At 41.3% G+C, this 115,343-nt stretch carries 90 protein-coding genes and 5 pseudogenes (1 of these 95 running past the window's edge); 43 read left to right on the top strand and 52 right to left on the bottom strand.

Annotated elements, in window-relative coordinates:
• From leuB to RMX98_RS11000, 3 genes are all read right to left on the bottom strand, one after another.
• On the bottom strand, nt 1–1,047 hold the 5' portion of the coding sequence (leuB, locus tag RMX98_RS11010) for a 3-isopropylmalate dehydrogenase (protein WP_322678268.1). It extends 42 nt beyond the left edge of the window; the window shows 1,047 of its 1,089 coding nt (coding positions 1–1,047); it begins with the start codon at nt 1,045–1,047; its stop codon lies off the left edge, out of view.
• A gap of 391 nt (nt 1,048–1,438) precedes the next feature.
• Nucleotides 1,439–4,189, bottom strand: coding sequence for an HAD-IC family P-type ATPase (locus RMX98_RS11005; protein ID WP_322678267.1), 2,751 nt, complete (start codon nt 4,187–4,189; stop codon nt 1,439–1,441).
• Between the two features lie 92 nt (nt 4,190–4,281).
• On the bottom strand, nt 4,282–4,845 hold the full coding sequence (locus RMX98_RS11000; protein ID WP_322678266.1) for a hypothetical protein: 564 nt from the start codon (nt 4,843–4,845) through the stop codon (nt 4,282–4,284).
• Nucleotides 4,846–5,068: 223 nt separating this feature from the next.
• Here RMX98_RS11000 and RMX98_RS10995 point away from each other — a divergent pair, with 223 nt between their 5' ends.
• Nucleotides 5,069–5,284, top strand: coding sequence for a hypothetical protein (locus RMX98_RS10995; RefSeq protein ID WP_409881392.1), 216 nt, complete (start codon nt 5,069–5,071; stop codon nt 5,282–5,284).
• Between the two features lie 248 nt (nt 5,285–5,532).
• On the opposite strand, the gene RMX98_RS10990 is transcribed toward RMX98_RS10995, so the two are convergent.
• From RMX98_RS10990 to RMX98_RS10945, 10 genes and pseudogenes are all read right to left on the bottom strand, one after another.
• The gene (locus tag RMX98_RS10990) at nt 5,533–5,970 is read right to left on the bottom strand and encodes a PAS domain-containing protein (protein WP_409881399.1); all 438 of its coding nucleotides are present in this window, start codon (nt 5,968–5,970) and stop codon (nt 5,533–5,535) included.
• Between the two features lie 54 nt (nt 5,971–6,024).
• Nucleotides 6,025–6,465: pseudogene (locus RMX98_RS10985) on the bottom strand (CheR family methyltransferase); the annotation flags it as partial.
• Nucleotides 6,466–6,480: 15 nt separating this feature from the next.
• The gene (locus RMX98_RS10980; protein ID WP_409881079.1) at nt 6,481–6,804 is read right to left on the bottom strand and encodes a hypothetical protein; all 324 of its coding nucleotides are present in this window, start codon (nt 6,802–6,804) and stop codon (nt 6,481–6,483) included.
• 388 nt (nt 6,805–7,192) lie between these two features.
• Nucleotides 7,193–12,412 (bottom strand): ATP-binding protein, encoded by a 5,220-nt coding sequence (locus RMX98_RS10975; RefSeq protein WP_409881082.1) that lies wholly within the window; start codon nt 12,410–12,412, stop codon nt 7,193–7,195.
• Nucleotides 12,413–12,456: 44 nt separating this feature from the next.
• Nucleotides 12,457–12,603, bottom strand: a complete 147-nt coding sequence (locus RMX98_RS10970) for a hypothetical protein (RefSeq protein WP_409881390.1) — start codon at nt 12,601–12,603, stop codon at nt 12,457–12,459.
• Between the two features lie 7 nt (nt 12,604–12,610).
• Complete coding sequence (locus RMX98_RS10965; RefSeq protein WP_409881389.1) at nt 12,611–12,811, bottom strand: hypothetical protein; 201 nt, start codon at nt 12,809–12,811, stop codon at nt 12,611–12,613.
• A 23-nt stretch (nt 12,812–12,834) separates the two neighbouring features.
• A pseudogene (locus RMX98_RS10960) lies at nt 12,835–13,176 on the bottom strand (sensor histidine kinase); the annotation flags it as partial.
• Between the two features lie 171 nt (nt 13,177–13,347).
• Nucleotides 13,348–15,312 (bottom strand): annotated as a pseudogene (locus tag RMX98_RS10955) (response regulator); the annotation flags it as partial.
• 716 nt (nt 15,313–16,028) lie between these two features.
• Nucleotides 16,029–17,066: a response regulator gene (locus RMX98_RS10950; protein ID WP_322681548.1), complete on the bottom strand. Its 1,038-nt coding sequence runs from the start codon at nt 17,064–17,066 to the stop codon at nt 16,029–16,031.
• Nucleotides 17,067–17,155: 89 nt separating this feature from the next.
• A complete protein-coding gene (locus tag RMX98_RS10945) occupies nt 17,156–17,581 on the bottom strand; it encodes a hypothetical protein (RefSeq protein WP_322681549.1) in 426 nt (141 codons plus the stop codon).
• Between the two features lie 229 nt (nt 17,582–17,810).
• Here RMX98_RS10945 and rppA point away from each other — a divergent pair, with 229 nt between their 5' ends.
• Together rppA and RMX98_RS10935 are read left to right on the top strand one after the other, a co-directional pair.
• Entirely contained in the window at nt 17,811–18,491 is a 681-nt protein-coding gene (gene rppA / locus RMX98_RS10940) for a two-component system response regulator RppA (protein ID WP_322681550.1), read from the top strand.
• Between the two features lie 143 nt (nt 18,492–18,634).
• Nucleotides 18,635–19,915, top strand: a complete 1,281-nt coding sequence (locus RMX98_RS10935; RefSeq protein ID WP_322681551.1) for a HAMP domain-containing sensor histidine kinase — start codon at nt 18,635–18,637, stop codon at nt 19,913–19,915.
• Nucleotides 19,916–20,018: 103 nt separating this feature from the next.
• On the opposite strand, the gene RMX98_RS10930 is transcribed toward RMX98_RS10935, so the two are convergent.
• Nucleotides 20,019–20,516: an amino acid permease gene (locus RMX98_RS10930; RefSeq protein ID WP_322681552.1), complete on the bottom strand. Its 498-nt coding sequence runs from the start codon at nt 20,514–20,516 to the stop codon at nt 20,019–20,021.
• 522 nt (nt 20,517–21,038) lie between these two features.
• Here RMX98_RS10930 and RMX98_RS10925 point away from each other — a divergent pair.
• The 5 genes from RMX98_RS10925 (at nt 21,039) to purT (ending at nt 26,913) form a co-directional block, all read left to right on the top strand.
• On the top strand, nt 21,039–21,893 hold the full coding sequence (locus RMX98_RS10925) for a mechanosensitive ion channel family protein (protein ID WP_322681553.1): 855 nt from the start codon (nt 21,039–21,041) through the stop codon (nt 21,891–21,893).
• Nucleotides 21,894–22,346: 453 nt separating this feature from the next.
• On the top strand, nt 22,347–23,297 hold the full coding sequence (locus RMX98_RS10920; RefSeq protein WP_322681554.1) for an ABC transporter ATP-binding protein: 951 nt from the start codon (nt 22,347–22,349) through the stop codon (nt 23,295–23,297).
• A gap of 44 nt (nt 23,298–23,341) precedes the next feature.
• Complete coding sequence (locus RMX98_RS10915; RefSeq protein WP_322681555.1) at nt 23,342–25,102, top strand: ABC transporter permease subunit; 1,761 nt, start codon at nt 23,342–23,344, stop codon at nt 25,100–25,102.
• Between the two features lie 103 nt (nt 25,103–25,205).
• Nucleotides 25,206–25,688 (top strand): pentapeptide repeat-containing protein, encoded by a 483-nt coding sequence (locus RMX98_RS10910; RefSeq protein ID WP_322681556.1) that lies wholly within the window; start codon nt 25,206–25,208, stop codon nt 25,686–25,688.
• A 61-nt stretch (nt 25,689–25,749) separates the two neighbouring features.
• Nucleotides 25,750–26,913 carry a formate-dependent phosphoribosylglycinamide formyltransferase gene (gene purT, locus RMX98_RS10905; protein WP_322681557.1) on the top strand — a complete coding sequence of 388 codons (1,164 nt, stop codon included), beginning with the start codon at nt 25,750–25,752 and terminating at the stop codon, nt 26,911–26,913.
• A gap of 166 nt (nt 26,914–27,079) precedes the next feature.
• Here purT and RMX98_RS10900 read toward each other — a convergent pair whose 3' ends face one another.
• On the bottom strand, nt 27,080–28,441 hold the full coding sequence (locus RMX98_RS10900) for a serine hydrolase (RefSeq protein WP_322681558.1): 1,362 nt from the start codon (nt 28,439–28,441) through the stop codon (nt 27,080–27,082).
• Between the two features lie 568 nt (nt 28,442–29,009).
• Between RMX98_RS10900 and RMX98_RS10895 the strand changes: the two genes are divergently transcribed.
• Nucleotides 29,010–29,642 (top strand): DUF1003 domain-containing protein, encoded by a 633-nt coding sequence (locus RMX98_RS10895; RefSeq protein WP_322681559.1) that lies wholly within the window; start codon nt 29,010–29,012, stop codon nt 29,640–29,642.
• A gap of 36 nt (nt 29,643–29,678) precedes the next feature.
• Here the strand turns inward: RMX98_RS10895 and crtH are convergent, their stop codons facing one another.
• A complete protein-coding gene (crtH, locus tag RMX98_RS10890) occupies nt 29,679–31,169 on the bottom strand; it encodes a carotenoid isomerase (protein ID WP_322681560.1) in 1,491 nt (496 codons plus the stop codon).
• 416 nt (nt 31,170–31,585) lie between these two features.
• Here crtH and upp point away from each other — a divergent pair, with 416 nt between their 5' ends.
• The 3 genes from upp (at nt 31,586) to RMX98_RS10875 (ending at nt 33,063) form a co-directional block, all read left to right on the top strand.
• On the top strand, nt 31,586–32,236 hold the full coding sequence (gene upp / locus RMX98_RS10885; protein WP_322681561.1) for a uracil phosphoribosyltransferase: 651 nt from the start codon (nt 31,586–31,588) through the stop codon (nt 32,234–32,236).
• 74 nt (nt 32,237–32,310) lie between these two features.
• On the top strand, nt 32,311–32,664 hold the full coding sequence (locus RMX98_RS10880; protein ID WP_322681562.1) for a hypothetical protein: 354 nt from the start codon (nt 32,311–32,313) through the stop codon (nt 32,662–32,664).
• A 129-nt stretch (nt 32,665–32,793) separates the two neighbouring features.
• Entirely contained in the window at nt 32,794–33,063 is a 270-nt protein-coding gene (locus tag RMX98_RS10875; RefSeq protein WP_322671822.1) for a YggT family protein, read from the top strand.
• 158 nt (nt 33,064–33,221) lie between these two features.
• On the opposite strand, the gene RMX98_RS10870 is transcribed toward RMX98_RS10875, so the two are convergent.
• Both RMX98_RS10870 and RMX98_RS10865 read right to left on the bottom strand, forming a co-directional pair.
• On the bottom strand, nt 33,222–33,653 hold the full coding sequence (locus RMX98_RS10870; RefSeq protein ID WP_322681563.1) for a biotin carboxylase: 432 nt from the start codon (nt 33,651–33,653) through the stop codon (nt 33,222–33,224).
• Between the two features lie 87 nt (nt 33,654–33,740).
• Nucleotides 33,741–34,328, bottom strand: a complete 588-nt coding sequence (locus RMX98_RS10865) for a Uma2 family endonuclease (protein ID WP_322681564.1) — start codon at nt 34,326–34,328, stop codon at nt 33,741–33,743.
• A gap of 216 nt (nt 34,329–34,544) precedes the next feature.
• On the opposite strand from RMX98_RS10865, the gene RMX98_RS10860 reads away from it, so the two are divergent.
• Nucleotides 34,545–35,159: a hypothetical protein gene (locus RMX98_RS10860; RefSeq protein ID WP_322681565.1), complete on the top strand. Its 615-nt coding sequence runs from the start codon at nt 34,545–34,547 to the stop codon at nt 35,157–35,159.
• Nucleotides 35,160–35,204: 45 nt separating this feature from the next.
• On the opposite strand, the gene RMX98_RS10855 is transcribed toward RMX98_RS10860, so the two are convergent.
• A complete protein-coding gene (locus RMX98_RS10855) occupies nt 35,205–36,407 on the bottom strand; it encodes an alpha/beta hydrolase (protein WP_322681566.1) in 1,203 nt (400 codons plus the stop codon).
• A gap of 113 nt (nt 36,408–36,520) precedes the next feature.
• Nucleotides 36,521–36,772: a transposase gene (locus tag RMX98_RS10850; RefSeq protein ID WP_409881092.1), complete on the bottom strand. Its 252-nt coding sequence runs from the start codon at nt 36,770–36,772 to the stop codon at nt 36,521–36,523.
• Between the two features lie 96 nt (nt 36,773–36,868).
• Here RMX98_RS10850 and RMX98_RS10845 point away from each other — a divergent pair, with 96 nt between their 5' ends.
• On the top strand, nt 36,869–37,279 hold the full coding sequence (locus tag RMX98_RS10845; protein WP_322681567.1) for a fasciclin domain-containing protein: 411 nt from the start codon (nt 36,869–36,871) through the stop codon (nt 37,277–37,279).
• A 255-nt stretch (nt 37,280–37,534) separates the two neighbouring features.
• Here RMX98_RS10845 and RMX98_RS10840 read toward each other — a convergent pair whose 3' ends face one another.
• The 3 genes from RMX98_RS10840 to RMX98_RS10830 all read right to left on the bottom strand — a co-directional run bounded on the left by RMX98_RS10840 (nt 37,535) and on the right by RMX98_RS10830 (nt 42,034).
• Entirely contained in the window at nt 37,535–38,182 is a 648-nt protein-coding gene (locus tag RMX98_RS10840; RefSeq protein ID WP_322681639.1) for a Uma2 family endonuclease, read from the bottom strand.
• Nucleotides 38,183–38,755: 573 nt separating this feature from the next.
• Nucleotides 38,756–40,285, bottom strand: a complete 1,530-nt coding sequence (locus RMX98_RS10835; protein WP_322681568.1) for a pitrilysin family protein — start codon at nt 40,283–40,285, stop codon at nt 38,756–38,758.
• Between the two features lie 36 nt (nt 40,286–40,321).
• A complete protein-coding gene (locus tag RMX98_RS10830; protein ID WP_322681569.1) occupies nt 40,322–42,034 on the bottom strand; it encodes a pitrilysin family protein in 1,713 nt (570 codons plus the stop codon).
• 150 nt (nt 42,035–42,184) lie between these two features.
• On the opposite strand from RMX98_RS10830, the gene RMX98_RS10825 reads away from it, so the two are divergent.
• Complete coding sequence (locus RMX98_RS10825; RefSeq protein ID WP_322681570.1) at nt 42,185–42,799, top strand: TetR/AcrR family transcriptional regulator; 615 nt, start codon at nt 42,185–42,187, stop codon at nt 42,797–42,799.
• 84 nt (nt 42,800–42,883) lie between these two features.
• Here RMX98_RS10825 and RMX98_RS10820 read toward each other — a convergent pair whose 3' ends face one another.
• Nucleotides 42,884–43,330: a DUF4332 domain-containing protein gene (locus RMX98_RS10820; RefSeq protein ID WP_322681571.1), complete on the bottom strand. Its 447-nt coding sequence runs from the start codon at nt 43,328–43,330 to the stop codon at nt 42,884–42,886.
• Between the two features lie 369 nt (nt 43,331–43,699).
• Between RMX98_RS10820 and RMX98_RS10815 the strand changes: the two genes are divergently transcribed.
• Complete coding sequence (locus RMX98_RS10815) at nt 43,700–43,963, top strand: DUF29 domain-containing protein (protein ID WP_322681572.1); 264 nt, start codon at nt 43,700–43,702, stop codon at nt 43,961–43,963.
• A gap of 2 nt (nt 43,964–43,965) precedes the next feature.
• Here RMX98_RS10815 and RMX98_RS10810 read toward each other — a convergent pair whose 3' ends face one another.
• A complete protein-coding gene (locus RMX98_RS10810; RefSeq protein WP_322681573.1) occupies nt 43,966–44,772 on the bottom strand; it encodes a PhzF family phenazine biosynthesis protein in 807 nt (268 codons plus the stop codon).
• Between the two features lie 319 nt (nt 44,773–45,091).
• Here RMX98_RS10810 and RMX98_RS10805 point away from each other — a divergent pair, with 319 nt between their 5' ends.
• The 4 genes from RMX98_RS10805 to RMX98_RS10790 all read left to right on the top strand — a co-directional run bounded on the left by RMX98_RS10805 (nt 45,092) and on the right by RMX98_RS10790 (nt 48,749).
• Complete coding sequence (locus tag RMX98_RS10805) at nt 45,092–45,340, top strand: hypothetical protein (RefSeq protein WP_322681574.1); 249 nt, start codon at nt 45,092–45,094, stop codon at nt 45,338–45,340.
• A 47-nt stretch (nt 45,341–45,387) separates the two neighbouring features.
• Nucleotides 45,388–46,770, top strand: a complete 1,383-nt coding sequence (locus tag RMX98_RS10800; protein ID WP_322681575.1) for an aminopeptidase P family protein — start codon at nt 45,388–45,390, stop codon at nt 46,768–46,770.
• Nucleotides 46,771–47,202: 432 nt separating this feature from the next.
• Nucleotides 47,203–47,433 carry an ISAs1 family transposase gene (locus RMX98_RS10795; protein ID WP_322681576.1) on the top strand — a complete coding sequence of 77 codons (231 nt, stop codon included), beginning with the start codon at nt 47,203–47,205 and terminating at the stop codon, nt 47,431–47,433.
• 920 nt (nt 47,434–48,353) lie between these two features.
• A complete protein-coding gene (locus RMX98_RS10790) occupies nt 48,354–48,749 on the top strand; it encodes a hypothetical protein (protein WP_322681577.1) in 396 nt (131 codons plus the stop codon).
• A gap of 325 nt (nt 48,750–49,074) precedes the next feature.
• On the opposite strand, the gene RMX98_RS10785 is transcribed toward RMX98_RS10790, so the two are convergent.
• Nucleotides 49,075–49,956 carry a shikimate dehydrogenase gene (locus RMX98_RS10785; protein ID WP_322681578.1) on the bottom strand — a complete coding sequence of 294 codons (882 nt, stop codon included), beginning with the start codon at nt 49,954–49,956 and terminating at the stop codon, nt 49,075–49,077.
• A 157-nt stretch (nt 49,957–50,113) separates the two neighbouring features.
• Between RMX98_RS10785 and RMX98_RS10780 the strand changes: the two genes are divergently transcribed.
• Nucleotides 50,114–51,046 (top strand): alpha/beta fold hydrolase, encoded by a 933-nt coding sequence (locus RMX98_RS10780; RefSeq protein ID WP_322681579.1) that lies wholly within the window; start codon nt 50,114–50,116, stop codon nt 51,044–51,046.
• 62 nt (nt 51,047–51,108) lie between these two features.
• Here RMX98_RS10780 and RMX98_RS10775 read toward each other — a convergent pair whose 3' ends face one another.
• Together RMX98_RS10775 and RMX98_RS10770 are read right to left on the bottom strand one after the other, a co-directional pair.
• Nucleotides 51,109–51,828, bottom strand: a complete 720-nt coding sequence (locus tag RMX98_RS10775; protein WP_322681580.1) for a hypothetical protein — start codon at nt 51,826–51,828, stop codon at nt 51,109–51,111.
• 843 nt (nt 51,829–52,671) lie between these two features.
• Nucleotides 52,672–53,628 (bottom strand): aldo/keto reductase, encoded by a 957-nt coding sequence (locus RMX98_RS10770; protein WP_322681581.1) that lies wholly within the window; start codon nt 53,626–53,628, stop codon nt 52,672–52,674.
• 85 nt (nt 53,629–53,713) lie between these two features.
• Between RMX98_RS10770 and RMX98_RS10765 the strand changes: the two genes are divergently transcribed.
• The 4 genes from RMX98_RS10765 (at nt 53,714) to RMX98_RS10750 (ending at nt 60,382) form a co-directional block, all read left to right on the top strand.
• Nucleotides 53,714–54,307, top strand: coding sequence for a DUF1802 family protein (locus RMX98_RS10765; RefSeq protein ID WP_322681582.1), 594 nt, complete (start codon nt 53,714–53,716; stop codon nt 54,305–54,307).
• Between the two features lie 449 nt (nt 54,308–54,756).
• Entirely contained in the window at nt 54,757–55,542 is a 786-nt protein-coding gene (locus RMX98_RS10760; protein WP_322681583.1) for an HAD family hydrolase, read from the top strand.
• Between the two features lie 482 nt (nt 55,543–56,024).
• Entirely contained in the window at nt 56,025–57,203 is a 1,179-nt protein-coding gene (locus RMX98_RS10755) for a DNA double-strand break repair nuclease NurA (RefSeq protein WP_322681584.1), read from the top strand.
• 485 nt (nt 57,204–57,688) lie between these two features.
• Entirely contained in the window at nt 57,689–60,382 is a 2,694-nt protein-coding gene (locus RMX98_RS10750) for a PAS domain S-box protein (RefSeq protein ID WP_322681585.1), read from the top strand.
• 248 nt (nt 60,383–60,630) lie between these two features.
• Here the strand turns inward: RMX98_RS10750 and RMX98_RS10745 are convergent, their stop codons facing one another.
• The gene (locus RMX98_RS10745; protein WP_322681586.1) at nt 60,631–62,802 is read right to left on the bottom strand and encodes a DEAD/DEAH box helicase; all 2,172 of its coding nucleotides are present in this window, start codon (nt 62,800–62,802) and stop codon (nt 60,631–60,633) included.
• 263 nt (nt 62,803–63,065) lie between these two features.
• Between RMX98_RS10745 and RMX98_RS10740 the strand changes: the two genes are divergently transcribed.
• Both RMX98_RS10740 and RMX98_RS10735 read left to right on the top strand, forming a co-directional pair.
• On the top strand, nt 63,066–64,058 hold the full coding sequence (locus RMX98_RS10740; protein ID WP_322681587.1) for a hypothetical protein: 993 nt from the start codon (nt 63,066–63,068) through the stop codon (nt 64,056–64,058).
• 94 nt (nt 64,059–64,152) lie between these two features.
• Nucleotides 64,153–64,830 carry a class I SAM-dependent methyltransferase gene (locus tag RMX98_RS10735; protein ID WP_322681588.1) on the top strand — a complete coding sequence of 226 codons (678 nt, stop codon included), beginning with the start codon at nt 64,153–64,155 and terminating at the stop codon, nt 64,828–64,830.
• Here RMX98_RS10735 and RMX98_RS10730 read toward each other — a convergent pair.
• On the bottom strand, nt 64,801–64,986 hold the full coding sequence (locus RMX98_RS10730; protein WP_322681589.1) for a hypothetical protein: 186 nt from the start codon (nt 64,984–64,986) through the stop codon (nt 64,801–64,803). The genes RMX98_RS10735 and RMX98_RS10730 overlap by 30 nt on opposite strands.
• A gap of 39 nt (nt 64,987–65,025) precedes the next feature.
• Here RMX98_RS10730 and RMX98_RS10725 point away from each other — a divergent pair, with 39 nt between their 5' ends.
• Nucleotides 65,026–65,382 carry a Spx/MgsR family RNA polymerase-binding regulatory protein gene (locus RMX98_RS10725; protein ID WP_322681590.1) on the top strand — a complete coding sequence of 119 codons (357 nt, stop codon included), beginning with the start codon at nt 65,026–65,028 and terminating at the stop codon, nt 65,380–65,382.
• A 163-nt stretch (nt 65,383–65,545) separates the two neighbouring features.
• Here the strand turns inward: RMX98_RS10725 and RMX98_RS10720 are convergent, their stop codons facing one another.
• The gene (locus RMX98_RS10720) at nt 65,546–66,175 is read right to left on the bottom strand and encodes a lectin ESA-2 (RefSeq protein WP_409881387.1); all 630 of its coding nucleotides are present in this window, start codon (nt 66,173–66,175) and stop codon (nt 65,546–65,548) included.
• Between the two features lie 834 nt (nt 66,176–67,009).
• On the opposite strand from RMX98_RS10720, the gene RMX98_RS10715 reads away from it, so the two are divergent.
• From RMX98_RS10715 to RMX98_RS10700, 4 genes are all read left to right on the top strand, one after another.
• A complete protein-coding gene (locus RMX98_RS10715) occupies nt 67,010–67,441 on the top strand; it encodes a DoxX family protein (protein WP_322681592.1) in 432 nt (143 codons plus the stop codon).
• Nucleotides 67,442–67,470: 29 nt separating this feature from the next.
• Nucleotides 67,471–68,037, top strand: coding sequence for a DUF2808 domain-containing protein (locus tag RMX98_RS10710; RefSeq protein ID WP_322681593.1), 567 nt, complete (start codon nt 67,471–67,473; stop codon nt 68,035–68,037).
• Between the two features lie 307 nt (nt 68,038–68,344).
• Nucleotides 68,345–69,664 (top strand): acetyl ornithine aminotransferase family protein, encoded by a 1,320-nt coding sequence (locus RMX98_RS10705; RefSeq protein WP_322681594.1) that lies wholly within the window; start codon nt 68,345–68,347, stop codon nt 69,662–69,664.
• 59 nt (nt 69,665–69,723) lie between these two features.
• A complete protein-coding gene (locus RMX98_RS10700) occupies nt 69,724–70,638 on the top strand; it encodes a DUF1338 domain-containing protein (protein ID WP_322681595.1) in 915 nt (304 codons plus the stop codon).
• 75 nt (nt 70,639–70,713) lie between these two features.
• Here RMX98_RS10700 and RMX98_RS10695 read toward each other — a convergent pair whose 3' ends face one another.
• The 3 genes from RMX98_RS10695 to nifJ all read right to left on the bottom strand — a co-directional run bounded on the left by RMX98_RS10695 (nt 70,714) and on the right by nifJ (nt 80,549).
• Complete coding sequence (locus RMX98_RS10695) at nt 70,714–73,224, bottom strand: hypothetical protein (protein WP_322681596.1); 2,511 nt, start codon at nt 73,222–73,224, stop codon at nt 70,714–70,716.
• 172 nt (nt 73,225–73,396) lie between these two features.
• Nucleotides 73,397–75,895, bottom strand: a complete 2,499-nt coding sequence (locus RMX98_RS10690; RefSeq protein ID WP_322681597.1) for a hypothetical protein — start codon at nt 75,893–75,895, stop codon at nt 73,397–73,399.
• Nucleotides 75,896–76,847: 952 nt separating this feature from the next.
• Nucleotides 76,848–80,549 (bottom strand): pyruvate:ferredoxin (flavodoxin) oxidoreductase, encoded by a 3,702-nt coding sequence (nifJ, locus tag RMX98_RS10685; RefSeq protein WP_322681598.1) that lies wholly within the window; start codon nt 80,547–80,549, stop codon nt 76,848–76,850.
• A 949-nt stretch (nt 80,550–81,498) separates the two neighbouring features.
• Here nifJ and RMX98_RS10680 point away from each other — a divergent pair.
• Nucleotides 81,499–82,584: an endo-1,4-beta-xylanase gene (locus RMX98_RS10680; RefSeq protein WP_322681599.1), complete on the top strand. Its 1,086-nt coding sequence runs from the start codon at nt 81,499–81,501 to the stop codon at nt 82,582–82,584.
• A 163-nt stretch (nt 82,585–82,747) separates the two neighbouring features.
• Here the strand turns inward: RMX98_RS10680 and RMX98_RS10675 are convergent, their stop codons facing one another.
• The 10 genes from RMX98_RS10675 to RMX98_RS10630 all read right to left on the bottom strand — a co-directional run bounded on the left by RMX98_RS10675 (nt 82,748) and on the right by RMX98_RS10630 (nt 95,358).
• Nucleotides 82,748–83,599: a WecB/TagA/CpsF family glycosyltransferase gene (locus RMX98_RS10675; protein WP_322681600.1), complete on the bottom strand. Its 852-nt coding sequence runs from the start codon at nt 83,597–83,599 to the stop codon at nt 82,748–82,750.
• Between the two features lie 156 nt (nt 83,600–83,755).
• Nucleotides 83,756–84,907: a glycosyltransferase family 4 protein gene (locus tag RMX98_RS10670; protein WP_322681601.1), complete on the bottom strand. Its 1,152-nt coding sequence runs from the start codon at nt 84,905–84,907 to the stop codon at nt 83,756–83,758.
• A gap of 118 nt (nt 84,908–85,025) precedes the next feature.
• Complete coding sequence (locus RMX98_RS10665; RefSeq protein WP_322681602.1) at nt 85,026–85,913, bottom strand: glycosyltransferase family 2 protein; 888 nt, start codon at nt 85,911–85,913, stop codon at nt 85,026–85,028.
• Between the two features lie 105 nt (nt 85,914–86,018).
• Nucleotides 86,019–87,035: a hypothetical protein gene (locus RMX98_RS10660; protein WP_322681603.1), complete on the bottom strand. Its 1,017-nt coding sequence runs from the start codon at nt 87,033–87,035 to the stop codon at nt 86,019–86,021.
• A gap of 24 nt (nt 87,036–87,059) precedes the next feature.
• Nucleotides 87,060–88,331: a glycosyltransferase family 4 protein gene (locus RMX98_RS10655; RefSeq protein ID WP_322681604.1), complete on the bottom strand. Its 1,272-nt coding sequence runs from the start codon at nt 88,329–88,331 to the stop codon at nt 87,060–87,062.
• Between the two features lie 13 nt (nt 88,332–88,344).
• On the bottom strand, nt 88,345–89,589 hold the full coding sequence (locus tag RMX98_RS10650; RefSeq protein WP_322681605.1) for an O-antigen ligase: 1,245 nt from the start codon (nt 89,587–89,589) through the stop codon (nt 88,345–88,347).
• Nucleotides 89,590–89,607: 18 nt separating this feature from the next.
• Complete coding sequence (locus RMX98_RS10645) at nt 89,608–90,534, bottom strand: glycosyltransferase family 2 protein (protein ID WP_322681606.1); 927 nt, start codon at nt 90,532–90,534, stop codon at nt 89,608–89,610.
• A 24-nt stretch (nt 90,535–90,558) separates the two neighbouring features.
• On the bottom strand, nt 90,559–91,881 hold the full coding sequence (locus RMX98_RS10640; protein ID WP_322681607.1) for a flippase: 1,323 nt from the start codon (nt 91,879–91,881) through the stop codon (nt 90,559–90,561).
• A gap of 46 nt (nt 91,882–91,927) precedes the next feature.
• Complete coding sequence (locus RMX98_RS10635) at nt 91,928–92,902, bottom strand: glycosyltransferase family 2 protein (protein WP_322681608.1); 975 nt, start codon at nt 92,900–92,902, stop codon at nt 91,928–91,930.
• Nucleotides 92,903–93,153: 251 nt separating this feature from the next.
• Nucleotides 93,154–95,358, bottom strand: coding sequence for a polysaccharide biosynthesis tyrosine autokinase (locus RMX98_RS10630; RefSeq protein WP_322681609.1), 2,205 nt, complete (start codon nt 95,356–95,358; stop codon nt 93,154–93,156).
• Between the two features lie 1,476 nt (nt 95,359–96,834).
• Between RMX98_RS10630 and RMX98_RS10625 the strand changes: the two genes are divergently transcribed.
• The 5 genes from RMX98_RS10625 to RMX98_RS10605 all read left to right on the top strand — a co-directional run bounded on the left by RMX98_RS10625 (nt 96,835) and on the right by RMX98_RS10605 (nt 100,921).
• Entirely contained in the window at nt 96,835–97,218 is a 384-nt protein-coding gene (locus RMX98_RS10625) for a hypothetical protein (protein ID WP_322681610.1), read from the top strand.
• A 1,251-nt stretch (nt 97,219–98,469) separates the two neighbouring features.
• Entirely contained in the window at nt 98,470–99,489 is a 1,020-nt protein-coding gene (locus tag RMX98_RS10620; protein ID WP_322681611.1) for an RpoD/SigA family RNA polymerase sigma factor, read from the top strand.
• A 115-nt stretch (nt 99,490–99,604) separates the two neighbouring features.
• Nucleotides 99,605–100,099, top strand: a complete 495-nt coding sequence (locus RMX98_RS10615) for an ureidoglycolate lyase (RefSeq protein ID WP_322681612.1) — start codon at nt 99,605–99,607, stop codon at nt 100,097–100,099.
• 174 nt (nt 100,100–100,273) lie between these two features.
• Complete coding sequence (locus RMX98_RS10610; protein WP_322681613.1) at nt 100,274–100,621, top strand: translation initiation factor; 348 nt, start codon at nt 100,274–100,276, stop codon at nt 100,619–100,621.
• 141 nt (nt 100,622–100,762) lie between these two features.
• Nucleotides 100,763–100,921, top strand: a complete 159-nt coding sequence (locus RMX98_RS10605) for a YqaE/Pmp3 family membrane protein (RefSeq protein WP_179065728.1) — start codon at nt 100,763–100,765, stop codon at nt 100,919–100,921.
• A 257-nt stretch (nt 100,922–101,178) separates the two neighbouring features.
• Here the strand turns inward: RMX98_RS10605 and RMX98_RS10600 are convergent, their stop codons facing one another.
• The 4 genes from RMX98_RS10600 to lpdA form a co-directional block, all read right to left on the bottom strand.
• The gene (locus tag RMX98_RS10600; protein ID WP_322681614.1) at nt 101,179–101,847 is read right to left on the bottom strand and encodes a carbonic anhydrase; all 669 of its coding nucleotides are present in this window, start codon (nt 101,845–101,847) and stop codon (nt 101,179–101,181) included.
• A gap of 516 nt (nt 101,848–102,363) precedes the next feature.
• Nucleotides 102,364–102,615 carry a DUF5340 domain-containing protein gene (locus RMX98_RS10595; RefSeq protein ID WP_094349807.1) on the bottom strand — a complete coding sequence of 84 codons (252 nt, stop codon included), beginning with the start codon at nt 102,613–102,615 and terminating at the stop codon, nt 102,364–102,366.
• A 240-nt stretch (nt 102,616–102,855) separates the two neighbouring features.
• Entirely contained in the window at nt 102,856–103,746 is an 891-nt protein-coding gene (gene trpC, locus RMX98_RS10590; RefSeq protein ID WP_322681615.1) for an indole-3-glycerol phosphate synthase TrpC, read from the bottom strand.
• Between the two features lie 97 nt (nt 103,747–103,843).
• Nucleotides 103,844–105,274: a dihydrolipoyl dehydrogenase gene (gene lpdA, locus RMX98_RS10585; protein ID WP_322681616.1), complete on the bottom strand. Its 1,431-nt coding sequence runs from the start codon at nt 105,272–105,274 to the stop codon at nt 103,844–103,846.
• 428 nt (nt 105,275–105,702) lie between these two features.
• Here lpdA and RMX98_RS10580 point away from each other — a divergent pair, with 428 nt between their 5' ends.
• Nucleotides 105,703–107,478: an SWIM zinc finger domain-containing protein gene (locus RMX98_RS10580; protein ID WP_322681640.1), complete on the top strand. Its 1,776-nt coding sequence runs from the start codon at nt 105,703–105,705 to the stop codon at nt 107,476–107,478.
• A 641-nt stretch (nt 107,479–108,119) separates the two neighbouring features.
• Nucleotides 108,120–108,251, top strand: a pseudogene (locus tag RMX98_RS10575) (DUF4351 domain-containing protein); the annotation flags it as partial.
• Here the strand turns inward: RMX98_RS10575 and RMX98_RS10570 are convergent.
• Nucleotides 108,248–109,147 (bottom strand): aspartoacylase, encoded by a 900-nt coding sequence (locus RMX98_RS10570; protein ID WP_322679657.1) that lies wholly within the window; start codon nt 109,145–109,147, stop codon nt 108,248–108,250. The pseudogene RMX98_RS10575 and the gene RMX98_RS10570 sit on opposite strands and share 4 nt — an antisense overlap.
• Nucleotides 109,148–109,421: 274 nt before the next feature.
• On the opposite strand from RMX98_RS10570, the gene RMX98_RS10565 reads away from it, so the two are divergent.
• From RMX98_RS10565 to RMX98_RS10555, 3 genes are all read left to right on the top strand, one after another.
• A complete protein-coding gene (locus RMX98_RS10565; RefSeq protein ID WP_322679656.1) occupies nt 109,422–110,603 on the top strand; it encodes an AGE family epimerase/isomerase in 1,182 nt (393 codons plus the stop codon).
• A 56-nt stretch (nt 110,604–110,659) separates the two neighbouring features.
• Nucleotides 110,660–111,247 (top strand): Uma2 family endonuclease, encoded by a 588-nt coding sequence (locus RMX98_RS10560; RefSeq protein WP_322679655.1) that lies wholly within the window; start codon nt 110,660–110,662, stop codon nt 111,245–111,247.
• Between the two features lie 495 nt (nt 111,248–111,742).
• Entirely contained in the window at nt 111,743–112,225 is a 483-nt protein-coding gene (locus tag RMX98_RS10555; protein WP_322679654.1) for a cupin domain-containing protein, read from the top strand.
• Between the two features lie 230 nt (nt 112,226–112,455).
• On the opposite strand, the gene RMX98_RS10550 is transcribed toward RMX98_RS10555, so the two are convergent.
• From RMX98_RS10550 to RMX98_RS10540, 3 genes and pseudogenes are all read right to left on the bottom strand, one after another.
• The gene (locus RMX98_RS10550; protein WP_322679653.1) at nt 112,456–113,127 is read right to left on the bottom strand and encodes a DUF4926 domain-containing protein; all 672 of its coding nucleotides are present in this window, start codon (nt 113,125–113,127) and stop codon (nt 112,456–112,458) included.
• A gap of 5 nt (nt 113,128–113,132) precedes the next feature.
• A complete protein-coding gene (locus RMX98_RS10545; RefSeq protein WP_322679652.1) occupies nt 113,133–113,468 on the bottom strand; it encodes a DUF6883 domain-containing protein in 336 nt (111 codons plus the stop codon).
• Nucleotides 113,465–115,270, bottom strand: a pseudogene (locus tag RMX98_RS10540) (COR domain-containing protein); the annotation flags it as partial. The pseudogene RMX98_RS10540 and the gene RMX98_RS10545, both read right to left, overlap by 4 nt.
• Nucleotides 115,271–115,343 lie beyond the last annotated feature (73 nt).

The following is a 115,343-nucleotide window of genomic DNA, read 5'->3' as shown; positions in this document are numbered from 1 at the left end:
GCGGCAACCAAGGAGATTTTTTCCTGGAGAAATTATATCCCCGGTGCGATCGCCCTGCTCTAAAACTTGCAATACACCTTGTTCGATTTGATCTGCCGCTTCTGGTTGGTCTAAACCGTAACGTAACATCATCGCCACACTCAAAACCTGTGCTAGAGGATTTGCCTTATCCTGTCCGGCAATATCTGGGGCGGAACCATGAACTGGTTCATATACACCAGGCCCAGAAGCGCCCAAACTAGCTGAAGGTAACATCCCAATACTACCTGTGAGCATGGCAGCAGCATCAGAGAGAATATCGCCAAACAAATTGCCTGTAACAATAGTGTCGAACTGTTTGGGAGCGCGTACCAACTGCATAGCAGCATTATCTACATATAAATGAGAGAGTTCGATATCTGGATATTCTTGAGAAAGTTGGGTGATGCGATCGCGCCACAACTGAGATACTTCTAATACGTTCGCCTTATCTACTGAACAAAGTTTTCCACCGCGTTTTTTAGCTGCTTCAAAGGCCACTCGTCCAATGCGTTCAATTTCTGATTCGGTGTAAACCATTGTATTTACACCGCGTTTTTCACCGCTTTCTGTAGCAAAAATACCTTTAGGTTTACCAAAGTAAATCCCACCAGTGAGTTCGCGCACCACCATAATATCCACGCCTTCGACAATTTCGCGTTTCAAAGTCGAGGCATCGATTAGCTGGGGCAAAATTTTCGCTGGGCGCAAATTGGCAAATAATCCTAAACCTGCACGCAGTCCTAACAAACCTGCTTCTGGGCGTAAATTGGATGGCAGGGAATCCCACTTGTAACCACCAATCGCTGCGAGTAATACAGCATCACTATTACGGCAAGTCTCTAGAGTGGCGGATGGTAGGGGTTCCCCTGTGGCATCAATTGCTGCACCACCAATGAGAGCTTCTTGGAATTCAAACTTCAGATCGAATAGCTTCCCTACGACTTTCAGTACATCTACCGCCACTGCCATAATTTCAGGGCCAATGCCATCGCCGGGGAGTAGAGTAATGCGGTAGTTCTGGGTCATAGCTGGTTGTTACTAGGTAAATGCTTTCAGATTAAATATCATACCTAGCAAAATGTACTGATGGAGTTTTTAATTTATTTGGGTGTAGCTCTAAGGGACTTCCAAAGAAAAAAATAATCAATCGCTTTGGAGAGCAAGGGGAGCAGGGGAGGCGGGGGGAGCAGGGGGAGAAGAAATCTAATAGTCGTATTTAGATGCAAGAATTGAGTAATTTAATTTTTGGATATCCTAACGTAATCATTTGGCATTGGATAATATCACTATCAAAGTTCTATATTTCTAGTAGTTTGCCAAGGGAACTTAGCTCTTGAAAGGGTAAAGGGTAAGGGATTTAAAATCTTTTCCCTTTACCCCTTACCCTTTACCCCGCTTGCGTTTCCTTGGCGAACTACTAATTGAGCGGATCGAAACGCTGCAAGACGAGAGCTATGAACACCACTGGCAAACCTACACCCATACAAATGAGAGCTTGGATAAATGTCAAAGGTGTGGTGTTAAACACTTGATTCATTATGCTCCACTGACTAAACAGACATTGTAAAATCAGTACAGCCACAATTCCGATCGCAGGTGCATAAGCTACAGGTGTGCGTTTACCTTGGATTTTGGCGACTAGAGATGGTAAAAAGTGGGTAATGCTTAACAGGTAAAAGACTTCTGCTGCCACCAATCCATTAATCGCCATTGTGCGAGCTAAGGCTTCATTGCCTGTAGTTTGCAGTATCCATTGAAACACCCCGAAAATTACCACCCAATTGAAAACAGAAATCGCTAATATGCGTTTAAGTAAACTACCTGATAAAAGCTTTTCTCTGGGGTTGCGTGGTGGTTGCTCCATCACCTGTCCAGATTTTGGCTCAAAAGCGAGGGGAACAATCAACCCTACTGAACTAACCATGTTCAACCAAAGAATTTGGATTGGTAAGATGGGAAGCACAGTTGCCAGGAGAATGGCAATCAAAATTGTCATGGATTCGCCAACGTTAATCGGCAGCAAGAAGGCGATCGCTTTTCGTAAGTTGCGGTAAACACTACGCCCTTCTTCCACAGCCGCTTCGATTGAGGCGAAGTTATCGTCAGTTAAAAGCATATCCGCCGATTCTTTGGCCACCTCTGCTCCGGCTATGCCCATCGCTACACCAATATCTGCCTGTTTGAGCGCGGGAGCATCGTTGACACCATCTCCAGTCATAGCAACAATTTCACCCTGAGACTGCAACGCTTTTACCAGATGCAATTTTTGTTCTGGAGCAACTCGCGCAAATACCATACCTTCCTCAGCTGCTTGGGTGAATTCATTTTCATCCATCTGAGTTAATTGCTGTCCGGTGAAAACTTGTGCTTCAGTCGAGCAAATTCCCATTTTACGGGCGATCGCAGCTGCTGTTAGTGCATGATCCCCAGTGATCATTTTTACCTGAATCCCGGCAGATTGACAGGCTTTGACTGCGGCGATCGCTTCCTCACGTGGCGGATCGATTATGCCTTGAAGTCCCAGAAACACCAGTCCTCGATCGAGATCGTTACGATCCAAGGATCGCTTAGTGGCAACTTCTTTGCTGGCAAAAGCTAGCACTCGTAACCCTTGGTTTGCCATACCAGCGACTTCCTGCTCCACTGCGGCAGGATTGAGACGAGCGAGTTTTCCTTGAGCATCGAACATCCGATCGCATCGTTGGAGAATTGCCTCTACAGAACCTTTGAGATAAATGATATTGAGCGATCGCTTTGCATCTAATTCATGCAAAGTCGCCATGTATTGGAATTGAGATTCAAAAGGAATGGTGTCTATTCTAGGTAATTCTTGCTCTAGATTTGCTTGCGTCAATCCCACTTTATTGGCAGCTGTAATCAATGCTCCCTCGGTTGGGGTTCCTACTAAGTCCCACTGTCCATCTCCCCATTCGATGTGAGAATCATTGCAGAGCAATCCTGCTTCCAGGGATTCCCAAAGAGCAATATGTCCATCTGCATTGAAATCAACAGGCTGTCCATTCATTAGGATTTCACCGTCTGGGGCATAACCAATACCGCTAACAGTGTAGTGTTGTCCACCTGCATAAATCTTTTGAACCGTCATCTGATTTTCAGTTAACGTCCCAGTTTTGTCAGAGCAGATAACGGTGGTACTTCCCAAAGTTTCCACAGCAGGTAGCTTGCGAATAATCGCCTTACGTCGTGCCATCCGAGAAACTCCGATCGCCAACGTGACGGTAACAATCGCAGGTAATCCTTCGGGAATCGCGCTGACTACCAGAGCTACACTCGCTTTAAAAACATTAATCCAAGATTCGCCTTGTCCTAATCCGACTGCAAATGTCAGAGCAGCCAAAGCTAAAATGACATACAACAAGCTTTTGCTAAACTTGTCAATATTTCGCGTTAACGGTGTTTTCAGATTTGTGCTACTTTCAATTAGCTGGGAGATGCGACCGGTTTCGGTGGCATCTGCGATCGCTACTACAATCCCTTCTGCCTGTCCAAAAGTAACAAAACTTCCGGCATACACCATATTGCTGCGTTCGGCTAACGGTGTCTCGACATCCAATAATTGGGTTACTTTCTCCACCGGAACGGATTCGCCTGTTAAGGCAGACTCGTCAACTTGCAAGCCACGCACAGTTAATAGCCGCAGATCGGCGGGTACTTTATCCCCAGATGCCAGCAATACTAAATCACCCAGAACAAGTTCAGTCGAAGCCAAACGAGTTTTTTGACTATTGCGAATCACAGTTGCTTCGGTGGTGACAGCTTTGGATAAAGCAGCGATCGCACCTTCTGCTTTCGATTCTTGAATGTAGCCAATGATAACGTTAATCAGGGTGACACCAAAAATTACTCCCGCATCTATCCAATCTTTGAGCAGCAGTGTCACCAGTCCCGCCGTCAGCAAAATATATAGTAGTGGTTGATTAAATTGCTCTAAAAATCGTAGCCAAGGACTTTTTCCACTTTTAGCAGTCAGTTGATTTGCACCCATTTGCTGGTGTCGGGTGGTAGCTTCTTCATGGCTCAAACCCGCTTCAGGATGGCTGGCTAAGGTTTGCACAACCTTTTGTTCGCCCAGAGTATGCCATTCATAGTTGAGTAAATCTTCTGTTGTCTGAGCAAAAGTATTTGTAGCGATCGTATTTGCTGTCATCTGTATCTCCAAATTGAAGTAACCGTTAAACTAATTCGTAATTAATACTCATCAGATTTAAGTAAAAATTTCTTTGTTTGAATCTCTACCTTTCATTTTTGAAATTGGTGTGATTCCGATAATCTTTTGCTAGGTTCGTAAACATGCCACTCTCGCACACCCCAGTAACTAAGAATCAATTCTGCTTGCAAAATTTCATCTGCTGTTCCCTCTACCTTCACCAAAAGTTCTTCTTGGAAGGTGGTTGGCTTACAGAGCGTAGCTTGCCTTTCGGGAGCAAACCAACCTTGAAATGCACCATATACACTGCCCAAAATTGCACTTGCTCCACCCGCCAGCAGTGTACCCAGCACAGATTCAACTGCTAATACTGGCCCAAAACCGGGAATAACTAATACGCCAAGTCCGACTGTTAGTGCTAGAAACCCCCCGGCTGTTCCTCCTGTAATTGCGCCTGCTTTGGCACCTTCGCTTGGAGTTATGGTATATTTATCCGCATTGGCATCCCCATGCAACTTTTCGTGTTTAGAGTCTAAAGGAAACACAGAAATTTTTTGCATAGGAAAGTCAATTGCTCCAAGTTCATTAAGCACCTGTGTTGCAGCTTGACGGGTAGAAATGATGCCTATTGCATATTTAACTGAATCTAAATTCATCACAAATTCTCCTATATAAATAAGTAAGTTCAAAACAAAAAATTATTAATATCTAATAGTGAAAATTAGAGTTTTTTAGTTTGATTGTGAGCCGTATTAGGTTGCTTATCTGCTTCTCTTTCAGGATGACTGATAAATGTGAATGAAAAGTGAATAAATTGTTTATCCTACTTAATTTTCATTTTTGAATCACATTTATCCCTCAAGCTAAAAGACAACACAGATGAATATAGACCTTTTGGCACTTATGCTTTTTGCACTCTTGTGGAATAAGGATATTAGAGGATGTCTGAGAAGTATCAAATATTTATTGATCCACCCTAACCACTGCCCGAATTCAACAAACGATCGCCCGAATTCAACAAACGATCGCCCGAATTCAACAAACGATCGCCCGTATTCAATAAACGATCGCCCGACGATCGCCCGTATTCAATAGACTTCTTGCAAAAGTCGGGAAAAGGGGCGGGGGAAAGGGAGAAAGGATTGTTATTTTCCCTTTACCCTTTAACCTTTACCCTTTTCCCCTCTCTTGCAAAAAGCACTTTTGCAAGAGGTCTAATAAACGATAGCCCGAATTCAAGAAACGACTGGATTTAAGAAGAAAGCCAAGCTTACTTCTTGAGCTTTAGCAGCAGCCCCGCGCTTTACCTGAAAGGTGATCGTCGGGAGTATGTCACAACGTATTCATCCGATTTCTACAGGCGTTAAATCCTTGTAATTTGGCAAAGGTGTTGTAATAAAAGTGAGATTTGCTCCAATTAGGCTACCATTCGGTTTTATTATTGGTGTAATGTGGATATCGAAATAACGAGTGCTGTGGCTAGTTGTCCACTCTAGGTTTTTTTGACTTATCAAGCAGCGATCGCGATTTAACCGCTTCATCAAGTCTCTAAAATTTACAATTTGTCCTATTCTTAAATCTTCCACTCGCACACATAAATCGTCATCTTTAAGACCAAACAGGGTACAAGCTTGCTCGTTAGCCATAATTAGGCAACCACGACAATCGACTGCAAGTAAGGCAAATGGGCTGTTTTGGAAAGCAGCTTGCCAGAAGTGAATAATTTGAGAATCTGGAGAATCAAGTACTTTCTTTTCAGCAGACTCAGGTCGAATCTGCAAGTATTCTTGCAAACTGAGATTCTTTGCTTTAGTAAAAATTGAATGCTTTATACTAACGGGAATGAAGATTTGTTTGTCGTTAGTCAAGCTTTCTGTTTTTTCTAAAAAAAGAAAACCATTATTGCTCAAGGCAAAATGAAAGCGAAGTAGAATAGTTGCGTAAGTTTTTGCATCAAAGTACTTTAGAACATTGCGGCACACCAGCAAGTCAATTTTAGATATGGGCGCATTCTTAACTAAGTCATGGCGACTAAAAATGATTGACTTACGCAGTTCGGAGCGAAAAACATGAATCGGGTCAATTTGCTCGCAATACTCAGACAAAAATCTACAGGGAATGTCTGCTAGCTCGGAATCACTATAACTACCTTGTCGCCCTTGTTTGAGCGCGTCTTCTTCTATATCCGTGGCAAAAATTTGCACTCGTTGCAAATATTGCTCCATACCTAGAGCTTTTGCTAGCAACATACTGACTGCATAAGCTTCCTGCCCAAAAGCACAGCCAGCAACCTAAACTCGAATTTTTTTGTCTGGATGCTTGCTCTGAATAATTTGGGGAATAATTTTATAAGCTAAATAATCCCAGGAATCGCGCTCAGAAAACGAGTCGGCGGAATTGTTTAAAATGGTGTCAATTAAAACATTAAGTTCTTCGGGTTTATCTTTTAAGTATTGCAAGTATTTACTATATTTATCAACCTTTAATTGCTGCATACGGGCTTGTAACTGAGCTATCAAATTCACCTGCTTATAATCTGGAAAATGATAAGCATAATTTTGCTGAAGGTAATTTAATAAAGTCTTTAACTCTTGCTGGCAAATTGATTTACTCATATTCTTACCTCTTTGCGCTACTAGATAATTACTGAAGCATCGAAGTTAATGTAAAAAGGTATCGTTAGCTGTACTCAGTGAAGTTTCTTAAAAAGATATATTATTAATGTTAAAAATAAACAATTTGATTAACATTATTAAATGATTCGTATTTCTTCTTAAGAGGATGTTTGAAAAGTAGTTAGCTGTGATTTTAGGCACTTGTCGATCTCTCCTAACCTCCCTTTTTAAGGGGGAACCGGAATTAAAGTCTCCCAATTTATCGGGAGATTTAGGGGGTTCTAGAACGTTTTGCTACCAATAAAAGGACTTTTCAAACATCCTCTAACCTAGAGGTTAATTACTTAGCGTAGAACAAACTTGAAGTATTAAAAAACTGCCTTAAGGCTTAAATGCTATTACCACTCAACGGTAAGTTAACAATAAAAGTTGCACCCTGCCCGACTCCTGCACTTTGGGCGTAGATAGTACCACCGTGGAGTTCTACGAGGTTACGGGCGATCGCCAGTCCTAACCCTAGTCCTTTTTTTGTGCCTTCTGCTTGACGAAATGCGTCAAAAATGTGTGGTATAAACTCAGCATCTATTCCGCAGCCAGTGTCACTTAATATAATCTGGGCTTGATTTTCATAAGTTTGCAGACTAATTTCAATTGTTCCCCTAGTAGGAGTAAATTTGACAGCATTAGTCAGTAAATTTAAGACAATTTGTTGTAAGCGGTGTGGGTCGCCTTGAACTGTTACTGGTAAAGGAGCAAGCGTACACTCTAGGCGAATATCTTTGGTTTGGTAAGATTGACGCACTGTAGCGATCGCAGTTTCAATTACTTGTTGCAGTTGTACTGGCTCTAGATTCAGGCTAATTTTACCCGCAGTGATGCGCGAAATATCGAGCAAATCTTCAACCAGTTTGGCTTGTAGAGTGGCATTACGTTCAATCGTTTCTAGGGATTTCATCAGCATGGCTTGATTAGGCGGGCTGCTACGGAGTAACCGCGTCCAACCGAGAATAGCGACTAAGGGGGTATTCAGTTCGTGAGAAACTGTTGATAGGATCTCATCTTTCCTGCGGTTAATTGTTCTTTCTTGGCGGAGTGCAAGAGAGCGTAGGTGTGCCATTTGCAGATAGGCATTTACACGAGTGACAAGTTCGTTGGCAGAAAAGGGTTTAATTAGGTAATCGTCAGCCCCAGCAAGAAGCCCTTCAATTACAGACTCTTCTCCAGCACGCGCAGATAACAAGATAATCGGTACTTCTTTTGTCCGTGGATCGGCACGCAATGCTTTGAGTAATTCAAACCCGTCTAATCCCGGCATCATCACATCACTTAGAATCAAATCTGGCACTCGCTCTGTTGCCGCCGCTAGTGCAGCCTCACCATTAGCCATTGCTTCAACTTCAATGTCGCGATCGCTTAATATCCGCGTTAGGTAATCGCGCATATCGGCGTTGTCATCGACAAGGAGGACGTGTGAGGAGGTAGGTGATAGGTGACAGGTGACAGGTGACAGGTAAGATTCTTCACTGTTCCCTGTTGCCTGTTGCCTGTTCCCTTCTTCCACTATCCACCGTTCTGCTTCCTGAACATAAGGCGCTGCGCCTAATGCAGTGGATGTCTGGGTGCGTGTGGCTGTGGTACGTTCGCGAAGCGTCTCCGTAGGAGATTCGTCTACATCGAGTTGTAGGCGATCGCTTGGCAAGTGTGCTGTGCCTAATGGAATTGTGACGGTGAAGCAGCTTCCTACTCCTACAGTGCTACTTACATCTACGGTTCCACCATGCAGTTTAATTAATTCCTGCACCAAAGCTAGACCAATTCCAGACCCTTCATGTGTTCTGGCTTTTGCTTTTCGCACTTGGTAAAATCGCTCAAACAAATGGGGCAGTTCTTCTGGCTCAATCCCTGCACCTGTATCTTCTACCTGTAACGTTACACGATCGTCATCGCCCAGATGCAGCCTGAGAGTGATTTCGCCCTCAAAGGTGAACTTAAAGGCGTTGGAAAGCAAATTGAGAACAATTTTCTCCCACATTTGGCGGTCTACATAAACTGATTCTGGCAAAGGTGGGCAATCGACAATTAGCCGTAGCCCAGCCTGTTCGATGGCGGAACGAAATACTGAGGCTAATTCAGCCGTGAACATTGCTAAGTCGGTCGGTTCATAGACTGCTTCCATGCGTCCAGCTTCGATGCGGGAGAAGTCAAGTAGAGTATTAACCAGTTTTAGCAGCCTCATCGTGTTGCGATGTACGAGTTCCAACCGTTCGCGTTGTACCCCAGGCAGGGGATTGACCGAATCGCTCAAGGCATCTTGCACCGGAGCCAGTATCAGCGTTAGCGGCGTGCGGAATTCGTGGCTGATGTTGCTGAAGAAAAGGGTTTTGGCGCGATCGAGTTCTGCCAGTGTTTCGGCTCGTTGGCGTTCTTGTTGACGGGCAGCTTGTTCCTGAATCAGGCGAATTTGATCGGCTTGTGCCTGTTTGCGATCGGTAATGTTGTTGAATACGACGACAATGTGGTGTTTATCTTCGTCGATGCGCGACACCAAAATATCGAACCAGCAATCTACACTGTCGATGTAGTGTTCAAACCGGGTTGATTCGCCTGTTTGAGCCACCGTGCCAAAGGTTTGCAGCCAGTTCTGATTCAACGGTTGATTCAGTTGAGTGGCGTTTTTACCTGCGGCATCACGCAGTCCGGTTAGGGACTCGAACGCTGGGTTGACCTGCAAAATTTTCCAGTCGATCGCTTTTTCATCGTCGTCATACAGCAGTTCGCAGAGGGCGTAACCTTCGTTGATCGAATTGAACAGCAGCCGATATTTTTCTTCTGATTGGCGCAACCCTACTTCGGCGCGGGCGCGTTCAAGCCGCGTCCAGATGCGGTTGGCGAGTTCGCGGGTCAGTTCGATTTCGTCGTCTCGCCAGTCATGGGGTTCGCTACGATAGATGACGAGCAGGAATTGCCACTCGCCATTGCGTATAAGCGGTATGCTGAGGAAGGAGCCGATATTCAGAGTCGCAAACTGCTCGCCATCGGTCAGGGGGTCGTCGAATACATCGCGGATGACGATATCAACTCCTGCGAGACAAAGTTGCATAACTTCAGGTGTTAAAAACTCTTGCATACGATACGTGCCACGCAGGCTCGGCACATCGCTGCGATGCCAGTTGTAGTCGATGACTGCAATTCCAGCCGACCCATAAAGTTCGGCAAAGGCGCAGGCCGACAGGTCGAAATGTCTGCCGATTTTTTTGCCCAGCGCATTCATCGTCTCGTCAATGTCCGTCAGACGCGCAAGGTCTTGGCTGACTTCGGCTAAAAAGGCGAGATTTGCATCGTGCTGTTTGCGTTCGTCTTCGACGCGCACGCGTTCGGTAATGTCGGTAAACAGAACCGCTACACAACGGCTTCCGGCTTCACCCAAGCGGAAGGCGTAGAGATCGAAGATGCGATCGAGCGTTTCTTCCTTCTCCTCAAAGCGCACAGGTTCCCCTGTTTGGGCGACTCGACCATAAATTTTTGCCCAAGCGGGGTTCGGCGTTCCCAAAATCTCGGTGGCTTTGCGTCCAACCGAATTTATTATTTCCGTTTGTCGCTCAAATGCAGGGTTCACTTCCAAAAAGAGAAAGTCGTTCCACTCGTCGTTGTCGTCTGCCAGAACTTCGACGACTGCGTAGCCCTGATCCATCGACTGAAAGAGCGATCGATATTTCTCTTCTGATTCACGCAATGCGATTTCCGTTTGCTTGCGTTCGGTGATATCACTCGCGGCTTTGAGCCATTCAATAATTTCACCCTGCTGATTCAGCAACGGAACGGCACGCGAGAATACCCAGCCGATCGTGCCGTCTTCTCGAAAAACACGGTGTTCTAATTCAAAATCGCTTTTAGTTTGGATGGCTGACTCAATCGCAGCCCACACCCGCGGCTTCTCATCTTCGGGAATATGTCGATCGAGCCAGGTATGCTGTGGATTTACGGTACTGACGATAAACTGCTTGCCTTCGAGATTGTACATTACGCGCCAATCTGCGCTCATTCTATACACAATGTTCGAGCTGGCCTTGGCGAGGGCGCGGAAATGCGCTTCACTTTCGCGCAGGGCGGCTTGGGCTTGTCGCTGCTCGATCAAGTCAGCGGCTTGGCGGGCGAGTAAATCGAGAAACCGCAGTTCGCGATCGCTCGGTCGGTGGTGTTCGCGCCAGTGGGTTGAAACCATACCGATCGCTTTGCCATAACGGGTAATCAGCGGCGTGGATTGGGCTGAGAAAAAACCTTCCTCGATATGTATTCGCATTGAGCCGTCGGGGTCTTCGCTCTCTGGCACGTCGAAATTCACGAACGCGCGTTCGCCACTCTTGAGTGCCATGCCGCAAGGCGTGTTTGAACTGGCGTTGACGCGGTAGAAATGCTCGGTCATATTGCGCTTAAAGCCCTGAGTCGCCAGCAGTAGTAAATCCTGTGTCACCTCATCAAGAATTTGCACTGTTCCGGCATCAGCTCGTGTGAGGGCGATCGCGGTAGAGATAATTTCTTGATACAGCGTTTGAATGTCGCCTTCCGTCACCAGTCGGGTACTGAGTTCGCAAAGTAGTTGCGTATCCTGGAGGTCTGCTGCTATAGTGGCTTCGGCAAGTTTGCGATCGGTAATGTCATAAGAAACGGCAAGCACTGCATAGACTTCGCCGTTTGCACAATAAAGCGGCGTTCCGCGTGAGATGTAAGCGCGATCGTGTGCGTCATGCTCGTGCTCAAACGACTCGCCAGCTAGCCCCCGACGGTAAAACACCTCGTAACTCGCCGCTAATTCGGGTGGCAGCACCTCAAAAATCGTCTTTCCGACAAAATCTTCGCTTTTGAATCCAGCAGCGGACAAGACTTCTCCTTCAGCCAGCAGGTAGCGGAGATTGCGATCGACGACAAACGCCGCCCCACCGGGCAGATTCTCAATCAAAGCGCGCGATCGTTCTTGTGCCTGTTTGCGCTCGACAATTTCCGCTTCTAGGGCAACGTTGACAGCCAGCAATTCTTGAGTTTGTCGCTGATTGAGTAAGAGGGCGGCAGCCGTAAAATCTGCCAAACTCGTCATCACTCGCACATCTTCACTATCAAAATGCCGTTGCTCGTCGTGCGACATAATCCAGATTGTGCCGAGGGCGTGATTCTCCGCAATCAGCGGTAGCACTAATCCTTCAACAATGGGAGTGTTTGCTTCCTGAAAGTAGGTGAAATACTGTTCGGGATGGGAAAAAAGCACAGGCGCACCGCACTCCAAGCAAACTCCACAAGGGCTAAAGTTGCGGGGTATACTGCCGCCTACGTACTGTGCTAATGTTCCTGCTAATACATTCCAGCGAAAGATTTCTTCACCATTGGGTGTTGTTTCTAACAAACTAACGCCTGCTGTTCCCGCCTGACATAGCTTCAGTGCAATTTCTACTAGAGTTTGCATCAGTGCTTTTGAATCACGCGCCATCTGCCGTGCCAGCGGTTGCATTGCTTGGGCTTGAGCCTGCCAGTTAGGAGAACGGGGCGATCGCCTAGATAATTCCTCAGTAATTAAAATGTCGCCTAGTGTAGCAGTTTGTGGCTCTTGATGTTGCATCACCCTTATAACTCCAGCAATTGAGCAAGATTGTTCAAAGTGCTTCAGGTTTGCCAGTTCTCAAAGAAGTCGGGGATCTCCGCTAATAGTAGCTTAACGGTAAAAATTGCGCCTCGTCCAACTCCGTCACTCGCTGCCTCAATTGTACCGCCGTGCAGCTGGACGAGTTGACGAGCGATCTGTATTAACATTTGCATATTACGCGCAGGCTGCAAGAGCTTCCGCTTTCACGTTTCCGTGTTTCGCGCAAGCTGCAAGAGCTTCCGCTTTGGCTGCAAGAGCTTTTGCTTTCACGTTTCCGTGTTTCGCGCAAGCTGCAAGAGCTTCCGCTTTGGCTGCAAGAGCTTCTGCTTTCACGTTTCCGTGTTTCGCGCAGGCTGCAAGAGCTTTTGCTTTCACGTTATCTAACTATTCTTTATTCTTTAGTTAACTGACACCATCAAAGGCAATTTAACGGTAAACGTTGCGCCTTTTCCAACTCCCTCACTCGCTGCCTCAATTGTACCGCCGTGTAGTTCTACAAGTTGACGCGCGATCGCCAGCCCCAGCCCCAAACCCCCTGGTGTGTGTCTGCTGGGTAGTTCTTCTTGAGTAAAGCGATCGAAGACATGGGGGAGAAAGTCGGCACTAATCCCGATACCAGTGTCGCTGATACTGATAGCAACCCAAGAGTCAAAAATATCTAGCTGAACTTCAACGCTTCCTCCTGTGGGTGTAAATTTAATGGCGTTATGCAGCAATTTTGAGAAAACTTGCTGCAAACGGATTAAATCTCCGCAAACGCAAATATCCTTCTGTAGCGACTGGCGTCGCGTCCCTACAATTTGAATTCTTTTAGCCTGAGCATCGCTGAACATTGTCTGCATCACTTCACCAACAGTAGAAGTGAGATTGACTGGCTCTCGATTCAAGTGGACTTTACCTGAGAGAATAGTTGAAATATTCAGCAGATCCTCAATTAGCATTGCCTGGTTGTTAGCGCTGCGCTCAATGGTATCTAAAGCGCGTAAAGCAGTAGACCGATCCAGCTGATTTAAACGTAGTAAGCGAGTCCAACCCAGGATAGCAACCAAGGGAGCGTGAAGTTCGTGAGTAACAGTTGCTAAAAACTCATCCTTGAGGCGATTTGAAGATAATTCCTGACGCAGACGCGCCATTTGTAAGTGAGAATCTACGCGAGCGACCAATTCCTGGGCAGAAAAGGGCTTGATTAAGTAGTCGTCTGCTCCTGCTTGTAAACCTTCAATTGCCGCTTCTTCACCTGCACGAGCCGACAGCATGATGATGGGTATGCCTTTTGTCTTTGGGTCAGATCGCAATGCACTCAACAATTCAAAACCGTCCATTTCTGGCATCATTACGTCAGTAAGTACCAAATCTGGCGGTTGCAATGAAACAGCTGCTAGTGCAGCAACTCCATTGTTCACAGCTTCTACCTGCCATTGCTTTGATAGCAGACGCGCTACATAGTCCCGCATATCGGCATTATCATCCACTAACAAAATGCGTGCAGTCGAGAACTGCGAGGAATTTATCGGGGGTGGGTTTGGGGCCGCCACAAAGTGGCGGCCCCAAACCCATAAATTTTCTTCTGTTAGCCATTGCTGTGCTTCCTCGACATAGGGGGCAGTACCTACTGATGTTGATGCTAGTGTCGGTTTGGCACTAATTTGATTGCTTGGCAAGTGCAATAAGCCTGTAGGCAAAGTTACTGTAAATGTCGTTCCCTTACCGAAAACACTCTCCACGTTTACAGTGCCGCCATGTAGATGAACGAGTTCAGCCACCAAAGCAAGCCCAATACCCGATCCTTCATGACTCCTGGCTTTTACACCTCGTATGCGGTGAAAGCGCTCAAAAATTTTCGGTAACTCTTCATCAGTAATGCCTGTGCCTGTATCGCGTATTTTTAGCTCTACTTTGTCACCTATTTGGTGTAATGAGACGGCAATCTCTCCAGTGAAGGTGAACTTGAAGGCATTGGAGATTAAGTTAAGAACTATCTTCTCCCACATTTCGCGGTCTACATACACGAGGTCGCTTAGGGGCGGACAATCCACGATTAATTGCAAAGAAGCTGTTTCAATTGCCGAACGGAACACTGAGGCTAACTCGGCTGTAAATTTGGCTAAATCAGTTGGCTCATAAACTGCTTGTATTCTGTCTGCTTCAATTCGGGAGAAGTCAAGTAAGGTATTGACTAGTTTGTGCAATCTCATGGCGTTTCGCTGAACGATCGCCAGTTGTTCGAGCTGTTCGGGCTGGAGTATACCATAGGTTTGAGCGATTACTTGCTCAAGTGGATTGAGTATCAAGGTTAAAGGCGTGCGAAATTCGTGGCTAACGTTGCTGAAGAAAGTGGTTTTGGCGCGATCGAGTTCTGCCAGAGCTTCTGTTCTCGCAAGTTCTTGCTCGTAGCTGCGAGCCGTGGCAATGGAACTTTCAACCTGCTGGGCGACCAATTCGAGAAATGAGCGATATTCGGCATTGAACTGGAGGCGGGGGCTGATTCCTGCAACCAGCAGACATTCCACAATTTCTTTGTTGCGGGACAGAATCGGGAGAATGAAAGCAGAATGGGGACTTTCTGGCCACGGTTCGACGGGGAGCTTACCGAAGCGATCGACCACATCGGTAATCAGCAAGGGTTCACGGCTCTGGAGAACGTCCACTAGCGACCAGCAACTTGAGCGATCGGTCAGATTAATCTCTCTTGGCGCAGCGGTGCTGTCTGCACTCAGCCCACTTAAAGCCACCAATTCTGCCAAGTTGCCTTGCTCGTTGACCTGATAGAACAAGGCAAAGGGAATATCGTAAGGATTGAGCGTATCGGCAGCAGCAAGACAGGCAAAAGTGCGCGTTTTTGCCCCACTTCCAGCTGTGGCTAATTCTCGCAGCATCGTCAGGCGACGTTGACTAATTACTTGCTGGGTAGTCTCAGTAGAGGTACAGAGCAGCCCACTAATCTTGTCCATCTCATCCCGAACGGGACTATAGCAGAACGTGAAATAGGTCTCTTCCAGGTAGCCAAAACGCGAGGGGTGAAAAGGCTGATCTGCCGCAAAGATGGCTTCCCCCGTAGTCCTGACACTTTCAAGCACCGGCTTAACCTGGTCATGCCAAATTTCTGCCCATGTCTCTCTAGCAGGTTGCCCCAGCGCTTTGGGGTGAGTTGCGCCATATATGGGAATCACGGCATCGTTGTAAAGCTGGATGTAGTCCTCTCCCCAGAAAATGATTTGGGCAAAGCGAGACGTGAGCATGGTGCTAACGATGGTACGCAGACCCTGCGACCAGTTCTCGACTGAACCTAATGGGGTGTTCGACCAGTCATGCGATCGCATCAACTCGCCCATCTCGCCACCGCCTGCAAACACATCCAAAGCATGAGCGGCTTTGTTGCTGTCGGTTAAGCTGTCCATATTTCTAAAGCAAGAATATCTACTAAAGTTCTCAATTCTTCAGCTAAGAGAATTTTAGAGTGTTATTTACAAGCTTCTTGAAAAAACTAAAATCTTTTTCTCCCCTGCCCCTCGGTCACTGAGCGTAGCCGAAGTGCTGCCCCTCTGCCCCCCGGTCACTGAGCGTAGTCGAAGTGCTGCTTCTTTTGCTCTCTTTAACCTCGCCCAGCAAGCTGTGCAACCATTGCTATTAACTCCGTTGGTTGAGCAAGTTTATGCAAATGCGACTGGAAACCTGCTTTTATTGCTTTTGCTCGGTCTTCTGCAAGATAAGCTGTCAAAGCAGCAGTAGGAATTTGCCACCCTTTCTCTGCTTCTAGTGCCTTAACTTTCCGAATCAAAGCATAGCCATCTTCATCGGGCATTCTGATATCACTGATTATGACATCGGGACGCGATCGCTCTAATTCAGAGAGTGCCTCAGTAACAGAGGCAACTGTTGTCACCATCACCCCATATTGCTTTAGCACTGCTGTAATCAACTCGCGGGTATCAGCTTCGTCATCTACAAACAGTACGCGTAAGCCATCAAGTCTATAAAGTGTTTCCACAGGTTCGCTCAAGACAGGTTGCTGACTTGCTGCTAATTGCGATCGCTGTACATGCTTGTACTTAGTAATATCATGCAAGCATATCTGTAATAAACTCTGTGTCCCAAAAGCTTCTCGCACAAGTTTCACTAAAAGTAAAGCATCAAAAGCTTGAGCGTTACGCGGACAGATAGTTACTTCCCATTCTTCCACAGACTTTACATTTAACGACTGGTTCAGTTTGGTATAAAAAAATGAGTGTTCTTTGCTAGAGACGTAATGAATTAATGGTTTGCCAACTAATAAACTGGGCAACATATTTAATAATGCAGCAGCAGCATAGTTGATTTCTTTGATTATTCCTTGGGCATCTATTAGCAAATAAGCATTATGTGCAAATTTAAACAAATTATAATAAAGCTTGCGTTCTGTTATTATCTTTTCATTTTGTTGTAGCAGTTGTTCCTCAATGATTTCCATTGTTTCTAAACTAGCCTGCATTTCTTCTTTAAGTAGTTCTAGGTTGCCGATAGAAATGTCAAGAGCTTCTAATTCTGCAATCACCTGTTGCTGTTGCATTGGTGTCTCTTTAATGTATTTATACAGTGTCTCTATCTGCTCTCTAATGTTTTGAAACTCAAATAGTAACTCATCTCTGTTCATAATTAACTTGCCTTTTTACAATACCTTAGCCAAAATAATGGCTCTTTTTGACTTTTGCCTTGCGGTACTAACCTAAAATCGGATCGATGTTATTGTGCAAATTCATAGCGCACTAATTTTCTAATATCCTGACTGGGTAGACCTAGTTCTTGGGCAATTGTCGTTTCTATTTGGTTGAATTCTATTGTTTGAAGTTCTAATTCCAATCGCTTCAGGATGGGATCTGCTGTTTCCACTTCAACCTGGGTAATTCTCTTGGTTCGGTTAACGGTGGCGTTAATGAGTAACACATTGACTGATATTTGTGCTTCGAGTTGGGTATCTGACTGAAGTTTTTTCTTTGTGGAATAGGGCTGGCTTAACTCTTGAGCAGCTAGGAAATTACAACCAAGCCAAAACACAACCGCTACTAGTGGTAGAGGCAACCAAAACTCTAATCCCAGCCCTTGCAGCCAACGTTTACTAATATGCCACACCAATACACCTGCTGCTAATTTTGCTAGCTCATACTTCATCTATATCTTAATGGCAATACTTTTCGGATAAACCCAACAATCTTTTTTTTGGTCTGGGACAAAGGTTACTAGGTTTGGAGTAAAGGTAAATTCAAACCTTTTCCCTTTCCCCTAAAACCTGAAAAGTATCGATCTTAATGGGGTAGACAATCCTCTGAAATCTGACTGATGAAAGAAGTTGAGATTGCTTCAATGGATTATTCTAAACAAGCACAAGTGTATAAAAGTGATGAAAATCTTACTGGTAGAGGATGATCCAAAGCAATTAATGCCGCTACACATGGTTCTCTCTCAGGCTGGACACAGCGTTGATGGTGTTAAGGATGGTGAAACCGCTCAATGGCTTTTAGCTGAAAAAGAATACGATCTGCTGATTTTGGATTGGATGTTACCTCGGATTAGTGGAGTGAGTTTATGTCAACAGTATCGGGCGGCGGGAAAAACTGCTCCGGTATTAATGATTACAGCAAAAGATACCACACCTGATAAAGTCATAGGATTAGATGCCGGAGCTGATGATTACCTGGTCAAACCAATTGATATTATAGAGTTCATGGCGCGGGTGCGGGCATTGAGGAGGCGATCGCCCCTTTGGCAAGGAGACACTCTCTGCTTGGCAGACCTCGAACTTCATCTTGATACATTAATTTTGGAGCGTCAAGAGACGACTGTATCCCTTTCCAGCCAAGAATTTCAGTTGCTAGAGTATTTCATGCGTCATCCTAAACAAGTTTTGACTCGCAACCAAATTGAGCAAGCTGTATGGGAGTGGGGTAGTGAACCAGAAAGCAATGCAATCACCGTTTTAGTTCGTAAACTTCGCCAACGTTTGCAAACATTAGCAGCAGCCGATTGGATTGAAACTGTCTACGGTATGGGCTATCGCCTCAACCCTCCAGAACCATCTTGAAACTTGATAATGGCTGAGACGCAGAGTAGGGAGTAGTGTAGTTCAATTACTTGAAAAGTCTTGTAATTACGTTAGCGTAGCGGTAGCGAGTCCGCGAGCGTCATTACGAATTACGAATTACGAATTACGAATTAGCATAAGTTGTGTTTAACCGCAGTCGTCGTAACTTAGCTCGTTGGTTTACCCTTTCAATGGGGTGCATTCTCATTCTCTTTGCTGGAGTGATTTACAATCTTGAGGTAAAAGACAAGCTCAAAGCATTAGATCAACTGCTTTATAAAAGAGCAGAGCTAATGGCAGCCAGTTCGCAGTATCGGCTGTATCAAGGACAAAAAGAAGTCGATCTGAGCAATATACCGCTATTGGGTAGTGGTTCTCACCCTGCTGATATTGAATTGGTGTATGTTCGCTGGTATGACCCGTATGGCAAACTCAAGCGGTTTTTTGGTACTCCACCTCCAGAAGAGTTAAAAATAGCATCTGAGTTTCTCACGATTAAGTCCGTTGACCAGTTTACAGGTGAGACGCTTTGGCTTCGTCAAGTCACCCTACCTGTTCAAGGAGGAAATTCGGTCATCGGTTATCTGCAAGTTGGTATCCCACTGACAGAAACTCAAAACGATCTTAGAGAATTTCTGTTAATGTTGACCCTTGCTGTGCCTATAGCACTGGGGTTAATTGGACTTACAGGTTGGGTACTTGGCGGCATAGCTATGCAACCCGTTCAGCAAGCCTATAATCAACTACAACGCTTTACATCAGATGCTTCTCATGAGTTGCGATCGCCCTTGTCTGCGATTTTAACCAATGCCCAAGTTGGGTTACTAATGGCAGCAGACCGTCCCCAAATCCATCCCTCAATAGAAAACATCATCGATAGCGCCAAGTCGATGAGTACCTTGGTCAATAACCTACTGCTGTTAGCTCGGCATCAAGGAAAATTAACTCCCAAATCTCTCAAAAAGGTTAATCTCAATAGCTTGCTAGAAAATTTAGCTATTTATTACAATACTGTTGCTGCAAAAGCGTCGATCGAGTTGAGCAGCCATTTACCAGAACAACCCATTGAGTTGTGGGCTGACCCCGATTTGCTGCGCCTAGCTGTGGAAAACTTGCTTAACAACGCCTGTAATTATACTCCATCTGGTGGAACTGTCTGGTTACGCTTAGAACCTCACTCAGATCGGGCAGTAATTCAGGTTATTGATACTGGAATTGGAATTCCAGAGGCAGATTTACCTTACATTTTCGATCGCTTTTACCGAGTTGATACAGAACGTGCCAGAGAAAGCGGCGGATTTGGGTTGGGATTAGCGATCGCTCAACAAATTATCCAGGCTCATGGCGGTAACATTCATGCGATCAGCAATGAGGGTAAAGGCTCGACGTTCCAGATAAAATTACCGTTTATGAGCCATTCTTAAATCACTTTTAAGAAATGATTCATAATGAAAATCTAAAACAAACAGCTATATTTAACGACCTGCTAACAGAGAAGGCACTGTTAACTAGCGAATTCAAGTTAAATTAATCCAAACGTGGACTATTACAAAAACATTTTATAATTGAGCAAAGCTTCTTCAAAGGCGTAGCTGTCGATTGTTTGACAGGTAGTAGATTTAATCCAGTTGCCCCTAAAATTGCCAAGCTAATCAGTAAATGCTTCCAAATAGGTTGAGTAGATGTAAACAGGCTAACTCCATAACTACCAAAAGCCTGTAAGTAAAAGGAAAGCATGACTACATAGCTAAACCACAGTAGAAGATTCAGTGTTCCACTAAACAGCCCTGAACCAAAAGCCTGATTTAAGAAGGTTACTGTCCCGCCTCGACATGGATGAGCTACCGAAAGTTTTGCATAAGCATAAGTAGTTATCAAAGCTATTGTGCCGGCGATCGCAAATGCTAGTGGTGCGCCGACATCAGCTATTTGAATTACAACTCCCAGTGCTGGAAAAAGTCCACCAACAATGCCGCCTACACCCAAGGCCCACACAGACCAAAAACCGATTTTTTTGCTTGACACCTGTAACCTCTTTAAGAATAGATAGTCTTATAGTCATTGATTAGCAGGCATATCATCAAGCTGAGGTTAAGAGGTTGGAAATATAGCGGTTCTCGATCAAATGAGCCATATCCTCAAAATTGAAAGGTTTTATATATAAAGTCTAGCTATACTTCACTAGCATAGGAAGCGCTATAAAAGCCTTGAATAAAGAAGTTGACCCTGCTGGTATGGCACGATTTATGCAGAAATTTGAGATCGGGAGCAACGATTATACACCAGACAAGGATTAAATTTTGGGAAATCCCAGTATCGATTGACATCTTTGCTCGAATTGAGGAGTGGAAAAAACAGCAGTAAAGTCAAAAGTAGATAATTCTGTAAGAAAATATTTATATGTGACAAAAACTGTTCAGATATGCTCCGAGAAGAGTTTGCTATCTGCTGGACATGACAGCAAAAATTAAAAAAAAGTATTTATAGGAGATTTTCATTTAATTTATTGTATGTTGATTGTGTTTCATAATTCACGGGCAAAAAATTATGGATTTCAGACAAATTAGCCTAGTTGCTAGTCAACTTTTAACTCAGTTTGGACTAAAAATTTTAGGGGCGATCGCTCTGTGGCTGATTGCTCAACGCTTGATTGACTTTGGATTGAAGCTTGTACGACGTGCTTTCCGAGGTCAACACGTTGATCCAACACTCATTAACTATCTTCTAAATATCATTGGTGTCACACTGAGAATTATTCTAGTTGTGGCAATTCTCGGCTTCTTTGGGGTTGAAACAACTTCCTTTGCTGCATTGCTTGCAGGAGCTGGCATTGCAATTGGTGCAGCGTGGGGTGGATTACTAGCAAACTTTGCAGCCGGAGCATTTTTAATTGTTTTTCGACCTTTCAAAGTTGGTGATTTCATTACTACAGCAGGCGTGACAGGCACTGTTACAGAAATTGGACTGTTCACAACTAATATCAATACGCCTGATAACGTGTTGACAATTGTCGCTAATAATAAAATATTTGCTGATAACATCCAGAATTATTCTGCCAACCCTTACCGTCGGGTTGATCTAGTGGCTCAACTCCATCATGATGTCAAACATAACGAAGCGATCGCACTTTTGAAAGCGAAAATTAGCCAAATTCCTAATGTCCTCCAAAATCCAGCACCGGATATAGAAATTCTAAATTTCAATTTTGCCGGGCCTGTACTAGCAGTACGTCCTTATTGCAATAACGAGCATTACTGGCAGGTTTACTTCGACACTAATAAAACTATCCGGGAAACCTTTGGTGAGGCTGGGTATCCAGTTCCCGAATACCGTTATGCAATTAGCGGTTCATCTGGTAATGGGATTAATAACGTCATTCCACCACTATCAGAAATAACTTGATACTATAGCAATCCGATTTGATTTCTAAACTTATTTGTGTAGGAGGCAATAGGCAATAGGGAATAGGCAAGAGGCAATAGGCAAGAGGTAAGAGGCAATAGGGAATAGGCAAGAGGCAAGAGGCAAGAGGTAAGAAGCAATAGGTAAGAAGGCTCCTTGAGTTGTATTGAATTTTTTCGGAAATCAAATATAAGTCCTATAGTTGTCTATTGCAAAAGTTTTCAAATGTTTGTAGTAAGCATTAAGTGCTTGAATCTTTAAGGACTAAAGTCTCAACTACAAACTAATTTACATCTCTTAATTAATGTATATAAAAATAGGTAGGATATATGCCTTACCTATTTTTTTGTCGCCAATTTTCTGAAAGCTAGTTTCAATTTCTGAAACCAGCCTGACAAAAACTGTAAAAAAAGGTTAGGTTAACTGTTAATCACAAGCCGCACCCCAGCAGCGATGGTAAAAGAATTAGCAATTTGCACCCGTGGATTAACTAAGCAATTTGACCGGCACGTTGCTGTCAATGATGTTGATTTAGAAATCCAGGCGGGGGAAGTATATGGACTGATCGGGCCGAATGGCGCGGGTAAAACAACTCTCATCCGTATGTTGGCAACTGCTGAGGAACCAACTACGGGTGAGATTTATATTAATGGCGATCGCTTACTCCGTGACAAGAGTAATCCTAAGCTCAAGCGTCGTCTAGGCTACTTACCCGATGACTACCCACTGTATGAGGATTTGACAGTTTGGGATTACCTAGATTATTTTGCGCGTCTGTATCGCTTGCGAGAACCACGCCGCACTCAACGCTTACATGAAGTTTTAGAACTTATTCAACTTGGCAATAAACGCAATAGTCAGATTTCTACTCTGTCGCGGGGGATGAAACAGCGCTTAAGTTTAGCGCGAACCATTATCCACGAACCGATTTTATTATTACTAGATGAGCCTGTTTCTGGGCTTGATCCCATTGCTAGGATGCACTTTCGGGAAATCATTAAGGCTTTACAAGAAGCTGGAATGACTGTAATTATTTCTTCCCACGTTCTCAGTGATTTAGCTGAACTCTGTACTTCTGTAGGAATTATGGAACTTGGCTTCTTGGTAGAAAGTACTTCTCTACAACAACTTTATCAGCGTCTTGCTCATCAGCAAATTGTGATCTCAACTCTGGGGAACTTAGAGGCACTTTTGAGCGAACTAAAACATCATCCTTTGGTACAAGAATCGGAGGTGATAGTAGGAAAAAACAGTGTGCGGGTAAATTTTTCCGGCAAAGATGAAGATAGTGCAGAGTTGTTGCGATCGCTCATCAAAGCAGGTATTCCCCTGACTGATTTTCACTGCACACAAGAAGACTTAGAAAGCATTTTCTTAAAATTAGGTCACAAACAAGCATCTTGATTCGTCAATAAATATCACTCCCCATTTTTGGAGAATTTTTTGCTATGATGCCCAATTTAATAGATAAAATCGGCGATTGGAATCCGCAACTATTGCGGGAACTCAAAGGACGACTGAAATTTTTTAATGTAGCGATCGCAGCTGCAACATCCTTATTACTACAACTGGTAGTTTTTTTATATCAGTTGCGCGAATTTCCTGATAATAAATACTCCCTAACTGGTACATACTGTGGTTTACGTCGAGTATATGAACAAAAACAAAATCAGTTTTACCAGCAATTAGATCAATCTAGAATTGCTGACTTCAATGATTTTTTCTCCAAGAATTTTTGCCCTGCAAACCAAATTGATTGGCAATTGTGGTGGCGAGATCATTGGGAATATATATTCCTCTCGTTGAGTGTAATTTTTATATTTACACTATTAGTTGCAGGAACTTTTTTGCTAATCAACGATTTAGCCAAAGAAGAAACTCGCGGTACGCTGAATTTCATCCGTCTCAGTCCTCAATCAGAAACAACTATATTGACTGGTAAGTTGTTAGGGGTTCCGAGTTTAATTTATCTGATCGTCTTAGTAGCAGTTCCTTTACATTTCTGGGCTGGGCTGTCTGCTAACATTGCCTTTAGTTACATTTTAAGTTACTACGCAATTCTTGCTGCTAGCTGTATTTTCTTCTACAGTGCAGCACTATTATTTGGCTTACTGAGTCGTTGGTTTAGCGGTTTTCAGCCTTGGTTGGGTAGTGGTGCAGTTTTGATTTTTCTATGCACAACGATGGGGCTGGCATCATCTTACAACAATTTAAATAATTCAAGTGCTTGGTTTAGACTCTTTAATCCTTGGGATATAACTAATTATCTATTTCCTAACTTGTTCCACCTCTCCAATGCTTCTCCTCTGAAATACTGGCAGTTTTTCTATTTACCATTAGGAACAAGTGTTGTTAGTGTAGTTGGTTTTCACTTGTTGAATTTTGGATTGTGTAGTTACGGTATTTTGCAAGCTCTTAAACGTTGCTTCCGCAATCCTGAAGCCTCAACGCTCAGCAAAAAGCAAAGTTACTTAATGGTAGGATTTTGCCAGTTTATGATGTGGGGATTTACTCTACAAATTGCTAACAATAATTTCAAATTGGATGAGCAAGTTAGAGACAATTTTGCTTCACTAGCACTGTATAATTTGGTGTTAATTTTTAGTTTAATTGCGGTTCTTTCTCCTCACCGTCAAGATGTACAAGATTGGGCAAGATATCGACATCAGGCAGTTTCTAGCCACAAGAGTGTTTGGCAGGATCTAATTTGGGCTGAAAAAAGTCCTGCACTCGTGGCGATCGCTATTAATCTGGCAATTGTTACTATCCCCTGGCTAGTTTGGATTTCATTTACATCTGTTTTTGATACACATAGCCCAAATTGGGCAGGTGAGAATGTTGACAGGTTGAAAGTACTTTTAGCTATAGCTTTGTCTATCAGCTTAATGATGATTTATGCTACCATCGTTCAATTGATACTTTTGCTGAAAACTCCCAAACGTTCTTTCTGGGCAATAGGTACTATAAGTGTAGTAAGCTTCCTACCACCGATGATTCTACAATTTCTCGGTATCTCTTCGTGGAAATATCCTACTATCTGGCTGTTTTCAACTTATCCTTGGGCAGCGATACAATACTCTGGGGTGACAACAATTTTTATGGCACTCCTAGCAGAGTTGAGTGTTTTAGCATTGTTGAATTTCCAGTTAACAAGACGCGTGAGATTAGCAGGCGAATCTGCTACGAAAGCATTATTGGCAGGACGCTAAGTAAATAGTTATCTATTAGAATCCCGATTTCGTTGAGAAGTCGGGGTTTTTGCATTAAGGTTAAACTTTTAATTAGCATAAGTATCACGACAATCTGACAATCATGCTAAATCTATCGACTCAAGACCTACGCCATACAGCCATCCAGTTTTTAGAAAAAAATCCACCACAGCGTCTACAAATTCTTAAGCAAATGGGTATAGCTCGTTATGAATTTTTAACTAAAATACAACTAAATGAAGCCAATATCATCTGTATAATGCGGTTTTTTAAATATCCCAGTCAGTTAAAGTTTCCTAATCTTATTGGAGCAGATTTATCTGGTTTAATTTTAGATGAAGTAAATTTGATTCGAGGAAACTTATCAGGAGCAAATCTACAAGGTAGTAGTTTAGTCAATGCAGACCTTTTATTTGTAAATTTTACGAAAGCCAACTTGAGAAATGCAGATTTACGAGGTGCAACTCTAAACGAGACTATTTGGTTAGAGACTTTAGTAGATAAATGTCAGCTTGGCGTAGGTACTGGTTTAAACGATCTACAACGTCAAGATTTAGAACTACGTGGAGCTATATTTAATTCTTGAGGAGATGGTAATGAAAACACAAAAAATTATATGATTAAATTGAAATTGACTGGATAAGTTAATGAGTATTAAGTTACCCCAAAAATTGATGTTGCTAGGTTCAGGAGAACTAGGCAAAGAATTTGCGATCGCAGCTCAACGTCTTGGTAATTATGTAATTGCCGTTGACCGCTACGCTAATGCTCCAGCGATGCATGTTGCTGATGCTTTTGAAGTTATTTCTATGCTCAGTGCTGATGATTTAGAAGCTGTAGTGACAAAACATCAGCCAAATATAATTATACCAGAAATTGAAGCAATCAGAACAGAAAAACTGATTGAATTTGAACAGCGAGGGATTACAGTTATACCGACTGCGGCAGCTACTAACTACACAATGAACCGCGACAGAATTCGGGAACTGGCGCATCAAGAATTGGGCATTAGAACAGCTAAATATGGTTATGCAACAACTTTAGAAGAATTAATTGCAGTTTCCGATCAAATTGGGTTTAGTAATGTTGTTAAACCTGTGATGTCATCCTCTGGAAAAGGTCAGTCTGTAGTCCAGGATAAGAGTGAGGTTGAGAAGGCTTGGAATTATGCGATCGCTAATTCTAGAGGAGACAGTCAAAAGGTCATCGTCGAAGAATTTATTAATTTTGAAATCGAAATAACTTTACTAACAATTAAACAGTGGAATGCACCAACAATTTTCTGTTCTCCCATTGGTCATCGTCAAGAACGAGGAGATTATCAAGAATCATGGCAACCCGCAGAAATTTCTGAAGATAAAATATTAAAATCCCAAGAAATAGCTATAAAAGTTACTGATGCTTTAGGAGGAGCCGGAATTTTTGGCGTTGAATTTTTTATTACCAAAGATGAAGTTATTTTTTCAGAGCTTTCTCCCAGACCGCACGATACAGGAATGGTGACATTAATCTCACAAAATCTCAATGAATTTGAACTACATTTAAGAGCTATTTTAGACTTACCAATTCCTCAAATAGAACAGCTAGGAGCCTCAGCTAGTGCGGTAATTTTAGCCTCAGAAAAATCTGATTCTATTGCTTTTAGTGGTGTTGCCGATGCTTTGTCAGAAAAAGATGTAGATATTAAATTATTTGGTAAACCTAATGCTCATCCATATCGGCGAATGGGCGTAGCTTTGGCGAAGGGTATTAATATCGAAGAGGCTAGGGAAAAGGCTATTAAAGCCGCAAGTAAAATCACAATTATCTAATTACTGTAGGGGCTTAAGCTGTCATTATTGTCAACTTAAGCCTGGGCGAATAGAATTCGCGGCTATACAGGCTAAGTCCGCCTCCGCGGACTAAGAGAAAATTAAGGTTTTTTAACCCACGGAGGTGGGTTTTGTTTATGTAAACGCGGTTTCTAACCGCCTATTACTATCTCGTAATACTATTAGGCGAATCAACCGCAGCAACCGGGTTCTCTTGATTCAGGTAATTGTAAACAAGTTGGGAAACTTGACGAATAAAGTCTCTTCCCCTGGTGTCTTTATAGGGACGGGTGACGAAAATGGCGGCCAAATAGCGCTTACCATTGGGCATAGTTACAAATCCCGCATCACCGATAAGAAAGCCGATATCTCCAGTTTTGTTGGCGATAACTGCACCTTTCCCCAAACCGGCGGGAAGCAATGTGTGAATTGTGGTGTGACGCAGAATATCTAAAGCTTGCTCCCGACTTTGTGGCGAAACTAACTTGTTATTCACAACTAAAGCCAGCACCCGTGCCATATCTTGAGAACTTGTGGTGTTGGTTCCTCTCAAATCAGCTAAAAGATGGCGAATTACCGTGTCTTTCAGTCCCCAACTACGAAAACGCTGATTTAGTTTCGCCGCTCCACCTAAGCGATCGATAATCATGTTGGTAGCGGTATTATCACTAATGGTAATCATCTTAGTGATGGTTTCCAAAGCTGTGTACTTCTTCCCAACTCGTTCATACTGCATAATTCCAGAACCATTGGTGACTAAATCACCCCGCATCGTCAGATTTTCCTGAAGGGTGACTTTACCAGCATCTAAATCCTGGAAAAAGGCGATGAGAATTGGCAGTTTGATTGTACTAGCAGCAGGGAAAACGCGATCGCCTCCAATATCCAAATAATCCCCAGTATCCAAATCCAGAAAAAACATTCCTGTTTTCAGAAAGCTGTAGCGACTCATCAAGGCTTTAATTTGAGGTTCCAGCGCTTTCATCGGTGAATGCATTGGAACCACACCAGCAAAGAGAGTGCTATTATCATTCACTCTTGGAGAAATACTCGGAGTTATCTCTAAATATTGCGGCTGGGTTGTAGCCAGTTGTATTGGCTTGGGTAACTGCACAGACCAATGATTGGGGGATTCCTCTTGCAGTTGCACCTGTGCTAAATCAAAGGTGTAACCGGGTGCTAAAGTAACTACCATACGGGTAGTCTCTGCATTAAACTGCTCAATGCGAATGTCTTTAATTACTGGCCCCACTCTTTGACTAGTCTGTGGATATCCTAATGTAACTCCAGACAAATCAATTACCAGACGAGTAGGGTTGGTAAGTAGTTGTACCTTCGGTTGAACATTCTTATCTGTGGTGAAGTCCAGATGATTACGATTGCTATCAAAATGCCAATTTGTGATCGCTACGCCCGCCACAGGCATCGCACCATTAGCTTTAACAGTGGAGCCAAGTAGGATTAAGCTTAAGAAACTGGGTAGAAGCCAGCTAAATTTTACAATGTTTTCTTTGTGTGTGAGTAGCATCAGCGATCGCTTTGTGTGTGAGGAAAATTATTGAACGAACAAAAGCCGCCCACCATTAAAGCACAATTATGAAAAGTTTAGTAAATTGCAGTGAAAAGGCACGGTAAAGAACCAACCGAATCGATTTTGAGCATGGCGTAACCTACCGTATCCACACACGAATGCGTTTGCGTATCGTGGCTGATGACTGTTTCTCCGGCATGAGCCACAATGTCACAATTGTGTTGTCACTGAAGGCTTTTATTGCGAAATCTACATTAGATATTCAATAGACATACCACGTAAACATGACTGTTATCCTGACATAGCATTGACATCAAAATGACATATCTAAAAAGTATATAATCAACTATACTTTTAACAAGTCACTATATCTCAATGCAATATTGAAACAAGAAATTTGATGTTATGATTCTGTTTCAATATCTCTGCTTGATTCAACAGCAATCGCAATCTGCCAAAATCTGTCTATAGGTACTTTCATATATTTTTCTACCTAAAAGTATACATATATAGCTAAAACTTGAGTTATTGATTTAGAGAAATCAGTACTACAAGAAAGCTGTCCATGTTTTCCCAAGATGAACCAAATCCAAAAGATTCACCGCAAGTACCATCTTCAGCACCTTGCCAAACCATTTTGCCCACAGCCCCATTGCCGGAAGCGATTAGTCAAAATATCGAGACTATTATTGACCTGCACAGACGTTATGAAAAAGACGTACCTCAACATCAACGGTTTGTAGAAACAGTAACAGCCTTTTTTGGTCGTCCGGTATTCCTGTATAGCATCCTGTTAGGAATTATTCTGTGGGTAACACCCAATGTCTTACCACGACGTTTAGGCATATCAAGATTCGATCCCCCGCCATTTTCTTGGCTACAATTTTCACTGACCGCAGGTTCTCTGTTAGTAACAACAGGGGTGTTGATAAAACAAGAGCGTCAAGAAAAATTAGCAGAGCAACGGGCGCAACTTAGCCTTCAGCTTAACCTGCTCTCTGAGCAGAAAATCGCAAAACTTATCGCTTTAATTGAAGAATTACGCCAAGATATTCCCAATGTCAAAAATCGCTCTGATCCGCAAGCCCAAATAATGAAAGAAGCTGTTGATCCCCAAGCGATTCTAAATGCATTAGAAGAGACTTTAGCATCAGAGTTAGCTAATTTTCAGAACAAAAAAATACCAGATCAGGAGTAACAAGGCTTACTATTGTGTTAGAGGCTGTTTCTGTAATTAAAATCCTAAATCTACGGCAATACGATGGGCGCAAGCAAACCCAGAAAAAGCGACTGCATTCAAACCTTGACCTGGAAAGGTACTATCCCCTACACAATAAAGTCCTGATATAGCTGTGCGATTAAAGGGCATATTTAATAATCCCCACAACTTGCGCCGAGGAATTGGCCCATAAGTGCCATCTTCACGACCCAAAAAGCGGCGATGTGTGCGCGGCGTCCCTACTTCTAAATAATCCAATCCGGCATCTAAACCTGGAAAAAGCTTCTCTAGGCGGTCAATAATTCGCCAAGCTGCCTTTTCTTTTTTCGCTTCGTACTCACTTGGAGAAAGTTCTTGCCAATCATCAATCCAGTGAGGCGTAAAGGCATGAATGATGTGATATCCATTTGGTGCTAAATCTGGGTCAAGCAATGTCGGAATCGAAACAAAAACTGTGCCTTCTGCTGCTGTCATCTTTTCCCAGTCTTCCAGCAAAATATGGTGACACTCTGTCCCCGCAGGTAAAACTGACTCCTTTACCCCGATATGTAAACTCAAAAAGCTTGGAGATTTTTGGTAGTTTTGTTGCCATTTTTTCTCATTATCTGGCATTGCTTCTACTGGTAGTAATTGTGTAAATGTATCCCAGCGTGTAGCATTAGAAACTATACGTTTACCCCGATATACTTTACCATTAGCCAGTTGCACACCTACCGCTTTTCCTTGTTCTGTAAGAATTTTGGTGACTCTAGCTTGGTACTGAATTTGACCTCCAGCCTTTTCTAGACCTTCGACTAGTTTTTGAGCGATTTGTCCGACTCCGCCTTTGGGATAGTTAACTCCGCCATAATGCCTGTCAGAAAAGACCATTCCAGCATTAATCATTGGAGTCATGTCTGATGGAACCACCGACCAGCAATAACATTCCATGTCGATAAACTTCAATAATTGCGGGTCTTTGATGTAACGCCGTGCCACATCCCCAGCATTTTGCGGCAGATACTTAGCTAAACCGAGACACGCCAAAGGATGCTGGAAAAATACGCGCAGTAAATACCGAGGTTCTTCCAGCGACAGCAAATCCATGCTGTTGAGACACTTGAATACTTTTTGGCATTCGTCATAAAAACGACGAATCCCTTGTTCTTCATGGCGAAAATGAGCAATAAGATTTTGCAAAAATTTTTCATAAATCCGGTCAACCTTCAGGTCTAAACCTTGGGGTAAATGATAGTGAATCTGTACCGGATCTGCGATCGCTTCTTGGCTAACATTTACAGTTGATAATGCACGGGTGAGTAAGTTAGTAGTACCGTTCTGTCCCAGCCCAAAAATCATTGACGCCCCAACATCGAATCGATAGCCTTGGCGTTCAAAATAACCAGCACTACCACCTGGAATCAAATAACGTTCCAGTACCAGCACTTTCGCTCCCTTCGCCGCCAACTGGGTCGCTGTTACTAATCCGCCAATCCCAGACCCAATTACGATTGCGTCATTTATCATTTGTCATTTGTCCTCTGTCCTTTGTCATTTGTACTGAGCGTATCGCTAAAGCGAAAGCTCCGCTAACGCGTAGCGTCTCATAGAGAAGTATTTGTCCTTTGTCTAGAGTCAATCAATATTTAATTTAACTAATGACCAATACTTCGACTACGCTCAGTACAAGTGACCAATGACAAATGACAAATAAAAAAAAGAGGGACGAGCCTGCTACTGCTGGCTAATCCCGTCTGCCGATCCTTAAAAGAGAGGAGAACACTTTATAAGAATATAGCCTTGATTGAGAATTAATGTCAACTACTAATGAAAATTTTTATCAATAAAATTGAGATTGTTAATTTTAAGCTGTCAGCCGGATGCAGGAAAGAGTATTATGGTGTTTCAGTTCTTATACAATCAAAAGGCGCCTATTTCTGGCTATGACGCTACAATTGCGCGTTTATGTTCCACCCCATCCCCTGATCAAACACTGGCTGGCAGTTGCCCGTGATGCAGGCACGCCTTCAGTATTGTTCCGCAGCGCCATGACTGAGTTGGGAAGATGGCTGACTTATGAAGCTGCACGAGACTGGTTGCCAACCCAAGAAATAGCAGTGCAAAGTCCTTTAGATACCTGTCCAGCAACGGTGATTGATCCGCAGGTGCCTATGGCAGTAGTACCAATTCTACGAGCTGGATTAGGATTATTAGAGGGAGCGCAGACTTTATTGCCCTTAGCATCGATTTACCACCTTGGCTTGGCGCGAGACGAAGAGACACTGCAACCTCATTGTTATCTGAACAAGTTACCAGAAAAATTTGACCCGGAAACACGAGTGTTAATTACCGATCCAATGTTGGCAACTGGAGGGTCAATCATGACGGCAATGGCAGAATTGACACAACGAGGTGCTGATCCGGCTCTGACGAGGATTGTTTGTGTAGTAGCGGCTCCACCAGCTTTGCAAAAATTGAGTGAAGCTTATCCAGGTTTAATAATTTACACTGCTACTATTGACGAAAAGCTGAACAGCAAGGGATATATTGTACCGGGATTGGGAGATGCGGGCGATCGCATCTTTGGGACTTAAGCTAGTATGCAGCTAGGGCAGGAAATAGCATAACTACTGTAAAAGTTGCAAGGTTTGTTGAAGGCGGTAAAGATATGAGTCAGCGAGATGGTTTTGGCAGTGGTTTTTTAGCAGGGGCGTTTGTTGGTGGCGTATTTGGTGGTGTTATCGGGGCACTGATTGCTTCTCGACGCGATCCTCAATTGCTAGCAGAAGAAGAGACAGAACTGACAGATAGTCAAGCCGAAGCTAAGAAAATAGCAGCAAAGCGGCGTCAGATGAAAGCCTCAGAAAGTGAAAGCAACAGTATAGAAACGGCCAGGCGATCGCTAGAAGATAAAATTGCCCAGCTAAATGCCACAATAGATGAAGTGCGAAATCAACTAGGAAACGTGAATAGTAGTTCACCCCAACCAAGCAATGATCGCTCCCTCACTAAAGACTCTTGAAGTTTGTTTAGGCGTGGTGAAAGTGTCAAGTGTGGTAAAGGTGAAATCCGCAAACACTTTTGACTTTGGACTAAATTAAAATTAAAACATAAGACCGCGTTTGACACCTAGTAGGAAACAAAGCTATCCATGAGTTTACTGATTACAACACTAATTACCTTTGTCACCTTTTATAGCTATTTGCTAATTATCCGGGTTTTGCTAACCTGGTTCCCGACAATCAACTGGTATAACCAGCCATTTGCCGCTTTAGCCCAGATAACCGATCCTTATCTGAATCTATTCCGCTCAATTATTCCCCCATTGGGCGGTATGGATTTTTCGCCGATCTTAGCTTTCTTAGCACTCAATCTAGTTAGTAGTCTTTTGAGTGCCATTCCAGCTAGCCTGCCCTTATAGAAGGATTTTGATTACTACCTTGGTAAAGAATTGTGTAGAGACGTTAAGTATACAAGCGTCTCTACTATTTTTTACAGGGTTTCTAATTACCTAGCCGTACTAAGAATTACGAATTACGAACTTGTACTGAGCGTAGCCGAAGTATTACGAATTACGAATTACTTACGCACTTGACCGCTAAACCCCGCAGCCTTGAACTGTTTTAGCTTCAACGGAGTAGGCTGATTCGCAGGTACAGAAATTCTCAATTCAAAATCGCTAATACCTGGTGGCACCTCGGTAATAGAGCCTAAGCGAGTGCGGTTTTGCATCACCGAGTCATTATTAGCATCATAGATGCGTCCAAAAATATCTGCGTCGTAGACTGTTTTGTTAGTGCCATTTTCTGCTTTGCCAACGACCAGAAAACAATTGGCAGCAGCGCTACCACTACTGATAACAGCCCCTTGTGCTAGTTCTGGTGGACAATCTTTATAGGAAACATCAAATAGTTTAATCTGTGTCAGGGCTTCAGCTGGGGGAATAATCACCCACGATAGAAAAGTAATAAGACATGAAATAAAAACGACCGTGAGTGAACGCAACCGCATAAAAGACCCCGTGATTTAATTCAATAATTATTAACTGATAACCTCAGCTTACAACATACCCCTACTCTCTATTCTCTACTTCCCTGATTAATTCGTCACTGCAAATACCTGCTCCACGATCAATTCCCAATCAGGTACTATATCAGATGCAATGGTTGCCGTACCCTTCAAGACCGTATCTTCATATTGTCCCTCGACCCACTTGCAAACAGTGATTTGTTTTAACTCAGGATCGACAATCCAGTATTCAGTAATGCCTCTAGCTGCGTATTCTGTGCGCTTATAACGGTAATCGCGGCTGCGGTTCTCAGTTCCGGGGCTGACGACTTCAACCACCAGCGCAGGCGGGGGCATATCGCGGGTAATCAGATTGCGAGGACTGCCAATCAAAGCCGCTTTCGATTCTTTCGTATGCAACACCAGATCAGGTAGGCGACAGGTTGCTCGTCGCCCACTAACTTCAACTTCAATGTCCTTGTAAGCCAGCAAGGTAATAGGAAAATGCTTTGCCAACTCGAATAATAGAAATTTGGCAATATCACAATTTTCCTGGCTCTCGGTTGGCATTTCTACTAGCTCTCCATCCACTAATTCATAGCGGGTATCAGTGGGATCGTCATAAGCCAGAAATTCCGCAAAAGTCAGGAGTTTTGTTGGATGCTGAGTTTGAGTCATGGCAATTTTCCTAACTAGGTGATAAATAGGTCAACACTAGAAAATACCAAACCGATACCAAGAACTCAGGAGACAGAATCAAGTTTTTCTGCTGACTTCCTTGAATATTAGGCATCTTACATTTAATTATGTCTATATTTAACTACAGGGTGATTGGAGACTTGAATTTAACATTTGTAATAATTAGGGGAATAACCCCTCAATTGCTATGAACTTATGACTCCAGATGAGATTGAAGTAGCTATGTTCGCAGCCTTTAATGATTGTGATGCAGCAAGCTGTCCTCTCACTGACACGCAGAAACAGATATTACTGCAAGTGGTTGAGCAAATACAGGGAAATTCTACCTCTGGAAAGTCAAATATTGCTAATCCTCTAGACGAACTTACCCCAGAGGAGTTAGAAACATTTTTAAAATTTGTTAAGGAAGAAGAACAACGCAACCGCACTTGGAAAGTGCAATTACTCAACGACTGGTTGCTGGAAAATGACTCTGGAACGGTACAATTTATTCGCCAACGCTATGGTTTACAGTGGTTGAATCGGGTTGAGTCATATCATTTTGACAAGTATTCTTATTTTGAGGATGCACTGAAGTTAAGAGTAGGCGATCGCATTGAAATTTCCAATGCACTATGGGAATGGGTGCAAGAAGATGGGCCTTGTAAGCGGGAATGGTTTCCCTGTATGGTAATTAAGGTTAAGGAAATTAGCGATCGCGATGATTCCTCTACTAATTGCGTCGTCCGCTTCTTCAATGGCGCTGAGTATGAAATTCAAGGTATGTATGAATGGAATCGCTACAATTGGCGCTGGCCTCAAAAGGAGTAAGGAGTGCTGAGTTTTTAATACTTGCGAGTGAGTCTGCGAATCAAATCATTGCCTGAACAACGCCCAAGCCAAAAATCTCTCAGTATAATACAACGCTAATTGATTGCTTACACCCTTGAAAACAGCATCAAAAGCATGTTCCGCCCAAGGAATTTCCAGAAAAACCGCAGTATTGCCAGAATTATGTAAACGTTCATACATCTGTCTGCCAAATCGCGCTTGCACCAAATGGTCGCGACTGCCGTAAATTAATAAAGTTGGCGGTAAAGGGTGCGTTAGGTAATTTATCGGTGAAGCAATTTCATACCGATTAGGCAATTCTTCTACAGAACCACCAAGAAATGCTTTTAAAACAGCGCGAGAATTTATCGGATCGGGATTTGGTGGTGTTTTGTATCCTTCAGTTAAGTTAACAGGCCCGTAATAGTTCACCACAGCACGAATAAGTGGTGCATCGGGTTGATAAGCCGCTAGCATTGCTAGATGTGCGCCAGCAGAACGTCCTAAAAGTATCATACGTTCTGAATCGGCTTCATATTCAGCTGCATGTTTGCGAATAAAATTTAGGGCTGTACGCACATCATCTAACTGAGATGGAAACTGATATTTAGGTGCGTGTCGATAGTCGATCGCAAATACCGTATATCCATGATTTGCAATATATTGATTAAACTCGGTATTGGCATGAGTATTGCCATATTGCCAAGCTCCACCATAAATTACTACCACTGCTGGATATTTCCCTACTTCTGGGGGTTGATAAACTTCCATTTTTAAAGGCACTCCCCCAGGAGAAGCAAAGAGAATATCTTTTTGATGACGCGTTTTCCCTAATCTAATACCCCGAAAGAAATTAACTAAGTCAAAGGAATGGGTTTGCATATTAGCCCTTACTTTGACTGGAATTTGCTCTAGATAATTTGCTCCCAGCCCTTGTTTCATCGCTTTAGCCACCTGCATTTGAGTTGGAGGAATATTTACTAGCACCCATCCACAAATTAGCAATCCGATGAAACTGAAAATGCAAACTAAACGCTGTAATTTCCGGCGACGGATATAGAATAAAGATAGTAATAAAAAGAGCAAATTTAATAAAAATAACCAAGGACTGACTTCTGGCGCTCCCACTGCAAGGGTGAGGAAAAACATATTTGGAGCCGGAAGAATAATCCAAGAACTCAGAAATAGAGTTGCAAAACTGAGTAATAATGCAAGCGATGATAAAAATGTTTTGGGTTTAAAAAACATAGATTAAAATGCGGTAGTAATGACTTCAAAGAAGTACAATTTATCCGCTAATGCTAGGGCGTGTCATCAATTGAGCCAGATGACAGAAGCAGCCAGATAAATATAAATAGCACCTAGAAAGTTGGTTGCCCGTTTATCATAGCGAGTTGCGTAGGCATCGCCCGGTACTGTTTGAGTTTAGCAAAGAAGTTTTCAATTAAATAACGAGCTTTGTACAAGTCTAAGTCGTAATCACGAGGATTCCTGCGGTTGCACTTGAGCGGAGTCACGACAGTTTTGCCTTGGGCTTGCAGGGGTTCAATCACGCGCTTATCAGCATCGTATCCTTTGTCTGCCAGCACCAAACAATATCTTGTTGGTATCAAGTCATTAACAAAATTTAACCTATCTGTAGATAGATAGTAATAGTTTGAATAAAAGTATATTTTCAGTAACGAAAGATACAGAAATTTATCAAAGATATGGCTGACATTGTTGATACTGCTGTTAATGCTGGTTCCTTTAATACCTTAGTAGCAGCAGTACAAGCTGCTGGTTTAGTGGATACCCTCAAGGGCGCTGGCCCATTTACGGTCTTTGCACCAACTGACGAAGCATTTTCTAAGCTACATGAAGGGACAGTAGACTCACTGCTTGCTGACGTTCCACTACTGACAAGAATCTTAACTTATCATGTTGTTTCAGGGAAAGTGTTGTCAGCAGATGTGGTCAATTTAGACTCTGCTCCAACCGTTGAAGGAAGCAGCATCAAAATTGATGCATCTAATGGTGCTGTGAAAATCAATAATGCGACAGTTATTACGCCAGATGTGGAAGCTGATAACGGTGTGATTCATGTGATTGACACAGTATTAATTCCTGAACCTGCATAAACACTTGTTTCAATAGCTAATTTGTATTTCGATTTTGTAGGACAGCGATTATATTTAATTGCTGTCCTACAAATTTTTAGATGCAGTATACCTCTTGCAAAAGTGTTTTTTGCAAGAGAGGGGAAAAGGGTAAAGGTTAAAGGGTAAAGGGAAAATAACAAACCTTTCCCCCTTTCCCCTTACCCTTTTCCCGACTTTTGCAATAAGTCTAATATAATTCAGAATTTATGTTGTGAATTACGGTGACAGCATAAGTTATTGCTGTTGTATCTGTTTTTGTAACCAAAGACGAAAAGCTTTGAGCGTTGCATTTCTGCCTGCTGTTGTACTTTGCTCCAGATATTGGGGAATCGCTTCAATTAGTGGGAATATAGGAAAATTTAGGCTTTGCTGTGATTCTACATAATGTTCGTCTTGCAAAACATTAATTTGGAGCTTTCCTCGATCGAAACGCCAAAGCTCAGGTACTTTTAGCGCTTCATAAATATTAAAATGAGTACGAGAAGTAATATCAATTTCTAGAGCTAAATCTGGAGGAGGATCTACTACTAAATCTAGCCGCTTTTTGCCGCGAATCTTAGATTCATTTTTTATATAGAAACACTGGTCGGGTTCTATACCTTGAGCCATTGCTTGGTTTTTGAAAGTGGTAGAACCAAGGCATCTAAACTCAATGTCTAATTCTTCCAAAAGAGCTTTGACTAAATCGCTAATAATTTCTTTGTCATATTCATGTTCTGGCAGTGGTGCCATAATCTCCAGTATTCCCCTATCATAAGCAATTCGTGCTGCTCGGTGTTCCCCTAAATCCTCTAGAATTGTTTCCAATTCCTGCCAGGTGGCATCTCGTAGTAGCACTCTTTGTCCTGGTGGAACATGGATGCGCTTTAATTCCAACAACATCATCTCCACTGCCGATAGTTAAAACCTAAATTTAGCTTACTCTAGTTGACCTGATAGGGGCGACAACTTTTGCTGTTTTATAGAAGTGTATGCAATACTACTTGGGTTTCGCATTTTGAACTCAGAATTTGGTTTGGGGAAAAGGTTAAAGGGGAAGGGTTAAGGGTTTTTTCTTTCCTTTTTCCCCTTACCCTTTTCCCCAAAACCCGACAAGTATTGGAAGTGTATGCTGGTGCGATCGCTTCTAGGATCAATAGAAAAAAACCTCTGGGAATTCCAGAGGTTTTGGTTCCTGATTTAGTTTCTACTTATTACTCCACTTTGTCCTCAATCATTTCCCGATAATGGAGAAAATTATTTTAAAAACAAGATCCCCGATTTCTTAGACAGTCGGGGATCTGAGCCTTGCGATTTTATTGGATATTAGACTTTTTGGCATTTGTCGGGGTAAGGGAGAACGGGAAAAAGGTAAAGAAACTCAAAATCCTTTCCCTTTAACCTTTACCCTTTTCCCTAAGAGTGCAAAAACATATTTTTGCAAGAGGTCTATTGAGTGTCTACCCATCTACGCGATTAATTCTTTGCCTGTGGCTGCGAACCAGGAATCGTTACATCTATTGGTGTCACTTGTTTAGCTAACTGTGTCAATGGCGGTTGAATAGCGGTTTGATTCCCCACTACTAGAGTTACAATCTTTTCTGGTTTGAGATATTCTCGTGCTACCCGTTGGACATCGGCTGCTGTGGTGGCGGCGACGGCTTTTTGATAGCGAAAGAGAAAATCAGCAGGATAGCCGTAATATTCGTATCGCATCAAGCGTGATAAGGTTTGGCTAGGGTCTTGAAAGTTGAATACAAAGGAGTTAAGTGTAGACTCTTTAGCATAAGCCAGTTCTTTTGCAGTCACTCTTTGAGTCTGGGTGCGCTTGATTTGGGTTTGTAAGGCTTTGACAAACTGGACGGTAGCATCCGATCGCGTTTCTCCACCAGCGATAAATATGCCAGGATAATCGTAGCGGGGACTCCACTGACCGTAGACAGAGTAAGCTAAACCTTGACGCGATCGCAATTCATTAAATAAGCGTCCACCAAATCCATTTAAGACTCCATTCAATACATCCAGCGCTGCATAATCGGGACTATCGAAACGCCCGCCCAAATGCCCGATAAGCACACTACTTTGCGTCAGTTGGGGCTGATTGACAAAAAAGACTCCACCTGTATTAGCTGGTGAAACCTTTGGTAATGTGGGTTTAGCGATACCTGGGTTACGCTGCCAATCGCCAAACTTAGCTTGAATGAGCGATCGCATTTTCTTAGCATCAAAATCGCCCACAATCCCCAAAATTATATTATTGGGATGGAAATATTGCTGATAAAACTTGAGCAAATCCTCACGCTCAACTTTATCCACCGTCGCATACTCTATGGTGCGGGCATAAGGACTATCTTTCCCGTAGATTAATTTTTTAAATTCCCGATTAGCAATCCCATCTGGATTATCATTACGACGGGCAATGCCACCTTTGGCTTGAGTTTTCGCCAAGTCTAGCTTTTCTTGAGCAAATACAGGCGATCGCAGCACCTCAGCAAACAGCCCAAACACTGTTTCTAAATCTTCACTGAGGGCGTCAAAGCTAGCACTTCCAGAAGTTTCACCAATACCAACTTCCACAGATGCCGCCCGTTGTTCTAATATCTCGTTGAGTTCATCAGACGAATGCTGCTTAGTTCCTCCAGTTCGCATCACTGCACCTGTAAAACCAGCCAACCCAACTTTCTCCATTGGTTCCAAGCGATTTCCTGTCCGTACAAACGCCGTACCATTCACCAACGGTAACTCGTGATCCTCCATTAAATAGACAACCAAGCCATTTTGCAGCACAAACCGCTCATACTTGGGTAACTTAATCTCAGGTAGCGGTGGTAGCTGCAATTCTGTGTAATGATTCGCCTCAGCCGTCGCCGCCAGAGAAAAATTACAAGTTAAAAGTAAGCACGCAAAAACAGCAACCAAAGCATAAATCAGCCCCTTCCTATTTTGAATTTTGAATTTTGAATTTTGAATTTTGAATTGTTTACCCTTCACCTTATACCTCTGCATATCTCTCTTCCTTTGCGCCTTTGCCGTTCGTTTCTCTTAAGCTTCTTTCGACAACAACTTACCAATCGTGCGATTTTTCGGCGTAAAAGTTTCCTTTGCCACCCGTTGAATATCAGCCGTTGTCACTGCTGAAATGTCATCCAACTGCTTAAACAAATTCCGCCAAGAGCCAGTTTTCACTTCATATTCCAACAATTGTTGAGCCATGCCCATATTGGAATCGAGAGTACGTAACAAACCCGCCCGTGCTTGGGTTTTCACTCGTTGCAAATCAACCGCCGCCACAGGCTCAGTTTTTAATTTGTCAATTTCTTGACGCAAAGCCACCGCCAACTCATCAACAGTATGACCAGGAGCTGTGAGAGCATAGAAAAATATCAAGTTTGGGTACTTGTCTCCAGGAAATCCACTGTAACCTTGAGCATTTAGCGCCAAACGCTGCTTTTCTACCAAAGACTTATATAGCCGAGACGTGCGCCCATCACTTAATAAACTGCCAATAATTTCATAGATGGCATTATCTGGATGAGTAATCGCCGGACGATGATAACCTTCTAAATACCAGGGTTGAGAAGGTAGCTGTAAAGTAACTTCCCGTGTTTGTTGTTGTGGTGGTTCCACTGGAATTTCTTCAACAGCTTTGGTTTTGGCTTGAAAGCGGCCAAAATAAATTTGCGCCAGTTTTTTCACCTCAGCCGGGTTGACATCTCCGACAATAGCAATGGTCAAATTACTTGGTACGTAGTGAGTATCAAAAAACTTTTGGACATCTTCTGGTGTCAGATTGCGGATATCTTCGTCATAACCAATCACCGGACGCCTGTAGGGATGGGTTTTATAAGCAGTATCGATAAACTTTTCCACCATCAATCCAATAGGTGAATTCTCTATCCGCATCCGTCGTTCTTCTAAAATTACATCTTTCTCTTTATAAAACTCACGACGAATTACCGGATCGAGAAATCGTTCTGACTCCAACGACATCCAAAGTTCTAGCTTATTGGCAGGAAAGCTGTAAAAATAACGAGTCGCTTCGGTTGAAGTATTGGCATTTAAACCCACGCCTCCCGCTTGTTCGACAATTTGTCCTAATTCATTTTGCTTGACTAGCTTGCCTGCTTGCGCTTCCACTTGCTCAAACTCAGTTTGTAACCGAATAACCTCAGCTTTTCTGCCATTGGCTTTCGCTGTTTTAATTTGAGCATTCAACTGCTCTAAGGTATCTAGTAGCGGTTTTTCTTTTTTGTAGTCTTGTGTACCAATGCGCGTTGTGCCTTTAAACGCCAAATGTTCCAAAAAGTGAGCTACACCAGTTTTACCATCTGGCTCATCCACACCACCCACATTCGCATAAGTCAGAAAAGAAACCACGGGGGCTTGATGTCGTTCCAAGACAATAAATTTCAAACCATTGTCGAGGCGAAACTCCGTTAACTGCTTAATAACTCGATCGAGATAAGGTTGGATTGAACTTTCAACTGGCGGGGTTGGAGTTTTAGTTTCTTGAGGAGGTGCTGTCTGAGTTTGAGCGAGAGCAACTTCTGGCAGCAATCCCCACGAGAAGATAATTAAAGTCAAGAAAATGATAAACAACCGCCGCAATATGACAGATACTCGATCTGACCAATCCAAAATCGTTCGACTGAGCGACTTGTACTGAGCGTAGTCGAAGTAAGTCGAAGTCCCCAATCGTTCGACTGAGCGTAGCCGAAGTCTAAAATCTAAAATTGACCGACTGCTCTGGTTCATAAGCGAGAAGTAAGATAAAGTTACATTACCTAAATAACAGGATACTTAGCAAAAGAGCGTTAATCTTGTATTAAGCTTTCAGTGACTCTTTGCACTTGACTTAGATAATAATGCTACAAGTCTTGTTACGGATATCTAACCATAACTGTTATGCGAGTTTTTAATTCTTCCCCGCCCTCAGAGGCTCAGACGCGCACCCGAATTTTACACGCAGCGCAAAGGTTGTTTGCCTCTCAGGGATTTGACGGCACTACCACCCGCGACTTAGCACAAGCGGCAGGTATAGCTGAAGGTACTTTATTTCGCCATTTTCCAAATAAAAAAGCAATTTTAGTGGAAGTAGCCACGAATGGCTGGGTAGAGATTCTGACAGATTTGCTCACAGAATTAAGTGAAATGGGCAGTTATAAAGCCGTCGCTCAGGTGATGCGCCGTCGGATGTGGAATTTCCAAAAAAATGCCGATTTGATGCGCGTTTGTTTTATGGAGGTGCAATTTCACCCCGATTTGCGCGATCGCATTCAATTAGAAGTCATTACCAAAATGACTGATGTCGGCGAAGCATTCTTTCAAACAGCGATGGATAAAGGTATTTATCGTCAAGGGGACGCGAAATTAGTTGCAAAAGTTTTCTTAGGAATGTTTGCGATCGCAGGTTTTTCTAACAACACCCTCATGGAACCTGATGCCTCTCCCCAACAAATGCAGGAAATGGCCGAAGGACTCGCTGATATTTTTCTTAATGGTGTTTTAGCTAAAGAGTAGGGAATTTGTCATTTGTCATTGGTCATTAGTTATTTATTATTCTCCCCTGCTCCTCTGCTCCCCTGCCCCCCTCCCCCCTGCCCCCTACTTTCCATTCAGAACTATTTTCGCTTGCTGACTCCATTGTTGTACTAGCTCAATTGCTGGACACAAATCTCGGCGCTGCATTGTGGCTACTTGCAAGCGCATAATTTGTTGGTGCAATCTGTGAGTAGGAGTTTGAGCTAACTGCATTACAGAACCAATACCCGCATGAAGCAATAAACCACAATATTGTGTCCCGACACTGGGAATACGTGCCAAGTCAGCTAAAGCCATCCATTTATTTACATACTGAAGATGAATCTGTAGTTTATTTGCTAACGCTAGTCTTGACTCTAGAGTTTTCCCTTGTTTGACTAGCGCTACTGTGCTAGTAATCCCACAATTTTGGAGTTGAGATTGTTCTTCATGGCTCAGTCCAGGTAATTGCTCAATTGGCCAATCACGAGATTGGATAGGACTTATACTATCTTTGTGTTTAGCAGACATTTTTGAAATTAAAATATAGGCTTGTTTAAATATTGTGACAGTTGCTTCTTCGCAAAAGAACGCTCTTGCGGTTTAGTGTTTGTATTGATGTGCAATTTTAAGCCAACCTTCTGCAATGCGATTGTGCCGCGCTATTTTATGCAGGTAATGCCGATTGTATCGGGATAGCTCAAGATAAAGGCGTTACGGCTTGTATGGCTAAAAAGATGCGATCGCTTTCTATAGTTTTCTTGACGTTACAATGGGCGTACAGTATCTCCAATTTAGCTAATCTACGGTAGATTGCAGGAAGCTAATGACCAAAAAGAAAAAGAATACAGAGCAACTAACATTTATTTATGGGGATCAAAAATTTTTGAATTTTGAATTTTGAATTTTGAATTCGGAGCGAAGCGACGTGACTCTTGGCGAAATACGATTGATGAGCAGCGCTACAAAATTGCAGATTTACTGCAAGAGAGTCCCACCCTCAAATCTTATCCAGAAGAAGTTTTAGCCCAGTGCTATCATCGGGGATTGAAAGCTGCTAGTAATGAAACTGAACTACCAATAGATACGTTTCCAGTGGAATGTCCTTATTCCATTGTCCAAGTTCTTGATAGTGAATTTTTGCCAGATATTATTGATTTGTAACATTAGGTTGATGCGATAAATAACTCCCCTCGCAGCACAGTTACCGCTTGTCCGCCGAGAAAGACGCGATCGCCTCCGTCATAATACACTTTCACCACGCCACCGCGACTAGATGCTTGATAAGCCAAAAACTCATTTTTGTGCAAGCGATCGCGCCAGAAGGAAGCTAGGCAGCAATGAGCCGCCCCTGTAACTGGGTCTTCATTAATACCTAATCCTGGTGCAAAGAAGCGAGAAACGAAATCATATTGAGAATCAGAGTCAGTGAGGCTGGTGACAATGATCTCAGAAATCGGCAACGTTTTGAGTAGTTGAAAATTAGGCTGTATTTGACGCACCAATTCTTCAGATTCCAATTCCACTAGATAACCTAGTGAATTCTGCAAGACAGATTTGTAGGGTACACCCAAAGCTTGCTTGAGTTCTGGAGGTGCGACTGTTACTTGTGAGTGATTTACAGGGAAATTTAACTCAATCCAATCACCTTGCAACTTAGCAATCAGCACTCCACTTTTGGTATAAAAACGTGCAACTTCATCAGGTGACAAATGTCCCTCTGACCAAAGTACATGGGCACTAGCTAAAGTTGCATGACCACAAAGTGGCACTTCTACCGCAGGCGTAAACCAACGCAGATTGAAGCCATCATCCTGCTTAACTAAAAAAGCCGTCTCAGATAAATTCATCTCCTGGGCTACGTTCTGCATCCAGTCTTCATCTTGAGGAGCAGGCAAAACACAGACAGCAGCAGGATTACCTGCAAAAGGTTTATTGGTAAAAGCATCGACTTGAGTAATGATTTGTTTCATTAGAGTCGCCTTGAAAATTAGACAGCAATATATTTATAGGAATCCGGTTTGATTACTGAAATCACTTGGCTTAGTAGGGAATAGGCAATAGGCAATAGGCAAGGAGATTTTAGAAAATTAAGGTGTACCGAATTTTTTTCACGCAATCAAATATAAGTCTTATATCAGGAGTGCGTTAGAGATTGATGCTGACCGTTGCCATTACATATCGTGCGCCCTACCCTGTGTTAATCCAAATGAGAACCGCTATATACAGTACCTTATAAATTATGAATACAATCTCCCAAAACTAAGGTCAATGTTAAAGCAAAACGGAAACATGAGGATAAAAATCTTCAAAAGCATCTTTGCTACTGTCAACTTAGCGCTAATTTCTGGAGGATTAGTTAGCTGTGTTGTTGAAGCCCCCCAGCCAATTGCTCCAACTGAGCAACAAAAACCAGTCTTACAACCTAACCAAGAGCCTAAGCAGATAAGGCAGAACGATAAAGATGACGACGACAAACATCACGATCGCAAGGATGATAAAAAAGATGACGATAAGGATGATAAAGACGATAACGACTAAATAAAGGCATAACTATCATTTTTATCCTTTTCTTTGAGTTTCCATTTATGCTTATCCAACAAACTTCTACTTCCCTCGTTGATACCTTACGCCACCGACGGCAACAACTAGCCAAGCTCATTGATTTTCCCGCAATTCTGTGGTCAGGTAGCAATAATTCGCGCAACTTTCCCGCAAATTCCTTTCCGTTTCGTGCTAATAGTCATTTCCTTTATTTCGCCGGACTGCCATTACCAAAGGCGGCAATTCGTCTAGAAGCGGGCAAACTAGAATTATTCATTGATGATCCGTCACCCAGTAGCGCCCTTTGGTATGGAGAAATGCCAACGCGCGAGGAAATAGCCGAGAAGATTGGGGCGGATGTGGCAAGGCCAATGGCAGAATTAGAGTCTTGGCTAGAAGATGCCGCCACAGTTGCCGTCCAAGATGCAGCTACTTGGACGCAGCAATCGCAGCTATTAAATAGATGGGTTTTACCACAAAGTCCTCCCCAAGGAATTGACTTAGAATTAGCGAAGGCGATCGTTTCTCTCCGCCTCTCCCACGATGATGGTGCATTAAGCGAGTTGCGAAAAGCTGCGGCTGTGACTGTCAAAGCTCACAAAGCTGGGATGGCAGCAACACCCCAAGCCAAATTAGAAGCAGAAGTTCGGGCAGCGATGGAAGGGGTAATTATTGCCCACAATATGACTACCTCTTACAACAGTATTGTCACCGTTCACGGTGAAGTTTTGCATAACGAACAGTATCACCATAGTTTGCAACCAGGTGACTTACTGCTTGCCGATGTTGGCGCTGAAACTGAGATGGGTTGGGCAGGTGATGTGACTCGAACGTGGCCAGTTTCCGGCAAGTTTTCATCTACTCAAAGAGATATTTATAATGTGGTGTTGGCAGCCCATGATGCTTGCATTGCCAAAATCCAGCCTGGTGTAGAGTATGGAGATATTCACCTGCAAGCGGCTATAGCGATCGCTGAAGGTTTAGTAGATTTAGGCATTTTACAAGGCAATCCCCAAGATTTAGTAGAAATCGATGCCCACGCGCTGTTTTTTCCTCATGGTATCGGTCATCTACTGGGTTTAGATGTGCATGATATGGAAGATTTGGGCGATTTAGCGGGGTATGAAGAGGAACGGGCAAGGAGCGATCGCTTTGGCTTAAGCTATCTCCGTTTAAATCGTCCCTTGCGCCCAGGAATGTTAGTCACAATTGAGCCTGGTTTTTATCAAGTACCAGCAATTTTAAATGATGCCAATGTGCGTTCAAAATATCAGAATGTGGTGAATTGGCAGCGTTTATCTGAATTCGCAGATGTGCGTGGAATTCGCATTGAAGATGATGTTTTAGTTACTAAAGAAGGCAGCGAAGTTTTAACAGCTGCATTACCGAATGATGCCGATACTGTAGAAAATCTAGTTAATGGCTGAGTTTACGGTGACATACTCCTACACTGGTGCTGACGTATACAGTAGACCTCTTGGCATTTGTGCTTTTTGCAAGAGAGGGAAAAGGGGTTCATGTTAAAGGGGAAGGGGACAATACAGAACCTTTTCCCCTTTCCCCTTACCCTTTTCCCGACTTATGCAAGAAGTCTAGTGTAGGAGTATGTCATGAGAGAGACTTTGAATTTTCCCCCTTCCCGCATCGGGCTATCCATTACCCGAATCTTTTTTAACATCAGCCAAAACTTTATCGTCATATCCAAAGTGTTGCTGCGAAAACAAAGCCAAGAAGTCGTTATATTGCTAGTGAAAAAACAAGGAATAGACTGACAAAGCGAACTGTCGAAGTTTTTCATGATTTGAATGGAATAGACCCAAAATGGATTGGAATTCAGTCTTTAATTCGGGTTGAAAGAGTTGGGGTCAAGAGGGGGTAAACCATACCATGATATTGCTTGCTACATCAGTAGCCTCATTTGCACGGCTCAAGAATTTGCTCAGGGTATTCGCGGTCATTGGGGTATAGAAAATCGACTTCATTGGGTTAAAGATGTAGTTTTGAATGAAGATCGTTCTACTATACATCTGGGTAATGCCCCAGCTAATCTTTCTGTTTTACGAGCGATGCCTTCGGCAAAGCTTCGCTAACGCAATTAATATACTCCGCCTAAATGGTCATATTTCCATCACAACTGCCCAGAGATTTCTCTCTAATGATATTCACAAACTCTTTGCCCTTGTGGAATGAAACAGCCCTGCGATAAATTGGGGGTTGGGGGGATCAAAAGCTTATGGAGTAACTCTTAAAGACTTGTGTGTACACCGTAGCCCCGCAAGCGGGGAGGGGTTGGGGGTGGGGTTCTTTTCTTATGGTTAATTTGGCAGACATGATATGACTCAGGTTTTTATAACCCTGATTCGTTCGTTGTTGATTCTCAATAAAAACGCAGTTTTAGCGAGAAGATTAAAAGTGAATTTATCAAGTATGTCTAAATTTTCAGTGTTTAAGACGGTTATAGAACATGGGTTTCAAGATTGTAAAGAAAGATGTGGATAACGCATAGCCGCATTGGGAAGGGGGTTAGGGGGTTAGGTTTTTCCTGCGCTTTTCCACATAACCTAAAAAGTCAGCTCACAATTCACGGGAACGGTTTCACAACTTACGGGAACAGTTTCACAATTTACGGGAACAGTTCCACAACTTAAGGGAACGGTTCCACAACTTACGGGAACAGTTCCACAACTTAAGGGAGCGGTTCCACAACTTATGGGAACGGTTCCACAACTTACGGGAATGGTTTCACAACTTACGGGAATGGTTTCACACCTTACGGAAACGGTTCCACAATTTACGGGAATGGTTTCACAACTTACGGGAACAGTTTCTCTTAAAGTTTTGATAAAGTTTAGACATTTATCTCTATAAATACCAACATTTAGTAATTAAATTCCGAAAAATTACTGCTATAAGTTGAAAAAAATAATACAAAAATTGCGAGTTTTGCTGAACCGGAATGCAGTTTAATTAAGGCAAGCTAGCTCTAACAGCATTTTAAAGGAGTAATTTTATGTCTCGCAAAAAACGCACATCTCGTATTTTAGAAAAAGCTCAGTTAAGATCCGCCGGACTGAAATCGATTGTTCCAAATATCAAATTGGATGAAAATTATAGTCTGGAAAAACTGATTGAGTCAATCGACCAGTTACGTAAAAAAATTGATGTTTATAATACTGCTCTGTCTGTGGTTGACTCTTCTAAAACTGAAATTGAAGAGATGGAAAAAAACTTGAGTCAGCTTTCTGAAAAGATGTTGATGGTAGTTGCGATTAAATACGGTAAAGACAGCCGTGAGTATGAGATGGCAGGTGGTGTTCGTAGTAGCGATCGCATCCGTAAAATCAGGTCGAGCCGCTTGAAAAATGTTGCAGAACAAGCATCTGATAAAAATGCTAAAACTGCATAAAATGCAGGATAAGGGACTTCCAAATAAAAAAATATCCTATCGCTTTGAAGGCAGGGAGCAGGGGGCAGCACTTCGGCTACGCTCAGTGACCAGGGGGCAGGGAGCAGCACTTCGGCTACGCTCAGTGACCAGGGAGCAGGGGGCAGCACTTCGGCTACGCTCAGTGACCAAGGAGCAGGGAGCAGGGAGCAGGGAAGAAAGAAGAAGTTTTATGCTGTGCGTTCGCAAGAATAGAAATCCCCCTCTGCACCTCTGCACCCCTGCACCCCTTGCCCCTGGAGCATCCTTACTCTAAGGGGGGATTAAGCGGGGTAATCAAGTTTCATCACTCCCCTAAACCCAGGTGATTTTGTAAGGCTTGGCGCATCACTTCGACAGGCAAAGTTTCTTGCTGCAACCATATTTTTAATGCTGCTACCCCTTGTTGAACTAACATTTCTAATCCATCGATCGCAATTGCGCCTTGTTTTTGTGCCTGTTGAAGAAATCGTGTCGGTTTAGGAATATATATTAAATCGTAAGCGATCGCACCTGTTGGTAAATTCGCTATTTCTTCTGCACTTAAAGGCGATTCATCGACTTTGGGATACATCCCAATCGGAGTTGTGTTTACTAGCAGATTTGCTTGGGGAATGAGCTTTGGTAATTCTTCCCATTGATGAACCTGGAATTTTTCAGCTAGGGATGAATTGCTCCAACTATTGCGGAATTCTTCTAATCTTTGCATATTGCGCCCAACAACATGAATTTGGGCAAAACCTAGCTGAATACAACCTGCTACAACTGCTCTGGCTGCACCACCATTGCCTAAAATTACCGCTACTTTCTGACTCCAATCTTGTTTATATATTGTCTGTAAAGGAGCAATAAATCCTTCTATATCTGTATTTGTGCCTACCCATTGGTTATTTTGGCGGCTAACAGTATTTACTGCACCGATAGTTTGAGCTAGGGGCGTAATTTCTGAGAGTAGAGGGATGATTGTTTGTTTATGAGGTATCGTCACACTAAAGCCGACAACCCCAACAGCAGCTAAACCTGCGATCGCCACCTCTAAATTCTGTGGTTCAATCCCAAAAGGCAGATAAATGTAATCTAATTCTAATTGTGCGATCGCAGCATTATGCATCACTGGTGAGAGCGAATGTTCCACCGGATGCCCAATGACTCCTAGTAGTTTAGTTTTGCCTGTAATTTTTTTTGTCATTAGTCATTAGTCATTAGTCATTGGGAAAGAGGAGGCAGAAGGCAGGAGTTCTTTAATTTTGAATTTTGAATTTTGAATTTTGAATTGATTGCTCCCCTGCCCCAATCCCCTCACCTAGTTTACAATTATTAAAAGCTACTTAACATTTCTTTAAATCATGCAGGTAACTACAGCCTCCTCTACAACTCCAATTCCTGGCAAATATTGGCAGTGGCGCGGGCACAACGTTTACTATGTGCGTGCGGGAGAGAAACAAACCCAACGTCCGCCTTTGCTTTTGGTACATGGATTTGGTGCTTCTACAGACCACTGGCGCAAGAATATCACAGGATTGTGTCAAGATTTTGAAGTATTTGCGATCGACCTTTTGGGATTCGGGCGATCGGCAAAACCAAAATTGCAGTACAGTGGCGACTTGTGGCGCGACCAACTTAACGACTTTATCAATGAAGTAATTGGTCAAAAAGCAGTATTAGCGGGTAACTCCCTTGGTGGCTATGCTTGCTTGTGTGTTGCAGCACAACGTCCTGAGAATGTAGCTGGTTTAGTATTGCTCAATAGTGCCGGGCCTTTTAGCGAAAACCAAGCAACATCTGAACCTGAAGCTTTGCAAAGCGAAATTCAGCCACCCAAACAACCCTCTTCTTTAGAGAAATTACTGGGTGACTCAGTTAAGTGGATGTTTCAACAACCTTTAGCTCAGTTTCTATTATTTCAATACGTGCGACAACGTTGGGTAATTCGCCAAACTTTAGAAAAGGTATATCTTGATAAAAGTGCAATTACAGACCAATTAGTAGAAGAAATTTCTCGCCCTGCTTTTGATCCGGGTGCTTTGGATGTGTTTGTTTCAGTTTTTAGCACTCCTCAAGGGGAAAAAGTTGATGTGCTATTAAAGCAATTAACTTGTCCTTTATTGATGTTATGGGGAGAAGCTGATCCTTGGATGAATACTAGAGAACGTTCTCCGAAGTTTCGTCAATATTGTCCTAACTTGACAGAACATTTCTTAACAGCAGGTCATTGTCCTCACGATGAAGTGCCGGATAGAGTAAATCAACTTTTACGCGATTGGGTTTTGTCCAAGTAAGTGGGCATAAATAAATAAGCGTATATTTAGTAAGCAGTTTGGGCGGCTTACTAAATATACGCTTATTTAAAAATATATGATTTAATTTCTTGCTCAATTTGGTCACTAATAATCTCAGTTCCCATACCGATTTTATCGAGGTTAACCCTCACAAAATTTGTTTTGTCTTCTTCTGTAAACTTTTTGTCATTATCCGAGTCTTTGAGAATTTTTAGAAAAATTGCATTTTGACTGGGAACAACAACCCAACTGATAATTCGAGTATTATTTGGGGTAATTTGCTGGAGGTTCTTACCTGATAAATCAGAAAGATAGCCAATAGTAGCATCTTCGCTGTTGAGTTTTTTATCTGTATTTGTGTCTTGGTCAATGATTTTATACAACCAAACTCTTGTAGTTGGTTTGTCTGCCGCTTTTACCTCTAAGAAATCGAAGGAGGTGATAATGGCTTTTTTATTTAATAAAAGATGAGCTTCACCACCTTGCTTTTGATAAAAGATAATGTTATACAATGGGTTATTTCTTTGATTTTCATAAGAACGTGAGAGGTTTAAATCAATTCCTTTATCTGGATTCTGCTCTGGAAGAGTAACGGGAATCATCAGATAATCTGATTGTTCTTTAATGATTAAATCACCATAGATAAGATTTGGCTGTGGCTTAGGTTTATCAGTTGCTTTTGCCTGTTCTGGATTTCTGCTAACAGAAGACTTACAAGAAAAAGAAAGGGTCGCTATAATAATGGCTGTAGTAATTTTATTTAAAAAGCTATATTTTCTCATCAAATTCTCCAAGCAGGATATGTTGCTGTCTTATTTTATTACCTGCTGGAAAATAAGCCATAGTCTTAATTTGAGTTTATATTAGACCTCTTGCAAAAATAGTTTTACAAGAGGGGAGAAAGGGTAAAGGTTACTGGGTTTGGGTAATTCTATCGCCGCTTTCCCCTTTATCCCTTACCTCTTACCCCACTTCTGCAAGAAGTCTATTGTACAAAACAAGCCTATACAAGTAGGCTTGTTTTTTTGGCAAAATAACTGAAGTACCTTGAAGAAAAGCTTTAGGTTGATTGGGCAGATTAACAAAAGATAGTTAATCTTATCCTAGTCTCACAACTAGCTCCTCAAGCATTAATTTCGGCACTCGCTGCCGTACCGAAAAAATCATATCATCATAAAATACCAAAAACCTGGTCGAGGTTGACCAGGTTTTATCGAGTTTACAGGTTTCAAATTTTAAACTAATTAACTAACTGAAGGTTAATAACTAGGGTGGACTGAAAAACTAACAAACTCAGCATTCTTGCGTTTTTCCGCTTGAGGATTTGGCTTTGCCTTTTACATTAGGCTTTTTGCCACTTTTATAACATTTGATATGCTGAAATTTGCTTGGGCTGATGACAAGGGGACACTAAGTCATTGACCCTTTTTGTTTGGTTTGATGTTATTTGGTGTCCTACTATTTAAATTATCACTTAAATTGTGAGTTGCAGCCCTTGGTTTACTAAAGTTGACGTTTTGTTAGATTTTGCAATATCAAGCTATAAATTTGATCCCTAGCTCTCTTTTTAAGAAAGTTGAAGGGAGCTTGGAGGGATCGGGATGGCTAACCCAAGTACATTGTCATCAATTCCACATAATCTGATTGTCATCTAGATGGTCAGTAACAATACGTCCAATGGCATCAATTTCTGCCAATTCGGCTGTAGAAAGCTGGATTTGAGCGGCTAATGCGTTATCTAATGCTTGTTCGGGATAACGCCCTCCGGCGATCGCATTTGTTTGAGGTTGAGCAATTAACCAGGCTAAAGCTAATTGAGCAAGGGTACAATTATGAAGAAGGGCTATAGGACGCAGTTTTTCTAGCGCTTGTTGGGCACGTTCAAAGTTTTCGCCTTGAAACAGTTTATTTCTAGCACGGTTATCTGTTGGGTCAAATTTATGACCGAGAGCAAATCTTCCTGTTAACAACCCCTGCGCTAAAGGTGAATAAGCAAGGATAGAAATATTGTTTTTGATACAATAGGGCAATGCATCTTGTTCTACCTGTCTCCAGAATAAAGAATAGGGTGGTTGTAAACTATCAATACGTCCATAATTTGCTGCTTCTGCTAACTGGACGCTAGAAAAATTGGAAACACCGATCGCTCGAATTTTACCTTGCTCTTTGAGCGAGTTAAGAGCGCTCATAGTTTCTTCAATAGGTACAATTTCACTATTGAAAGCACCGGAGGGCCAATGTATTTGGTAAAGATCGATGTAATCAGTTTTCAGGTTAGTTAAGGAGCGATCGCAAGCTTCAATCACTTGTTCATACTTGAGATGGTTAGCAAAAACTTTCGTGGCATATTGCACGTGAGTTCGCACATCAGATAAAGCTTCAGCGACAATCCGCTCTGAGTGTCCTTCACCATATACTTCAGCAGTGTCAATTGTCGTAATCCCAGCTTCATAAGCGGCTCGGATGGTTTTAATCGAGTCAGCGTCCTCAATTCCTACCCACATTCTTTTACCAGCTTGCCAAGTTCCCATGAGGATGGGTGTGATTTGCACGTCAGAAGTACCTAGCAATCGCTTTTCCATAAATGTTTCCTAATTCATTTCCCTGGATAGTTTTACACTTTATCGGTCTTAGCTTCAAATTAAATTAGAGTTACAGTAGATAGTGATGGAATTGACTACAACTTTTCATGCCCTCAAAGAATGGGCCGTTGCCGTAAATGCCTTGGAAAACGGCAAAACAATTATGTTGCTCCGCAAAGGCGGTATCCATGAGCGCAATGGACATTTCCAAGTTGCCCACAAGCAAATTTTGCTTTACCCTACTTATGAACATCAGCAAGCTTTCATGCTGAAACCTGAGTATGCCAATAGTGTCTATCCAGTAACATCTGGTTGGCATCCTGAAACAGTTCGCATTGGCAGTTGGGCTGAAATTACGAATATTTTGCCAGTGAGTGACGAGTCTATTGTCAACACTTTACTTCCTTTTCATATTTGGAACGAGCATTTTATTAGCGATCGCCTCAAATGGAAAGCACGTCAGCCCCTTTATATTCTCCTCCTGCGGACATATAAACTATCCCAAGAGCAAGAAATTCCCTATTACGCTAAATACGGTGGCTGTAAGTCATGGATCGATTTAGATCAACCAATTAACTTGCAGGCAGCCAAACCAGTTTTATCTAACTTTGCATACAGCCAACTAGTAGAGACTATTCGCCAGATTGTCGGCGATAAGTTGTATGCTCCATCCTTGTAATAAGCCAAGTCTGCCCAGATCCCTGATTTCTTGAAGAATTCGGGGATCTAAATTTAGCTTAAGTAAATGCCATTCCACCCGATAGTTAATTTTATTTATAGTTTAGGTTTCAGGTGCTAGCCACTCATCTTCAATGGGGTTCATTTGAGGCGAGTATGGTGGCAGGGAAAAAATGTACAAACCTTTTATTTGTCCTCTCAGGGTCGAGTTATTCATGACCCAGCTAAACGCTCGATACCATTAATCACCGTAGTAGTCAAGCAAAACCAAATTCGTTTAGTTGATCGCAAACCTGCTGTTGATCCCCCTTAACCTAGCATTAACAAATCAAATTGAACAATGCCACTATACTTTTTAAGCAACTTATAAATTCTAAAAGACTAACAAAAATTACTGCATGATTTAAATTTGTCGGGTAAGCTGACAACAGCACTTTCATTCTCAAACCAATGACCGCAAGTAGTCCCAAAATTTTAGCCCTGGACTTTGATGGAGTGATTTGCGACGGACTAATTGAATATTTTGAGGTAGCATGGCGTACCTACTGTGAAATTTGGTCTCCTACTAATGACACACCACCAGACGATTTAGCTTTAAGATTCTATCGTCTACGCCCTGTTATTGAAACTGGTTGGGAAATGCCCGTTTTAATTAAAGCTTTGTTAGATGGAATTCCTGATGATAAGATTCTTCATGAATGGGCAAAGATCGCCCCACAACTTTTGTTAGATGACAAGCTAGAAGCAAGAGAAATTGCTGCGAAACTAGATCAACAGCGAGATAAATGGATTAGCACAGATTTAGATGGTTGGCTGAGTCTGCATAAATTTTATCCGGGTGTAGTAGAAAAAATAAAATTAACTGTTGACAGTGGAGTTAAGCTATTTATTGTGACAACTAAAGAAGGGCGTTTTGTGCAACAGTTGTTGCAACAAGAAGGGGTGAATTTACCACCGCAAGCAATTTTTGGCAAAGAAGTCAAGCGTCCCAAATATGAGATTTTGCGAGAATTAATCCAATCAGCAGGTGACAAGCCAGTTAGTCTTTGGTTTGTAGAAGATAGACTTAAGGCATTACAGTTAGTCCAACAGCAAGCAGACCTTGAGGATGTAAAACTTTTCCTTGCAGACTGGGGCTATAATACCCAAGCAGAACGGGAATTTGCCCAAAATGATCCGCGAATTCAGTTGTTATCACTTTCTCAGTTTGCTAAGGATTTCTCAGCTTGGCTTTAATCTATTAAACATCTAGTAAAAAAGAGACGTAGTAAGTGCTACGTCTTTACAAACATTCTCTAAGAGACTTCTTGGTATTGTAGGGAAAAGGGGAAGGGTTAAAGGGTAAAGGTATAGAATTTTCCCAAACCCAGTAACCTTTAACATCCACCCTAACATTTTGGCATTTGTTACTTTTGCAAGATATAGCCGTAGTCACATAAGTTAGGACATTTGGAAAGGGTGAATGCTAGAGCTAGCAATAGTTTTACCTCCTGCCCTCTGCCTCACTTCGACTACGCAAAAATCGAGCGACTTGCACTGAGTTTCGAATACGCGGTAATCGAGCGAAGTCGAGATTCAACTACCGCGCAGTCGTTGTGAGTCGAGATTCAGTGACCACCTGCCTCCTGCTATATCTATTAAATAAAACTATGTGTTTGGTAAATTTAGGTGAAATAATAACTCAATAACTATTCCTTCTTCACTTAGCACTTATTTTTATGCTTGACCTCACAAAACTAGCGCGACAAATGCAGGGTTTAAGTCAACATCTTACATTAGAAGCTGCTGCCAGTCGTCAGCGTTTAGAAATGGCACAACAACATCTAAAAAATGCTTACGAGTGTCAACAAGATTTAATCGATCGCCAGGAAAAATGGCGCGATCGCATTCTCTTTGCTAATGCTACCCCAATCGAGCCGTTAGAAACCTGCATCGATATTCCAGTTCCCCCAAAAATTCATACTGTCATCGCTACCGATGGTTCTCAAATTGCTCCCAACCATCACGAAATTGCTTATTGTTATCTCCTAAATATCGGCAGAGTTGTCTTGCACTACGGACAAAATCGCCATCCCCTACTCGATAGTTTGCCAGAAGTATTTTATCGCCCAGAAGATTTATATATGTCTCGGCAATGGGGAATTAGAACCGAGGAATGGATGAGTTTTCGCCGCACTGCTTCCGAAACAACGGTGTTAGCAGAACTTGCGTGTGATGCAGCACAAGGGGAAACGCCAGCGCTAGCGATGGTAGATGGTTCGCTAATTTACTGGTTTTTAGAACAGTTGCCGATGGATGCACGCGATCGCATTTTACCCCCCATCTTAGAAGCTTGGCGGCAAATGCGTGATGCTCGAATTCCTTTAATGGGGTATCTTAGCGCCTCTCGCAGCATCGAAACAATGAACTTTTTACGGTTATTAGCTTGTCCCCATCCAGCGCCAGACTGTAAAAGTCATTGCCCAAATCAGTTAGAAAAAGTAGCTTGTAAAATTTTTGAACAGTTACGAGATACTTCTGTTTGGGCAACCCGACTCAAACCAGGACAACGCAGTACCCTGTGGCGCAGCAATTCTCCTATTCTCGAACTTTACGGCGATCAAACAATTTACTTTTGCTACGTCCACGTTGGCACTGAAATCGCCCGGATCGAAGTTCCGGTATGGGTAGCCGAGAATACAACCATGTTAGATCAAGCACTGGGACTGATGTTAGCACAAGTGCAAAAAGGATATGGCTATCCTGTAGCGATCGCCGAAGCGCACAATCAAGCAGTGGTAAAAGGTGGCGATAAAGCGCGTTTCTTTGCTCTTCTCGAACAACAAATGATTAAAGCTGGTTTGAAAAACGTGGGAACTTCCTACAAAGAAGCCAGAAAGCGCGGGAGTATTGCTTAAAAATAATTTGTAATGACGCTCCTGCGGACGCTCGAATACTCACTACCGCAACGCTTTTGCTAACGCTTAACGTAATTCATAATTCGTAATTGAATTCTTAACTACGAATTACGCTTTGTGGTACTAATGCCTTAGCTACTTAAGGACAATTACAAGTAAAAATTCTGATTAATTCAGTTTACGTAACACTTCTTATTTTAAATTTTAAATCTAAATGTTTACTTTACAGCTTTTTAGGGAAACCTTTATTTAGTAGAGAATTAACTCGATAGCTAGCTAGTTTCCTCAGTAGAAACTACTAGATACTTATTGGCTCTACATCAAGTTAATTACGTTTTTATTGGTAAGCTCAACAGTCTTGCTTAGAACTGACATTAGGTAAGTCTCTAGGTTGATATATTACATGACAATGATCATTCAACTTCAATAAAAAATGTATTAACTTATTTAACCTTTTTCAAAAAAGATTCATACCTAAAAAGCTGATGAAACTAGTTCAATATGAGTTCAATAAATCTGAAGAAAAATATTCCCGCTTTTTCTCACTTTCTCTAGATTTATTGTGTATTGCTAACTTTGATGGTTATTTTAAGTATTTAAATCCGGTATGGACAAAAATACTAGGTTGGTCAATTCAGGAACTTATTGCTCAACCCTTTATCGAATTTGTTCACCCTGAAGACCGCGAATCTACTATTGCAGCAGCCCAAAATATTACACAATCTGTAGATGCAGTCAGCTTTGAAAATCGCTATCTTTGTCAGGATGGTTCTTACAAATGGCTGTCATGGAATGTAACTGCTTTCAGTGAAGAAAAATTGATGTATGCAGTAGCTCGTGACATTACTGCTAATAAACAGAATGAGATAGCGCTAAAAAATTCTATCCAAGAATTAGAAGCTTTTAAATTTGCCTTAAATGCTCATTCACTGGTAGCTATTACTGATAGGACTGGAAAAATAACTTATGTCAATGACTTATTTTGTGAAGTTTCTAAATATTCTTCAGAAGAACTTTTAGGGCAAGATCATCGGATTATCAATTCTGGACACCATACAAAAGAATTCTTTGCAAGTTTATGGAAAAGTATCGCCCAAGGAAAAATATGGAAAGGAGAAATTCAAAATAAAGCCAAGGATGGAACTTTTTATTGGGTTGATACTTTGATCGCCCCAATGTTGGGACAAGATGGAAAGCCCTATCAATATGTATCAATTCGTACAGATATTACACAGCGTAAGCTTTCAGAGTTAGCTTTATTGGAGCGATCGCGCTTGTCAGTTTTGAGTGCAGAAGTCAGTTTAGCTTTATCTCAAAGTGGCACACTTCCAGAAATTCTGCAAAATTGTACAAATACTATTTCCCAATACCTTGATATCGGCTTTGTTTGTATCTGGACATTTGAACGCCAGACAAACCAGCTACAATTGCAAGCTGGTGTTCATTGCACAGATGTTACTTGTAGTGCTTTGAGCGATACTCAAGATTTCCCAGAACATATCGCTTTAGTCAATAATACTATTAGCTTAATGATTCAAAACCATCAAGCTATTTTTAACAAAGAATTATCAATAAATCATTCCGAAAAGTTTATTGAATCGACATTTTCAATTTCTCGATTTTCTGTTTATCCCCTGATAGTAGAGCAGCAATTAATCGGCATAATTGCTTTATTCAGCAAGCAATTATTTACCGAACCAACTCATAACCTATTAAATTGGATTGCTAATAATATTGCTGTAGCTATTGACCGAATCTGGGCGCGAGAAGAACTCCTTAGCCGTCGGGAAGCGTTATTACTGCGTTTAGCTAGCCAAATCCGCAGTTCTCTTAACCTAGATATGATCTTAGAAACAGCTGTGAACGAAATTCGCAGCTTATTACAAATTGACCGTTGCTACTTTCTTTCTTACTTACCGCATCCATCCCAACCAAGCCTGACTATTACCTATGAAGCCCGAAACCCTAATTTGGCAAGTATGTTAGGCAGTATTCCACTGCAAAAAAGTAATTTTTTGACCCAAACTCTTCTCTCTCAAGAGCTAATCTGCATCGAAAATATTAATAGTAAATCACCACTTGATTATGAGATGCAAGAACTTTTAACTGAGTTTGGCATCACATCTCAACTAATGCTACCAATTAAAAGTAATTCTGGAGAGATTGGAGCGATTGTGTGCAGTCATTGCAGTGGCGATCGCATTTGGAATAACAGTGAAATTAGCCTACTACAAGCTGTTTGCGACCAATTAGCGATCGCCATCGATCATGCACAACTTTATACTCAAAGTCGCACTGCTACTTTAGAAGCTCAAACTCAAGCTGAAAAACTCACCGAAACCTTGCATAAATTGCAACAAACTCAATCTCAATTGATCCAAAATGAAAAAATGTCTAGCTTAGGACAATTAGTTGCCGGAGTTGCCCATGAAATCAACAATCCAGTTAATTTTATTCATGGTAACTTAACCTATGCTAACGAATACTTTCAAGAGATGTTGACTCTCTTGCACCTTTATCAGCAATACTATCCCCAACCGGAAGTAGAAATTGAAGATTTCACGAAAAAAATTGATTTGGAATTCCTTACTAGTGACCTTTCTCAACTACTATCCTCGATGAATATGGGTACTAATCGTATCCGTGAAATTGTATTGGGATTGCGAAATTTTTCTCGCCATGATGAAGCGGAGAAAAAATTAGTTAACATTCATGAAGGGATTGAAAATACGTTATTAATTTTGCATCATCGTTGGAAAAACAATGGTATTGGCTTAGATATATCTATAGTTAAAGAATATGGTAATTTGCCTCTAATTGATTGTTATGCTGGGCAACTTAATCAAGTATTTATGAATATTTTAACTAATGCGATCGATGCATTAGAAGATTCAATAGTCAAGAAAAAAACAACTCATAAACCGCAAATTATAATTCGTACTGAAATTTTAGAGAGTAAATTTGTTGTTATCCGAATTGCTGATAATGGATTAGGAATGGGAGAAGACATTCAAAAGCGGTTATTTGATCCATTTTTCACCACAAAAGAGGTAGGAAAGGGAACAGGTCTAGGACTATCAATTAGCTACCAAATTGTAGTAGAAAAACACGGGGGAATTTTGAATTGTCTATCAGAACCAGGAAAAGGTACAGAATTCTGGATTCAAATTCCCATTTAAAATACTCTACGTTTAAAAACACCACGATGTTACGCAAAGCTGTACTTTGACATTTCTTTTGCGCTAGGAATTGTAGTCATCGCTTTTATATCATCTTCGCTTGATTACTTATTAAACCCGAAGAACCCCACCCCGCCAAAGCTACGCTTCGTCTCCTCGCTTGCGGGGAGGGGATTAAGGGGTGGGGTGCAATGACTATGGAAATCATAAATAATTATGCGAACATGATATGACTGGTAATGTTTTCATTATCTCCACAATGCCACTTGCTGTTTGAGTTCGCTCATATCCAAATAATCGTTAGCAAAAGCTTTCCATAAAAGTGGATGAGGAATAAAACCATCGTACTTTTGAATTTCCGGTGCTTCTGAAGTACTGACTAAATCTTCTGAAGTAATTCTTTGCTCACACAATGAAGTAATTTCACGATAAAGATATTTAAATTTATCCTTGCCTAATTTAATTGTCAAATAATAGGGATTTACACCGCCAATACTTGTAATTTCCAATGATTCTCGACAGTAAGAGTTGAGTAATCTTTCTAAAGTGCGATAAGCTACCGTACCCATCCAAGGAAAAATGCAGCATTTACCTTTTTCCAATTGCAAAATATTCTGTTTATTTAATTCAACCTGCTGTGCTAATTGCCTAACTTGACTTAAACGTTGCAAAGCATTTGGTTGCAAGTAACTATACTCGAAATTCTCAAATAAAACTTGCTGCATTCTTTGCAAAACTTTGGTATGAATAGTACCACTACCACCACGCCAATAAATACTAGCTTTACCCTCAGCTTGTTTAACAAAAATAGCCTTTTTTTTAAAGTCAACTTCTACGACTTCCCAAGTTCTGCCAGCTAAAGCAAATTGATTGCCAACAGGAAGTGGCGTGACGATACTGCCAATTTCTGTTGCGCCTTGCTTAACAATATATTCTTTCTGTTCAGCAAATACAGCATAAAACTGAAATTTCCTCACCACCTTTTCTCCTGCCAAACCCAGGATTAATTTACCTTGTTCAGTATGCTGAATATGACCAATATCAATTAAATAGCGGAGCAATAATTGTAAATCTTCTTTGGAAATTGCAGCAAAGGGTGGTAGACTAAAAATTTGTTTAGCTAGGGCATTAGCTGACATTTCACCTGCTGCTGTTAAAATACTCATTGTTTGGTGATAAAGCAAACTCAAAGGATATTTAATTGGTCTGATTGGTTCAATCCATTGTTCCTGTAAATAAAGTTGAATTATCGCGATACACTGCAAAAGTTGCCAGGGTATTTGTTCTGGTAGAGAAGCTTCTGATAATGGTTTATCTTCAGCGCAGACAAATCGCATATCAGCAGCTTCACCTCTTCTACCACTGCGTCCCAAGCGCTGTAAAAAACTAGCTACAGATAAGGGTGATTCTAACTGAATTACTCGCTCTAGATAACCAATATCTATACCTAATTCTAGAGTCAAAGTAGCGGCGGTAACGGCTGGATTGTTGGGTTCACGCATAGCATTTTCAGCAGCTTGCCGCAAACTAGCAGATATACTCCCATGATGCACATGATATATATCTGGTAGTCCCTGTTTTGTGGCAATCTGTCGCAAAGATGCAATTACAGATTCGGTTCGTGTACGATTATTAGCAAATATCAAGCATTTGCGAGACTTGCTGAGGTTGAAAATATATTGTTCATCAGCTGTCGCTTCTGATTCATCTACATCATCAGTAATATAAAAATGTTCTACAGCTAGTTTTATTTGCCGTTTTATGCCGTCAATTTTGGGTGTAATTACTGGCTTATCTGTTCCCGATCGCAGCCAATTTTCCGCTATTGAGTAATCACCAAGAGTTGCCGACAAACCAATACGACGCGGTTGTTTTTGCGTCAACTTTGCTAAACGTTGCAATTGGCAAATAATTTGACTACCACGTTCTGAACCCATAAAGGCGTGAATTTCATCAATGATCACAAACCTTAAATCACCAAATAAGCGAAGTAAATCGTTATTTTTGTTAATTAACAAACTTTCTAGAGATTCTGGGGTAATTTGGAGAATGCCTTGAGGATTCTTTAAAAGTTTGTTTTTTCGAGTTTGCGAAACATCACCGTGCCAGTGCCAAACTGGAATATCTGCTTCTTTGAGTAAGTCGTTAAGACGCTCAAATTGATCGTTAATTAAAGCTTTGATTGGACTAATATATAATGCGCCAATTGTGGCAGCAGGGTTGGTATGTAATAGAGTTAAAACTGGTAAAAAAGCTGCTTCTGTTTTACCAGCAGCAGTTGCAGCAGTAACTAGTAAGTGAGCATCAGTGTCAAATATAACTTGACAAGCAGCAATTTGAACTGGACGTAATTCAGTCCACTGGTGATGATAAATATATTCTTGGATGAAGGGTGCAAGTCGGCTAAAGGCATCGCTCATATTTTTTATGGATAAAGCGTTAGTAACAGGTAATCAAGGGAATTATCAAGGATCATTGCTTTATCGTGTTGCAGTGCCTGTTTTCAGAATAGTTTTACGGTTTCTCATGCTGTGGCTGGACGGGAGAAATGGCTAAAAAGCATATAGAAGTTAGAAGGAAGAAGTACTTCAAGCTCAGTTCACAAATAGCTCAGTTGGATAATATACAATTGCTTTCTCTGTTTGACATTAGTGAGTCGAATAAGTCGAGTACAGGTTGGGGAATGAATCACACTATCATTTTTGGAGAAGTCAAGGTCTTTGTGAAACGTATTCCAGTTACAAACATCGAATTTGAAAACTTGTTTTCTACTAGAAACCTCTATAATCTGCCGACTTACTGTAATTACGGCTTTGGTTCCACTGGCTTTGGAGTCTTCCGCGAACTCGTGACCCATATTAAGACAACTAACTGGGTATTGTCGGGGGCAGTTGCCACTTTCCCACTAATGTACCATTATCGTATGATTCCGTTCTCTGGGCAGCGTACAGATGTCGATAGGTCGCGTCTAAAAGATTATGTGGAATACTGGGGCAATAGTGCCAACGCTGGGAATTATCTGTTAGATAGAGCGATCGCCAAGTATGAACTGGTTCTGTTTCTAGAGTATATACCGTATGTTCTGGAAACATGGCTACTCTTAAACCCTAACAAGCTTCAGAAGCCCCTGGATGACTTACGCACGACGATTAATTTTTTGAGAAAAAAGGGAATCATCCACTTCGATGCACATTTTCGCAACATTCTCACCGACGGTAAGCGGACATATTTGACCGATTTTGGTTTGGTGCTTGATAAGAGTTTTACCCTGACTAAAGATGAAGAGTTTTTCTTCAAGCAAAACATATTTTACGACTATGGAGAAATCCTGCGGAATCTCGGTCATCTGATTCGAGCGCCGTATGATTTATGTTCGGAGAATGATAAACGCAGGATAATGGAAAAATATGGTATAAAAGAAGGCTTAAAACCTTATGAATTGCGGGCTATATTACTCGACAACATCGAGCAGATACATGATGATGGGGTGATGAAGTTAGATAAGTTCTATGTTGCCAGCATCGTCAAGTACCGCAGTATCATTGCGCTGATGCAAGAATTCTTTTCTGATATGTGGGAAAATAATAAGAAGGACACGAAACTTCGTCACGCAGACCTACGGCTGCTACTCAAAGAGACGGGGTTTTTTTCTAGTGTTAAAACCCACGGTGGATAGTTGCGATCGCTAAATAATAAATATACGTATCTTGAGTATTTGCTCGTTATATTTTTAAAGTATAAAAATGTTCGTGCTATTTGAACAGCGTTGTATGGACGAGAATGAAAAACGAATCCTTGACTCATGGCGGATGAATGCTTTGTTATGGACACAAGCAATTCGTGAGCAGCAAATTGAAAGCCGTGCGATCGCCACAGATGCCGCTATAGTCAAAACAGTCAGCCAACTTAATCCAAGAACATTCTTAGATATTGGATGCGGTGAGGGATGGTTGTCTCGACAGCTTTTTTCTTTAGGAATTGATGGCTGGGGTGTTGATTTTTGTGCCGACCTCATTGAGGCAGCAAGGCATAGTGGTGATTCTCGCTTTGTTGTCTGTTCCTACTCGGATCTCGCATCACAAAGATTTAGTACTATTAACTCTTTCTCTTGTTTTATCTGTAACTTTTCAATTCTAGGCGAATCCGCTCTTGATGAGATCGCCAAGGCAGGTCATAGCTTGTTAGAAGACAAAGGCAAAATAATTATTCAAACACTTCATCCAATAATTGCTTGCGGTGACTCTACATATTCCAATGGGTGGCGCGAAACTTCATGGCAAGCAATTTCAGATCAAGCGTTTTACCCTACTCCTTGGTATTTCAGAACCCTCGAATCATGGATTAACGAGTTCCATGCTTGGAATTACCGATTGCTAAATTTATATGAACCGTGTCATCCCAAGACGAATAAACCAATTTCAATTATTTTTGTCTTTGAGCGTCAGTAAAAAATTAAGCAGATTTACTCTCCCACTATCTGCTTTGACTTCAGTCACCCAGCCGCGCTGTAGATAGTGGGGACTTAGTTGCTTTCGAGCGATCGCTACTCTTAAATTTCTGCCATAGAGATTTAACGACAAGAGCATTGATGGCAGAAGTTCCATCTACTATGTCATATATGGAGATTGTTGCTTAATTGTTTTATGTCTATTCAAGTCTACGGAATTCCCAATTGCAGCACTTGCAAAAAAGCTTTGACGTGGCTCCAACACAACAACATTGACCATGAATTTATCAACACCAAAGATACTCCGCCGACTCGTGAGATGATTCAAAATTGGGTAAAGTCTTTGGGTTTTGCTCCCATGCGAAATACCTCTGGTCAATCCTACCGCGCTTTAGGAGATCAAAAGAAGACTTGGGCTGATGAACAGTGGGTTGATGCATTCACTCACGATGCAATGCTGCTCAAACGTCCACTTTTTGTCAAAGATGGAACAGCTGTGCTGGTTGGCTTTAGAGATGAGGAAATAGTTCGAGAAAAATTAGATTTAGCTTAAAGATTTCTAAGCGTCGAGTTTCCCGATAGTTAAAATTAGGGGAAACTATATTATTATTGGCGAAGTTACATCATAGCCCCCTCCTACAAGACAACAGGGAGGGGGTTGGAGGTTGGCTTCAGTACCTACTTAACCGATAATTGGTGTAGGGCCGATCGCCTTTTTAGATTTGGTGCGATCGGAAGCCAATAGGCCCTTCACCAGAATATGTCGTGGTTCCAGTTAGGGTCTTTCCACCATCATTAGATGTGACATTGAGCGCTACTACATTCTGTCCCACACGAGCACCGATTAGCCAAGTACCACCAGGATTCCACGGCGCTGTATTACCACCCCACTGGTTTTCTACTGTGTAGTTGTTGCCGCCGACAATGTTACCTTTAAAACCGATGGGGCCTTCACCAGCATAAGTGATAGTTCCAGTCAGGGTTTTACCGCCGTCGCTGGATGTAATATCGATCGCAACAACATTTTGATTTCCGCGAGCGCCAAGTACCCAAGTCCCGCCAGTATTCCACGGAGCAGATGAGCCTCCCCACTGGTTTTCTACGTTGTAGGTGTCGCTTCCAGTTAAGGTAGCCTTAAAACCGATGGGGCCTTCACCAGCATAAGTCGTAGTTCCATTAAGTGTTTTGCCGTTGTCACTTGATGAAACTTTGAGTTCGACAATGCGCTGATCTGCTCTAGCTCCAATTACCCATACTCCACCAGGATTCCACGGAGCAGAGGCACCACCCCACTGATTTTGTACATTGTATAGATTATTAGCATTAGTAGTTGTTGTAGCTGTCATTGTTTTCCTCCAAAGTTTTGATTGTTTAGTCAAAGTGAATCTATAGCAATCCAATTTGATTTGGAAAAAATTACGCACAATTAACAATACCTTCGCCAAATTACGAGGCTTGACATTGAACAAACCTCAGATTTTAAATGCTTCTTTCTACCATGTAACAAAAAATTCCGTCAAGAAAATTCTGTTCTGTATGGTTTTACAGAAGTAGTTTTAACTGTCGTGTAAGTCTGAGTGCAGATTCTGGTTTCTGCGTGATATTCAAGCAAGCGCTTGTCTTAGGCTATTTTGGCAAAAGTGTTGTTAAGCAGCAAATATTACTGTTTTGTGCTGTCGTAGTTATACTAATACGACAGTAGTTAAAAATGCAAGCGTAGTTAAGAAAATTTTTGATAAAAATGTTGTTTTGCTTTACTAACCGAGCCGTAGCATAGTTAATAAATCCTTTAGTACAGTCCGGTGCATCAGTTTTATTTATAGTTGCAATCACTTTTTCAGGAGTAGCCCAGTTGTAAGTTCCGTTAGCGGATAGCTAGTGCTTCGCCACACAAACTTTGCGTGGTGGCAAGCAGAGGTGCAGAGGGGCAGAGGGGAAAGATCTTGTACGAATCTCTCCCCTGCTTCCCTGCTCCTCTGCCGACCTCCACCTAACATTTTTGGGTTGGCAGACTACTAGGTTTAGCCCGTGTTGAGTGCAATTATTGCTTTTTTACTCAGCATTGTTTTGGTAAGTACTTGGGAAAATTTTGTCGATTTTTACTCCTATTGACTCAATGCAGATTAACATCCATCAGTCAAACTGAAGTAATAGGGGAAGTATATAAAGAGGCAAAAACCATGAATAAGCATAAGGAAACATTACGTGTCATCCTTGCTATATCCATCATTGTGGTTGGAGTAACACACTTTCTTGTTCCACAAGAATATGTCAAAATTGTGCCGCCGCAACTACCTTACCCTTTAGGATTAGTTTATCTCAGTGGCTTTTATGAAATTTTGGGTGGTATCGGGTTATTAGTTCCGCCTGTAAGTCAAGCTGCTGCTTGGGGACTTCTTGCACTTTTTATTGCTGTTTACCCAGCGAATATTTACATGGCGGCTAATCTGATTAAGATTGAACATATACCAAACTCACCTTGGGTACACGTAGTTAGGCTTCCCTTGCAAGCCGTTTTAATTGCTTGGGCTTGGTGGTATACAAAATCTTCTATTGGGGAAAAACAAGCTTCGATCATTCCTCAGTCATTGATTCCCAAGGAACTAGAATGAGAATAAGTGCGTTTTTTTATATCTGAATTATGCGCCTTACAACTTTGTTTGGAATAACACTTTCGTTAGCAATAGGCATTGGAGAAGTGACGCTGCCAGTGGCTCAAGCTGTGCAGCTTAGAGATGGCTTAGTCTATTTCGTTCAACCGCCAACACTTGTTAACGCGACAACTACTTACAAAGAAGTGAATGTTTTGAGCGCAACTTACTACTTCACTATCAATGTACCGGAAAATGCTGGAGAAGCTCTCCAGAAAGTGACGATCGCCCAAAAAGAGGGGTCAGAATACATCCGCTACCGTCTTGATGATACCCGCGCATTTGTCGGCACACGCGATCGCAAAGAAGCGCAACTGCAACTAGGTTCAGTCATCAACGAGAGCAAGATACGCACTGTTTCTGTAATCTTTGATCCACCTGTAACTCCAGGACAGACAATTACCATCGCCCTCCGCCCTGTGAGTAATCCCAGCTTTTCTGGTGTTTACTTATTGGGTGTTACTGCATTCCCTGTGGGTGAAAAATCTCACGGTCAATTTCTTGGCTTTGGACGGTTTCAGTTTTACAGCAATTGGGGAAGTTGGTGGTTTCGATAGAGGGGATAGGGGATAGGAAATAGCGGATAGGCAATAGGCAATAGGAAATAGGGAACATTTTCTAAAAGTTGTGTTATAAAAACGGGCAAGAGTCTTAAACAATACGAAAGGGCTTACTATCAAGCTTTTTCGTTAAATACTTCTGAGGATTCAGGAAAAATTAGCTGTATTTTTCCTGAGTCGCTGACGTGTACTCTGATTTTTCGGTAAATGCGTAATTCTTACAGTAATGGAATCAAATGCTACTGTCCGCAATCAAGCTTTAGCGTTTAATCATCAGTAATCTTTAAAAGCCCGAAAACAAATTATGTTAAGTATTCCTATTAACCTAAATTTACCTCGTATACCCCGTTTAGTAACTTCTTTACCCGGGCCTCGCGCTCAAGCAATTGTACAACGCGATCGCGCCGTAACTTCTCCTTCTTATACCCGCGATTACCCATTAGTTGTATCTCGCGGTCAGGGTTGTATGGTAGAAGATGTTGATGGCAATGTATTTCTGGATATGACCGCAGGTATTGCCGTTACCGCCACCGGACACGCTCACCCGGAAGTTGTCAAGGCAATTCAAGAACAGTCGGCGCGTCTGCTGCACATGTCAGGGACGGATTTTTATTATGAGCCGATGGTGGAACTAGCGGAACAATTAGCAATTCGCGCTCCCTTTCCCCACCCACAGAGCGATACTGCATTTCCTGCAAAGATATTTTTTACCAATTCCGGGGCAGAATCGAACGAAGGAGCAATCAAACTAGCTCGATATTACACCAAGCGATCGCTAATCGTAGCCTTCTTAGGTGCATTTCACGGACGCACTTATGGAGCAATGTCTCTGACTGGTTCCAAAGCAGTGCAACGAGCTAACTTTGGGCCTTTAGTTCCTGGGGTAACTCATATTCCTTATGGCAGTCACGCTAGCTTAGATTGCTTGGAAAAACAGTTATTTACGACGATTTTACCACCGCAAGAAGTAGCGGCGATCATCGTCGAACCGATTCAAGGAGAAGGTGGATATATCGTACCCGAAGATGGTTTCTTGCAGCGAATTCGGGAGATATGCGATCGCCACGGTATTCTGATGGTGGTGGATGAAGTACAAGCAGGGATGGGGCGGACTGGTCGCTTATTTGCGATCGAGCATTGGAATGTGATGCCTGATATCATTACTACTGCTAAAGGTATCGCCAGTGGTATGCCTTTAGGAGCGATACTTGCTAGACCAGAGTTAATGACTTGGCCTCCTGGTTCTCACGCTACTACATTTGGCGGTAATCCCGTAGCTTGCGCTGCTGGTATTGCCACACTACGACTGCTAGAAAGTGGTTTAATGAGCAACGCTACCCAGATGGGAGAATTCTTACAAGCTAGTCTTACCGAGTTGCATCAAAGATTTCCCAGAGTATCGTTGCCACGAGGTAAGGGATTGATGGTAGCGGTAGATTTATTGGATGAACAGGGTAATCTTGATTATAAATTGCGCGATCGCATTATCCAAGAAGCTTTTTTACGCGGTTTATTATTACTAGGTTGCGGTAAAGCAGCAATTCGTTTTTGTCCACCTTTAGTTATCGACAGCGACCAAATTCAGATAGCCCTTCAAATTATCAGCGAGATTTTAAATTCTTAAAATATTAGGGGGAACAAAGGAGAAATAACTAGTGCTTAATGTCCAGTGACAAATGACAAATGACAAATAAAATAGCCCTTAATTTATGGAAATTACTTTGGCAAGAATACAGCGCCAGGGTAAATCATGCTCGTACTTACCAGCAAATGATTACTACTGCGGGTGGGACTGTCGCCAACGACCACATCGCCTTTCGGTCTTTGCGTTTATTAGTAGATACTCCACAAGGTAAACTTAACTTGGGAATTGACTACCTTGGGCAACTTGCAGAAGCTTTGGGTTACGTGGCGGCTGGAGAGTATACTTTTGCTCAAACTCATTTGTATGCTCGTCATTATCGTCATCCGCAGCAAGAGGAATTTAACTTACCCAAATTGTTTATCAGCGAGTTGATTGTCGATGAATTGCCTGCTAATATTGCCCAACTCATCTCTAAAACAGTATCTTCAATCCCAAAGGAACTGACCTCACCCCTTATTCTTCTACAAAAAGACGCGGACTTTCAAACCATCGCCAAACAACTCCAGCAAGTTTTTACCCGTCCTTGGCTACCTCCGCAGCGTTCTGTTGTCGAAGAGGTGAATCGGGTTACTCAGTATGGTGCTTGGGTGTTGCTGCACGGATATGCTGTCAATCATTTCACAGGTTACATCAATGCACATAATACTCCCGAATATCTAGACATAGATACTACCGCCAATGCTTTGGCTAACCTGGGTGTACCAATGAAAGCAGAGATAGAGGGAAATGTTGCTTGTGGTTTACGGCAAACTGCAACTCAAGCAATAACAGAAATGGTGACAGTGTTAGATGATAACAGTGGTACAGAAATTCAGATTCCTTGGACTTACGCCTATTATGAAATAGCCCAGCGCTATTTGGTAGAAGTGGAATCTGGAAAGCAGGTACTTTTTGATGCTTTTTTAGGAAGTAATGCCCAGCAATTGTTTGAAATGACTCGTTTATCTAAGTAGAACGGCGTTATTGGTGTTCGATGTAGAGACGTAGCAGTGCTACGTCTCTTTGTTACCAGATAGTTTCAAGGTAAATTATGTTTGCAAGACAAAATCAGATGCCACCAGAGTTGGCGTACCAGTTAGAATTGCAAATAGACCACCACTACCAAAACCCGCCGCGCTACCATTTTGGTTGTAGAACAATTGCCCACTCACAGCGTCATAGACAATTTTCGCCGTGCTAGTTCCGGCGGAAGTTGTGATTTGAAAATCACTCTTGTTGCTAAAACCTGTTCCGGGATTAGAAGCGATCGCACTAAAGGTAGTCTTATCCAGTACAATCTTGTCAGCTTGGGAACTGTTGAAATCACTAATACTATCTACACCAACAGCAGAGCCGTTAAAAGCAGCATTGGTATTGTAAAGGAATCTGTCAGCACCAGCACCACCGACAAGGGTATCATTACCAGCACCACCGATGAGAATATCATTGCCAGCGCCACCGCGTAGCAAGTCATTGCCACTCAAGCCATTGATGGTATCGTTACCCCCTTGACCATTAATCACATCATTGGAATTGTCAAAACCCGTGATGTTATTATTCAAATCATTGAGAAATGTAACCGTGTTTTTATTGAAGATGCTGCTAGGATTTGAGCTGCCATCAATGACATCAAAACTATCAGCAATGCTGCTCTGGTTATTAAACAGGATATTACCAAGTGCTAATCTGCCATCCAATGCGGGTAAATTATCCAGGTTCTCTAATTTGAAGTTTTGCAGAGTGACTTTGGTGTTAGCCACATTTTCAAAAGTAACTTCTAGATTGTTGCCGTTTTGAGTTAATTGCAGATTTTGGGCAGTCAATCCTGAACCTGTAAATTGTAACGTGTCCACTTTACTAATCACAGCCTGAGATGGATTTGAACCTTTACCTACACCACCAAAATCGGTGATGATGTCATTGCCATCGCCAGAACGGAATACAAACTTATCTTGACCACCGTTGCCTGTGAGGGTATCGTTACCAGCTTTGCCGTCGATGATATTGTTGCCAATTGTGCCGATGAGAGTGTCTGCACCAGGGGTTCCCGTGAGGTTAATGATGCTGTCACTGCCAATATTTTTCCCACCAAATATCACGTAGCTTTGTCCTGAGTTCTCCCCGTTGGGGTCGGCACCATCTGCCCCGATAATCAAGTCGTCAAAACCGTCGCCGTTGATGTCTCCTGCACTACTAACAGACCTGCCTAAAGTGTCACCTGCATTAATACCATTAATGGTAAAGCCCTTAGTGCCGTTGAGCGTAGAGACGTTAAGTTGGGCATTAAAACCGGACTTGCTGCCAAACACCACGTAGCTCTGCCCTGAATCTGTGCCATTGGGGTCGGCACCTAGTGCCCCAATAATCAGGTCGTCAAGACCATCACCGTTGACGTCTCCTGCGCTACTGACAGAGAAACCTAATTCGTCAACTGCATTGATACCATTGATGACAAAGCCGTTAGTGCCGTTGAGGGTAGAAAGGTCAAAGCTGGCACCAAAATTGCCCTTGCTACCAAACACCACGTAGCTCTGCCCTGAGGCGTCACCGTTGGGGTCGGCAAAGGGTGCCCCAATAATCAGGTCGGCAAGACCGTCGCCGTTAATATCTCCCGCACTGCTGACAGAGACATTTAATAGGTCAAACGCAGTGATGCCATTGATGAGAAAGCCATTAGTGCCATTGAGGGTGGAGAGATTTAATTGGGCATTAAAACCCCCCTTGCTGCCAAACACCACGTAGCTTTGCCCTGAAGGGTCGGTATTAAATCCCCCTGCCCCAATAATCAGGTCGTCGATACCGTCGCCGTTAATATCTCCCGCACTGCTGACAGAGTTGCCTAAGTTGTCACCTGCATTGATGCCATTAATAGTAAAGCCATTAGTGCCGTTGAGAGTGGAAAGGTTTAATTGAGCATCGAAACCTCTCTTGCTGCCAAACACTACGTAGCTCTGCCCTGAATCTGTGCCGTTGGGGTCAGCACCAGATGCCCCGATAATCAGGTCGTCGATGCCGTCGCCGTTGATGTCTCCCGCACTGCTGACAGAAATCCCTGAAATGTCATTTGGATTGATGCCGTTGATGGCAAAGCCGTTAGCACCATTGAGAGTGGAGAGGTTGAGTTGGGCACTAAAACCGGACTTGCTGCCAAACACCACGTAGCTCTGCCCTGAGGCATCACCGTTGGGGGCGGCATTAAATGCCCCAATAATCAGGTCGTCAAGACCGTCGCCGTTAATATCTCCCGCACTGCTGGCAGAGACACCTAATTTGTCATTTGGATAGATGCCATTGATCACAAAGCCATTAGTGCCGTTGAGGGTGGAAAGGTCAAATTGGGCATTAAAATCGGACTTGCTGCCAAACACCACGTAGCTCTGCTCTGCAAAAATGCTGGGGTAGCTATTAAATCTTCCGATAATCAAGTCGTCAAGACCATCGCCGTTGATGTCTCCCGCACTATTGACAGAGTTGCCTGAGTTGTCACTTGCATTGATGCCGTTGATGGCAAAGCCATTAATGCCGTTGAGGTTAGATAAGTCGAAAACGGAATTTGCCATGAGTTCGTCCTTTTGTTTCTACAACTAAAAATTGAAAAAGTCAGAATGACTCTTGACAGTCAACAGTGAATGGTTTAGACGATGAAATATACAAGTTTTATCTGCAATAGCTAATGAACAAGGTTGGCACAGTGCTACAAATCTAAACTTCAAGTTTGCTGTTTTAGACAAACTACGCTTGCAAGACAAAATCAGATGCCGCCAGAGTTGGCGCACCAGTTAGAGTTGCAAATAAACCGCCACTGCCAAAACCCGCCGCGCTGCCATTTTGGTTGTAAAATAATTGCCCACTCACAGCGTCGTAGACAATTTTTGCCGTGCTAGTTCCGGCAGAAGTTGTGATTTGGAAATCATTCTTGTTGCTAAAACCTGTTCCGGGATTAGAAGCGATCGCACCAAAGGTAGTCTTATCCAGTACAATCTTGTCACCTTGGGAACTGTTGAAGTCACTAATGGTATCTGCACCAACAGCAGTCAGGGCAAAGGGAGCATTGGTGTTGTAAAGGAATCTGTCAGCACCCGCACCACCAACGAGAATATCATTACCCGCACCACCAATCAGGGTATCATTCCCACTACCACCACGCAGATAGTCATTGCCGCTTTTACCATCAATCTTGTCATTACCCCCCTGACCATTAATCACATCATTGGAGTTGTCAAAACCAGAGATGTTATTATTCAAGTCATTGAGGAATGTTACTTTGTTGGCATTGAAGATGCTGCTAGGATTTGAGTTGGCATCTAAGACATCAAAACTGTCAGTAATGCTGGTTTGTCCATCAAACAAGATATTACCAAGTGCATCTCTGCTACCCAATGCGGGTAAATTATCCAGGTTTTCTAATTTGAAGTTTTGCAAAGTGACTTTGGTGTTAGCCACATTTTCAAAAGTCACTTCTAGATTGTTGCCGTTTTGAGTTAATTGCAGATTTTGGGCAGTCAATCCCGCTCCTGTAAATTGCAATGTGTCTACTTGAGCAATTACTATTGCTGATGGATTTGAACCTTTGCCAACACCACCAAAGTCGGTGATGGTGTCGATGCCATCACCAGGGCGGAAGATGAATTTATCTTGACCACCATTACCAGTGAGCTTGTCATTACCAGCTTTACCATCAATGATGTTATTGTTAATTGTGCCGATGAGAGTATCTGCACCAAGGGTTCCCGTGAGGTTAATGATGCTGCCGATATTTTTCCCGCCAAACACCACGTAGCTCTGCCCTGATCTGTCACCGTTGGGGTCAGCATCAAATGCCCCGAGTATCAAGTCGTCAAAACCGTCGCCGTTGACATCTCCGGCACCTCTGACAGATTTGACAGAGCTACTGATGCCGTTGATGATAAAGCCGTTAGTGCCGTTGAGGGTGGAAAGGTCAAATTGGGCATCAAAACCTCCCTTGCTGCCATACACCACATAGCTCTGACCTGAACCGATGGTGTTGGCATTTGGTGCCGCAATAATCAGGTCATCGATGCCGTCGCCGTTGATATCTCCCGCACTGCTGACAGACCAACCTAAAGAGTCAAATGGATTGATGCCGTTGATAGCAAAGCCGTTAGTGCCATTGAGGGTGGAGAGGTTCAGTTGGGCAGCAAAACTTTTCTTGCTGCCAAACACCACGTAGCTCTGCCCTGAATCTGTGCCATTGGGGTCGGCACTTCGTGCCCCAATAATCAGGTCATCAATGCCGTCGCCATTGATATCTCCCGCACTGCTGACAGACCAGCCTGATTCGTCATCTGCATTGATACCGTTGATGGCAAAACCATTAGTGCCATTGAGGGTGGAGAGGTTCAGTTGGGCAGCAAAACCTTTCTTGCTGCCAAACACCACGTAGCTCTGCCCTGAATCTGTGCCATTGGGGTCGGCACGTCGTGCCGCAATAATCAGGTCATCAATGCCATCGCCATTGATATCTCCCGCACTGCTGACAGACCAACCTGAAGCGTCAAGTGAATTGATGCCGTTGATGGCAAAGCCGTTAATGCCATTGAGGGTGGAGAGGTCAAAACTGGCAGCAAAACCTTTCTTGCTGCCAAAAACCACGTAGCTCTGCCCTGAGGCAATGCCGTTGGGGTCGGCAAAGGGGGCCCCGATAATCAAGTCGGCGATGCCATCGCCATTGATATCTCCCGCACTGCTGACAGAATCGCCTGATTCGTCACCTGCATTGATGCCGTTGATGGCAAAGCCATTAGTGCCATTGAGGGTGGAGAGGTTGAATTGGGCATCAAAACCCCCCTTGCTGCCGAACACCACATAGCTCTGCCCTGAAGAGATGCCATTGGGGTCAGCACCATATGCCCCAATAATCAGGTCGTCGATGCCGTCGCCGTTAATATCTCCCGCACTGCTGACAGAAATACCTGAGTAGTCGTATGCGATGCTGTTGATGGCAAAGCCGTTAGTGCCGTTGAGGTTGGAGGGGTTGAGTTGGGCATCAAAACCCCCTTTGCTGCCAAACACCACGTAGCTTTGCCCTAAGCTGCTGAAGTTAGGGTTATTGGCAAAAGGTGCTCCGATAATCAGGTCGTCGATGCCGTCACCGTTAATATCTCCCGCAGTGCTGACAGAAAGACCTAAGAAGTCAAATCTATCAATACCGTTGATGGTAAAGCCGTTAGTGCCGTTAAGATCCGAAAGGTTAAAAGTTGAATTTGCCATAATTTCTCCCGTGTTAGTTTTTATGAGTTATTTGTCGTTAGTCATTAGCAAAGAAACTAGTGTCGCTAGTCATAATTAGTAATTCGTAATTCGTAATTCTGATCGCGTCAGAGTTTTAGAGATTTCAAATGGGTGGCTTATTTTCGCCGTATTGTACTCAGCCTCCCTTGCACTGCCATTAGATTACTAATCGCTTACTGCGTTGTAGATTAGCCGATCGCACCCGCCTTCTTCTAAAATTGAGTTGCACATCTATTAATATTTTCCCGCTTACTCTCTTTGATGCCTTTCTGCTGCCACATCCGACCAATAGCGGTAATTTAATAATTCGTAATTCGTAACTCGTAATTCGTAATTAAAAAGATTAATCACGAATTACAAAGCTTACACTTACCAATTGTATTGATAGCGGTCTTTTGATGTCAGCTAGTCAAACGATTTGAGCTTTGTAAGCAAAAATTACTTTAATAACCGTTAAATCACTTAAATCCTCTGATGAATCTCTAAGCATTGTCAAGAGGCTGGGTGTAATTTTGGTAAAGTTAGAGTGAATTTTAGCAACTGCTATATAAAGTTTTTGCCTAGGTGTAGCCCGTCGTAGACATTGCACTCTTTTTATAAATTGTGTTGAAGAACCAAACCCAACATTTGCGCGTTTATTAACTAAAGTTTGGGTTCAACACAACTTAAACCACAACATTAGTAACGAAAATAACGATTTGAGTAATCAAAATGGTGATTTTGTAACGAAAATTCTCATGTTTGTAACGAAAATAACCAGTTTAATAACCAAAATGATTATTTTATAACGAAAATTCTAATGATTTTAACAAAAATAATTATTTGAGTAACCAAAAAGGTATTTTGTAACGAAAATTCTTATGTTTGTAACAAAAATTGCGACTTGAGTTACTAAAGTCGCAATCTTTATAACTAAATTTAAGGCTAATGTTCAGAGGATATCGCGTTTTGCCAAATATTGGTACATCTGCCAACGTGCATCTACTTCAGCTTGCGCTTGTTCTAATAAGCGCTTGGCTAGGTCGGGTTTGCTCTTAGTGAGCATTTTGAAGCGATTTTCTTGATACATGGAATGTTCTACAGATTGTGTAGGCGATCGCATATCCAATTGCAATGGATTTTTACCCTGGTTAAGCAATTCTGGATTATGCCGATACAGCAACCAACGACCTGATTCTACCAAACTTTTCTGATGATTCATCCCGGTGGTCATGTTAATGCCGTGGGCGATGCAATGGCTGTAAGCAATAATCAGTGATGGGCCGTCATAAGCTTCTGCTTCCAAAAATGCTTTCAGGGTATGTTCATCTCTAGCACCAAGGGCTACACTCGCTACGTAGACATTTCCGTAGGTCATGGCAATCATCCCTAAGTCTTTCTTTGGTGCTGGCTTACCACTGGCGGCATATTTGGCAACTGCGGCTCGTGGCGTGGCTTTAGAAGATTGACCGCCTGTATTAGAATACACTTCTGTATCCATCACCAAGATGTTGACATTGCGACCACTAGCAATTACATGATCGATACCGCCAAAGTCAATATCATAAGCCCAACCATCACCGCCAACAATCCAGACGCTTTTTCTCACCAAATAATTGGCAAGAGATTTGAGATTTTGGATTTTAGATTTTAACTTGGGGTCGAAAGTTACAATTTCATCTAACTTCTGCTGCAACAGTTCTATCCTTTCGCGCTGTTCCCAAATATCAGCCTCAGATTTTTGTTCAGCTTTCAAGATTGACTGAATTAAATCACTAGGAATTATTGATTGGTGAATTTCCTCACTCCCCAACTGTTGCAACAATTCTGCTGCAAACTCAGCTTGTTTATCTAAGGAAAGGCGGAAGCCATAACCGAATTCGGCGTTATCTTCAAATAAATTATTAGACCACGCCGGGCCGCGTCCTTCGGCGTTGGTTGTCCAAGGAGTGGTGGGGAGATTGCCTCCATAAATTGAAGAACAACCTGTAGCATTAGCGATGACGGCGCGATCGCCAAACAATTGTGTTAATAGTTTTAAGTAAGGTGTTTCACCACAACCTGCACAAGCACCGGAGAATTCAAATAAAGGTTCTTGCAGTTGTTGTTGGCGAATCTGGTTTAATTTTAGCGATCGCCTGTCAGGATTAGGTAAACTCAAAAAGAAATCCCAGTTTTTTCGCTCTTGCTCTTGTAAAGGTAACTGCTGTGCCATGTTAATCGCTTTCCGCAATGGCTCAGATTTATCTTTAGCAGGGCAAATATTTACACAAATAGTGCATCCCGTGCAATCTTCTGGGGCAACTTGAATGGTAAATTTTTGATTGGCAAAGTCTTTATCTTTTGCACCAGTTGACTTAAAAGTTGCTGGTGCATTAACCAACTCATCAGGTTGATAAGCTTTGGCACGGATGGCACTGTGGGGACAAACCATAACGCACTTACCACATTGAACGCAGACATCTGGCTCCCACACAGGTATCTCTTCGGCAACGTTACGTTTTTCCCACTTCGCAGTACCGACGGGAAAAGTACCATCAACTGGTAGTGTGCTAACAGATAAGTCATCACCTTCCCACACCATGATTTTGCCCAAAACTTCCCGCACAAATTCGGGAGCAGAGTCCAGCAATTTTGGATTTTGGACTTCGGCTTCGCTCAGTTGAACGATTTTGGATTTTGGATTGTTGATTGTCTGTGGAATATCTACTTTATGCAAGTTGTCTAAGGTGTTGTCTACGGCTTGCAAGTTCATGCGGACAACTTCTACGCCTTTTTTACCGTAAGTTTTCTCAATCGCTTGTTTGATTTTAGCGATTGCTTCTTCTTGCGGCAAGACACCCGCTAAGGCAAAGAAGCATACCTGCATAATAGTGTTAATTCTGCCACCCATACCACTTTCACGGGCAACCTGGCTAGCATTGATTACATATAACTTCAAATGCTTGTCGAGAATTTGCTGCTGCACTTTCAACGGCAGATATTCCCAAACGGTATCTGCATTGTATGGACTGTTAAGCAGCAAAGTCGCCCCAGGGATAGCAGCCTTCAAAATATCTATGCGTTCTAGAAATCCCCAGTGATGACAACCAATAAAGTTAGCTTGGTCAATTAGATAAGTGGAGCGAATTGGCTCTTTACCGAAGCGGAGGTGAGAGACAGTCATTGAGCCAGATTTCTTAGAGTCAAAGACAAAGTAGCCTTGGGCATAATTGTCAGTTTCTTCACCAATAATCTTGATAGAATTTTTGTTAGCCCCAACTGTACCATCAGCACCTAACCCATAGAACATTGCCCGAACAACATTATCCGATTCTGTAGAGAAGTTAGGGTCAAAGCTGAGAGAAGTGTGAGTAACGTCGTCATTAATCCCAATAGTAAAATGATTTTTCGGTTTAGCTTGGGCAAGATTATCAAAGATGCCCTTCACCATCGCCGGAGTAAATTCCTTAGATGAAAGACCGTAACGACCACCAATAATTTTAGGGTATGAGAAAGTATTTTCTCCCCCTGCTTCCCCTGCCTCCCCTGCCTCCCCTGCCTCCCCTGCTCCCCCTGCTTCCCCTGCCTCCCCTGCTCCCCCTGCTCTCTTATTCCCCCACGCTTCATGAATAGCAGCCACAACATCTAAATACAAAGGTTCCCCTGCACTACCTGCTTCTTTGGTGCGATCAAGAACTGCGATCGCTTTTACACTAGTTGGTAATACTGCAACAAACCTTTGGACATCAAAGGGGCGGTAAAGTCGGACTTTCACCACGCCAAGTTTTTCACCACGGGCGTTAAGATAATCTACTGTTTCGTGGACGGTTTCACAACCTGAACCCATAAGAACGATAACGCGCGAGGCATCGTTAGCACCGTAATATTCATAGATTTGATAATGCCTTCCCGTGCGTTCGCCAAATTCATCCATGATGCGCTGGACAATATCTGGACAGGCGTTGTAATAAGGGTTAGCGCCTTCCCGTCCTTGGAAGTAGACATCGGGGTTTTGGGCAGTCCCCCGCAATACGGGACGATCTGGGGTGAGGGCGCGGCTGCGGTGGGCGAGTATTAGGTTATCGTGGATGAGCGATCGCAAATCATCATCTGAGAGCAGTTTGACTTTCTGCACTTCATGTGAAGTGCGAAAGCCATCAAAGAAATGCATAAACGAGACTCGTGCCTCTAAGGTAGCAGCATGAGCAATCAGAGCAAAATCTTGACTTTCTTGCACCGAAGCCGAACACAGCAGAGCAAAACCAGTCGCCCGAGCTGCCATCACATCGCTATGGTCGCCAAAAATCGATAAAGCATGGGTAGCCAAGGAACGGGCGGCAACGTGAACTACAGCGCTAGTCAACTCACCAGCAATTTTGTAGAAATTGGGTATCATCAACAATAATCCCTGAGATGCCGTGAAGGTCGTACTCAGAGAACCTGTTTGCAAAGCCCCATGTACAGCACCAGCCGCTCCCCCTTCGCTTTGCATCTGCACGACGCTGGGAATAGTACCCCAGAGGTTAGGACGACCTTCTGCTGACCAAGCATCAGCCCATTCGCCCATTGCTGAAGAGGGGGTGATGGGGAAAATGGCAATCACTTCATTTAATTTGTAAGCAACACGGGCAACAGCCTCATTCCCGTCGATAGTTGCAAAGGTTTTGTTCATAATATAATTTTTGTCCCCGCCTCTAAGCTGCATTATCAGAACACATGAATATAAGAATCAGAGGTGTTGCCGAATCGAGGTATGAATTTGGATGTAGAGACGTTGCATTGCAACGTCTCTACAAGTTGCATTGCAACGTCTCTACAAGAATTTTGAAATAACGCAAAATTATTTTTCATACCGCAATCAGCAACGCCGAATCAGAAATATCCAGAACTAGGTAGCCAGTGTATTATCGGTTTGTTACAGGGCTTTTCAAGTAATTCAACTACACCACTCGCTACTTCTTACTGTCCGTCTGAGTTGTGGTCTAAATACCTGAATATTGCTGTAAGTTAACTTTAATAAATGCTGCATATATGAGTATCTCATCCGAAATACTGCATCTATTAATATGTATTAATCATGTACTCAATAGCCAAAATATTGATTACATCTAGCTTTGAGGTCAATTATTCTTTTTTGTGGGGTATAGGTTCGGGAATCTTATTGTTCGCTAAATCTATTTAGCAAAACTGCGATCGCTCAATGTCCCAATTGTTGCTCATACGTCCGCATCTACAAAGATCGCACTATGCATTATACTATTTCTTTGTCAAGATGCGCCAAACCCTTTTACCTTCTTTCTTTGTATCCAACTCTTACGAGACGCTACGCGTAGCTTACTTCCCCGCAAGGGTATGCGTTCTTTGCGGTTCGTTTCTCTTTCTTCTTTATTCCGGGGAACGGCTATGTACTATTGGTCTTCAGTCGAGCATCTTCTATATATTTGCCTTTTTGAGTGCAATGACTGTGGCAATCATTACTACACCTCAAAAAGTATCAAAACTTGTTCTGTAATATTTTGTAGTATAATAATCTATGTGTTTTTTATTAAATAGAATTTATGCATTCTCGAAGAAAATTTTTAACAAGAGCAGGATACACAACCCTTTCTGCGTTATTGACTATGGGGTTTTTACAAAAGTACAAGGAAAAAGAAGACCATAGTACGAATGCGATCGCAGCATATTATCCAAATGTAAATACTCCCCTTCGGCAATTAGCTGCTGCCAAAGGAAAGCGTTATGGCGCAGCAGTTTCTAGTGAATTTTTGCAAACAGAAAATGATTACGCGAACCTGATTGCTCGTGAATGTTCGATTGTGACACCCAATGGAGAATTAAAATGGAACGCCACGGAACCGCAGCCAGGAAAATTTACCTTTGAATCAGCAGATGCGATCGCTAATTTTTGCCAAAAGCATAATATACAAATGCACGGGCATACCCTTTTCTGGCACATGGGGAAACCAGACTGGCTTCCTTACCCCCCCACACTTGAGATGATTGAACGCCATCTTAAAGGAGTCATGGGACATTATCGCAATAGTCCCGTTTTAAAATCTTGGGATATTGCCAATGAAATTATTGCTGATAGCGAAAATGAAACTGACAACCCTACCTACGGTTTGCGTAGAGGGGTAAAACGAGAATTGATTCGAGATTTGTTTAAATTGGCCGCTTCAGTTGATAGTAACAAGAAATTTTACCTCAACGATTATGGCATCGAAGGCGCTACATTGAAATCAGAGCGTTTTTTAAGAATGGTTGAATATCTGAAGAATAGTGGCGTTAAAATTGACGGAGCAGGTATCCAGTCACATCTATGGTTTTCTACTGCATATCCTTTTGACGAGAAAGGATTTAGTTCCGTCTTAAAACGGCTTAATGATCTGGGAGTTAAACCAAGAATCACGGAATTAGATATTATCATTGATACTCCACTGCCCAGTACTATCAAAGAGATAGACCAGATGGTAGCCGACAGTTACAAGCGATATCTTGACCTGTGCTTTGCGGCTAAAGTTGATACTGTGATTACATGGGGGCTTACCGACCGTCATACCTGGATACGTCATCCAAACTGGATGCCAGCAAAATTTAGAAACAATCCAAGTAGTCAGGCATTTTTGCGTCCGCTTCCCTTCGATACGAACCTGCAACCTAAACCAGCCCGCAACGCTATTGCCAAAGCTTTTCAGCAAGTAACTTAATATTCTATCCAGGCGTAAATAGGGTTTTTAAGTATGATTCTAAGCGAAGTAGGTAGAGAGATTCTTCGCTACTCACGAGTATGAAAGTTGAATAAAACTTACTAAATAATTAGTGATTAAACATTAGTACAACATTTCATAAATTCGTGACGAATTGAGCGAGCTACTGGTAAGGCTTTGACATACTCGATAACGCTACGAACTTGTGGAATTTCGTACTGAGAAATAGCAGCATTTTATTTTTTTTTTCTTGACTTGAAATACTCCAAATTTCTCGTAAAAATAATGTGCCAACAAACCAAGGCTCAAGTAAGTAACGTCTCCAAAGTCTTTTCGGTTCACACAACAAACGATACAACCATTCCAAGCCCACCTTTCCCATCCAACGAGGAGGAGTAGGTATTGCTCCTGCGACATAATCCATGCAAGCTCCAGTAGTCAAAATAGTGTTGGTTCGAATATGTTCAAGATTTTCGTGAATCCAATACTCTTGGCGTGGCATACCCATCCCTACCATTAATATGTGGGGTTTGTAATCATTAATTGCAGCCAGAGTAGCCAGATTTTCTTGACTATCTTTATTCATATCAATGTAGCCATGAGCACAAGTAATCTGTAAACCAGGAAATCTCTGGCACAAAATATTTGCTGCTTTTTCAGCGATTCCTGGCTTTGAACCTAAATAGAATATGCGCCAGCCTTTGTTAGCAGCTTCTTCCATCAAAGGCCATACCCAGTCAGCATAAGTTACTCTTTGTTCTCGTTTAATTGGAAAACCTAAAAGCTTTCCAATAAACACTAAAGGCATACTATCAATATGGATATATTCTGCCTTGGAATAAAAAGCCTGCATTTTTAAATCGTTATGGAAAAGATAAAGACTATGTAAATTGTGATTAGCAATAATCCATTTCTCATTTTTATCAATAGATTCTTCAATCAATAAATTTAAGTCGGGGATAGAGAGTGCATCCACTTGGACACCAATAAATTTATAAGAAAATCGCTTTTTCATCTCTTGTTTTTCTTTTGAGTAACTAGGAGATGCTATCTCCAAGGAAAGGTGAGTATTCTAAAATTAATTAACAATATTTCAATCTTAAAGTACTGAAATATTTAAAACAGTTAAGTTTCTTTAGTTAAAAATTATCATCTAAAAAAATAAATGTAACTAAAAGCTACTTACTTTCATCAAGATTTCCGCAATATTCTGTGCTCTTGCATTCCAGGAATATTTTTTTGTAATTAAATTATATGCTGTATCTACAAGTGATTGATATTTATTAATATCAGAAGCAGCATCTAGCACTGTGTTAGCCACTTCTTCACTAGAATATCCTGTTACTAACAAGTGTTCTAAATGACGAAATTCTTCTAAACCTCGTAAGCCTTCTGGTGTTGATACAACTAACTTTCTACTAGCGAAATAATCTAATGCTTTATTGCGAGCGCCACCTGCTACTGCTTGTTTTGAGAATGGCAACAAAGCAATATCTGCATATTTAAGATGGGCAACAAAATCTTCTCTTTTAGGTAAAAATCCTAAAAAAGAAATGTTAGAGGGGATTGGTTCCGAAAGATCACTACTATCCCTACCAATGACGACAAAATGCACCTTACTTTGAAAAGTTTCAAGAGATTTAGCAACCTCAACAGCCATTGATACAGACATATCATTAGTTGGAAATTGAAATGTTTTAGGAGCAATAAGAACCACTATTTTAGCTGGTCTGAATGCTTCATAAGGGTCTTTATTGAGAAAATTTTCAGTATTGAGTAAATCTTCAGTCACTCCATTTCCAATGCAATAAATTTGCTGTGGAGTTTTACCATACCACTGAGAAATTAATTTAGGAATCGATTCACCTGCTGCAATAATTGGATTACCAGAGAAGATCAAAACTCCCTGAGCAATATATGTTTTAATACATTGTGCAAACTCTTTGAAAGGATTAGCAACTGAAAACAAGCGCATCCAGTATTCATAAGGCGAAAATGTATGAAAATCAAATACAAGAGAGCAACTACTGTGTTTTCTAAGCTTTAGTGAAATTAAAGCAGCCAATCCAGGTAGTGTTTCTTGAGCATACACAATATCTGGACAAAACTCATCGATACACTTTTCTATAGCTCGAATATATGATTTCAAGCTTCTTGAGCCAATAGAAAGAGAAGGTGCATAATTAATAGATGAACAATCTAATCCTAGCTGAAACACATCAAAATATTCAGTAAGATATTGTCCTAAATAAAAAGGTCTAGTAAATGCACCAAATGGTTGACTAGAATCGAGAGTTGAGACAATTAGTAAGCGTTTACCCATAAAGTGATTGCTGATTATTTTATGATTTAAGAATTTAAAACTGTATTTGTCAAATTATTAAGATAGTTACAATTTATCCAAATATTATTGACTAATGATTTCCGTGCAGGTATTAAATTTATGAGTTAGTTTGATTGATGTCTTCAGAAAATGTGGGAGAAGTGGCCAAATCTTTGTAACCAATAATTGCTCTTATATAAGGTAAGAACCAGTAAAAAATCCAGAATGGCCCAGAGTGCCTACTACAAAATATAGTCCAGGATTTCAATGGAAATGCTTTAATTTGTAGTACCTTTTTCAAGCGCTCTAAAATATTTAAATTGGTATCCACCCAACTATTGCGGATAGAATTTTTAGTACAAGTACCAATATATCCAGGAGCAACCCATATATTACAACCCAATTTCCGCGCTCTCAGGGCATAATCTAAATCTCCTAAACTGTGAACAAAAGCTGTATCTATATTGCCAACTTTGGCGACAACACTTTTAGGAATTAGCACGCAGTTTCCATACATAGCATCACATTTTTGGATTATGGAACTTGGTTCTAAAAATTCAAACTTATTAGAATACCACTTTTTAGATTTTACTGCTCCTCCATAGGTTGCTTTCCCTGTAATTGAGTCTTTAGTCGAACCAACTACAATTGAGTCTGGATAACCAAGTTCTGTCAAATTTTGATGAATCTGTAATAGGTTACTCAAAGCATTGGCTTCCAGAAATGTGTCATCATTCAACCAAAGATAATAATCATATTGATGTTTTACCGCTTCACCAAAAGCGAGATGCATTCCTCCTACCCAAAATAAATTGCCATTACCCTGAAGAATTTGTACTTCTGGGTATTCTGCTTTAACAGCCTCTGTTGTCCCATCAGAACTACCATCATCAGTTAAATAAACATCACAATGATTTTTTTGCTGGTACACAGCATTTAAACAGGCAAGAGTTGTATTTCGCCTGTTATAACATGTCATAATTACAGCTAGATTTGCTTGCTTCATTTCATTTTCCTCATCCACTATCTACTATTTACACAAATAATCATATAAATCATGCACTTTTATGCAATTTTTACAAATTTATCTTCCATAGATTTTTAGTTAAGTTTAAAATTTAACCATCTTTTCTATCCAGCCACTGAGATTAATATCTAAATTAAAGTTTTTTAGTTTTTGTTCTATTCTTCTGACTACCAACATATATCGATGCCAAACTGATACGCGAGGCATATTAAATTTAACAACCTCTTGACATAACCATCGATATTTATCTGAATTGATATTAATTCTTTTCAATCTTTTGATTTGTGCATTCCAATCGTTATAGAAAAACAAGTTAAAATAATGAATTGATATAATATCATCCCAATCTTTAATTTGTAGTTGTTTTGATAATCGATTATGTAAAGGTAATGGATAACTATAGTTAGGAGGAAGATGTTCGATATTTTCTTCCAAAGCACATAAAGTTACAGACAAAACAGACTGTTCAACAAAATAAATGCCCTGGGGAGGAGTAATATCCAGACGCATTACTTTTTCAAAATTCTCTTTCCAAGCAGTAAATATGCCTGCACTCCTTCTCACAACAACCAAACCAGAATTCCAGTAGGCTCTAATCCTTTTATTACCAATTGGGGTGTCAACAAATACCTCACGCTTTACTCCCAACACTTCATATAGTTTTTGCCAATACCATTCTTGAGGGTCTTGCAGACCTGTAGAACCAATTCCCTGACCATACTCAGGACGTAACCGTACATTACAATCTGCTGGCAATAAAAATTCTTTTGGCTCTGAAAAAAAGCATTTGTCACTGTCTAAAAAAACCAATATTTCTGCATCGATATTTTGTTCTGCATAGGCACAAACTAGGGGTTTATTGGCTAAATAATATTTATGAAATTCCTGATTGATCGGAATTTGTTGATGAGTCACCTGCAACGCTTCAAACGTTTGTTGGGTTTCCTTTAATATCGGTTCGCCTACTCTAGGATGAAAGCTATATATAGGCGTATTTTTCAATTCGCCGCAGAACTTACGAATACTTTCTGCAAGCATTAAAGATTGACCTTCTAAACGCCCAGGTTCTGTACAAATTATAAAAGCTATGGGTATTGACATATTATGAAGTATTGATTTACTCGGTTAATTAATAAATGAAGATTTCTTTGCTATCATCAGTATTTCCTGAAACAAGGCTAAATAACGACGTGCTTGAAGTTCCAGAGTGAATTCTTGTTCGGCTTTTTCGCGTGCATAAAACGACAGTTTTTGCAACCTCTGTTCATTTTCAAGTACCCAAGTAATTCCTTTGGCAAAATCTTCAACTTCATAAGGTTTAGCCAAATAGCCGTTCTGCTGATGATCAACAATATCTTTTAAGCCAGTAGAATTAAACGCGACAACTGGAGTACCACAAGCGAATGATTCCGAAGCTGTCTGTCCAAAAGATTCTTGAAGAGACGGTACAAGCATCACATCAGCTGCTGAGTAAACAGTTGTTAAAGATATAGCATCATGTAAGTGTCCCAAGTAGTGGGTTTTGAAGCCTAAATCAGGTGGATTTTCGGGTTGAGATGCTCCAAAAATTACAACTTCTAAGTCATCTTTCCAGCCAGATTTACTCAATTCTTGTAAAGCTGGTTGCAATAAATGAAATCCTTTATTTCTATCGCTTGTTGCTTCTATTGCTCCAAAGAGTATCAGCTTCTTATCTTGGGGTAGTTTGAGTGTTTCTCTGGCAAAATGTTGATTAATCGGTCGATATTTTTGAGTATCTAGTCCGTGGGGAATTACGTCAATTCGCAAATTCTGCAATAAAGAACTGGAACGAGCGCATTCTGCTAACCAAGAACTTGGTGAAACCAGAGTTAAATTTAAATTTTTCCAAGCTTTTATTTTGCGCTGCCATACCCAACGGGATAAATCCCATTCATTACCACTGTTTAGTTGAGGACAAGTTCCGCAGGATGCTTTGTAGCGATCGCATTCTCCAGTAACGTGGCAACCTCCAGTAAATCCCCACATATCATGGAGAGTCCAAACTAGAGGACGCTTTAGTTTAGCGAATGTTTCTATTTGCATAAAACCTCCGCTAATCCAATGCAAATTTATTATGTCTGGATTAATCTGAGCAACTTTAGGAATAACTCTATCTGGCAACCATTGAAGAAAAAATGGAGTACTTTTCTTTTGACGATAAAGCTTTAAGGGTAAACTTTCAATTGTCAGCTTTGCCTTAGCGATGCCTTGAAACAGTCTAATTTTAGGTGCAATTACTGTTTTATCATCACTATATTTTTCTTGGACTAACATTTGTGACTCTAGTCCTATATCCTGCAAACCTGTATGTAAGCGATATGCAGCCCTCGCTGCGCCTCCATTAATATCGTGAGTACTTATATGTAAAATTTTCATTTTTATTAACCTCCTAATTAATAAAATTATTATCAACTAAAATATTTTTACTATTTCGTTGGTATTCAAGAGTTAAAGATAAGGAAGTGGTGACATACATTAACCAATTCCAACTAGGAGTTAATAATCTAGCTTCTGAGAAATTGACTATAACAATAATGACTAACATCTGCATTGGCCAATAATCTTCCGGCTTTTTTGCGACAGAGATAATTCGAGTCAATGCCATTACAAAGAACCGGACAAATGCTACTGCAAAAGTTAAAAAACCTACAAATCCTAATTCTAACAATAGTTCTAAAAAACCATTGTGAGCATTACTTGCCCAATCATAAGTAGCTCTTAATTTAGATGCAGCATTACTAGTCCAAAATCCCGAAAATCCATAACCTAACCAAGGTCGTTCCAAAACCTTGGAAATCACTAACTCCCAAAGGTCAGATCGTCCATTGAAGGTAAGGTCTTTACCAGAAGTACCAACTACAGTTTCGGCATTGTTGAGAAGTAGTATTGAAAAGATAATGAGTAACATTAAAGCTGAAGTAATCATCACAACTTGTAATTTATAATTAGTTTTTTTCAGGAATTTATATAAAGGTAAAAGTGATATCATTGTCAACAATATAGTTAAAGATGTTGTTGAACGTGAGAGGAGAATCAGACATACAGATACTCCACATAGTGCCCACATCAACCAGCGATATCGATTAATACTAAGAGCAAGGTGCAAAAAGACTCCTGCACTCCAAGCCATCATGTAACCTAATTCATTTTTATGACCATAAATTCCACTCCACATATCTAGTAATTCAGGCGATTGGTGAATATAACCTGGTACAAATGCAGAAAATAACATAGATAATGATGCAGCTACACCAAGCGCCCAAGCTATTAGTCTCATTTGTTCCCTAAGAGAATAACGCATTGCTAAATAGATTGCCAGAAAATATATTCGGATTAGACCTCTTAGATAAGTAAGACTAGAACTTAAGTCTTCTGACCACAAAAGAGAAAATATAACAATTGCTAGTAAAAGAAATTGGAATGGACTTTTGGTAATTACATAAATAAAACCTTTCCAGTATAAAAGGAGGAAATAAAATAAGATTAAATATGAAACTATATTGAATAAAGTATCTAGCTTATCGCCTCCAAGGGTAGACATAGAAACTTCTTGTGCAGGGTGTATTGTTAATGCCCCTACAGCAATGAGCAATAACAATATAGTTAATATTTTTTCTGTTAATTTTATTTTCATTTCTGAAATTTTATTTATCTATTTTTTTAGCGTTGAGTAATTTAATCTTTTCTTCACTTCCTCTTTCAAGATATCCAATGCAGTTGCTTTGTAAACTGTTTTCTGCGTAAAATTATCCGCCTCTACATTCCTCACAATAAAAGGTGGATGCTTTAAAGGAAATTCCATTGCTTGCATCGACATATTGATAAACGAAAATTCTTGATTGGAAGTGAAATGAGTTGCATCTGCACCAACACCAACATTAGAAATTAAATTGACATTGGGAATAATGCTTAAGCTTCCCTGCATCCAGCAAGCAAATGTCCATTGATAATCCCAAGTTATACCTGTAGGATTGTTATAAACAGACTGAAATATCCTTTGCCAAGAGTTTACTGCTTTTGAGTCTATAAGAATGTCATATAAAATGTTTTCTGCTTGCACCTCTTTCCAAAGTTTGATGGTCAAATCATAATGTTGCCAAGCACGTCTCCAACTTGCCCAACCCCAGCAGTGGTTATAGCGAGAAAAATAGTAACTGTAATTTGTACGTTTTCGTCCGAGTTGAAGATTTTGAGCCGAGATTGTGGCGATTCTCGTATCATTTCTATATTTTTTTAGCAGTTCTTCACTAAATCTAAAAAAAGTTGGGTGAGGAATACAATCATCTTCTAAAATAATTGTTTCTTCAACATTATTAAATACCCAATCTAAACCACTGGATACTCGTTTTGCACAACCTAAGTTGATATCAGAATAATTCTTGACAACTTCGCAGTCCCAATCAACTCTCTCAATAATTGCGCGAGTCGCTTCACACTTTTCTGCTTCACCTTCGCGGTCACTGCGGGGACCATCTGCAATTACAAAAAGTTTTGTTGGCTTGGCTTGGCGAATAGCATCAAAAACTTTCTCTGTTGTTTGTGGGCGTTTAAAAATAATAAAAGTTATTGGCGTTTCCATGATGTAAAGATTAAATAGTTAAGATTAGTATTTGTAAAAATGAATAAGCGATCGCACCTGAATTTCAAATAGTTTTTGTGTTCTTGAATCAAATCCATTACATATAAAAGCAGCAGCAGCCTGAGATATTATTGTTGCGATCGCAGCTCCAAGTCCTGCATATTTAGGAATCAGTAATAAATTGAGAATAATGTTTAGTATTGCCCCAAATAAAGTCTTACCTAAAGAAACGTGGTTTAAACCTTCAGCGATAAACCAAGGTGATGTTGCAAGACCCATAAATACAAACAAAGAAGTCCAAATATGAACTGCTAATATTGCCCCTGCATCTGCATATCCACTTCCAAACATCATCATAATTATCTTGTCAGACAAGAATGACATTGGAAGAGCAATTGCCAAAGAGATACATGTCATTAGACTGAGTAATTGTCCTATGCGCTGATAGTAAAGACTTTCTGATTTTTCCTTTGCTGCATAAATTGCAGGAGCAACAGAAGAAACTATCGCTCCTGGAATAAAATACCAAATTTCAGAAACACGCACAGCAGCAGAATAAACTCCAACCTCACTATCTCCGATCATTTGACCTAACATCACCTGATCTATTCTCATAAAAATCATGATGGCGAACCCCGAAAAAATTAGAGGTAAACTCTCTTTCAAAAGAGTTTTGGCAGTTGCAACACTCCAACGCCATAACCACAATGAAGACCCTTTAACTTGGTAAACAATTAGCAAGCCAATTGCACTCATTGCAAATTCTGCTAATGTTACCAAAGCAAAAGCTAGCAATGGTGCTTTTGTTAAAATTAATGCGACTTTGATGATAGTATTTAGCAGAAACGCTGTGTTTTTAGCGATCACAGTGTATTTTGACTGTATCTGTGATTGAAACCATAGTTCAATAGTATCAGACGCCCTAAAAATTCCTGTTATTCCTAAAATTGCAACTAGCCATATCTTTAGTGTTTCATGCTCACCTAAGAAAAACATCGTGCTAACTGCTAATAAAACAGAAGCAATTCCACCCAGAAATTTTAGCCAAAAAGTAGTTCCTAAAATTTCCTCTTTGTTTGATGATTTACGAACAAGATGGCGAACTACAACGTCGTCTAGTCCGAGAGTGAAAATTGGGCTAAATAAGGCAACAAAAGCTAAAGCATAGTTAAATAAACCATACTGCTGTACTCCTAAATAGCGTGCTACCCATACTCCTACAACCAAGCTTGCACCCATACGTAGAATGCGGTCAGCAAACAACCAACCTGTATTGGCAATAATTGCACGTAGCCCAGAACGATATTTAAATTTTGATAAGCTTTTAATTTTTAATTTATTTAACATTACTTTTATAAATTAAATAATATGACATTCTTTATCTCTATAAATCTCATACAATTTTTTCCTTTCCCCAAGTTTTTTTTAATTTACCAGTCATTAAAGTTTTCAAAAAATAGCTAAATAAGAAAATAATGCCCTTTATTTTCCAAAAAAAACTATGCTCAAACAAAAATATTATTTTCAAATATGAAATAAAATCTTGATATTTGGGACATGGTATTGTTTTTAACTCATTGAAAGATGTAAAAGCTAAAAATAATGGTGAGCTTAAATTGTTTTTTTGCATAATATAATTAAAGAGAGAATTACGTTTCCAGAATCTTTTGTATTCATAGTTTTTGTCCATGTCTAAAAATTTCTTATTATGATACTGATTATTATCATGTATTCTATACATCACTAAAGGTTTAGACATATAAAACTTTTTAGCTCCTACCAAAGAAGCTCCCCATACTAGACAATCATCAGCTCTTACACGCCAATCCTCTATATTTGGAATAGGTAAAAATTTTCTGACTATCTCTCTACGTATTGATAATGTTGAAGTTATAGAGCCAATCCATTCACCATTATATAAAGTTCTGATTACTGAATAACCCAAATCTAAATCAACTGTATTACTTTGAAATGTTCCTTGCGCTGCTCCAAATTTTTTATACGCACAAAATATAAAATCACATTCACTACGTCTTTTATAAAAATTTAGGGCGGTTTCTAAATACTCAGGTTCATACATATCATCGGCGTCTAAAAAAAATATAATGTCACCAGTCGCAGCTAAAAACCCTTCATTAAAGGATGATAATTGTCCTTGATTTTTCTCTTTAAAGATAGATTTAACATTAGCTAATTGGGTAAATTTATTGATTACTTCCGCAGAATTATCTGTGGATGCATCATCAACAATAATAATTTCATCAAATTTAACTGTTTGATTTAAAGCGCTATCAATTGCCTCTGAGATAAATTCAGCATAATTGTAATTATTAATTAAACAAGACGTTTTGATTTTATTTTTATCCATATAAAAATTCTCGGTATGTAGCAAAATAAAATGCAGATAGCTGTTACAACCTATAATTACCAATAGGTTGGATATTTTGAGGTATTTTTAGGGATATCTCCAGGTCTACACCTCACCCAGTATTCATGATAAAAAAATTTAAAAATTGCTTGAGTTTTTTGCTTAATGTCATTTATTTTTCCCTAAAATCAATTAAAAAATCGGGTTTATATGGTTATAGTGACGGTCTGTTTTACAATTTTTAGGACAACTTAACGTTCTTTGGAAAATTTGGTTAAGCTGCTGAATACTAAATCTTGTTCAATTTGTCGTTTTTTGGTGTCATAAAAATAATTATTAGGTTCATTTTTAGTATTCACACCATTGATGACTATCCCTAATACCTTCTGACCTGACTGAGTTAAAAACTCTTTAGCTGCATTTGCACTGTTCAAGTCAACCACTCCAGGACGAACGACTAATAAGATACCGTCAGTCAAGGTGCTTAAAACAGCAGCATCTGCTATTCCTGATAAAGGTGGAGTATCAAAAATCACCAAGTCATAATCTCTACCAAAGTTACTAATTAATGTCGCCATACGTTGAGAATCTAGCATTGCTACTGGATTAGGAGGCAAAACTCCAGAAGTAAGAACCTCTAGATTAGGCATTACTTCTTGCACAACCGTATCTAAAGAAGCTTGACTAATAATGATATTACTTAGTCCAATTGTATTTGTTAGCCCCCAAATATGATGCTGTATGGGATGACGCATATCTGCATCCACTAATAATACCCGACGCCCCGCCTGAGCCATAGTCACAGCTAAATTTGCAGATACATCAGACTTTCCTTCTTTGGCAACAGAACTTGTAATTACGATGCTTTTGAGCGGTTTATCAGTACAGAGGAACTTCAAGTTTACTTGTAGTATTTGGTATGCATTACCAACAGGAAAGTAAGGAATATCTCTGCCGATGATTTTGGGAATAGGTCTATCAAGCCCTGCTATAGAAGAATGATCCTTACCATTTCTAACTTGTGCAGGAATCACTCCTAAAACACTGTATCTCAAAACTTCTTTGGCTTCTTTCACGGTCTTCACTGAGCGGTCTATCAAGTCTAAACTAAAGGCGACAATGATACCTAAGAAAAGACCAGCTCCTGCTCCACCAACAATAAAGAGCATTTTTCGAGGCCCTTCTGCTTTGTCAGGGGTTAAAGCATAGGAAATGACACGAGCATTAGGAATCTTTTGGTTTTGGACAATATCAATTTCTTGACGTTTCTTTAAGAGCGTTTCGTAAGTTGTTTGAGCTGCTTGTAGTTTCCGTTCGAGCTCTCGTTGGCTCTGTTCTAGCCTTGGCAAACTATTTGCTCGTTTGATGTAGGCATCTTGCTGTTGTTTGAGTGTGGCAATTTGTCTTTCCAGACCAACGCGTTCTGCCTGAGCACGAGTAATATCTGCAATTAAGCTTTGCCGCAGTTGTCCAACCTGCAAACTTCCCTGTGTTATCTGGGCTTCACCTGCGACTTGTCCTGTCCGCTCTTTTAGCAAGTTCTTAAGAGCTGCGACTCTTTCTTCTAAGTTAGTGATTGTAGGGTGTTCAGCTGAAAAACGGGTACGCTCTAGTGCCAGTTGGCTTTCTGTTTCTTGGAGTTGGGCAAGCACTTTCTGAACTCCAGGGGCTTGACTCAATTCCGAGTCGATTACACCTTGCCGTGAATCTACCTGAGCTTCACTGCTTAATTGCTCTAAACGACCTTTGACATCATTTAGTTGAGCTAAAGCTTGAGAAATTTGGTTTCCTAATTTGGAAATTGTATCGACTGCTGCGGTTGCTTCTTGTTCTAAGACAACAACTTTATTCGTTTCTTTAAATAGCCGCAGTTTTGATTCGGCTCTTCTGACAATTTCTTCAGCTTTTGGTACTTCTGTTACAAGAACTTCTTTGGCTGTCCGGGCTTCTTTCTGATTAGCCTTGATATTTAGGTCGATATAACTGTCGATAACTTCATTGACGATTTTGGCAGCCAGTTCCGGATCGGCGCCTTTATAAGAAAGTTGTACAACATCAGTACCCTTGATTCCTTCTATTTTTAGTTGTTTTGCCAAGTCGGAAATCGAGAGCAGTTTGCCTTGACTATCTTTGAGGTTGAGGGAATTAATTGTTTTCTCCATTACTGGATTCGATCCAATAACTCTCACCTGGGTTTCCAGGGGATTGTCGTTTACATTCAAAGCTTCTAGGCGTCCGATGTCTTCTGGTAAGCCCGTGAGTGAGGAAGAGCGATTTGTTTTAATCATCAAACTTCCTTCTGCTTTGTATGTAGGTTTTAATGAAAATGCATACAAGCATCCAAGGCTAACAGATATGGCAAAAATCCCGACTAGAGGTAGCCAACGCCGTTGAATAACTTCTAAGTATTTCTGAATATTTACTTCTTCAAACTGTGGTAAAGATTCCATCGTCATAATAATATAAGTTTTATAAAAAAGATTATTTACTTACAGTAGATTCTTCTCAGCATTTTGCTGACAGTAGTACTGTAGTCTACTTGATAATAGTAATATTTGCGTTGATTGTCACTTAATATCCTTTTGCTGAGGTTATTCAATATCTAAACTTAACAAACAAATAGTTTTGCAAATTGCAACTTTAACTTAGATTGATTGATATTTTACTAACAGCAAAAACAAAATAATTCACATTTTTCTCTCTGATTTAGTTGCTTGCCTTTTTTTTTGCTTAATTTTGGTTAATTTACTTTTGTGTTAACCCTACTGAATGTAAGTATTGATTAATAATCTAACAACCAATATCATATTATGTAAAAACACTGGATTTAATAACTTTACAAAAAATTCATACAAAATGTTATTATATTCGCTGTCAAGTTGCTGATCTTGAAAAGATAAGAGGAATTAATTCGTTCACAGCAAGGAATAGAACAATTGTGCCAGCCTAGAAGCAATGCAACCACTTCGAGATAAACTTTGTACAGTGAAAAGAGATACTTAGAAAGGCTAGATGGATTTTACCTCAGCTACTTCAAAGTTTTCAGCAACAATTAATTCTTGCTCTAAATAATGGTCAATCTTAGAAACTAAACGGGACTGACTATAATAAAATCATGTGATTTTATTATCAAACTTGTAAGTACTGGCAATCAGTTTAATTTGCCCAGACTGGTGAAAGACTTTTTTTTACGTGGCTTGAGGTGTGAAAATTACAACACAGTGCCCATCCTTGGGTTTATATCCCGTCTTTTAGGTTTACCCGTAAATTTGCAATTACCTTGTTTGTATTTTGCAATAGACACAAAATACCCAGACATGTTGTGTTATATGTGTAACTGCATAGTAACACGTATGAGAGATAAACGGCTAGTAAGTAAGTTGACGTAATAAAAGCAAACTATGTGAATAAAGATAAACTAAGCTAGAATCCCCTTCACTCCTAGCTCTTGACTTATCTCAACGATAAATTTTTATGATGCCCTACTTAGTATAGATAAGTAAATCGGCACAAATAATTGGAAGATAAGCAGTAAAACAAAATTTGCTACACAAAATTTAATCTGAAACCCTTATTCAGTTATCTTCCCTAAAACCTTGCGGGGAAGGAGATTAAGGCTAACAGCAGATTTCTCGACTAGCAAGTTACGCGTAGCGTCTCTTCTTCTCGCTAAGGGAGAAGCTTGGTGCGTGGGGTGCAATACACTGTGGGAATCATAGCTAATTATTCGGACATGATATGAGAAATTCCTTAAACAACTTGTTCAAGGTAGGCAAAGCTCTGCCACAGTACACTATATTTTTAATGAAGTTTACCTCTATTTTTTACTACCTGTGTTAATCTGAAGTACTCAAGCTAGGCTACTTTATTTGGTTTCTCTATCTAGTCAATTCTAATTATTAAACTGGTATTAAATGTTGAGAGATTGAATTATGAAATCCTCTTTTATCATCTTAGTTGTTGTGATTAGCGCACTCGCTCTCACCAAGAGTGCAAATGCTAACCAAGAGAATGTTCCCACGGCAATAGGCGATCGCAATCAAGCTGAAGTTTTATTGACGGAACCAGCTACGATTAACACGACATGGAGTAATTTTATCGGACAGACTAATAATCCAAAACAAACTGCTGAATCAATTTCGCTAGTGCAAGAGCAAGGATGTCAAAAAATTAACCCACTTGAGTACATCAATAACCCTAGCGCTTTTTTTAAACAATGTCAGGAGCCAATAAAGACTCAAAGTAGTGAGCCAATTGAGTATCTCAAGGTTCCTAAACTAGATTCTGGTATTAGTGTGACAGTGACTAAGTTTTGATATATAGCAATCCGCTTTGATTTCTGTATCCCTCACGGGAGCGTAGCCATAATTATTTGCGTAGGAGGTAAGAGGCAATAGGCAATAAATAGTCAAGAAACCTCTTTGAGTTGTACTGAATTCTGTATAAATTCACAACTATGCTGTTGTGTCAACTTAAAGTTGAAACTAGTAAGCGAAAAAGCTGTGAAATGTTGCTTCATTAGGAGTCTTAGACTATTTCTAACTTTTCCAAAAACTGGGAATGTTGTTCTTCAAGCTGTGGTGCATAACAATCAACTAAGCACCCTTACATAAAAATCTTTTCGCTTTAGGAGGATATTAGGGCGATCGCGGGTGTTGGTGTCTTGCCAAGTATTATCCTTAGTGCTAGTCTTACCACTGTTACTACTTTTAGTTCATAAAATGTTTCCAGAAGTAATTATATTGATTATACCGCATTCAATGCAGACATCTGTGACACAAGTCCAATTGTCACAGATGTCTGCGTCTTTGTCATCCTAAATTCCTAATTATTAAGTATTTGACCGAACTCCTAAAAAAGCTGTTCTTGAGCAAGGGGAGTAGGAGAAGTGCTTTATTTTATGTTTCATGACCGCCCGTTATGTACTCAGCTTGATATGATTGGATTATCTAGTAAAAAAACAGAGGTAAAAAATGCACTCCATTAATCAGAATTACATGAAAGTATAAGCAGGCTATTAACACTCAAACAATGAAACTTTTCTGATTTAATAAATCTAGTTTAAGTTTGAGAGTTGCTGTTAATAACTTCTCTTTGAGATCAGAAAGTACTAGAGCGATAATTTTTTACTTTTTTTAGAAACTATATTTGATAATTCAACTAAATATAATAATTTAGGTTAAAAAATATATGCAAAAATCGAGAATAAAGGAGTGGAATTACTTGAAAAAATATGCTAATGATACTTGAGTTAATTGATTTGTGACTGATGATGTTATTATTAAGGAGTGGGTTGATTTTGGGTTTATTATCTCCAACAATTAACTTGTAATGTATCATAGACCGGAATTCATCGGTATTGCCAATTGATTAGACCCCTTGCAGAAATCACAAATAAAACTCCAGAGAGCTAAAGTTACGCTTTGTCTGTTCTCCTGCAACCGAGGAGGGGAATAAAGAGTGCGATGTTAAAGGCTTTTGCAAGATAGCAATGCGAAATGACTGTGGGTCAGAATATCTAGACTTGATACCAATAAATTGATGAGGTTACAGAGGAGCAAATAACCATGAGCAACTTAACATCTCCACATACCGAAGTTCAAAAAACCAAGAAAAAAAGTTTAGCCGCAGATAAAAGACCTCGAGCTACAGATGATATTGTGCGTAGTTATCTGCAAGAGATCGGGCGTGTAGATTTGTTGACTCGCGAACAAGAGGTTATTTTTGCCCAACAAGTGCAGCAGATGATGAATTTATTAGCTGCTAAAGAAGAATTGGCTGTCAAATTAAACCACGAACCCATACTGCAAGAATGGGCAAATGGGGTGGAATTAAGTGTCGAAGAGTTAGAGCAACAGCTAAATTTAGGACACCACGCCAAGCAGAAAATGATTCAGGCTAATCTCCGGTTAGTGGTAGCTGTGGCAAAGAAATACCAGCACCGTAACCTGGAATTTATGGATTTAATTCAAGAAGGTACTTTAGGTTTAGAGCGAGGTGTGGATAAATTTGATCCCGCCCTTGGTTATAAGTTTTCTACCTACGCTTACTGGTGGATTCGTCAAGGAATCACACGAGCGATCGCTCAACAAGGACGTACAATTCGTTTACCGATCCACGTCTTTGAGAAACTGAACAAAATTAAACGGGTGCAGCGAGAATTATCTCAACAATTGGGTCGCGTTCCCACTACTGCTGAAATTGCCACTGCTTTATCTTTGACACCTAGCCAAGTTCGAGAGTGTTTGTACTTGGCGCGTCAACCTTTCTCTCTAGAGGCGCGAGTTGGTGAACAACAAGATACAGAATTGCAGGACATACTGGAGGATGATGGCCCTTCTCCTGAAGATTATGCCGTTGAAGAATCTCTCCACCAAGACTTACAAGACTTATTGGCAAAGTTGTCTCCCCAACAGCGAGAAATATTAACCTTGCGTTTTGGTCTAACTGATGGGTATGAACTTTCTTTAGCACAGATTGGCGATCGCATGGGTATTAGTCGAGAACGGGTGCGTCAGATAGAACAAAAAGCTCTTAGTCTCCTCCGGCGCCAAAAAGAACAAGTACGTAGTTATCTAGCTAGCTGAGGTTATTTTTTCAGAGTTTAGGGCATTTAAACTCAGGAAGTCACCATCATAACTGTGTAAAATTCAGTCATCATGGGCGAAAATAAACTTAGATAATCACTTTTAATGATTTGATATGAGCACATCAAAGACAGTGCAACAGTTGCAAGTGCAATGGGTGACTCCTGAAAACTTTCGGCGTTATGGACAGGTTATTTTTGCAAGTCTTGATGGCAAAACTTACGATGGGGAAGATGCCCAGTTAAACCTGCAAAACGGGATTCCACGATTTTATATTATGCGGTTGGAGAATATAGGGCGAAAGTTCCACGAAATTACTCGCCATATGCAATGCACTCAATGTTTGGGTTCTTTGGAAGGGAAAGATTGGTTAATTGCAGTTTGTCCTCCTCATAATGATGTGAGTGAACCAACATTAGAAGAAATTGCTGCTTTCCGCATTCCGGGGAATTGTTTTATCAAGCTACATGAGGGTACTTGGCACGCTGGCCCTCATTTTGACCATGAAGCTGTGGATTTTTATAATTTGGAACTAGCTGATACAAATATGGTGGATCATTTCACCCATGATTTTCTCAAGAGTCATCGATTAGAGTTTGAGATGGTTTAGGTAAGATTAGTTTAATTATTGATATAGACAAGCCATTTTCCTGAATCAGTTCAAGTATTACGTCAGTTTGGTTATGATGTATGGAGTGTAATGTTAGCCTAGAAATTGTATCCCAGCAGAATGGTTGCGTAGAAGTTTCCACTGCTTTTGAAATTTTTCTTAAACATTCATTTTATGTCTTCTTCCAAGTCTCAATCTTCTGACAAAAGCTTTGTCTACCGCGAATTTGGCAACGACAACTCCGCCGCCACAGAAAGACCAATTCCAGAACTACCCCCACAACAACAAAATCTGAAAGTACAAGCTTCCCGCAAAGGACGCAAAGGCAAAACCGTCACAGTCGTTAGTGGTTTTCAAGCCAAACCGGAAACATTAGCAGATTTAGTGAAGCAGTTGAAAACCCAGTGCGGATCGGGTGGGACACTTAAAGACAACGAAATTGAAATTCAGGGCGAACACAAACAGAAAATTCTTGATATTTTGACTAAGCTAGGTTACAAAGCCAAAATTAGCGGTGGCTAATCTTGAGTGCGGTTTACCGTATCTAAACCGCGATCTAGATTAAGAGAGGAAATGTTATCTTTGAGAGGTACAAATATGCTTGAACAGTGGTGAATTAGTTTGCCAACAAGCTGTCTTTTCTGAGATAAACAGGAGGTTTAAATGGATTTAGTTCGGATTCTGTGTGCCATTTTCCTGCCGCCTTTGGGAGTTTTTTTACAAGTAGGTTTTGGTATAGACTTTTGGATTAATATACTTTTGACACTTTTTGGTTACATTCCTGGAATTATTCATGCAGTTTGGATAATTGCTAAGAAATAATTAATTTTTTGTATTAATTAGTTTGGACGTATCAATTTCGCCTTTACTAATTCTGAGAGAGACAATTCATATCATGAATTGCCTCTCTTAAAAAAGTTAGGAAATTCACTGCTTTGTATTTGTAACTTTGATTAAACAAAAATATTTAAAAATCCTGTTTTATTTTTGAATTATACATAGACATTGTCTAATAAAATCCGATATCTAAATAAAAGTTTTAAAAACAGTATTTATCAAGTTTGGAGGTAAACACCGAATTACCTCTCATTTTTTAACATGGCATAAAGTCTAAACTCTAGAAGCAAGGGGCAGATGTGCAATTGCCATTGCCCAGTTGAAACGTTCAAATCTTTGATTAACCCAGTGCGAATATCTAGCACCCAGCCATGAACCATAGGTGCTTTTCGCTCATGGAGTACTTGACGCATGATGGAAGTTTGGTAAAGATTTTTCACTTGCGCCACAACATTCATTTCCGCCAAACGATTCAGACGTTCTTCTCTTGTTGGCAAGGCATCAATTTCTTCTTGTTTTTCTAAATACAGTTCCCGAATCGGATTTACCCAGTTATCAAGAATTCCGATGGTTCTACCTTCTAAAGCTGCCTTGATTCCTCCGCAATCATAGTGACCACAAACGATAATGTGTTCCACTTTTAGATGTAAAATTGCGTATTCTAAAACGGCTAAAAAGTTAATATCCGTTAAAGAAACTTGATTGGCGATATTACGATGTACAAATAACTCTCCTGGTTCTGTACGGGTAAACTTTGTTAATGCCAGACGACTATCAGAACACCCGATGTATAGAAAAGGTGGTGTTTGTCCGTTAGATAATTCTTGAAAGTAAGTTGGGTCTAGAGCTAGCTTTTCTGCAACCCAAGCCTGATTATTTCTAAGTAGTTCATCAATGCTGTTGTATTTCATCTTTCGTCAAATTCGAGAGAGAATCTCATTAATATTTTATTTTAACTTATCTACAGTTTTGTCTAAATCAAGATGAACTTTTTCAGAGCTAAAATCTTATAAAGATGACAATCTTTTTCTATAGCATTAATAGATCGTGAGAGGTAGCTATGATGTGCCTTATATAATTAGTAAATACCATCAGTTAGTAATTTAGAGAAAAAATAACTATGTATAACTTGAGGAAAGTAGCTCAATAAAGTATAAATTTATATTAATTAAAGTCTGAGCGTTAAGACTGCGGATTTAAAATCTTTATATAGCATTGCTAGATATTTTTGCAAAGCTGAAAAATTTCTGTAACTAGAATCTATGTAACTCTTTTTAAATCACACCTCAAACTGTGCATTTGATTCAACCAAGTGCGCTGGAACTTTTAAACACTTACTACTTGAATACACAGAGACCTTTCTGATGATGGGAAGCTAACTTAACAAAGATGCCAAATTTGAGGTTGAGATATTTAAGTTACCAACTTCAATCGGGGGCAACAACTTTGTTATCGTTATGATGGTTAATTGACCAACGGTGATCGATAGTTACAGAGGAAAACTCGCAAATTTCTTCTAGTCGCTTTTGCTGTACAGCAGCTTTACGGAGAGTAATAATTAACTGATTTACCTGATGCCGTAAATCTGGGTTATCATTGACTGCTAACATAGTTTGTCTTTCTAAGAGTTGAAGTATAAGTTCGTAGTGAATAGGCGAAGGTAGAGGAATTTGCTCCATGAAGTTAACTTTTGATTTCATATTTGGGATTTTCTATTAGTCACGGTTTATTTCTTGTTAATAAATTGTTACATAATAAATAACTAGTTGCTTATGGCTTTGGTTTGATTAGCAATGAAGATTTGGCAAAGATATTGATGATATTTGATAGCAAAGTGCTGCGTATATACGCATAGTATGCCCAATTGCTCAACTATTATGTGCAGCCCTGCGCCTTTTAGGGCAGATGGGGTGTTTATTTCAAAAATTCTTCGGTAATATACGAGCGATCGCAGCGCCGGGATCTGGTTGTTTTACCAAAGATTCTCCAATGAGTACAGCAGATGCACCTGCTGTCAGCACTAAACTCAAATCTTCTGGGTTGTGTAGTCCTGACTCGCTAACAACAAGGATATTTTTCTCTTGCAATTGTCTACTTCTTGCAGCCAAAAGTTGGCAAGTAGTTTGCAGATCGACAGAGAAATCTTCCAAATTGCGATTATTGATACCTATTAAGGAGACTCCATCTAAGGCTAACACCCGGTCAAGTTCTGCCAAACTATGGACTTCAATCAAAACTGCCATTTTCAGGTTATTAGCAATTTTCAGGAAGTATTGCAAATCTCGATCGCTGAGGATAGCTGCAATCAACAAAATCGCATCTGCACCCTGAACCCGCGCTAAGTACATCTGATAAGGATAGATGACAAACTCTTTACACAGTAGGGGCAAATTTACGGCAGCCCGGACTTTGGCTAAATTGTCAAAACTACCTTGAAAGAACTTGACATCTGTCAGCACAGAAAGACAACTAGCACCTCCTTGCTGATAAGACAGGGCGATCACTACTGGGTCAAAATCTGCTCGTAAAACGCCTTTACTCGGTGAAGCTTTTTTCACTTCGGCAATCAATGCTGGCTTTGTCTTACCTTGACGCAAAGCGGCAACAAAATCACGGGTTGGTGGCGCAGAGAGTGCTTGATGTTGCAATTCCCGTAAAGGCAGCCTTTCACGCATTTGGTCAACTTCTACTTCTTTATGCCAGACAATTTCTTCCAAAATATTGTTTGGCGCTGCATCAGGTACGGCAGCCTGATAACGTAATATGGACACGGAAATAGCTGGGTTAGGTGAACGGCGACGGATTTGCATAATTAGTCACTAGTCATTGGTCATTAGTCATTAGTCATTGATCGGTGGTCATTTGTCCTTGTTTATTAGCAAAGGACAAATGACAAAGAACAAATAACTAAATTGCGATCGCTCGTTTATAAGCTTCGTCTAAAACTTCCGAGAGTGTCGGGTGGGCGTGAACTAGATGTGCGAGACTTTGGACAGATTGACGGTTGGCGATCGCAGCTGAGGCTTCATGAATTAAGTCTGAGGCGTGCAGTCCGAAAATGTGGACGCCCAAGACTTCTCCGGTGTCTTTGCGATATATCACCTTGGCAATACCGTCAGCTTCATTTTCTGCCAACGCTTTGGAATTTCCTTTGAAGTAACTCCTACTGGTGGCAATTTCAAACCCTTCAGCTTGTCCTAACTCCTTAGCTGCTGTTTCAGTTAAGCCTACATAGCTGACCTCTGGGTGGGTAAAGGCCGCTGCGGGGATGCTGCGATAGTCTACTATTCTTTCCCTCCCAACTATATTTTCTACGGCGATGATGCCTTGAGCAGAAGCCGCATGTGCTAACATCATCTTCCCATTAGCATCGCCAATTGCCCACAAATGCGGTACGACTTCACCTGCTGATAGTACTGCCATGCGATCGTCTACTGGAATAAAATTCCGCCGATCGAGTTCCACACCCACAGACTCTAAACCAAGATTTTTGGTCGCTGGGATGCGTCCCGTAGCCACCAAACAAGCATCTACTTCGATGACATCTATATCTTCCTTGGTTTTGAAATCTGCTAACTCAATTACTACAGGTGAACCGGGAATGACTTTTTTAGCGTATATCCCGACTTTTGTTTCAATATCGCGGGGAGTAATTAACACCCGTTCGGCAAGTTTGGCAATATCGCGGTCAAATCCTGGCATTAACTGATCTAGGGCTTCAATCAAAGTGATTTCACAACCCAAAGCTGAGTAAATATCAGAAAATTCTAAGCCGATGTAACCACTACCAATAATTGCTACCCACTCTGGTAGCGATTCCAACTTCACACCTTGATCGCTGGTAAAGACAGTTTTGCCGTCTACTTCAATCCCTGGAGGCACAAAAGGAATTGAACCTGGCGAAAGGATAATGTCTTTGGCTGTAATGGTTTTTTCACCGCCGTCTCCAGTAATAGAGATTTTTTGCGCGCCAGCGATTTTTCCCCAACCTCTGATAATATCGACCCCTAGACGTTTGAGGCTGTTGGTTAAGTCGCCTTGAAGTTTTGAGACAAGATTGGTAGCATGATCGGCGATCGCTTGGCGATCGAATTCTACGCTACCAATTTGAATTCCCAGTGATTTGAGGTGGTGGGCATTGCGTAACTCCCGCACACGTCCAGATGCTGCCAGCAGCGCTTTAGAAGGAATACAGCCCCGATTAACACAGGTTCCTCCCATATCAGCAGCTTCAATAATTGCTGTTTTCAAACCACAACTTACGGCGTGTAAGGCTGCGCCATGTCCGCCTACACCAGCGCCGATAATTACTAAATCGTAATCATATCCTTGACTCACGTTAGTTTCCCCGTCTGCTTCGCCTATTTATTCTCAACTTGACCGACAATCAGCGCAACCCTTTTAACAGTTATCAGTTATCAGTTTTATCGCTGAACTCTAAATCCCTTACCTTACATTACCCTGACTGTTTACTGTTGACTGTTCACTGATTTCAGGTTTGGGTATTGCTAACTCAAATTATGATTCACTCACTTCTGGCGAAAATATGGATATTTTCATTATATGGGTTGGTTTTCCCAGAAAAGCGACAAGAAATTAAGTGAGTATTTGCAGGGCAATGAAGCTGATTACCAGTTCTAAGCGACTTAATGAATAGAAATTGCAGTCTTATTGAGAGTATCCACACCTTTTTCTTTACAGGGCGTTAGCGTAACACTAAGCTGGGTTTAGGATTGATCCAGAAGATTTACGCAGGCGATCGCTCGATGTCTATTCCCCAAATTAGTGAATTTACTATCCGCCGTCATGCCAACGCCAAATCTTTCCAGCGAGGCGAGGCATATTATAACGCTGGTGCTGTTAATGCCGTTATCCAACGTGGTCATCAGCTTCAGGCAGATGTTATAGGCACGGAAGCTAGACCTTATCATGTCAGCCTGAATTTCGATAGTAGTGGGTTAACCTCAGTAAAATGCACCTGTGCCTACGACTATGAAGGGTGGTGCAAACACATTGTAGCGACGATGCTCGTTTGTGCGCGTAATTCAGAAAATATTGAGCAGCGCCCCACCCTTGAGGAACTACTAAATCGCCTGGATCATATCCAAACTCAAAGACTGCTGCAAGGGTTGGTAGCAGAATACCCCCCCCTAATTGAGGCAATTGACCGTCATGTAAGTTGGATGACGAATCCTGCTGACAACCAAACAGCGATAAAATTCGTGCGCCGCAATACTCTTGATCCTGCTCCCTTTCGGCGGCAAGTACGGCAGATTCTCAAGGATACCGTGCGCTACTTTGAGGAGGGATACGAAGATGACCCGATTGGCGAAGATTTGCTGAGTGTAGTGCAAACTGCGGTAGATTTTAGCGAACGGGGAGAAGGTGAAAATGCGATCGCTATTTTGGAGGCGATTACTTCTACCTGTGTGGAAAATTGGGATGATGTTGCCGAATACGGCGCTGAAAATGATGAAGTTGTCGCGGAATTAAATAATGCTTGGTGTGAAGCAATTCTCAGCACCGAACTTACTCCAGAAGAAAAAGTTGATATTCAAATAAATTTAGAAGCTTGGCAAGATGAGTGGAATGCTGATTTTGATCTAGTTATGGAGGCTTTACGCCAAGGTTGGGATTATCCGCCACTGGTACAAGTTCTTCAAGGTAACATTACTGAAAGGGGAGCATGGGAAGAAGATGTACCAGATTATGCTGATGATTTGGCATTAATTCGCCTGAAAATTCTCGAACGTCAAGAACGTTATCAAGAATACTTGTATTTAGCAGAAGCAGAAGGGCAAACCCAGCAATATCTGACAATGTTGGGGCGTTTAGGCAGGGTGGAAGAAGCAATTGATGCCGCTCAAACCCAGATGAACTCAATGGAAGATGCCTTTGCCCTAGCGAAAACACTCAGCATTCAAGGAGCATTACAGCAAGCATTAGATATAGCCGAGAGTGGATTAAATTTACCGGGTAATTGTCAGTACGAATTGGCAATTTGGACAAGTGATTTAGCTATTGAATTGGGTAATAGTGAAGCTGCTTTATTAGCAATCAAGGCCGCTTTTCAAATGAAGCCCTCCTTTGTGGATTACCAAAAGATGGCAGAATTGGCTGGGGAAAACTGGGAAAGTGTCAAAACAGACCTGCTGAGAATTATCCGTACTTGTAATGGTTGGGGAACAGAATCAGCCAAGGTAGATATATTCTTGCATGAGGGGCTAATTGATGATGCAATTGCGATCGCTAGCGAACTAAGTTCCGATCGTTCAGAGTTAATTCACCGAGTCATGGATGCTGCTATTCCTCATAATCCTGGTTGGGTAATTGCTAATGCTCGTCGCCGTGCCGAAAAGATTATGGATGCAGGTAAAGCCGAATACTACTATTACGCGGTTGAATGGTTAAAAAAGGCGCGTAATGCCTACCTGAAATCTGGGAAGAAAGCTGACTGGTTAAGCTATCGGGAAAACTTGATGCAAACTCACGCCCGTAAACGTAAATTGATGGGAATGTTTAAGGAAAGTGGTATGGAGTGAAGAGGGCAGCAGGTAGGAGGTTTCAATAGACTTTTTGGCAAAAGTCGGGGTAAAGGTGAAGGGGAAAAGGGTAAAGAAACTCAAAATCCTTTCCCTTTAACCTTTACCCTTTACCCTTTACCCTAAGAGTGCAAAAATATATTTTTGCAAGAGGTCTAATGAGCGGTGTGGCTTGTCTTTCAGAGACGCACAAGGGGAAGACCTACACTGATTGCAGTACACTAAATCAGAAATTTGATATCAGATTTAAACTGCAAAAAAAGCACGGAGACGCTACGCATAGCTTGCTTCCACGTAGTGGTATGGGAAGCCTTTGACTAGATAAATTTTGCCTACCAAGGATTTCGGGCAATGCATAATTAATTTCACCAGATATCTCATTGATACTTTTACAGCGATTTTCAGGTAAATGAACCACAAATAGACCTCTCTCCTAAAAGGCTACGGTGTACACACAAGTCCTAAAAACCCAGCTTGATCGGGCTTGATATCATGTCCGCCTAAGGCATTGCTGATTGCGGTATGAAAAATAATTTTGCGTTATTTCAAAATCCTTGTAGAGACTAGCAATTGCAACGTCTCTACATCCAAATTCATACCTCGATTCAGCAACACCGTAATATCATAGTAAGCGCCTTGGAGAACTGTCTGAGGAAATTCGCTCCTCAATTTCTGGTTTACCTTTGCCTGTACTCGAAGAATTGAGCGATGTATTGCTTGATTTTCCTACCTTGACTGATTTGCAATCTTGGTTAGAAGGGCGAATAAATTAAACTACCTTTTCCTGCTTTTGACTTAAATACATGGCAATTCCTTTCTCGTAGTAAGCTGCTTCATTAATAAAAATAGGATAAACAGTAGATTCTCCCTCATAGAAAATATCTTTTCCTTCAAAAGTCAGAAACATTGGATCGCCTGGATGCAGAGGTTCATAATCCCTAAACTGAAGCTGGGGGTGAATCATGGCTTGAATCTCCCCGCGTAGTCCCAGCTCACCATAAGCATCGCTTCTAGGATAATCGATAGTCCCAATGTATTGATAGAGTGTAAGCGTGTTGTTTATCTGCGGAATATTACCTTGGTTGCAACTTTGAAAATAGTCTAAAATTGCATAAATAAGCTGCTCTGTTTGCTGAAATAATTCAGCGTTTAAAATATTCTGAGCCACAGCCCCAACTTCTATAACAAAACCCAATTCACACAAAGAACGGAGAAATCCACCTTCTCTAGATTGTTGATTAACAAAAACCTTTACCATCGGATTTATAGAACTTAAATAAGCGCCTAACCGAAGTAATAAAGGATGCATATCACAAAAAATCAGACTTAATCCCATGTTGGCAGTTGTGCTATGCAAATCAACAATTACATCTACAAAGGGCTGATTTTGCGGTTGCAATATCTGTTGAATTGCTTTTGCCCGTTGATCTTCATAACTTGAGAGTTGGGGATTTTGTAAACCTTGATTAGTAAAGCAACGATTTAAATCCTTGTCAATGTATCGTTTGCCTTCTTCAATAGCTTTGAGATTGCCAAGTAATGCCAGAGTTTCAAAACTTGCTCTGTTGATTAAATTAGGATATTTCTGAAACTTTTTGACTAAATGTACTCCTGTTAACTCATTACCGTGGTTTCCTCCAACGATCGCAACTCGTTCAATCTGACTCATAACAACCTCATCTCTAAAAAACTACCCTACGGTTATTGAGAATTGTGCAAGATCCAAGATAGAAGTATAACTTCTGCTGACTAAATCTTGTAAAAGACGGACGCGATGTCTACGACGGGCTATGACGCTCTCCACGAGACGCTAAAAGCGTAGCTTGCTTTTCTAAAAGAGTACGCGCACTCGCTACCGCTACGCTATCGGTGTCGCTGCATGTTCGAGTCAAAATATGATAACTGTTAAGCTGTTAGTCTTGGTACAAAAAGGGAGCAAATTTATGGAGAAGGACTTTCAAACGCTCGCTGAACTTTACAAAAACGCCCTCCTCAACGACGTACTCCCATTTTGGGAAAAATATTCTCCCGATTGGCAGCAAGGCGGCTATTTTACCTGCCTCGATCGCGAAGGCAAAATTTATGATACAGACAAATTCATCTGGCTGCAAAACCGTCAGGTGTGGACTTTTTCGATGCTTTACAACCAGCTAGAAAAGCGCGAAAACTGGCTGAAAATTGCCAGCAATGGCGCTAATTTTCTCGCCCAACATGGCAGAGATAGCGATGGTAACTGGTATTTTGCCCTCACCCGTGAAGGTAAACCATTGGTTCAGCCTTACAATATCTTTTCTGATTGCTTTGCAGCGATGGCATTTAGTCAATATGCACTCGCTGGCGGCGAAGAATGGGCAAAGGATGTGGCGATGCAGGCTTATAACAACGTATTACGCCGCAAGGATAACCCCAAGGGCAAATATAATAAAACCTATCCCGGCACACGCCCGATGAAATCATTGGCTGTACCGATGATTTTAGCCAACCTGACTCTAGAAATGGAATGGTTGTTACCAAAGGAAACGCTAGAAAATGTCCTAGCTGAGACAGTCCGCGAAGTAATGACCGATTTTCTCGACCCAGAACGGGGACTAATGTACGAAAATGTTGCCCCTGACGGTTCGCACCTAGATTGTTCTGAGGGACGGCTGATTAATCCAGGTCACGGCATCGAAGCGATGTGGTTTATCATGGATATCGCACGTCGGAAAAACGACACCAAAACTATTAACCAAGCCGTTGATGTGGTGTTAAATATCTTGAATTTTGCTTGGGATAACGAGTACGGCGGATTGTATTACTTTATGGATGCAGACGGTCATCCTCCACAACAATTGGAATGGGATCAAAAGCTGTGGTGGGTTCACCTAGAATCTTTGGTTGCATTAGCGATGGGCGATCGCCTGACCGGGCGTGAGGTATGTTGGGAATGGTATGAAAAGATGCACGATTACGCCTGGTCACACTTTGCTGATTCAGAATACGGTGAATGGTTTGGCTATCTGAATCGGCGTGGAGAAGTATTGTTGAACCTCAAAGGTGGCAAATGGAAAGGATGTTTTCATGTACCGCGTGCATTGTACCTTTGTTGGCAACAATTTGAAGCATTGCAAAACCTGGGGCAGTAAACAACGCAGTCAGTTTAATCTTTGCTAGTGTACAAGTACTCTTGGAAAGATGTCTTATGAATGTTGTGACACCTAAGCGATTTACGATCGCAGAATACCATCAATTGATTGAACTCGGATTTCTCACAGAGGGCGATCGTATTGAATTAATTCGGGGGGAACTGATTCAAATGACAGCAAAGGGAACGCCTCATACAGTTTGTAGTTCTATCCTATGCCGTCAATTGGATCGGCTATTAGGCGATCGAGCAGTCATCCGCGGACAAGATCCGATCACTCTTCCTAATCAGAGTGAGCCTGAACCGGATGTTGTCATTGCAATAGGAAGAGATGAAGATTATCTCGCTCATCATCCCTATCCAGAAGATATTTTGTTAGTAATTGAAATTTCGGATAAAACCCTAGATTACGACCAAACAACCAAGCTGTCTTTGTATGCAGAAGCCGGAATTTCTCATTACTGGATTGTGAATTTACCGGCTCGTCAAGTTGAGTGTCATAGTCAGCCATATCAAAATGCTCAAAATAAGTTTAGCTATCTCAGCAAGCAGATTTCTCTATCTAACCAGTCAGTAGCAATTCCTGGATTTGAAGATGCATTATTAGACTTGAATCGATTGTTTCCAGAAGGTGGTAGTGAATGATTTTGTTGGTGCGATCGCAAAAAAAAGTGTTCTATTTTCTGAAATACGTTTAAATACCGATACCTTATGTTTTAAATGGTTGATATTATACTAACATATACAAAGACTATACTATTAGTATGTACCACATCGAACTAATTATATTAATTTTGGATTTGTTTCCGAATTACATGGGTTCAGACAAGCTATTGAGAATGCTAAAAATGCTTGATAATCATTTTAATGTAATTGACAGGCAGATAAGTGAAATAAAATCTCTTCTGTCTATGCTGTAAGTTAGCAATCTTGATAAAGATGAAATAGGTTTTGAAGACATATTCAAAAAATATTTCAAAATCGCGGCTGAAAGCTACATTGAACTTAATCCAGAAAGAGCAGATGAAGTTCAAAATGTACTCAAAAAACTATCTGAATAGCACTAGTAAGTTAAGTAATTAGGCAAACTAAACACAAAATGATTTAATTAAAGGTATTGCCTAAACAAAAATTTTTAATATGAGAAAACTGTCTTTAATTCTCCCCTTAGCTATCCTAGCTTTTGGCAGTGTAGTTGTTAAGAGCCAAGAAATCTCCTCACCCAATACTTACACTCAATCTGTTACCCGTGAAGTTTTAGCGAGTGGTTATCCTACTCAAGATAAAAAGCAGATTCTTGAGCTTGTACGCTATACCATCGCACCAAGAGCAAAACTCCCTACTCATACTCATCCGGGAATGCAGATTGAACGAGTAGAGGCAGGAAGTTTAACTTATACTGTTGTGCAAGGAGAAGCTAAAGTAACGAAAGCTAACGGCACAGAATTGATTCTTCAAAAAGGGAAAACTATACAGCTTACAGTGGGAGATTCTTTAGTTGAATCTACCGGAATGGTTCATTATGCAGAAAACCAAACAAACAAGCCGATTATTCTCTTGTCTGCTTCTTTATTTAATGCTAATCAACCCAAAGCTATTTTAACTAATCCTGAAAACAGATAAATTTTTCAATCTGCTTGTTCTTCTGGCTTAGTATCTTCATTATTAATTACAAACTAAATTCTGCTGCGCCATCCTCATCCACATCTGCATCCTTACCTGCGATCGCTAGTTCAATTTTCATCAAATCAAAGGCGGGAATCATTTCAAGCTATTGATGCAAAACGATCGCTTGTTTATTCTTTAATAGCTGTGAAGCTTGAATTTGCGATCGCCTCTGGAGTGAGACAAGTCTATTTAACAGAGGGAAGCTTTAGTTCGATGCCTACTTTGTTACCTATATCTATAACATTGTTTGTAAAGTCTGTTATACCTGCGATCGGGGCAGCAGCTACACTAGCAGCAGTTAGTAAAGCTAGTAGACGCTTTTTGAGTTTGGGTAAATTGCGTTCTTTTTCTGGTTTTTGAATTTCTGCTTCTACATCATCAATATCAATAATAATGTCGTCGCGGAATTCTGGCGGGAATTGGGCGGCAGTTTGGCGCATGGTGTTGATGATTTGCATCAGTTCTGCTACGCTTGCGCCGCTTGTTTGATTCAGGTTGCTTACTGTGGCTTGGGCTTGGTTTTGAGCGACAATTCCAATAGTTGCGTTTTTGAAGTCATTTTGGTTTTTATCACCTTGGATTTTATCACCTGCAACGTTATCGCCTTTGCCGAATTGATTGATGGTATTAGACATAGTTTTTAGGGGTTTGTAATGAAGTTTTAGAAGTTGATGGGCTGGTAAAGCTTGCATAGCATAGGTTTGACCATCATCATCGCTAAATTCTACTTCGTATACTTCCGGGGCGAGGATTTCGACAATGGTTCCCACTTGACCTGCAAGGAGATTATGTTCGGATAAGGGAGTTTTAAGAGCAACAATATCTAATAAATTTAGTGTATTTGGGGTCGCAAGCATGGGCATTACCTCAAAATATAGCAACTAACGAGACGGGGAAAATCTTCGGTGGGGCGGACGATCCAAGTTGTGCGAATATTAGCAGTGTTTTGGTTGCGGGTGATGGGGAAATCGACGATATAGCGTTGACCATATTCATCTAACAGGCTGGGAATTGCTTCATAATTCTGAATCGCATCTTCGATTAGCATTTGCAGAATTTCTGCATCATTGCTACCTAAGTCTAGAATAGCGGCAAATAATCTGGCTTTGTGCTTTCCGCGATTGTGTTGGGCGTTGAGGCTATAGTTTTGCAGTTTGTTGCGATCGATAAAGGCTAATTCAAAGTTGGGTAACTTCATCCGATTTTATTGCCTTCAACCTCATCGCCAGCAAAATTATCGCCTTTTCCATATTGATGATAAGTGTTATTGTACTGGTTATGAATATAAAACTGTTTTTGCCTTTCTTCCTTGGATTCATAGCCATCTAAAAGTTGACGCAGATCGAGTTTTAATCTTAGTTTGCCAATGGTGATTGTGCTTTCACCCATTGATTCTTGTCCGAGGAGTTCTTGGTAGTCGAGGGGCTGATGGTTGGGGTAATTGGGGACGGGAACCCATTCGGTGATTTCGAGATTGGGGAGACTTTTGTGAATTTTTTGGAAGACATCGCGGAGGATGCCGAGAAATAAGCGGCGGGTTTCTTTGCGTCCGCTAATGGTGATGAAGATTTTTTTGTCTTCGGGATCGGCTTTGATCCGAGCGATGTTGTAGATTTCGTTGTTGTCTTGATATTGCAGCATTACGCCACTGCGCCAATAGATTTGGTTATGAATTTTTTCGTGGGTGATGACGATGAAGCGGGAGATGATGCTTTCGGGGAGAACTTTGTAATGGTATTGAAATTCCAGGGTTTCGCCGTCGAGTTCTGTTTCGTCTGGTTGGTCTTTAGGCAGAAGTCCCGCAATTAGAAATTGTGGTGGGTGACATTCTAGTGCAAAGCAAAGCTCAAATTCTTTCATCAGCCCGATCAGATATTCGTGACGCTTGGCGGGGTAGCGCTCTGGATTGAGGATGCGGGTGAGATCGGCGGGAGTGAAAATGCCTTTGGTTTTAGTTTTGAGGTTTTCATCGCTCAGGAGCGCGTAAATGCCTTCTGTCACCCAGTTGGGTTTGAGGACGTTGGTATCTTTGAGGATGGGATGCTCGCGGAAGTTGAGAACTAAGCCAAGCCGATGGAGGAGATCGATCAGTTGCTCTTGGTTTTGTTCTTCGGGAATATTATTTTTGTAGCAGATGCCGATATAGCTGCTGTAGGTGATGAAGTCTTCAGTCATGGATTCGAGTTGTTGTTTAACCTCAAACCATGAGAGTGGAAGAAGATCGTAAACTTCTTTGAGGTTGGCGATTTGCTGCAAAATGGCGTTGCGAAGTTCATCAATGCCGATATTGTCTTGGCAAGAGGTTTCGATAATCGCTTGGATGTTAGGATATTTTTCGCGTAATGCTTTGCGGTTGATGTCGAGGGGTTGTTCGTCTTTTTTGTTGCCAACAATAATCACGGGGGACTGTCCGCCGAAGCTTTCGATTAGTTTCAGCCAATATTCGATGCGGTTTTCTTCTTCGCTGGTGCGACAATTACAGACTAGGAGATATAGGCTGCGCTTAGTCAGAAAAAACTGATGGGTGGCATGATAAATTTCCTGTCCGCCAAAGTCCCAAACATTGAGGCGGATGTCTTTGCTATTGACCTGCACATTCCAAGTTTCTACATTAAGTCCGTCAGTTTGGGGTTGATTTTTATCATATTTATTGCGGATTAGTCGCTCGATTAGGGATGTTTTACCGACGCTGCCTTGTCCGATAAGCAAGACTTTGGCTTCGTTGACTGGACTCACTTCACCGCTACGGAGTAATCGCAAGTAATTGAAAATGTCTTTAACTGAACCAACATCATCAGAAGATCCTAAAATTTCTGGTGAAATAGGAAGCGGATTTCTCCGTAAATCTAGCTTTTCCAATTTCGGCAAACTTTCGATCCCCTCTGGAATCTGGATTATTTGGTTGGAATTGAGGTAAAGCTGGGTGAGATTGGTTAAATTAGCGATCGCCTCTGGAATCTGGGTTATTTGGTTGTAACTGATGTAAAGATAGAGAATATTATATAATTTAGATCTCGGTGGTCGAAGAATCATTAAAAAAAAAAGGGTGGGGTGGGGGTGGGGGGGGGGGGTG

It is taken from the genome of Nostoc sp. DedQUE02 (assembly GCF_034531035.1).
GTDB lineage: Bacteria > Cyanobacteriota > Cyanobacteriia > Cyanobacteriales > Nostocaceae > Nostoc.
Note: the sequence above shows the minus strand (reverse complement) of the source record. Positions and strands in the feature narration are given on the sequence as shown.

What these genes read in the sequence shown, in the direction of transcription:
- RMX98_RS10630 (WP_322681609.1), bottom strand. Translation starts at nt 95,358, where the DNA reads ATGACGATGGAATCTTTACCACAGTTTGAAGAAGTAAATATTCAGAAA.
- RMX98_RS10675 (WP_322681600.1), bottom strand. Translation starts at nt 83,599, where the DNA reads ATGAAAAAGCGATTTTCTTATAAATTTATTGGTGTCCAAGTGGATGCA.
- RMX98_RS10900 (WP_322681558.1), bottom strand. Translation starts at nt 28,441, where the DNA reads ATGCTACTCACACACAAAGAAAACATTGTAAAATTTAGCTGGCTTCTA.
- RMX98_RS10730 (WP_322681589.1), bottom strand. Translation starts at nt 64,986, where the DNA reads ATGGAACTTCTGCCATCAATGCTCTTGTCGTTAAATCTCTATGGCAGA.
- RMX98_RS10910 (WP_322681556.1), top strand. Translation starts at nt 25,206, where the DNA reads ATGCTAAATCTATCGACTCAAGACCTACGCCATACAGCCATCCAGTTT.
- RMX98_RS10570 (WP_322679657.1), bottom strand. Translation starts at nt 109,147, where the DNA reads ATGAGTCAGATTGAACGAGTTGCGATCGTTGGAGGAAACCACGGTAAT.
- RMX98_RS10870 (WP_322681563.1), bottom strand. Translation starts at nt 33,653, where the DNA reads ATGCGGTTGCGTTCACTCACGGTCGTTTTTATTTCATGTCTTATTACT.
- RMX98_RS10995 (WP_409881392.1), top strand. Translation starts at nt 5,069, where the DNA reads ATGAATATAGACCTTTTGGCACTTATGCTTTTTGCACTCTTGTGGAAT.
- RMX98_RS10755 (WP_322681584.1), top strand. Translation starts at nt 56,025, where the DNA reads ATGCTTGACCTCACAAAACTAGCGCGACAAATGCAGGGTTTAAGTCAA.
- RMX98_RS10665 (WP_322681602.1), bottom strand. Translation starts at nt 85,913, where the DNA reads ATGAAGCAAGCAAATCTAGCTGTAATTATGACATGTTATAACAGGCGA.
- RMX98_RS10560 (WP_322679655.1), top strand. Translation starts at nt 110,660, where the DNA reads ATGAATGTTGTGACACCTAAGCGATTTACGATCGCAGAATACCATCAA.
- RMX98_RS10790 (WP_322681577.1), top strand. Translation starts at nt 48,354, where the DNA reads ATGTCTCGCAAAAAACGCACATCTCGTATTTTAGAAAAAGCTCAGTTA.
- RMX98_RS10950 (WP_322681548.1), bottom strand. Translation starts at nt 17,066, where the DNA reads ATGAACAGAGATGAGTTACTATTTGAGTTTCAAAACATTAGAGAGCAG.
- RMX98_RS10810 (WP_322681573.1), bottom strand. Translation starts at nt 44,772, where the DNA reads ATGAAACAAATCATTACTCAAGTCGATGCTTTTACCAATAAACCTTTT.
- RMX98_RS10895 (WP_322681559.1), top strand. Translation starts at nt 29,010, where the DNA reads ATGTTTTCCCAAGATGAACCAAATCCAAAAGATTCACCGCAAGTACCA.
- RMX98_RS10880 (WP_322681562.1), top strand. Translation starts at nt 32,311, where the DNA reads ATGAGTCAGCGAGATGGTTTTGGCAGTGGTTTTTTAGCAGGGGCGTTT.
- RMX98_RS10830 (WP_322681569.1), bottom strand. Translation starts at nt 42,034, where the DNA reads ATGAACCAGAGCAGTCGGTCAATTTTAGATTTTAGACTTCGGCTACGC.
- RMX98_RS11000 (WP_322678266.1), bottom strand. Translation starts at nt 4,845, where the DNA reads ATGAATTTAGATTCAGTTAAATATGCAATAGGCATCATTTCTACCCGT.
- RMX98_RS10545 (WP_322679652.1), bottom strand. Translation starts at nt 113,468, where the DNA reads ATGAAGTTACCCAACTTTGAATTAGCCTTTATCGATCGCAACAAACTG.
- RMX98_RS10620 (WP_322681611.1), top strand. Translation starts at nt 98,470, where the DNA reads ATGAGCAACTTAACATCTCCACATACCGAAGTTCAAAAAACCAAGAAA.
- RMX98_RS10615 (WP_322681612.1), top strand. Translation starts at nt 99,605, where the DNA reads ATGAGCACATCAAAGACAGTGCAACAGTTGCAAGTGCAATGGGTGACT.
- RMX98_RS10600 (WP_322681614.1), bottom strand. Translation starts at nt 101,847, where the DNA reads ATGAAATACAACAGCATTGATGAACTACTTAGAAATAATCAGGCTTGG.
- RMX98_RS10660 (WP_322681603.1), bottom strand. Translation starts at nt 87,035, where the DNA reads ATGTCAATACCCATAGCTTTTATAATTTGTACAGAACCTGGGCGTTTA.
- RMX98_RS10565 (WP_322679656.1), top strand. Translation starts at nt 109,422, where the DNA reads ATGGAGAAGGACTTTCAAACGCTCGCTGAACTTTACAAAAACGCCCTC.
- purT (WP_322681557.1), top strand. Translation starts at nt 25,750, where the DNA reads ATGAGTATTAAGTTACCCCAAAAATTGATGTTGCTAGGTTCAGGAGAA.
- trpC (WP_322681615.1), bottom strand. Translation starts at nt 103,746, where the DNA reads ATGCAAATCCGTCGCCGTTCACCTAACCCAGCTATTTCCGTGTCCATA.
- RMX98_RS10780 (WP_322681579.1), top strand. Translation starts at nt 50,114, where the DNA reads ATGCAGGTAACTACAGCCTCCTCTACAACTCCAATTCCTGGCAAATAT.
- RMX98_RS10680 (WP_322681599.1), top strand. Translation starts at nt 81,499, where the DNA reads ATGGGGTTTTTACAAAAGTACAAGGAAAAAGAAGACCATAGTACGAAT.
- RMX98_RS10705 (WP_322681594.1), top strand. Translation starts at nt 68,345, where the DNA reads ATGTTAAGTATTCCTATTAACCTAAATTTACCTCGTATACCCCGTTTA.
- RMX98_RS10605 (WP_179065728.1), top strand. Translation starts at nt 100,763, where the DNA reads ATGGATTTAGTTCGGATTCTGTGTGCCATTTTCCTGCCGCCTTTGGGA.
- RMX98_RS10765 (WP_322681582.1), top strand. Translation starts at nt 53,714, where the DNA reads ATGGAATTGACTACAACTTTTCATGCCCTCAAAGAATGGGCCGTTGCC.
- RMX98_RS10975 (WP_409881082.1), bottom strand. Translation starts at nt 12,412, where the DNA reads ATGCAACATCAAGAGCCACAAACTGCTACACTAGGCGACATTTTAATT.
- RMX98_RS10710 (WP_322681593.1), top strand. Translation starts at nt 67,471, where the DNA reads ATGCGCCTTACAACTTTGTTTGGAATAACACTTTCGTTAGCAATAGGC.
- RMX98_RS10760 (WP_322681583.1), top strand. Translation starts at nt 54,757, where the DNA reads ATGACCGCAAGTAGTCCCAAAATTTTAGCCCTGGACTTTGATGGAGTG.
- RMX98_RS10865 (WP_322681564.1), bottom strand. Translation starts at nt 34,328, where the DNA reads ATGACTCAAACTCAGCATCCAACAAAACTCCTGACTTTTGCGGAATTT.
- RMX98_RS10925 (WP_322681553.1), top strand. Translation starts at nt 21,039, where the DNA reads ATGGATTTCAGACAAATTAGCCTAGTTGCTAGTCAACTTTTAACTCAG.
- RMX98_RS10805 (WP_322681574.1), top strand. Translation starts at nt 45,092, where the DNA reads ATGAGGATAAAAATCTTCAAAAGCATCTTTGCTACTGTCAACTTAGCG.
- RMX98_RS10775 (WP_322681580.1), bottom strand. Translation starts at nt 51,828, where the DNA reads ATGAGAAAATATAGCTTTTTAAATAAAATTACTACAGCCATTATTATA.
- RMX98_RS10875 (WP_322671822.1), top strand. Translation starts at nt 32,794, where the DNA reads ATGAGTTTACTGATTACAACACTAATTACCTTTGTCACCTTTTATAGC.
- RMX98_RS10835 (WP_322681568.1), bottom strand. Translation starts at nt 40,285, where the DNA reads ATGCAGAGGTATAAGGTGAAGGGTAAACAATTCAAAATTCAAAATTCA.
- RMX98_RS10610 (WP_322681613.1), top strand. Translation starts at nt 100,274, where the DNA reads ATGTCTTCTTCCAAGTCTCAATCTTCTGACAAAAGCTTTGTCTACCGC.
- RMX98_RS10820 (WP_322681571.1), bottom strand. Translation starts at nt 43,330, where the DNA reads ATGTCTGCTAAACACAAAGATAGTATAAGTCCTATCCAATCTCGTGAT.
- RMX98_RS10690 (WP_322681597.1), bottom strand. Translation starts at nt 75,895, where the DNA reads ATGGCAAATTCAACTTTTAACCTTTCGGATCTTAACGGCACTAACGGC.
- crtH (WP_322681560.1), bottom strand. Translation starts at nt 31,169, where the DNA reads ATGATAAATGACGCAATCGTAATTGGGTCTGGGATTGGCGGATTAGTA.
- RMX98_RS10740 (WP_322681587.1), top strand. Translation starts at nt 63,066, where the DNA reads ATGAATCACACTATCATTTTTGGAGAAGTCAAGGTCTTTGTGAAACGT.
- RMX98_RS10845 (WP_322681567.1), top strand. Translation starts at nt 36,869, where the DNA reads ATGGCTGACATTGTTGATACTGCTGTTAATGCTGGTTCCTTTAATACC.
- RMX98_RS10635 (WP_322681608.1), bottom strand. Translation starts at nt 92,902, where the DNA reads ATGGATAAAAATAAAATCAAAACGTCTTGTTTAATTAATAATTACAAT.
- RMX98_RS10670 (WP_322681601.1), bottom strand. Translation starts at nt 84,907, where the DNA reads ATGGGTAAACGCTTACTAATTGTCTCAACTCTCGATTCTAGTCAACCA.
- RMX98_RS10725 (WP_322681590.1), top strand. Translation starts at nt 65,026, where the DNA reads ATGTCTATTCAAGTCTACGGAATTCCCAATTGCAGCACTTGCAAAAAA.
- RMX98_RS10720 (WP_409881387.1), bottom strand. Translation starts at nt 66,175, where the DNA reads ATGACAGCTACAACAACTACTAATGCTAATAATCTATACAATGTACAA.
- RMX98_RS10655 (WP_322681604.1), bottom strand. Translation starts at nt 88,331, where the DNA reads ATGAAAATTTTACATATAAGTACTCACGATATTAATGGAGGCGCAGCG.
- nifJ (WP_322681598.1), bottom strand. Translation starts at nt 80,549, where the DNA reads ATGAACAAAACCTTTGCAACTATCGACGGGAATGAGGCTGTTGCCCGT.
- RMX98_RS10920 (WP_322681554.1), top strand. Translation starts at nt 22,347, where the DNA reads ATGGTAAAAGAATTAGCAATTTGCACCCGTGGATTAACTAAGCAATTT.
- RMX98_RS10580 (WP_322681640.1), top strand. Translation starts at nt 105,703, where the DNA reads ATGTCTATTCCCCAAATTAGTGAATTTACTATCCGCCGTCATGCCAAC.
- upp (WP_322681561.1), top strand. Translation starts at nt 31,586, where the DNA reads ATGACGCTACAATTGCGCGTTTATGTTCCACCCCATCCCCTGATCAAA.
- RMX98_RS10945 (WP_322681549.1), bottom strand. Translation starts at nt 17,581, where the DNA reads ATGAAGTATGAGCTAGCAAAATTAGCAGCAGGTGTATTGGTGTGGCAT.
- RMX98_RS11005 (WP_322678267.1), bottom strand. Translation starts at nt 4,189, where the DNA reads ATGACAGCAAATACGATCGCTACAAATACTTTTGCTCAGACAACAGAA.
- RMX98_RS10770 (WP_322681581.1), bottom strand. Translation starts at nt 53,628, where the DNA reads ATGGAAAAGCGATTGCTAGGTACTTCTGACGTGCAAATCACACCCATC.
- RMX98_RS10625 (WP_322681610.1), top strand. Translation starts at nt 96,835, where the DNA reads ATGAAATCCTCTTTTATCATCTTAGTTGTTGTGATTAGCGCACTCGCT.
- RMX98_RS10595 (WP_094349807.1), bottom strand. Translation starts at nt 102,615, where the DNA reads ATGGAGCAAATTCCTCTACCTTCGCCTATTCACTACGAACTTATACTT.
- RMX98_RS10645 (WP_322681606.1), bottom strand. Translation starts at nt 90,534, where the DNA reads ATGGAAACGCCAATAACTTTTATTATTTTTAAACGCCCACAAACAACA.
- RMX98_RS10745 (WP_322681586.1), bottom strand. Translation starts at nt 62,802, where the DNA reads ATGAGCGATGCCTTTAGCCGACTTGCACCCTTCATCCAAGAATATATT.
- RMX98_RS10715 (WP_322681592.1), top strand. Translation starts at nt 67,010, where the DNA reads ATGAATAAGCATAAGGAAACATTACGTGTCATCCTTGCTATATCCATC.
- RMX98_RS10800 (WP_322681575.1), top strand. Translation starts at nt 45,388, where the DNA reads ATGCTTATCCAACAAACTTCTACTTCCCTCGTTGATACCTTACGCCAC.
- RMX98_RS10700 (WP_322681595.1), top strand. Translation starts at nt 69,724, where the DNA reads ATGACAAATAAAATAGCCCTTAATTTATGGAAATTACTTTGGCAAGAA.
- RMX98_RS10735 (WP_322681588.1), top strand. Translation starts at nt 64,153, where the DNA reads ATGGACGAGAATGAAAAACGAATCCTTGACTCATGGCGGATGAATGCT.
- RMX98_RS10915 (WP_322681555.1), top strand. Translation starts at nt 23,342, where the DNA reads ATGATGCCCAATTTAATAGATAAAATCGGCGATTGGAATCCGCAACTA.
- RMX98_RS10855 (WP_322681566.1), bottom strand. Translation starts at nt 36,407, where the DNA reads ATGTTTTTTAAACCCAAAACATTTTTATCATCGCTTGCATTATTACTC.
- RMX98_RS10555 (WP_322679654.1), top strand. Translation starts at nt 111,743, where the DNA reads ATGAGAAAACTGTCTTTAATTCTCCCCTTAGCTATCCTAGCTTTTGGC.
- rppA (WP_322681550.1), top strand. Translation starts at nt 17,811, where the DNA reads ATGAAAATCTTACTGGTAGAGGATGATCCAAAGCAATTAATGCCGCTA.
- RMX98_RS10785 (WP_322681578.1), bottom strand. Translation starts at nt 49,956, where the DNA reads ATGACAAAAAAAATTACAGGCAAAACTAAACTACTAGGAGTCATTGGG.
- RMX98_RS10860 (WP_322681565.1), top strand. Translation starts at nt 34,545, where the DNA reads ATGACTCCAGATGAGATTGAAGTAGCTATGTTCGCAGCCTTTAATGAT.
- RMX98_RS10640 (WP_322681607.1), bottom strand. Translation starts at nt 91,881, where the DNA reads ATGTTAAATAAATTAAAAATTAAAAGCTTATCAAAATTTAAATATCGT.
- RMX98_RS10980 (WP_409881079.1), bottom strand. Translation starts at nt 6,804, where the DNA reads ATGAGTAAATCAATTTGCCAGCAAGAGTTAAAGACTTTATTAAATTAC.
- RMX98_RS10825 (WP_322681570.1), top strand. Translation starts at nt 42,185, where the DNA reads ATGCGAGTTTTTAATTCTTCCCCGCCCTCAGAGGCTCAGACGCGCACC.
- RMX98_RS10550 (WP_322679653.1), bottom strand. Translation starts at nt 113,127, where the DNA reads ATGCTTGCGACCCCAAATACACTAAATTTATTAGATATTGTTGCTCTT.
- RMX98_RS10695 (WP_322681596.1), bottom strand. Translation starts at nt 73,224, where the DNA reads ATGGCAAATTCCGTTTTCGACTTATCTAACCTCAACGGCATTAATGGC.
- RMX98_RS10840 (WP_322681639.1), bottom strand. Translation starts at nt 38,182, where the DNA reads ATGTTGTTGGAATTAAAGCGCATCCATGTTCCACCAGGACAAAGAGTG.
- RMX98_RS10750 (WP_322681585.1), top strand. Translation starts at nt 57,689, where the DNA reads ATGAAACTAGTTCAATATGAGTTCAATAAATCTGAAGAAAAATATTCC.
- RMX98_RS10970 (WP_409881390.1), bottom strand. Translation starts at nt 12,603, where the DNA reads ATGTTAATACAGATCGCTCGTCAACTCGTCCAGCTGCACGGCGGTACA.
- RMX98_RS10650 (WP_322681605.1), bottom strand. Translation starts at nt 89,589, where the DNA reads ATGAAAATAAAATTAACAGAAAAAATATTAACTATATTGTTATTGCTC.